We start from the raw sequence: 115,343 nt of genomic DNA, 5'->3' as shown, positions 1-115,343 counted from the left end.
GGAACCAGTTTCAATTTCTCGGATGGTCCAGCCCTCCACATTGCCATCCATGGCGGTGATCCAACGCGGACGATAGAGCGGATCAACTTGTGTTGCTCTTCCCTCGACCTTACGGAGAGCCGCTTCGCCGATGCCTCGCGCGTAAGCAATTTGTTCCTCGTCCGACATCCAGTCCACTAAGTTGGCTGCCAGCTCCGCAGGGTATTTGGCGATCAGTTCACGGCAAGATATCGGCATCTGCCAGTCATCGGGAACGCGAAGGAACCAGTAGAAATCGCGGGCGAGGGAGCCATCCAGCAGGTGACGGCTCAGGCTCGCTTCGATGAAAAATGCGTTGATCAGCAGAGGAGAAGCATGTCGCACCACGATTCGGAGGAGGAGCTTGGTCCACGGGTGTCCCGTTTCCAAGGTTCGCAGTTGTTCTAGAGCGGTAGCCGTGGTCACAGCCGTGTGGTCCCTGCTGGCTGCGTAAGCGTAGATTCCTAGCCAGTAGGTCGCCGCCCGAACGCAACTTTCGTCCGAAGCGTTTTTCTGTGCGGCTTCAAACTTACCCCACACCAAGCGCGCCAGTTCGGGGCAGGCTACCTTCTGCAGCATGTAAGGAACCGGCAGGATTTCCCAGGCATCGTAGCGAGGATCGGGCCTGGCTCGTAGTCCCAGCTCCAGCCATCGCATAATTGCCTTCGGACTTCCGCCGATGATGACGAGCTCAAGGATGCTTGTAAGGCAGTAGGACAGGTCTCGTCGGGATGTTTTTTCTTCGAGATACAACGCTGCATGGTCGGCCAGACGAAGCAGCCCCTTCTCCGAAAGAGGCACGATATGACTCCCGAAGACCGCTTCGTTAGGATTCTGAATCGAGAAGGCGTGCCGCCAATAGCCGACAGTCAGCCGTGCTAGGTCCTCTTTTGATCCGAAACGGGCGAGCCAAGGAATGAGTTCGGGCCATAGGTTGTGAAGATGATGCGCCTGTTGTGCACCCGCTGGCGCGGCTAAAAGAGCGCCATCGAGTATGTCCACCAATCGACGCACTTCCGAAGGATTGAGCGTGTGCTCCGGATAGGCGGCGAAGCGTCCCCAGTGGCAGATGCCTGGCCATTCCAAATCGCGATCCTCTTTACTGAGCCATAACTGCAAGCTTCGAAACTCGGAGGCCGGTGTCACTTCCGAGATGTTCCAATGAGGCTCCTCCCGTTTCTTGTGCAGAACGAGCGGGATTTCCGCCAAGGCCAGGCTTCTGCCGAGAACTCCCAACCCCTCTCGTAATGCAGTGTCGTCTGTTGTTTCCGCCATGCGCGTAAGCTCCGGAAGGACGGCCTCCGTATATCCCCATCTCATCAACAAGGCCACATTCTCGTATGGGCTTTTCAGCCGGGATTTGTAGGAACGACCGTTGGTTTCCTCCGTGACCGAGCAAAGCTCACAAGTGGCCATGCTGCTGGCCAAAGAGGCCAACATGGCGAGCTCGGGCCGCAGGGATAAAATCGAGATTGCCGTGAAGCTCAGTCGAAGCTGCTCATGGTGGTCCACTACGGGTAGACGCGCACGCTTTTGAGCCTCTTCAGGAGTATCCTCATCACGAATACGCGGAAAAACCAGATGCAGCCAGCGATGTATAAGCCCGGTCATTGCCACGTCACTCGCCCCGTGCTCCTTCCATCGGCGTGCAATCGGCAGAATCAGGTCTGTGTCTTGCGTGCCGGAAAGATAGCGGGAGAACATCCACTCGATCATGCCTCCGTAGGCCTCCAAATCGGTGTGCGCCCAGAACAGGAGGCGTTCCCGCGTGCGATCCGCGTTGTGCCCGCCGGTCCACAAGGCCAGCAAGGCCTGTCGCGGATTTCTCCAATTGGGCAAAGACTGCGGAGGCTTGAGAAGGGTAAGGAGAGTCGCGACGAAGACCGCCTCTGTTCGGAGATCGTCCTCCCGGTTGGGCTCAAGCTCCTTCACGAGAAGGTCCTGTAGCACACCAACGTCTTTGTGCGCGTTGACTTCCGCCACTTGCAGCAGGTGCAGGGCGAAGCCGAGCACCACATGGTCTCGGTTAACCCGGAGCGCAGGACCGTGCCTGCCAAGAATGATCCGCTGTTCCTCCAGATCCTCGCGTATCCGGTCATAGTCGTGGAAGCAGGTGCGAACTTTTTCGAGTGATAGCTCGAAGTGCCCTTGCGAGCCCGGAACGATTTGACGGGCTAAATGAGCTAGGGTGGCCTCCGCTGATTCCACTTGCGAGCGAGACGATCCGTAGATGCGCCGCGTTTGCCTGTCCTGTTGTTCAAGCTTGTCGATCAAGTCGGCGAAAAGGAGCAGCGGCTTGTCGAGTTGGCCCAAGTCTCGCAGTTTTTCCCGTAACCGAAGAGCAAGGCGGAAGAGTCGGGGAGTGGCGGCGATCACTCTGACGTTTTCCGGGATGTCCGCCAACGAAATCCCGGGCGCAAGGCGAGCAAGTGCTTCGGCGAACTCTTCGTCGTTGAAGCCGTGCAGTTCCACCTTGTGTGCCTGAGCCCAAGACCTCCCGTGGAATGCTTCGTAACGGTCCAACGGCCGTGTTGTGAAGAGTAGCCGTACATGATGGCGCAGCGTCTCTGCGTGTGACGAATACTCCCGGAGCAAACGTTGAGCGGCTTCCAGGCACCCGCTTTCGTTTACGCCGTCGAGAATTAGCAGCACCGGTTTCGACCAAACCCGAAGAATCTTGGCGGAATAAACAGGAATTCGGCGATCTCCGGGGCCTAGGAGCTTACGCACGCCGGCGAAAAGCAGCGCGTCCAAATCGGCGCAACCCGCCCAATCCAAGCTCTCGAGCCAAAGAACGGCGGTGCCTTTAACTTCCGAACTGAGCTTATCAGCGAGTCCGGCGGCCACCCAGGATTTCCCGCAACCCTCCTCCGCCTCAATATAGGCGTTTGGCTTGGCCGCTTTTTCCCACCAATCGAGCAATATCCCCGTGACCTCGCGGCGATCCACCGCGCTGTCCAGTTGAACGTAAACCCCTGCCTCAGCCCCGCTCGTTTGGTCGGGCCGGAAGCGGCGGCGGAGAAATTGTGCGGCCAAGTGTTGGAAATGATTCCAAGTTCGAAGGCTCGTCGTGAGAGCGTCCGCAACTTGTGCCGTGCGTCGACAAACGTCTGGAGCGGCTGCGCTGGCTTCGACCCAAGCAAGAAACTCAGACGTCTGTTGTGGGAAAAACGAGAAGATCGTGGACCAATGACTCACACAGAGCGCGCCGAGATCGCTGGCCTCTTCCCGTGCAAGCTCGATCACCACGATATCCACTCCTGCCACTTCTTCCAGCTTCGCCAAGGCATCACGCAACTGGGAGTGGGCGCGGGTAAGGACGATCACATAGACGTCCAGCCGAGAGGATGCGGCATCGCGGATTTTCCAAAAATCCGTGACCACTTCCTCGGGGGCCAAGGTGGTCGTATCTCGGTAGCGCTTTGTTTGAACCGCTATTGAGAAATCGGTGGCAGTGGCGTCGCCCAGCGGCTGGCGCCCGCTACTCGCAACGGCGAACTTCTTTTTTGTAACGGCTTCGAGCAAGACTGCGACCAAACCTTCGAATCCGGCAGGGCCAGACGGCTCAAGTGCCTGCAGCATATCTTGCAGTTTTGGCCAGCCCTTGAACGTGCGCGGCGGTTGTTTGCCCATTTAAATATCTTGGAAGGTGGTCTTCGCAGCGAACAATCCGAAATCAATCCTGAAGCAATCTGTCCTACCTGAGCGGGTTGTGCCGACGGCTGGGTGTTTGGCGATCGAGGGGCCGGCTTAACGATAGCCACGGGTAATCAAACAAGGGAGGGCTGAAAAACTCTTGGAATTTCCAGAATGAACACGCGGAAGGCCGACTTATAGCTAAAAATGCACTCGTTATCGGAACGCGTTTTAGAGCGGGGTGTTTTGTGGGTGATCCGTGTTCGGTATTTCGCTTTCCTCTCAACTGGTGCCCGAGGCGGGACTTGAACCCGCACGCCCTTCCGAACAGCGCATCTTAGCTTCTAGGTCGGCGAATTAACAACGAATGCCTATAGATTTTTCTTTTGTTTTGTCACAAAAAATTACTAGTTTTTGTGACATAGTAATGCGATCAACTACCTCCAGTGTTGATAATTTGATCCTGAAATCGGTGAAGGCTACGAAACATGCCTCCACCTTTTCAGCCAAGACGTTCACGCACCTTGGCAGTCCCGCAGCCGTCCGGAAGGCTCTGGAGAGACTGGTCAAGCGCGGCGAATTGCGCCGGGTTCGCCGGGGGTTCTACGATCGCCCTCGATCCCATCCCTTGCTCGGACAGACAGCCCCCGATCCGATGGATTTAGTGCGTCGCATCATGCAGGATAGCGGCGCCCAATGGCAGGTTTCCGGTGCCTATGCGGCTAACCAACTTCATCTGTCGGATCAGGTGCCTGCCAAAATTGTGATCCTGACCAATGGGATTTCTCGGAAAATCCAATTGGACAAACTGACCTTGGACTTTCGGCGTTCCGCTCCTCGCAACTTGCTTGGCGCAGGGAAACCGGCGGGCACCGTTATCCAAGCCATCCGTCACTTGCGCGCCTCCGGAATGACGCCAGCCCTAATAACTCAACTTCGCGCTCAACTCGATCCCACCACGAAATCAGATTTGGTTGTTCTCGCCCCTCAATTGCCGGCTTGGATGCAACCCTTGGTTCGGCAAATCACCGCTCCCGTCACCACATGAACTCGGTTCTTCGCCTGACGCCTCTGCAACGCGCCGAACTTTATCGCGCGGCCTCACAGAAACTCGGTTTCGGCGAGGTCATAGTCGAAAAAGATTTTTGGGTCTGCTGGATGCTGCACCAGCTTTTTACTCTGCCGGGCATTGGGGAGCACTTGATTTTCAAAGGAGGCACATCCCTGTCGAAAGTCTGGAAAGCCATCGCGCGATTCTCCGAAGACATTGACGTCTCCCTCAGCCGCGACTGGCTTGGCTTCACTGGCTCGCGCGATCCGGAGAATGCCATATCGGGCAAAAAACAGCGGGCCGGCATTGAAAACCTTGCCGCAGCGTGCGCGGAAAAAATCAATGCGGAGATACTGCCAGCCTTGCGGACGCGGGCGGCCGGAGTTTTGGGCCCAGACGGCTGGACCATCGCGATTGATGCCGACGATCCCCAAACCCTGCATTTCAAATATCCCAGCACGCTCGGAGAAGACAGCCCGCAGGCTTACGTTCGGCGCGAAGTGAAGATTGAATTTGGCGCGCGCTCGGACGCGTGGCCGGCGGAAGAAAAGACGATTCTCCCCTATGTGGCCGAAGTCTATCCCGATACTATCACCGATTCGGGGGTCGCCATAAAAGTGCTATCCATTGAGCGCACCTTCTGGGAAAAGGCGACCATCCTCCATGCGGAAGCACATCGCGAGGAATCAAAAGCGACGCCTACGCGGTTCTCCCGTCACTACGCCGATCTCGCGGCCTTGGCAGACCACGCCAACGCCGCTGACGCTCTCGGGCGCGACGATCTTCGTGCCCGCGTCGTCGAACACAAGCAGGTGTTCTTCGCTGCCGGCTGGGCGAAATACAGCACGGCAGTGCCAGGGACCTTCCGCTTGGTTCCGCCAGATTACCGGTTGGCGACTTTGCAGGACGACTATCGGGCGATGCAGGAAATGTTCTTCGGGCGTCCGCGTGCGTGGGCGGAAATCGTTGAGCGCCTGCGCACGCTGGAAGCCGCCATCAATCGTAGAGAGAGCAAATCCTGAGTTGCCGTGTCGGATATCTAATCTGCGGCAGCCATCGACACATGGACACGTCTTTTCGATGCCTTCGCCAAGGCGGCACAGCAAATCCTGCGGCGAGTTCTTTGGCCTAGATGTTGGCATTTTGTCCGCTCATTATGAGGCGGAAGTCGGACGAATTCAGGCTTTCGCCAAATTCAGACGGCTCATGCTGCTCGGGCATGCCGGCTGAATTTCACGATGCGGGGCTTGAAAGCGCTTCCGACAGCGGAGTTCTCGCGTTGAATCCGGACGGGCGAAGCTAGATTCAGTTCAAGACGGGCCGCGTCGTAGGCACGCAGGCGGTCCTTGTAGCGATGGAGCTTGGCAACGGTGAGGGACGTCTTGGGTAAAGCAGGAGCCGTTTGCTGCGGATTCTTCCGCAGCAAACGCACAAATTTCGCTGTATCCTGCTGCAACGGCATGGTCCAAGAGTGGATTTGCTCTTTGAGCAAGTCAAGACGACCAAGGCCGCATGGGAAGCGTTAGCCGCTCGCACGATGGGGATCTGCTAACTCTTAACGCTTTTCCCTTCCGTCATCCTCGTCATGCTCGCGTTTTAAGTATTTTAGCTTTCAGCGCATGACTCCAGAGGAACAAGCCCATAAGGAAGAACGCTTTTCGCCCAAGGCTTTCCTGCGGGCTCGGCGGCCCGAGCTGTTCTCCGATTCGGTAATCGAACAATCCAAGGGACTCGACCGTTCGATTCTCGAATATCATCTCGAAACACTCACCAATCGCAGTCAGGAAACGGACTTCGAGCACTTCGCCCGCAAACTGGCCGAGCGAGAAATTTGCCCCAATCTCATTCCCCACACAGGCCCCACCGGCGGCGGCGACAGCAAGGTGGACACCGAGACATTCCCGGTCGCGGACTCACTGGCCTTGGCTTGGTATCTCGGCACCGGTCGGGAAGCCGCGCAGGAGCGCTGGGCGTTCGCGTTTAGCGCCAAGGCCGACTGGCAGGCCAAGGTGAAGTCAGACATCAAGAAGATCGCGGAGACCAAACGCGGCTACCGGAAGGCGTATTTTCTTTCCAGCCGCTATATCCCGGACAAGCAACGTGCGCAGGTCGAAGACGACCTCCGCAAGAAGCACAAGCTCGATGTGCGCATTCTCGATCGGTCCTGGATTTTGGATCGGGTCTTTCAAGGCCGACACGAAAACCTCGCCATTGAGGAGCTGCGGCTCTCGCCTTCTCTGCGCACCAGCGTGCGGCAGGGTGCGCAGGATCTCGAAGCCGAACGGGAACTGACCGAAGTGGAAAATCGTCTGACCCAAGCCAGCCGGGAAGGGCATTTCGGGCACCAGTTTGTCACCGATTGCATCGAGGCGTGTAAACTGTCGCGCGGACTGGAGCGTCCGCGCACCGAAACCGATGGCCGGTTCGTCCGCGCGAGGGCTGCCGCGGAAAAGCAAGGCACCGAACATCAGCGTCTCCTTGTTGCTTATCAGGAGGCTTGGACGAGCTATTGGTGGCACGAGGACTACGCCGTATTCGACCGCTGCTATCTCGAAGTCGAACAATTCGCTATCGGCACCCAGAATCCCCACGATCTCGAATTGCTGCACAATCTATGGATCGTGGGTGAAGCTACCCGCCAGCGCGGCGATCTGGCGATCAGTCCGGAGGAAGCGAAACGACGCGAGGGCACGCTGACGCGGGAGCTTGATCGTCTGACTAAAGCGGAAGGCCGTCCGAGTGCCGTGTTGCAAGTCCGCACGCTGCGGCTGCAACAGGAATTGTATGTCCACATCCGCGACCAGCGCCCCGACAAGGCGAACGCGGCGCTGAAGAAACTGAAGGGAGCGGTTCGCTCCTGCGAAGGTCTCGTCGGCTTCCCGCTGGCTCCGTTGGTTGAGATTCTCACCGAAGCGGCCCAGCTCATTGGCGAGTTGCCCGCCTACGACGATGTTTTTGAAACCGTCGTTGAAGTCACGCGCAAGCGCGACGGTGACATTTCGGCGGCACAGTTGCTGATCCAGCGCGGCACCGCGCAGCTTGAGGGCGGCAAGTCCTACGATGCCATCCGCACCCTTGGTCGCGCGCTGCTCCAGCTTTTCAAGCACGAGAGCCGAGCCGACCTCGTGCATGCGCTCGGCCTCTGCGCCGCAGCCTACGAGGATGTCGGTCTCCTCTGGGCGGCCCGCGGGACGATGCTCAACGCGGCGTCGGTTGCGACCGGTGATTTCTGGGCCTACTCCGACGTGACATCGCTCCAAGCGGCCTGCTATTCGCGGCTCAAATGGATCGAGGCCCGGCTCGGGCGCGTGCCGCATTCGCTCGCTTGGCACGAGGTGGACGTCACTGCTCGCAATGTGCTGGCCCGGCGCGGCCACGATCCCCGGCGTGTGTGGCGGGGTGAGGTCCCCTACAACGCGCTCCTCGGCGGCGTGCTCCTCGGTGCCGATCTCGTCCAACTGCGTGAACTCGCCAAGATGCCGGAGACCTTCGAACGTCTCGGCATCGACGGCGGAGCCGCCGCGCTTTGCTATGCCCTCGGACACGAGGACGCCGTGCCGACGGGGTTGCGCGAAGGCAAGAGCGCCGAGCAATTGCGTGCGTTCTTCACACAGTGGCGCGACCAAGCTCGTGAGGCGGGCGCACGCGCGCGTCCGGAACTCTGCGCCGACGATCCGATCATTTTTAACTCCCGCATTCTCGGTTGCCGCGTCACCGTCGAAACGCGGAATCTCTCGCCTTGCACGGACGTGGCCGAAGCCCTGCTCGCCGCCTTGGAAAGCCTGCTTTCCACCGGCCAAGTGCGCTATCTCTTCGCGCAAGAGCCTGACCTTCACGTCACGGTCAAACTTGCCGACGGCACTCCATTCCCCTTCACCTTCGACAAGACAGACCGGAACGGGAAACCGCATGTGGAAATCACCTGCGCCAGCTTCAATCCGCATTCGCTGTCTGTCGCGGAGCAGAACCAGATCAAAGACCAGCTCTTGGCGATCCTCGTGTTCGTCCTGTCGCGGGTGTTCATTATGGATGATCCCAAACGGGCGGTCACCCGCCTGTTCCGCGACGAACGTGCCTTGGAGCGTTCGCTCAATTTTACAGGCGGCTTTGTGACCCTTGGTAATATCCTCGGCTATCAGCCGAAGCACACGCTGGCCGCGTGGATCGATCCTCAAGCAAAGGACCATCCGTTGCTGCGGCAAGAGGAGTGGGATGCCGCCGACCGGCGGAAGAAGCCGGAGCCGTCCGTAGAACCGAAGAAACCTACCTTTGGAGCCGGCGAAGTGCCGAAGGAATTTCGAGATGGTCAGATCAAGCAGTCCGAGATGGAGACAATTTCCCTAATTCGGCTGCCTTTGTGGGATCGAGCGAAGTGGCGAGGCGCCGGTTTTATGGTGGACCGACTTGGGCGGCAGCCGCCGCTCATGGCGTTGCTATTTGAGCACGGGGATGCGGGTGCGGAGATTTTCGACCAATGGCGGCAAGAGCTCGGGAAACGAGACGAGCAGGAACGGCTCCGGATCGTCATTGTCCGCGGAGTCAGCCGTAAGCGCCCCCACACCTATCGCGTGGTTGTCACTGCCAACATGAACGCGCTGGCCACGAGTGGAGCCAAGCAGTTCGGGATCATCTCACGGCAGTGCGAGATGGACCCGAGTTCAGACCAGAACCTGAATATGTTCATCGAGTCCTACCGCCGTGTGGGCGCGTATTTTCTCGGTCACGCTCAATTGCCGACGAGCGCCGAGTTCACGCCGCCGACCAGCGGGAGCCCTCTCCTCAAGCGCGAGTTCGTCGTCCGGCAAGCGTGGGAAATCGGCGAACACGACTTGGATAGTGTCGCCATTCGGCCGGACGACGATCCGTTCATTCCTCCCGGGAAGAACGATGCACCCGTGCTGGCCGTCCTGAAAGCGCATCGGGAAAAATTCCGGAGCAAACGATGATTGCTGGGATTCCTTAACGAGGGATGGTGCCCGGAGCGGGACTCGAACCCGCACTCCCTTACGGGAATTCAATTTTAAGTCGAAGGCGTCTACCGATTCCGCCATCCGGGCAAATGAAAGGTCAATTCGCTAACAAAGCATCGCGTGGTGGCGCGAGCCGGAATGTCCGCAATGTCCGTTTGATGTTTTGCCGACCAAAAAAGTGGGCAAAAAGTGGGCAAAAATCGCGTTTTTCAGATTTGAGACTGCTTGAATTGGATTTTTTAAAAAGCACGAAATTAATTTGTTAAGACAGCTTTTCTGCCCTGAGAAATGGAGGGGGTTGACAGATTTTAAGTCTCCAGTGTCTACCGTTCCACCACCCGGGCGCGGGTACGGAAATGCGGTTTTCTGAATTGGCGGGGGATCGCCGTCGTGGCGAGCCCGGTTTGTCGAAAATTGACGGGATTTGACGCCGGTTGGTCCGTCCGGCGGCATCAGGTCACACCGGCGCCGGTGCGGGAGGCCGGGCGCGGGCGAGGTCCGGCTGCGGATAATGCACGATATACTTCTCGTGAAAGTACGGGTCGCCCAGCGTCTCCTCCAGCGAGAGGACGCGGGCCGGGGCGAGGCCGAGGGCGGCTTCCTCGTCGGCGAGGCTGCCGCCTTTCCAGTAAAGGATGCCGTTGGCCGGTGTGTCGGGGCCGGTGTTGGCGGTCGGATCGCGGACGGGAACGGGCCGGACGAGTTTCCGGACGAGTTGCACAAAGCCGGGCAGCGAGGTCACGGCGCGGCCGGTGACGAAGTCGTATTGCCGGGCGAGCGTCTCCACGCGGACGTTCTTCACCTCGGCGTTGCGGAGCCCGAGTTTTTTTACGATGTCGGCGACGACGGTGATCTTTTTGCCGACCGAGTCGGCCAGCGTGAAGCGTGCCTGCGGGTAAAGCGCGGCGAGGACGAGGCCGGGAAAACCCCCGCCGGTGCCGACATCGATCAGCGTGGCGCCTTCCGCGAGCCGGAGAAACTTCACGGCGGCGAGGCAGGGCGCGTAGTGGTGCCACTCGAGGTGGTCGATGTCCTTGCGCGAGACGAGATTCACCCGGGTATTCCACTCGCGGTGCAGGGCGGCCATGCGCGCGAGCAAGTCCCAGCGGTCCGTGGGGATTTCGGGGAAAAGGGGTTTGAGGCGATCCATGAAAACGAAAGAACCGCAACCTTTGCGGGGCTGCGGTTCGTCAAAATCGGGAAGCGGTTATTTCTTCGCCTTGGCTTTTTTGGCGGTGGCGGCAGCCACTTTCTTGCGCTTCTGGTAAGCCTCGCGGCGCTTCTTCTTGATGACCTTGTTGTATTGTTTGCCCATGGGTTTGTGAAATTGAAGGGCCAAGCAGGACGGAGCGGCGAGGCCGAGTCAAGCACGGCGAACGGGGTGAACGGACGAAAGGAAGGGAAGGCCGGAGGGGGGGAGCAATTCAAGGTGGTGTCAGGGCCGGCGCGCCCGGTGGCACGGCCATCCTGGCCGTGGACGGCGCGCAGCGCCGCCGGTGTGCGGTGCGAAATACGGGCTGGAAGCCCGTGCCACGCAGGGGAACAACGTTCATGGGCTGGATGCCCATGCCTGGAGTTTGGCGCTGACTAGTTTTGCAGCAGGAAAGGCTTGATTAAATATCTAGTTATAATACTAGTTTCCTTTATGGGCTATCCAACCAAAGTTCAATGCATCCAGCGCAAGGAAACCGCGCAGTATTACATCAACTTCCCCGCCCCCATCGCGCAGGCGATGGACTTCGCCAAGGGCGAGACGGTCGAGTGGACGATCCACGACAAGGGCCACCTGATCGTTTCCCGGCGCGAGGTTCCGCCCGATCCGGTCCCGGTAAAAAAAAAGCGTCGTTGAGCGAAGCCTTCGATTCCCTGCTCGACGGGCTGGCCCCCGCCTTCGGCTCGCCCGGGGATTTTACCCGGGCGCGCACCCAGTGGCTGGCCGGTCTGCTTAATCTGGGTCGCCACACGGTGACCGGAGCCCTGAGCACGGCCGGGGCGCAACACCGGGACTGGTCGGCGCAGTATCGCCTGCTGCAACGCCTGCCGGTCGATCCGGTCTTCGCGCACGTGCAACACGAGGCGCTGGCGGCCACCGATGCCGCCCGGCCCTGGGTGGTCGCGCTGGATGACTCCATCACCCGCAAAACCGGCCGCTGCATCCCCGGCTGCGGCTGGCGCAAGGATCCGCTCGGCCCGCCGTTCAACCTCAACTTTGTCTGGGGCCAGCGTGTGCTGCAGTTCTGCGCGGCCCTCCCCGCCGCCGACGGTTCGGCCCGGCTGGTGCCGGTGGACTGGCAGGAGGCCCCGCTGCCCAAAAAACCTTCGCGCCACGCCGATACCCGAACGCAGAAGGCCTACGTCGAGGCCCGCAAACAGGCCAACATCAACGAAGTCGCCGCCGGGCGGATGGCGCACCTGCGCACCGCGACCGCGCGCCCTATCCACTGGGTAAGCGACGGACGCTTCACCAACCGCACGGTGTTGCGCCAGCTGCCGGAGAACACCGTCCTGATCGGCCGGGTGCGCAAAGACACCGTGCTCTACGCGCCCTGCCAGGCGCGGCCCGGCAAAAAGGGACGCCCCCGCAAGTATGGCGACACCCTGCCCACGCCGGAACAGTTGCGCACCGACCAGACCGTCGGGTGGAGCCGGGTGCCGGCCTTCGCGGCGGAAAAGCGCCACGATTTCAAGATCAAAACACTGGGGCCGGTGCTGGCCCGTATCACCGGAGTCGATACCTTGGTCCGGGTGATGGTGATCGCCCCCCTGGGCTACCGGTTGAAAAAAGCAGGCAAGCTGCTCTACCGCCAGCCAGCCTGCCTGATTTGCACCAACCCGGACGTGCCGCTCGAAGACATCCTGCAGGAATACCTCTGGCGCTGGGACATCGAGGTGAACTTCCGGGATGAAAAGTGTCTGCTGGGCGTAAGCGAGGCACAGGTCAGGGAGCCGGAGGCGGTGCGCCGCCAGCCTGCCTGCGCGGTGGCCGCGTATGCCCTTTTGCTGCTTGCCGCGCATCACACCTATGGCGCGGACAAACTGCCCCCGTCGGTGCCCTTGGCCAAATGGCGCCGCCGCGAGCCCCCGCGCCGCGCCACCACCGGCTTGCTCATCAACCAACTGCGCGTCGAACTCTGGGCCCGCCACCTCCGCCGCGAGAGTTTATCCCACTTCTGCTCCCGCTCCTCCTCGAACACCAAGTCGCATAAACCCTCCACCGACCTCGCCTCCGCCCTGTTCTACTCCCATAACTGACTCTCCGGTCCGCCAAACTCCAGTCATGGGCTGGATGCCCATGCCACTTTTCTCGGACAACGGCTTGCCTTGAGCGTTTCCGGGTGAAATTTCCCGGTATGTCCCGAACGGTCTCATTTGTCGGAGTCGGTCGCATGGGAGCCAACATGGCCCGCCGGCTCAAGGAGTGTGGTTACACGGTTGCTGCCGTGTATGATACGCATGCGCCGGTCGCCGCCGCGCTGGCGGAGGAAATCGGCGCCACGCACGCGCCATCGCTCGCGGCGGTGACGGCTTCGGCGGAGGTGATTTTTACCGTGGTGACCGACGACGCCGCGCAACTGGCCGTGTTTGCCGAAGAGGGCGACTCGCTGCTGGCCGATCCGGCTGCGGCGGCGGGGAAGGTGTTTGTCAACTGCGCCACGATCACGCCGGCCACGCACGTCGAGGTGGAGCGCCGCGCGCGGGCGGCCGGCGCGGTAACGCTGGAGGGCTGCATGGCGTCGTCGATCCCGCAGGCGCGCAACGGCACGCTTTACCTGATGTGCGCCGGCGACCGGGCGACCTTCGACCGTGTGGAGCCGATCCTGAAAAACCTCAGTTCGGCGCTCCGCTACATCGGCCGCACCGGTCAGGCCGCGCAGGTGAAGGCGCTGGTCAACATGGTCATGAACATCAACACCGCCGGCCTCGCCGAGGGTCTCGGCCTGGGCGCGGCGCTCGGACTCGATCTCGACATGCTGCGCGAAGTGTTTGCGCAGACGGGCGCGAATTCGCAGGTGCTGAAGACCGACGGCGAGGACATGCAGTTGCGCTCGCACGACTGCTTCTTCTCGGCGGCGCACGCGGCCAAGGATTCGGGCATCGCGCTGGCGCTCGGCCAGGAAGCGGGCCTGTTGCTGCCGCTGGCCGCAGCGACCAGATCGCAATACGACCGCATGGTCACGCTCGGCCTCGGCGACCTCGACAAGAGCGGCATCGCCGAACTGACGTTCAAGGGCCGGCAGGGCTGAGTCCGGCGTCAGGGCGAGCGGCGGAGCGAGCGGGCTGACTCCGGCTCAGAGGCGTGGAGCCGGAGGCCGTGGTGTCTTGCCGTTTCGGCTACGCTGCATGCCGGTTGTTGTCATGCCTGTTGGCGTGGCACTCTGCCGTTCGCGGAAGGGTCGCCAGAGGCACGGGAAAACCCCACGCAAGCGGGGTTCGGTCAAACGAAGGCCCCGGACGATTACCGGGGCCCGGCGGGATGGACTAGATGGAAGAAGGGAACAACTGGAGTTTTGCCGCGGCGGCCGCCTTGCGCTGGTTTTTGTCGAACGACGCGAAGTGGGTTGCGTTGCTGTTTCGGGCTAATGCGATGTGCATGGTGTCCAGTGTCCGTGTGCCCGTAAGCGGAGTGATTTTGCGGATGAGATCCCGGGTGTCTTGCAGCCATTCGTAAGCATGAAGGGGAGTGGAATGCAGAAGGCCTGTCCCGATGTCATTTTTGATCATTTTCATGATTTGCCTGACCTCCGCGGAATGGAGGATTCCCTTGTATTCGAGGCGGGAGAGCATGTTTTCAATTTCGACCACGCCAAAGGGAGTGAGCGGAAATTGCGGCGCGGTGTTCAGCCTTTCGAGGGCGGTGACAGCCGCGCCGTGATTAGCGTCCGAATGCAGATAGAGGGAGCCGATGAAAGAGGTATCCGCGTATAGTTTCATCCGATGAAATCACGGACATCGATGGCCGCCAGTTTGTCACCCAGGATGCGCCGGGACCGTGCAGTGAAGTCCGGCATTTGCCATTTTGGCGATTTGGGCGGCTTGGCGGAGAATGTGCCGATGACTTTGCCCCGGCGGGTCACCCTGACGGGACTGTTTCTGGCTGCTTTTTCGACAGCAGTGAAGTTGTGGCGAAGTTCTCTTACGGTCACGGTCGTCATGTTATACATTTTTGGTAACACATGGGGCCGAGTCAAGAGGAGGGTCAGGACATCAAAATTGAAGCCCCGACACCTCTTCCCTCCCGCGGGGGAGGGGCGCCGGAAAAGGTGCGGTCAGGCGCCGGATGAGCCGGTCTCCGCCCGCCTGGCGTCGGCATGCCGTCGCCGCCATGCCGCAGGTGTGACGCCGTGCTGCTCGCGGAAGCGCTTGATGAAATACTCGCTCAGGTTGAAGCCGCAGGCCGCCGCCACCTCCTTGACCGAGAGGCGGCTGGTGGCGAGCAGCCGCTCGGCCAGCCGGAACCGCTCCGCGCGCACAAACTCCACGAACCCGCAACGCGCATGGATACGAAACAGGCGCGTCAGGTGATCCTCGCTGATCCGGAAAACGCCCGCCACCTGCTCGCGGCTCAGGTCGCTTTGCAGGTGCTCGGCGACGTAGGCGCAGATTTCGTCAAACGCCCGTCGCCCCGGCGCGAGCGTTCCCGCGGCATTCGCTGCCGCCTCCAGATTCGCATCCAGCCGCAGCTCGCGCAGACACCACCCCAGCAAGGCGCGGGCCGAGGCCCTCGCCGTGACCGCGCCACACGACACGGCGCTTTTCTCCATCGCCGCATCCATCAGCGCCACCGCGTGCAGCAACTCCTGACTCGCGCCCGCATGCGTGTGATAGCGCAACGCCGTATGCGCCTCCGGCCTGGCGCCGCGCTCGCGCCGCTCCGGCTCGCCCTCCCGCCGGTGGTGATACCAGACATAGCGCGTCTCGTTTCTGGCAAAGATGACGGACAGCACCGTTCGCGCCGAATCATTGCGCACGAGGTTCCAGTCGTCCGGGCGTATCCAATAAAACTCACCGCTTCGCACGACCCGGTCCTGCCTCCGGTCCCTGACGTCACGAATCGCCCGGTACGTTCCTCCGAGGACAAAAATGAACCGGAAAGCGTCCACCAAAGCCAGGCTTGTTCCCCGTGGCCCCCCCTGTCCCTCTGCGATGGAGAGGCATTCCGGGTTGTTCTCATGCGCAAAAACCGCAGCGGGTCCGCTCCTCTCTTCCGCCAGCACCGCGTCCAGCAATGTCAAAAATGCCTCGCGAGGACTGCCTGTCCCGATGGCATGCTCCAAGGGGCGAATGCCGGAAACATCATTGAGGGAAGCAGATTGGGGCATGGGGAAAACGTAAGTCCTCGCGTTGCGGAAGGCAACCCGCCTTGTCGGGACTCGCGAAGGGATGTCGGAAATATCACGTTCTTGTCGGCAACGTCACGTCTTCGCGGATTGGCTGTGCAGGGCAGGCCTTTGAAAACTCTGTGCGTTGCCTATGAAAACTCACACCCGCCCGAAAACCCATGCGACGCGACGTATTTTCCGTGACGCCTTTCTCCCGATGATATTCTCCGGCCTGATGCTCGCCGTCGCACCGGCGACGCATGCCCAGGCGATTGTCCAGTGGGGACCGGACACAAACATTGTCACCGGCAACCCAAATGGTGTCGGTCTGGCAAACGGGGTGGTGATATTCAGCGATACCGTTGCCCGAAGCCCGGCCTCCGGCACAAACGGCTACAACGGCGGCACGTTCTACGGCGGTGCGGAAAGCACCTACACCGGCGATACCACCACTGACCCAGTTCGCGCCACCGGTCTTGGATGGTGGCGCATTCTCAACGGATCATCGGGAGCCAATGATGCCATTGATTTTGGCAGCTATACCCGTTCAGGCGACACTGTCACCGCCGCTTACATCTGGAAAAAGGAAGACTTTCTCAATGGCTTCAGCAGTTCCGCTTCGGTTTCACTCACCTCTGTCAGCGCCACGCTCTACAATACCAGCCCGGGTATCATCACCGGCACCGCCCGCTGGCTGGTGAATGTCAACGGCCAGTATTACGTGTCCGAAGGCTTCGGCCTCACCGGCGCCGCGACCACCTATAGTCTGAACGACCTGTCTTCCGTTTCATGGTATTCTTACGCTCCGGGGACTTCGCTCACCGCAATCGGCGCCCAATGGGTATCTCCCGATTTCAGCGATGTGAGTGCAGTCGGGCTCTGGATGCACCTGGAGAACACGCACGCCACGACGGCTTCAAGTGCCTTCGGCCGCATCGAGTCCTTTTCTGCCACAGCTACGGCGATTCCCGAGTCTTCCGCGTCTTCCATGGTTTTTGCCGGCCTGGCGCTCGTCGCCACGATCGCGGCTTGCCTGCGTCGTAACCGGACACGGGCGGCCAAATAAAACCATCGGCTGCATGCGCACAGCCGCTTGCCTTCTCCTTCCCGCATCTGCTCCATCCCGGCATTCCGTCATGCTCCCCCCGCCCCATGCCACCCGTATCACCATGCCTGTGCCTTCAGCCAGGCATGGTTTCACACTTATCGAATTGCTCACTGTCATTGCGATCATCGGGATCCTGGCCGCGATCATGATTCCGACAGTAAGCGCCGTGCGCCGCAGCGCCCGCAACGCCACCTGCATCAGCAATCTTCGTCAGGTGCATATCGCCATCATGGCGTATGCCCAGGATCGCCGGGATGTTTTCCCTGACGTAAACAACGTAAGCGTGAGTCCCACCCTTCAATGGTGGGGGGCGGTGCAGCCTTACATGGGCGCTCCCAATGCAACCGATATCAAGTTGGTCGCCAAGGTCCTGCAATGCCCCGAGGTGGTCTTGATCTCCCAGCAAAAAGCAGCCCCTGGCACGAACCATGGTCTCTATCCCAACTATGGCATGAGCACCAGCCTCGGACAGCTCGTAAGCTCATCGGGCACTGCCTCGGGGAAAAAAGTCAGGATCACGGATGTCCGGAATCCGTCACGCACCTTGCTGGCCGGTGACAATGGCGTGAACGACACGACGGGCGCGCGCCAGTCCAGCCTCTCCGTCACCACAGTGGTGATGCAGGGCGACAAGCACCGCCAGGGCTCCAACTTCGTGTGGGTGGACGGCCACGTCTCCACATGGAAAGATGTTACGCGTCTAGCCGAAGACCCTTACAAACCCGGTGGCCCGGAAGACGTCTGGAGCCCGTAAGATGGATGACCTTTGTCAGCTGATCCCCTCCTTCCCCCGGTTCCGAGATTCATGTTTTTCCCATCCAGAAAACTTTCGCAACGCCTCGTGAGATTCCCGGCGGCGTCTCTGGCCGCTCCTCTCTTCGTGCTGACATCCGTCTGTGCGGTTGATACCGCCAGCTTCGCTGGCAATCCCGTCGTTCCGGAGCCCGCTATCTACGAAATGCTTCCCGTCGCCAATCCGGAGGAGAACCGTGGCGATGCGTTTCCCCAATCCGTTTTTGTCGAAGGCGACCCGGCAGCACCGCCCGTCCTCCACATTGCCCTTTCGCCGGAGCCTCCGGAAAATCTGATGCTCATCGCAAGATGCTATGACTTTTGGAATCATGAAACAGGCTCCGTCGAGATTCGCCGCGCTCCCGGCAACGGGCGCTACAGCCTGCATCCGGGTGTCCGGTCCTCCGGCTGGTATCGTATCGAAGTAACTGCGACACTCGACACTATCCCCATTGCCCTCAAACGAAAGACCGGCGACTCCCGCTCGCTGGAAACCTACCGGTGGTTGCCGTTTGCCATCGTGCCACGTCCGCACGATGCAGCCACGATACCCGACAGCCCCTTCGGCATCGACACCGGCGTCAGTTCCGGGGCCGCATGGATGCCACCGCCTGCCTGGCAGGCCGAGATGGCCTGGCTGACCGGTTGCCGCTGGGTCCGCGACCGCATGGACTGGATGCGCAATAATCCTTCACGCGACACGTTCGACTGGACTCAACCGAAATCCGGAGCGGAGCTTCTGGCCCGGCACGGTCTGCGCGTCCTGCAAGTCATCCAGCGTCCCCTGCCTGCATGGATGCAGCCACCCGGCGGCTCCGGCAACAGCTTCCCTGCCGACCTGCGCAACGCCTATGCGTATGCCGCCAGCGCCGTCCGGAATCTTTCGCCCGAAGTGCAGGCATTCGAAATCTGGAACGAGCACGATATCGGCCACTACTCGGACGAGCCACCCGATTCCTATGCCGCCATGCTCAAGGCCATGGCTCTCGGCTTGCGCCACGCAGGAGTATCCATAAAACCACAACGCCAGCGGCAACAACTTCCGCTGGCGCTCCTCGGTCCGTTCGGGCGCAATCCCGAAGTTGGCGGCTACTCCCGCATTCTCGGAGCCAACAACATCGCGCCCTACCTCGATGCCTACAGCTTCCACACCTACCAGCCGGTCGGCGACGGCGGCTTCGACAGGATTCTCGAAACGCACATGAAAACCAGCCGCGACATGGGCTTCGGGTTGCCTTCGAACGATAAACGCACCCTCTGGCTCACCGAGACCGGCAAGCCCTACGGACGCAACCGCATTCCCGACCCGCGCACCGCAATGGAGGAGCAGCTGACATATCTCTTCGAGAGCCACATGGAGGCGTTTGAAAGAGGCGTAGGCCCTGTCTTCACCTTCTGGTTGACCCCTTACTACGGCTCCAGTCTCAGCAAGCCCAAGGACCGCATCCTGCTGCAATTTGGCATCATGGATTCCCACGGGGCGCCGTTGCCCGCCTATGCGGCACTCGCCCGCATGACTTACGAACTCGGCACAGCTCGCCTGCTGAACAAACAAACGATAAACGGAAACCGCATCTATCTTTTCAATACAGGAGAAGCCGACGGCAGCAATGTTGCCCTTGCGCTTCCACCCGCTCCTTCCGGAACCAAAAGCAGGCCCCCTTCCCGGATGCGCTTGCCCGGCCTGTCGGGAGACACCGTCGCGCTGGACGTAATGGGAAACCCGCTGTCCGTCTCGCATGATGCCGGCGGGCTGTTTCTGGAAACACAGGGCTTTCCCGTTTACATCAAAAATCCACCTGCAACCTGGCAGTCCGTCTCCACTCAAAAAGCAAAGGGAAGCGCCGCCTCATCCGCCAAAACCTCCGCCCGGAAAAGCGATCTGAATCTCGGTATTATCCTGCGTGTCGTGTATCCGCGCGGACACATCGACAAAGATCCCAAACGTGTTGAAACCAACTGGGACGGCCTCAACTCCAACTGGACTCCGCGCGGCTATCTCTACACCCCCGGCGAGACGATTCAGGCGACAGTCGAGATTTACAATTTCAACGAAAAAACCGCCTCAGGACACATCACGCCGGATCTGCCGGACGGCTTCACGGCCAGCCTGGAAACAACGTCGTTCACCGTGCCGTCGATGGGACGCATGACCGCCAAACTTTCCATCCAGACGCCCACGCATACTCCACCCGACCCGGCCTCCGCTTCCACAGAGAACGAACCGCTCTGGCTTTTCCGAGGACATTTCGACGGCAAAGACACCACGCCCGGCGCCTCGCGATGGAGGGTAAAACCCATCGCCACGACTGCCAATGTCAAACCACGCGCCTATGTCTTCGCTTTGGCCGACAAGCTTCAGCCCACGCGAACGCTCACCTACAAACGCACTCAAGAGGGGCGCGAACTCCGTCTCCATCTTTTCGAACCAACAAACCTCAACACCAATACCACCGCCTCTTCCACGCTACCCCGTCCGTGCCTCGTCGCATTCCACGGCGGCGGATGGACCGGCGGTTCGCCCCGCATGATGTATCCCTTCGCCGACGAGGCTGCCCGCCTCGGCATGGTGGGTATCAGTGTGGAATATCGCCTGGCTCGTCCGCTTCCGGATGCTGCCCCGACCGTTTTCGATTCGGTGGAAGATGCCCGTTCCGCCATTCGCTACATTCGTGCGCACGCTGGCGACTTGGGAATTGATCCGGCCCGGATCATTGCCTGCGGCGCATCCGCAGGCGGACATCTCGCCGCCGCCACTGCATTGTTTTCCGAAATCAATGACCCTGCCGACGATCTTTCGATTTCCACCACTCCCGCCGCCCTGATTTTGCTGTCGCCCGTCCTCGACACTTCCCCCGCCGGCTATGGAAACGCCAAAATTGGCCCACGATGGAGAGAGTTGTCTCCCGTCGAGCACGTCACCCGGAATCTGCCGCCAACCCTTGTTTTTCATGGCACCCGCGACACCACGGCGCCCTTCGCCGGAGCGGAGAAATTTCAGTCGGCCATGCTCCGTGCAGGAAACAACAGCAGACTGGTCGTCGCTGAAAATGCGATACACACCTACATGTTCAAGGATGCCGACCGTTATCACGAAACCTTGCGGCAGATGGAGTCGTTTCTCCGCGAATTCGGCTTTCTCTGAAAGCCCCTCTCCCGTTGCATCCGCCCTCTCATGTCATTTCACCCCATGTCGTAATCATCACTTCCTTGTCGGCAATGTCACATGATGAGGCGTTGGCGCGAGATGTCGCGGCGGGGATCATTATCTTCACTGGATGAATACCACCTTACAGGCATCCCCGCAACTCGGTCATGGCTCCTCCCCCTTGCGGGAACCACGCTCTGCCCGTTTTCCGCTCCCGACCGTGGACATCTCCGGTGACACCGCGCGCCAGGTCGTCATCGCCGCCGGGTCGGAAAATTCCTATCAGGGGCACCCGACCACGCTGCTCATGCCGGACGGAAAAACGATGTATTGTGTATGGACACATGGACACGGCGGGCCATGTGGTCTGCTCAAACGTAGCGACGATGGGGGGCTGACGTGGAGCGGGTTGCTCGACGTGCCGGAAAACTGGAGCGAGGTGCGCAACTGTCCGACGATTTTCCGGCTACCCGACCCGCGCGGGAAATACCGGCTCTTTGTTTATGCCGGGCAGGGCCCCGACGGCTGCATCCACGAGTCGCACTCCGAAAACAACGGGCGCACCTGGTCGCCGATGCGGTCGCTCGGCATCGCCGCCGTAATGCCGTTTTGTACCCTTGTTCCGGTGGATGGCGGGCGCACCTTGCTCGGCCTGACCAACATCCGCCGCGAAGGAGACGGGGGCGATGCGTGGAGCAATGTCGTGGCCCAGAGCATTTCCGGCGACGGGGGATTTTCGTGGACGCCGTGGCGCGTCATTGCCGACAACCCGGAGCTCAGGTTTTGCGAACCCTGGCTCGTGCCTTCACCGGATGGCAGGGAGCTGACGTGCCTGATGCGGGAGAACATGCATGGTATCTCGTGGCGGATGACGACGCGCGATGAAGGCATCTCGTGGACAAAACCCGAACCGTTGCCTGTCGGCCTTGCCGGAGACAGGCACGTGGCGCGTTATGCGGCGGACGGAAGGCTTGTCGTGGTATTTCGTGACCGCGCTCTCGCCAGCGGCACCACCACGCACTTTGTCGCTTGGGTGGGACGCTATGACGATCTGTCCGGTGGCGACGATGCCGGCGGCTACCGGATAAAACTGTTGCACAGTCATGCCGGTTACGACTGCGGGTATCCGGGGCTGGAACTGCTTCCCGACGGCACGTTTGTCGCCACCACCTACATCAAATATCGTCCCGGTCCGGAGCAGCACTCGGTCGTGAGCACACGTTTCACGCTGGCGGAGGCGGATCGCAAAGTGGCACGGGCATCCTGCCCGTGATTCCCCGAAGTGGCATGGGCTTCCAGCCCATGGACGACGCGTAGCGTCGCCTTCCGGAATCACGGGCTGGAAGCCCGTGCCACGTCCCCCGCATTCCATCATCGCACATCTTTCTCCCATGTCACACACCACACCTCCGCAACTCCGGCCCAACCGCCTACTCTCCAACGTCCGTGCCGGGCGCATCGAACATCTGTATGTACTCGGCAACCACGCCACGCCGCGTCACGTCGATTTCGTGGCCGGCTCGGGTCTGTTCGAAACCCTCTGGTTCGATCTCGAACATTTCGACCTCGGCACCGACCGGCTCGCCACGCTCACTCTCGTGGCCCGTGCGCATCCGGTGACCACACTCGCCCGTCTGCACGCTTCCGATTACCAGACCGTGCAACGTACGCTCGAAACGGGCGTCGGCGGTCTCATGTGCGCCATGGTCGATACGCCGGAGCAGGCCGCGCAGATCGTGCGCTGGGCGAAATTCAACAACCCGGCTCCGGCGCCCGGAGAGATCACCGGTCAACGCGGCTGGAATGGCGGCGGCATCGATGCGCGCTACGGCACCGTATCCGCCACCGACTACGCCGCTCACCAGAATCGCGAGACGGTGATCCTCTGCCAGATCGAGACCGAAGACGGCCTCGCCCGTGCCGGCGCCATTGCGGCGACGCCCGGCGTGGACGGCATCTTTTTTGGCCCCGGCGATTATGCCCACCGCATCGGTCGTCTCGGCCAGATCGGCCACCCGGACGTTTTTGCTGCGATGGAACGGATCGCCGCGGCCTGCCGCGCCGCCGGCAAATTCTGGGGAACGCTGGGCATCGGTCGGGAGAATTATCTCAAGGTAAAGGCGCTCGGCGCGCAGTTGGTTTGTCCCGGCGGGGATGTCCGCGTCATGAATCTCGGGATCAAGGAGCTGGCCCGGACGTTCGCGGAAGACTGAGAGCGTGCCATGGGCATCCTGCCCATGAAGTGGCACGGCCTTCCAGGCTGTGTCCCGCGAGCGGTTCAAACGCATGGGTCACTCGGGTGAGATCTCCCATCGGGCATCAGCCGTACCCGGCGGAACCTGGAAGGTCCGGGTGGCGCTGCCTTGCGGGGTTTTGACAACAACGGTGTAGTCTCCCTGAAAGACGCGGCCCTGCCACCGGCCGGCGGTGTCGGTGCGGACAGTCTCGCGGGTGCGCCAGGTTTCCTGCGTGACCTGGCGATAGACGCGGCCGTTGGGTTTTTCGGTCCAGTCCTTGCGGTAAAGCGCGGCAGGAGGGCTCCAGTGCGCGCCTTCCCAGAAACCCCAGAGCTGCACGCCCACGACGGACGGGTGGCTGAACATCACGGTCAGGAAATCGCGGGTGTAGTCGGCCTGCATGTCTTCGTCGTCCGTGGTGATGTCGAATTCGGTGATGCGCACGGGAAGGGCGAGCGTTTTGGCGTAGTGATCGAGCGTGGAGAGGAGAGCGGCGGGCGCGGCGGGGATGCCGCCAATGTGGGCTTGCTGGCCGAGACCGTCCACGGGGGCGCCGCGATCGAGCAGGAAGCGCGTGGTGTCGGTGAAGTGTTTCACATGGGTCGGGTCGGCGGTGATGTCGTGGTTGCCCCAGTCGTTGGTGACCAGCGGTGTGTCGGGCAACACGGCGCGGGCGGCGCGAAACCAGTCGGCCATGATGTCGCGGCCGAAGAGGTCCATCAGATCATGGTTGTTGAAGGGTTCGTTGAGCACGTCCCACTCGTCGATCAGGCCGCGGGTGGCGGTGGTGATGTCGGTAATGTGCGCGAGGACGGCGACAGGGATTTCCTTTTCACGCGGGGTGCCGCGGAGGTTGACGATGGCGGCGGGCAGGCGCTTCCAGCCGGGCCAGACGAGGACGTGGCCGCGAACGGAAAAACCGTCGGCCTTGAGCTGGCGGAGGCCGGCGAGGGTGCGTTCGCGGATGGCGGCGGGCGTCTCGCCGGGTTTGCCGCGCTCGCCGGCCCACCACGGCCATTTGAGGTCGTTTTCGAGGCTCACGCCGTTGAAGAGCTCGCGCAGGTGACGGCGCCAGATGTCGGCTCCCTCGCGTTCGCTGACGACGAGCGAGAGGGGGGCGGCGGTGCCGAATCCGAAAGCGGAGCGGGTTTGCCGGATTTCGACGACGGCACCGGGCACGGGGCGTCCGGCGGCATCGGTGACGGCGAGCGTGACGCCGGATTTGCGGAAGCGCTCGATACGGGCCAGCGCTTCCGCGCGCCAGGGAGCAGCCGGATCGCGGCCGGGATACGTGGGACGCGTGCCGGGGAGCGCGTCGAAAGCGACGCGGTTGCCGTAATGGAAGATCGCAAGATCGGCAATTTCGACAGCCTGTTTCTGGTATCCGAAGCCGAAGGACACTTCGGCGGCGCCGGCCGGGAAATCGCGGGGAAAACGGACGGGCAGATAATACGTGCGCCAGTCGCGGGTGAGCGAAAACTGGCCGGCGGCGGCGCGGGCCCAGGCGCCGCCGCGGTTTTGCACGACGACGCGCATCTGCGCCTCGCCGGTCTCGCGGCTGGTTTCGAGCGCGCGGGCGGAGAAAGTGACGAGCGCAATGTCGCCCTTGGTCACGGGGCGGCCGGTCGGGGCGCGCCACTGGATGGCCCAGGCGGGCGAGGCATCGCGCCGGGTGTCGATCCGCCAGGAGCCGCCGCCGTCGGGACCACCGCGCGGGTCGTGGCGGATCGTGAAAAGGTCGGGCGCACCGGTACCGGTAAAGGCGTCCTTGTACGGACCGGACACAAGCGGCGTGCCTCCGGGAGGGACGGGGACGGATTCGTGGACCTGGGCAGAGGCCCCGGCCGTGAAGGCGGTGATCAGGAGAAGGCCCGGAAGGACCGGGAAAAACGGGGAGGGGAAGAACATGCGGTCAGGGTGACCACGAATGATGCGGCACACCAGGCCGGAGAAGGTTTACTCGTTAAACAGATACGCGGGTTCTGTCCGGGACGGCCTCGGCCAGCCCTTCCGGTGTGAGCGTGGAGCCGTCGCGCCAGATGCCTTCGGTCAGCAAGGTGCGGGGCGAGTCGGGGATGCCGCGGCGGTTCTGGTTGATCTGCTCGACAAGCTGGTCGACGGCGGCAGCGCCGATCTGCTCGGGTTGCTGGTCGATGCCTGCGAATTCGCTGCGCTCGGGCGTCCAGTCGAGGTGGACACAGGCGATGTCTTCCGGCACGCGGTGGCCGGCGCGTCGCAACCAGGGGAGGACGTGAGTGTGGGTGGTGACGACCACTTCGGGCCGGGAGCGCGCGGCCCAGGCGACGACGGCGGTTTCGGTGAATTCGCCCGACATCATCGGGGGGAGCCGGCGCATGGCCCGGTGGTTGACCTGGAAGGTGAGGTAGCCGGCCTGCCAGGCGTGCTCGACCTTGGCGTCGCTGAGCGGCGGGATGACGAGGCCGATGCGGCGGAAGCCCCGGCGGTAGCAGACTTCGAGCGCCGTGGTGACCGAGTGGAACTGGTGATTGCTGACCCGGTTGCACGGCACCTCGGTAAACGTATGGCCGAGGGCGACGGTAGCGAAGCGCGACCAGTCGAGGCCGAGCGTGACACCGCCGCGGGCCGGCAGCGGGGCGAGGATGATGCCGGGAATGCCGCGCGATTCGAGGATCTGTGTGAGGCGCGCGCCGGAGCCACCGGCATCGCCCGTCCAGTGAATCTCGATGCCGTAGCCGAGTTCGGCGGCGCGTTCGCGTGCGCCGGCGTGCATGCGCGGGAAGGTGGGGTGGAAACGTTGCCAGCCGTCGCGGTCGGGAAACGCGGTGAGGAAGCAGAGGTTGAACTTGCGCCCGCCGCGCCGCTGGCTGCGGAGATTGACCATGAGGGCGCTGACCATCGGGTTGGGCGTGTAGCCGACCTGCGCCGCGACGGTGGCGACGCGCTCGCGCATTTTTTCGGAGATGCGACGGCTGCCGCGCATGGCGAGCGAGACCGTGACCTTGGAAACGTTGAGCCGGCGGGCGATGGTTTCGAGCGTCGGGGTGGAGGCGGTGCCCATGCCGCCGAGATTGTCTAACGGGTTAACCGATCTCAAGGGCGAATGCGGGGCCGGCCACCTGTATTCGTGCCGCTGGGCGACCGGCGCCGGCGTGGAGGGGATGTTCAATAAAAGATGCTGATGTGGCGGCGCAGGATGTCGCCCTTGCGGAAGTTGCCGACGTGACCGTCCACGAAGACGACGTTGAGGGTGCCGTTGTGGCGGTAACGGAGATAAGCTGAGGACTGGGGGTCGGAGTCGCCGGGGGTGGCGATGGGCGTATCGGCCGCGGCATCACTGCTCGTGGTCTGGTCCACTTCCGTGATACTGTAGAACGTGGAATTGGAGCCGCCGTCTTCCCGTTGCGTGCCGTCGGCCATGAGGATGACTTCGGTGGGCCGCGGGATGTTGCCGAGGCGAACGAGTCGTTTGACCGAAGTGTCGGTGATCGCGTTCTCATCGGGCATGACGCGCGGGTGGGCCGAATAGGTGATGCGCAGGGTCTGGTCGGCGGGGGGTTCGATGAGCCGGCTCGGGCAGACGGCGATGGCGCTTTTGGCTCCCTTCGAGTTGGCATCGGTGGTACCGGTTGCTCCGAGGTAGGGGCGAAGGTACTGGATCCAGACTTGCCCGCCGGTTTCTCCGCTCGGACCATTGGACGTGGCCTGTGCCGGCGGGTAGAAGCCGCGTTCGTTGGCGTACATCTGCACAGCGAGGCCGAGCTGGCGGAGATTGCTTTTGCAGACGGCGGATTTGGCGGATTCGCGGACGCGGCCGACGGTCGGAATGATGATCGCCGCGAGGATGCCGATGATGGCGATGACGGTCAGCAACTCGATCAGGGTGAAGCCGCGGACAGGACGGGAGGTGGAACAGCTCATGGGTCGTGGGGATTCGGGTGTGGACGTAACGTTGTCCTGTCCCGGTCACGATGCCAGTGAGTCGTTGTTTTACCCGTTAAGCATGAAGGTTGGTATAAGATCGTTTCGATCAGGCAGGCGTCGCTGCGGAGGGGCGTGCGGCCTTGGCGGCGAGTTCGCCTTCGCAGTGCGGGCTGCCGCGGGCGAGGTCGCGGCAGATTTGCGGGCGGCGTTCGTAGGCGGTGCAAAAATACTCCGTATGCGTGCGGCCGTCGGTATCGGTTACGAGGCGGGGAAGCAAAGCGATGCAATGACCGTCACGCATGCGCATCCAGGCGCGGTGGCCGATGAAGTGCGCGAGACGTTCGGCGTCGGCGCCGAGGCGGGTCCAGTCGTCACCGGTGACGCGCACGTAGGTATCGAGGCCGGAGAAGCAGCAGACTCCGCAGCGAAGGCAATCGGCCGGTGTGGATGGGATGTTCACGCGGTGTCTGCGGTCCGGAAGGAAGCCGGCAGACACGGGCAGGATCATGATGAAACCGGGAAGGGCGGGAAGCGGAAAAGAGCGACGATCAAAAGCGTCGGATCGGATGAGTTTTACACAAAGATCGCAAAGGTCGCGAAGATCCGGATGCCCGGCTGCGTAACATCAGATATTCATTTCATCCGGTGGATGGATGGTCAGTCCTTGGCGACCTTTGCGATCTTTGTGTAAAATTTATCCGGATACGCTTGCGTCTGCGAATTGCGGATGGGTTTCGATGCGGCGGGCGAAAGCGGGCTTTTCGGCGTCGGCGAGCTCGGGCGGGAATTGCGAGTGGCTGCGCCGCCACCGGGCGAGCCATTCGGGGCCGAGGAGGCGAGGCGAAAGCGGATGGGCGGCCGTTCCGTCGGTCGTGGTGAAGGCGATGGTGGTGTCGGCCTTCGGACCGGTGCCGGCGCCGGCGGCGACAAAAAAACCGGCAGTGAGCAGGGCAACGCGCACGGCGGTGGCGTTGGAGTAGGTGTAGAGCTCGGCCCCGGCAGGATTCGGGTTGGCGGTGCAGCGGGCGAAAACGCGTGCGAAGGCGGCGGCGGTCCAGAGCGGGGAATCGGTTTTGGCGGAAAACGGATCGTAAAAAATCACATCGGGCGGCGGCGCGGCGTCGAGGGTTTCGAGGAAATCGCCCCTTTGTAGTTCCCAGTGCAGGAGACCGGAGGCGTGCTCCCAGCGGCCGTATTCGAGGAGATGGTACGGAGCGGGATGGCGCAGGTGCGGGAAATGGCGACCGGCGTTTTTGAAAGCGAGCCGGAGCGGGTCGAGGTCGCGTTCGAAACTCACGAGGCGGAGCGGACGGGGGTCCTGGAGCTGTTCGAAACAGCGGATCGCGGCCATGGCGTTGTGCGCAGCGCCGAGGCCGACGTCCCAGATGACGAGAGGGGGCGGGAACCCGGCAGAACACGGGCTGGAAGCCCGTGCCACTTCATGGGCAGGATGCCCATGCCACATTATGGGCGGGATGCCCGCGCCACTTTCTTCCGGTTGATTGGGGGCGCCGAGTCGCGCGGCGAGGCAGGACTGGTCGATGTAGAGGCGCTGCGCCTCGTCGTCGGGGGCGGTGACGGAGTGCATGATCTCGCCGGAACTGGTTTGCCGGATGCTCGAAAATCCCTGCGGGCTGACCTGCACCTCGTAATCGCCGAGGCGGCGGTGACGGTGGCGGTTTTTGTGGCGTGGTTTCGCCGGCGCGTGGCCGGGATGATCCTCGTCGGTGCGCGTGAGGTCGATGCGCTTGCTTTCGTAATAGCCGGCAAACGTGCCGTCCAGGATACGGGTTCGCATCTCCGCCATGAGGCGGTGATAGAACGTCATGTTGTGCAGGCCGAGGAGGTGCCAGCCGAGGTGTTCGTCGGCCTTGACGAGGTGATGCAGGTAGGCGCGCGAGTAGCTGCGGCACGCGGCGCAATCGCAGGCGGCGTCGAGCGGTTCTTCGGAAAACTTGTAGACAGTGCGCCGGAGCTGGAGGCGGCCGTGCGAGGTGAAGGCGAGGCCGCGTCCGGCGACCTGCGAGGGGATGATGCAGTCGAACATGTCGACGCCGCGGTGGACGGCTTCGAGGATGTCGAGCGGCGTGCCGACGCCCATGAGGTAGCGGGGCAGGTTTTGCGGGAGGCAGGCGGTGACGAGGCCGGTGAATGCGTAGCGTTCGTCGTGCGTCTCGCCGACGGCGAGGCCGCCGATGGCGAGTCCGTCGAAGGGCAACTCGCGAAGGAAGGCGGCGCTCTGTTCGCGGAGGTCGCGGTGGCAGGCGCCCTGCACGATGCCGAAGAGGGCTTGCGGTGAATCGCCGCGCGCGGCGAGCGAGCGGACGGCCCAGCGGTGCGTGAGCTCCATGGCGGCCCTGGCCTGCGCGTGCGGCGCGGTGGAGGGGATGCACTGGTCGAGCACCATCATGATGTCGCTGCCGATGGTTTTCTGCATCCGGATGCTGGACTCGGGCGAGAGGAGGTGGAACGCGCCGTCCACGTAGCTCTGGAAGCGCGCGCCTTCCTCGTTCATGGCGCGCGAGTGCGGGAGCGAAAAGATCTGGAAACCGCCCGAGTCGGTGAGCACGGGGCGATCCCAGTTCATGAAGCGATGGATGCCGCCGAATTTTTCAAAAACCTCCGGTCCGGGGCGGAGAAGCAGGTGGTAGGTATTGGCGAGGAGGACGCTGGCGCCGGCGGTCTTGAGGGTTTCGACGGTCTGGGATTTGACGGTGGCCTGGGTGCCGACGGGCATGAAAACGGGAGTCTTTACCGGGCCGTGGAGCGTGTGAAACGCGGCCGCGCGCGCCTGCGAGCCGGGTGCGGTGTTTTCGAGAGTGAAGCGGAGGCGGGACATGTGGCGGACGGCGTCTGCGGTGGTGAAAGCTGTCTATCGGAAAGAAGTTTCGGCGCAGTGGCGAAACCGTTTTGCAGGAATGCGCACGAGAGGGCGCATCTCAAAAGTGGACATGCCTGACGCCGTGGCACAGGCTTCCAGCCCGTGGGCTTGCGTGACATGGCCATGCTGGCCATGTGTCCGGAATCATGGGCTGGAAGCCCATGCCACAGCGCAGGGGCAACGCTCACGGGCTGGAAGCCCGTGCCACTTCGGAGCCTGTCCGGTTTTTGGGATGCGCCTCGCAGGAGGGGGAGTGGTTTCAACGATGTGAAAGAGAGCCTGCTCGTCTTGTCCCGGATGTGATCGCAACGTTGCGCATCCCTTCTTTCGTTTCGCCCATGACTCCAAAAATCATACCTGTTCTTGCCGTAACCTTGGCCGCTGCCCTTGTCACGACCTTGCCGGCGGCCGACGATCCGGCATCCGCCGGCCGGTCTGCCTGGGTCTTCCCGGGGGCAGACGGCAAGCTGGTTTACCGGGCAGACGAACGCGGCAACACCCTTCCCGATTTTTCGCGGGCCGGTTATCACGGCGGCGGCGTGGCGTTGCCCGCGGTTCCTGTCGCGATCGCGCTCGATCCTTCACCGGCACAGGAGGCCGGCGCGGGGGTGACCGTCGCCGCAGACGACGGCGAACGCATCCAGCAAGCGCTCGATACGGTTGCCGGGATGACGGCCGATGCCGCAGGGCAGCGCGGCGCCGTGCTCCTGCGTCGGGGAACCTGGCGCGTGGCGGGGGATCTGCGGGTGCCGGACGGCGTCGTGCTGCGGGGCGAAGGTTCCGCGAAAGACGGCACGATGATCATCGCCACCGGCACGCAGAAACGGACGCTTATCCGGCTGGGCGAGGCCAAGCCTGCCACTGCCGCCATGGCGGAGGTCCCCGGCAGCCGCCGCCGGGTGGCGGAGGACTACGTGCCGGCGAGCAGCCGCACGCTCGCGCTCGAACGCGTGGATGACCTGAAGGCGGGCGACCGCGTGGTGGTTCTCCGGCCCGGCACGGCGGCATGGATCGCCTCCATCGGCATGGACCGGATCGTGGCCCGTTCGCCGGAATACAAGATGCGCCAATGGGAGCCGGCCGAGTACGATTTTCACATCGAGCGGTTCGTCACTGCCGTGGATGCCGAGGCGCGCCGCGTGACGCTGGATGCGCCGCTCATGATTGCGCTCGAAAAGGAGTTTGGCGGCGGCTGGCTTTACCGCGCCGAATCGCGCCGCGCCCGCGAGTGCGGCGTGGAATCGCTCTGCCTCGTGTCGGAGTACAAGGCCGGGCAGGAAACCTCCGACAGCGATCACGCCACGACCGCGATCAACACGGGCGCGGTGGAAAATGCTTGGGTGCGGGACGTGGCCGCCTGGCATTTCGACGGCGGCGTCAGCGTCGGAAGAAACTCCCTCTTTATCACTATCCGGGACAGCGCGCACCTCGACCCGGTCGGGCCGATTGTGGGCGGGTATCGTTACGGATTCCATCTCGGCGGGCAGTACACGCTGGTGGAAGGCTGCCGCACACGCGGAGACCGGCATTCGTTTGTCACCAGTTCGCGGGTGCGCGGGCCCAATGTGTTTCTCGGCGGTGTGGCGGAGCAGTCGCACGCCGATTCCGGCCCGCATCACCGTTTCGCCATCGGCACACTTTACGACAACATCCGCGAGTCCAACGCCATCAACGTGCAGGACCGCGGCGATTCCGGCACCGGCCACGGCTGGACGGGAGCGCAACAGGTTTTGTGGAACTGCACGGCGCCGAAACGTCTCGTGCTGCAACGGCCGCCGGGCGCCCAAAACTACGCCATCGGTTGTGTGGCACGGTTCGACAAGGGCCGGCTCCCGCGCGAGGAAGGTGTCATCGATTCGCCCGGCGTCCCCGTGCAGCCGGCCAGCCTCTACCGGGCGCAGCTTGCGGAGCGTCTCGTTTCGGGCGGCCCGGATAGATGACAAGATTGTAAGTATAAAATGAATACAAAAATCATTGGTCATTCCCGTTTCCCCACACGTGGCGGCGTTCGCCGCGCGTTTACCCTGATCGAGTTACTCACGGTCATTGCGATTATCGGTATTCTCGCCGCCATTATTATTCCGGTTACGATCCGTGCCCGGGATGCGGCGCGTAACGCAAAGTGCAAGGGCAACCTGCGCGCCTTCTGTCTGGCTACGAATCTCTACATGAACGAGACGGGTACCTTCCCGCCCAACCTAATCGATGACACGGGCTCATGGCATCAGAGGCTCAATCCGTATCTCACGGGCCGGCAGAGCACGGAGAAAGGCGAGGTCTATGCCTGCCCCTCCCAAGCCAACCGGGAGCTGACCAGCGATGGAAAATACCGGAAAGGATACATGATCAACCGGCTGTTGTGGGTGAACACCGCGACCAAATCGACCCCGATAGTGCGCGTGAGCGCCGTGCAGCGACTCTCGGAAGTCTTTTTGTTTGCCGATGGCACCCAGGGAGCGATTGCCGCCGATGGCAGTGGCGGCGAGATTCCCGGCAGCACCGCGCTGCCCAATTCGGTGAGCAACGATCCCGCCAGTGCCGACAACTTTGTCGAGGTGGGTCCGGACACGGACGGGGCGTCGATTACCTCATCCAACGCCAACATCCGTTACCGCCACGGAGGTGCCGCCAACCTCGGGTTCTGCGACGGCTCCGTCCGCTCTTTCAAAAAAGGAACCGTTCGCGAGCGCAACGTCGTGGCCACCCAGTATTGAACCCGCTGCTTCCGACAACCGCTGCCGTGCGCCCGCTGCTCGCCCTGTTGTGTCTGCTTTGCTTCCCGTATCCTCCGGTGCTGCACGCCTCTGATGCCGCCGCCCCGGCCCGCACGCCCTGGCAGATGGCGCTCGGGTTCGAATACAACGAAGCCGCCGAAAACTTCGACCGCCTGCAGGCCGTTTCTCCGGCGGATGCCCGCATCGCCATCGCCCGCGCCGCCACGCTTCTCGTCCGCCAGCCGCGCACCGCCGACAACATCCGGACGGCGCGTTCCCTGCTCGAAGCCGTGGCCATGCGCTCCGCCACGTTTGCCGGCGCTTCGGTTGACGAAACTGTTCTCGCCGCGTACCTCGCCGCGCGTATCGATCAGGATCACCTCGAACCGCCTCGCCTGGCAATGGCCCGCGCCGCCTATGAAACCATCCTGCGCGATCATCCCGGGCATCGGCTGGCCGGGCAAGCCGCCGTCCAGCTTTCGCTGCTCGATGCCTGGGGCGAGCCGCGGTTGTCTCCGGCTGGCGCCATCGCCCGCATAACCGCGAGGCTCCCCGGCGCAGCCCCGCACCCCGAGGCGGCCCGCGAATTGTACTTCATTCTGGCCCGCCTCGAGTGGGAAGGGTGTCGCAATGCTCACGCGGCCGTCGCCCATCTGCAGGCCGGACGCGCCATCGGTTACGAAAGCCCGTTTCGCAATGCCGAGGTGGATCTCATGATCGCCAATCTGGCTCGCGGCGTGAATGACAAGACCACCGCCATCGCCCACTACCGCGCCTTTCTCGAAGGCAAGCGCCGGGATATCCGGGCCAGCACCGTGCGGCGCTACCTGGCCGAACTGGAGCAGGAGGAGCATCTCCGCGAAGCAGTCGGAATCGTAATGCCATGACAATCGCATCCAGAATCAGGATACTTGTTCCTTTCCTCGTGCTTGCCGTCGCGGTCGGCGCGTCGTTCTGGCATGTGCTTTCTCGCACCCGCGCGCTCGCGTCCGACTCCGGCCGTGTCACAATCCGCATCGGTCACTGGCTGCTGCACGAAGGCATGCGTGAATCATTTGATGAAGCCGCACGCGCCTACGAGGCGCGCCGCCCCGACGTCAAGGTCGAGCAGATTGCCGTGCCTCTCCGGATCTGGCCCGCCTGGGTGCGAACCCAACTCATCGGAGGCACCGCTCCCGACGTTCTGGGGATGAACACCCTCAACGAGGAATTCATCAACCGCTATTTCCTCCCGCTGGTCGACGCCGTTGCCGAGCCCAACCTCTGGAATGCGGGCACTTCGCTGGAGGGCATCCCGTGGCGCGAGACGTTTATCGACGGCCTCGACAGCATGCTCGCGCTCGTGCCGACCACGGGGGAGGTGCAGTCGGTAATGCTCCAGCTCAATGCCGTGCGTCTCTTTTACAACAAACCGCTGATGCGGGCCGTGACCGGTTCCGACGCGCCGCCTGCCGACTATGCGGCCCTCCGCGCGCTCGGCCGGCAGGTGACCGACTACAACGCCGCCGCCGCCGGACGCCGGCTCATCCCCGTCGCCGCCTGCGGTCCGTATGCCGAGATTCTGTTCGGGCGCCTGTTGCCATCGCAGACACAGCAACTCGCCATCGCGCTCAGCCCGATGCAGACGCTCAACCTCACGGCGGCCGATCTGGCGCGCGCCTTTCGCGACGGGCGAATCGGCTATGGAGCCCCTGAAATACGATCCTCGCTGGCGCTGTTGCGCGACGTGAGCGCGCTCATGCAGCCGGGTTTTTACCAACTCAATCGCGACGACGCCCTGTTCACCTTTCTACAGGGCAACGCATTGATGATTTTTGCCGGTAGTTGGGACTATGCGGTGTTTGCCCGAAACGGGGAGTTCGAGGTCGGTATCTGTCCGATGCCTGTGCCTGCCGCAGGCGATCCCGACTATGGTCGTTTTGTGCTCGGTCTCCAGGCCGAGACGGGTAGCAGCCCGGAAGCGACGTTCGGGGTTGTGCGCAATTCGCCACATCCGGAGATCGCGATCGATTTCCTGCGCTTCCTGACCAGTCATCACATGGCTCGTATGTTCGCCGACAATACCTACCGCACGTCGGCGATCCTCGATGTGCCGCCGCCGGAGCATGCCGCCGGGCTCGCTGCGATTCTGGAGGGCGAGGTGGCGGGATTCCGGCCGGATATCCCGCCGTCCTTTGGCGGTGGTCGCGCCAGCCATGTGTTTCGCACTCATTTGCACCTGTTGCTCGGCGAGCGAGGAGATCTGGACGGGTTTGTGCGCAAACTCGATCGGGAGGTGCCGGCTGCGCTGCGATCCGACATGGAGCGCCATGCCAGCCGGACGCTGCGCGGTGTTCGCCAGCTCGACGCCCACCTCGGCCTGCTGTTCACGCAGTCCGGAGCCGCCACGCCGGATCCGGACTGGACGCGGGTGAGCGAACTCCGCCATGTGCGGCAGGTGGAATACCTGTTGAGCCAGGCCCGACCGGCTTCCGGCCCGGACAACGACACGCCTGCCGCACGCAGCCGGTAAACACCGAAAACGGCACGATGCGAGACACGGGCCGCCCGTCCGGCAAGCCCTTCGACAAGCTCAGGGTGGTGAGCCTGGTCGAACTCCTCAGGGTCCCGGGCCTGTCGAGGGAGAAACCCGTGCCACGCCGGAATCATGGGCAAGGATGCCCATGCCACTTCCGCGCCGGCCCTGACCTCACCTCCAGGTGCGTGCCGGGCCAAGGGGCCAGGGCCGGGGCGGAGTGGAGCCTTGCCAGGAGGCGGGCTCTGCCCAAGGGTGCAAGGCCATGCCGGACAAGCCCCTCCACCAGCCGCACGACAAGCTCTTCAAGACGAACTTTCGCGACCTGCCCACCGCGATTGCCTTTTTCCGAACCTGCCTGCCCCGCCGCACGCTTCGCCGACTCGACTTTTCCCGTGTGGCGCTCGTGCCCGGCTCGTATGTCAGCGCCCGGCTCCGGGCCTCGGAGTCCGACCTGCTCTTCCGCGTCGGACTGAAGGGCAGCCCTGACGAGGTTTTTGTCTATCTGCTCTTCGAGCACCAGTACGAGGAGGAATACTGGCTTGCCCTGCGCATCCTCCGCTACCTCCTCGACATCTGGGACACCTTTCGCAAGGACCATCCCGGCGTCAGGCTCCTGCCTCCCGTCATTCCCCTGGTGCTCGCGCACAACCGGACGGCCTGGAGCCTTCCCGTCCGGTTCGACGCCGACCAGTTCGCGATCCCCGGGGAGGCCAGGGCTGACCTGCTGCCCTACCTGCCGGCGTTCCGCTTCGAGCTGGTGCAACTGTCCGGCATTCCCTTCGACAAGATCACGGGCACGCCGCTGGGGGTGATGACGCTGCGTGTGTTCAAGGCCCAGCGCCTGGGCGGGGACTATCCCGCCAGCAAGTGGGTCTGGGACGAACCTCTGCTTGCCCGCCTGGGGACGATGGCTCTCGAACAGCTTGTCGCCTACATCGCCGCCCGTCCCGAGTTTGACATCGTGGACATCGAAGCCAAAGTGGCCGGATTCGAATCCGAAACCGTCAGGAAGACCGTCATGACCATCGCTGAACGCTACATCGAAAAAGGCCGGCTGGAGGGCATTGAAAAAGGGGAACTCATCGGGCGCATCCACACGTTGCAGGAGTTGCTGGGCAAGGCCATGACTCCCCGGGAAAACCTGCTCCACAAGTCTCCCGCCGCCCTGAAAGCCCTCCTGCAAAAGCTTCGCGCCGAGCACCGCGCGCGCTGAGCAGCCGCGCACCGCGCGGCACCGGAGCAAGCGTCATTTTTTGGCCCCCCTGCCTGCTCTACTGCTTTGCGGGCCAACCGGGTAATAGAAATAGTATTTCCCGTCGTGACCGATCACACCCGACGACCAGCGCATGCGGCTCCGCTCCGGGCATCACCGGATTGGCAAACTCCCCCGCGCGGCACACGTCCGCGACAGACGCGAGCCATGCAAGACCGGGGAGCTATCCCTTGGGCATTGTCATATGATTCCGTGTCGTTACCGACTCCGGGGAAGCAGGCGGACTGCATCCACGACGACATGGCCGTCGGCCTCCTTGTTGCTGATGACCACGCTCAGCGTCTCACCCTTGTCCAAGGTCACCTCGGTCACGGAAATCCACAGGTTTCTTCCGGAAGGCTTTTTCTTTTGGTTGATCCGAAACTCGTTGTCGCCTACCTGGACGAGGGTTCGGGAGGAACGGTTGGAATTGGCCGAGCTTGCCACTTGCACCGGCCAGACCGCCTTCTCCGGCGCCCGAAAAACAAATTTCGCGGAAGCCGCGCCGTCCCTGGCTCCGCCGTCATGAATGGCACATACGGAAACAATAGGCCTGGATGCGGTGGTCGCTCCCACCCTCCCTGCCTGGTCCTTGCGGGTCGATGCCCGGCAGCAGGCCGCTCTTGGGGTTTCCCTTCTCCCGCCAGGGATCGATGCCATCCGCCAGTTGGTGGGAGCGCGCCCGCTTCGTTAGCACGCCATTGAGGGTTTCGCCATGCACATCGCGGCCCTCGCGCCCGACGGTGAAGGCGACGCCCGCTCCCGCCATCAGGTCTCCTTCGTAAGTGGCATCCATGAACATGCGTCCGCGAAATTCTTTGCCCGATTCCATGACGATGGCCGTGATGCGTTTGCTTTCCCTGACAACGCCCTTGCCTGCCTGTCCGGGCACGGCGAGGAGAAGCCCGTCTCCGCGATCCGCCGCCGTGCCCTCGCCTTCACGATCGAGCCGTTCGCCGTAAACGACGGGGATCTGGGGTTCTCCTTTATCCAGCGCTCGTAGATCGACAGGGCGACTCCGGGCTCAAATGTCCACTGTGTGTCCTCGCTGGCGGATGTCCTGCGGTGGCCGGTGCCAATCTCCCCGGACGGTTTTGTTTGCCACTTCCACGCGGCGTCGTCCTGGTAGTGCTTTTTAACCTCCTGGTAAAATTCGCGGGCAATGCCGCCGATGACGTGTTTGTTGCCGATGTCCGTCTGGCCGAGTCCGCCTGTAGTCATTCCTTCGATACGACTTGAAGGCTCGATGATGATGGCCGAGCCGCCCATGCGGCGGACTTGCATTGCGGCGACGACTCCGGCGGAGCTGCCTCCGTAGATGATCAGGTCATAATCCTCGGCGCCGACTGCGGTCCGGGCGCAAATACACGACAAAAGCAGGGCTTTCTTCTATTGAGACAGAAACGAAATCATAGGGAACAGAGGGAGTGGTGGATGCGATGCGGGTGGGAGCCGGGGACTGGATGATGCGGGTCAGGCGAGGGACCGTTTGCGATAGCACGCAAGCTTGGCAATGAGGAGGCCGAACGTTCCGAGAAGCAGTGCGACCGTTGCGGGTTCCGGGACAGGAGCGAGCACTTCGCCCAGTGTTGTGGCCACAATCAGATCATCGAGAGTGAATTGCCCTATGTCGGTGATTGAATTGGCTACGCCACCGATCGTAGTAGTGTTTCGCATACGCAGGACAATTCCGGTGATACTGTTGGCGGAGGTGCCCGTCCCGCTGCTCAACGCCGTCGCGTATGAGTCCGTTTCTCCCGGATTGATCCAGATGTACCAGGTGCCGTCGTTGCCCGCCGAGCGGTCCATCGCGACGACGATGCGATAGTCCGTATCGAGACTCAGATTACCGCCGACCAGTGAGCTTTCGGTTACGTTGCCGTCTGTCGCTGAAAAGCCGAGCCTGACGGTGTTGTCTTCCGTGCCCGGAGCGATGCCGAGGCGGGCTCGGTTGGTGACGCCGGAGGTGCTGATGAAGGAAAAAAAGGTCGAGCTCAGGTTCGTCAAAGCCTCGTAAGTCGTCCCCGGCGCTTGCGAGACGTTGAGGGTAAAGCCTGCATAGACGATGGCCGGGCCGGAACTGCTTCCTTCGGCAAACAGTTCGCGCCCGATGGTAGCGTTGGTCGCGGTGGAGGTCGTCCAGTCCCACGAGACCTTGCCGTCGTTCACTGCAATATGATTCCTATTGGTTATCGTACCGCTGGGCACGGATGAAGTTTGCTGCCAGCCGTTTTGCCCGTTGAGGGCGGCGTTGCTGTAAGTGTCGAAGTTTTCCTGGTAGATGACGGTGGCGAAGGCCGTGGAGGAGAGAAAAAGCGCGGCAGCGATGGCTGAGGCGCAGTGGGGAAGGGTGTATTCGGGTTTCATACCCGGCGAGCCTCGGAGACTCGCGCGCCGGTGGCAAAGGCGGCAAGCTTCACATCGTTGAAATCGCCGGAACGGCACCCGGCTGTCCGGAGCGGGCGGGACGGATACCTCGCAGGGTTTTCAGCGTCTTGCCTTCGTTCCAGATACCGGGCGTGGAGAGAAAACAGGGGACGGCCGGGACGCCGGTCTCGTTGTGCTGAATAAGGGAGATGACGTGACGAGCGGCGCGTTCGCCGATCAGTTCCCGGTCCTCGCACAGGCCGGTGAGGCGTTCGTTGCGCCGCCCGAGCACCACGCTGACAAGGGAAACATCGTGGGGAATGCGAAGGCCTGCCGCCTCCAGGCGGGCCAGCGTCGGGGGGCCAAACTGGCCGACTACGGCCTGCGGGCGCACGCGGTCGAGCCAAGCGAGAAAATTGCGCGTGTCGGTGGAACCGGTTTCGAGAGGCGCGATGTCCGCATCCAGCCCAAGCGCATGAACATGGGCCCAGTAGGCTCCGGACCAGCGATGCTGCAGCCGGGTATCGGCCGCTTCTCCGGCAACCAGCGCCACACGGGTGTGACCGGCGGCGGCGCAGCGCAGCATGGCTTCGCGCATGCACCAGAAGTGGTCGCAGCTCAGGTTGTCGAGCCGCGGGTTGTTCAGCCCGATGGAAACACTGGCGGCGGAAAAGTGCTCCCAGTCCAGCTCCACGTCCGTGCCTGTTCCGGGGCCGGTCCCCACGACGATCCCCTGGATGCCGCGGGTTCGCAGCACCTGGGTCAATCGTCGGGCGTCCATATGGGGAGCGCGTGCCCAGAAAGGCTCCACCTTGTAGCTGAAGCGGGCAGCTTCGCGGGCGCAACCGGTGAAAAAATCGAGCGAGACATTGGAGCGCCAGCCGTCCCGCGTATTGTCGAGCGTGAGGAAGGCGATCACCGGGCTGGCCGACGGTGTGCGCCGCCAGCGGCGCGACTCCATGAGGGCGGCGACGAGCGGGTTTTTGCGGTAACCGAGGCGGGCGGCGGCTTCCTGCACGCGGGCGCGGGTGGCGGCGGCCACCACAGGTTTGTTGGCGAGGGCAAGCGAGACGGTGGACGTGCTCAGCCCGAGTTGAGCGGCGATGACCTTCATCGAGACGGCAGGTGCCGGTTCCGTCGCGTCACGAGCCGCAAGGGAGGAAGCGGGCGGAGAGATCCCGGCGTGTCCGGGTGCGGGTTTCGGATGACGGCCGGATCGGGAAGGGGAGCGACGGGTGGATGGCATGGGAATGCGCTTCTCGCCGACGGGATAAACCGGAATCCCTGTACTGGCAACGGCGGAAAAATTCCGGGAAGGATTTCGGGTGTAACCGGAAGTGATGGAAGCCGGAGAAGTGGCACGGGCATCCCTGCCCGTGGACGGCGCGAAGCGCCGCCTTCCCTGCCCCCCCGGCGCCGGAACACGGGCTGGAAGCCCGTGCCACTTTTTCTGCCAATCGGGCTGGAAGCCCGTGCCACCACCTCTTCCGCCTACACCCGTTCGGGACTGCGTTTTCAACGGAGGCATTGCACTCCATTGCCTGACTCCCAAACGTTGACCGGATGCGCCCGTCGCCATCGCCTGTCGCCTCCGTGCCTCCCGCCGCCGCCCGTCCCGTGCGGGAAGGCGTGATGCTGCTCACCCTGGCTGCGGTGCAGTTCACGCACATCATGGATTTCATGATCATGATGCCGCTCGGGTCGCACCTGATGCGCATCTTCGAGATCAACCCCGGCCAGTTCAGCCGGCTGGTCGCGGCCTACGGCATGTCGGCGGCGGTGACAGGTTTCGTGGCCGGCATTTTTCTGGACTATATCCCGCGACGGCGGGCGCTGCTGTTTCTTTATGCGGGGTTTGTCGTCTCCACGCTCGGCTGCGCGCTGGCGCCGACGCATCACTGGCTGCTGGTGGCGCGCATCGTGGCGGGCGCCTTCGGTGGCGTGGCCGGATCGGTGGTCACGGCCATGGTGGGCGACGTGATCCCGGTCGAGCGGCGCGGGCGCGGCATGGCGGTGGTGGGGGCGGCGTTTCCGCTGGCGTCGATTCTCGGTTTGCCGGCCGGCCTGATGCTCGTGTCGGCGTTTGGCTGGCATGCGGTGTTTGTCCTGCTCGCGGCGCTCAGCTCCTGCGTGTGGGTGCTCGCCTGGCGCGCGCTGCCGCAGGTGCCCGTGCAGGTCGCCACGCAGCATCCGCTCCGCCAGATGCGCGAGATGCTCACGCATCGCGTCCACCTGCGCGGATTTGTGCTCACCGCCGTGCTCATCTGGGGCGGCGCGTCGGTGGCGCCGTTCATGGCGCCGTCGATGGTGGCCAATGTCGGGTTTTCCGAAAAACAGCTTTCGTGGATCTACCTGTTCGGCGGTGCGGCGACCTTCCTGACGACCTACTGTTTTGGCTGGTTGTCCGACCGTTTCGACAAGGTGCTCGTGCTCGCCTGCGTATCCGTTTTTACCATCAGCACCATCCTCTACATCACCCGCATGGGGCCTACGCCGGTGCCGCTGGCGCTGATCGTCACGACGCTGTTTTTCGTCACCATGTCGGGTCGGTTCGCGCCCTCCATGACGATGGTCGCCAACGCCGTGGAGTCGCGTTACCGGGGCGGTTTCATGAGCGTCAACAGCGCCATCCAGCAGGCTTCCGGCGCCATGGCCAACATCGTGGCGGGCTGGTTCATGACGAAAGAAGCGGCGACCGGCCGCCTTCTCGGCTACGACCGCGTGGGGCTGATGGCGACGGCCGCTTTTGTGCTCACCGTGGCGGCTGCCGCCTGGCTGCGCGCCGCCGCGCCCTGGGCCGCGCGCAATCCGCGTATCGGGAAAAAACGGACGCTGGCGGCGTCCGGTCCCGTGCCGCCTCCCTCCTGTCCCGAAGCCTGACCCTTCAGGGAACGCCTGAAAATTAACCACAGAGACACAAAGACACAGAGAAAACCGGAAGAGGAGATTTTGGGTATATTTTGTATCTATCAATTTATACCAGCGTCCCGAATGTTTTTGATTTTACACCAAGGCCGCAAAGGACGCGAAGAAGTTAACTGACAATACTTTGAGATATTTGCAGCCTTGGTGTAAAAATCCGAAGGCTTTGGTATTAAAAACGAGTTATCTTGTTTTTTCTGTTCCGTGAAACTTTGTGTCTTTGTGCCTCTGTGGTGAAAATCTGTTTTTTTCAGGAGTCCCCTTCATGAAGCGCCGCCTCGACCAGCTCCTCGCCAGCCTCGGCTACTGCTCGCGCCGCGAAGCGCGGGAGTTTTTGCGCGCCCATGCCGTGACGGCCGGTGGCGGCCCGCCGTTGCGTGATGCAGCCCTGAAGCTCGATCCCGGCGCCGCCGATGTACGCGTGGACGGCGAGCCGCTCGATCATCCCGACGGCCTGCTGATCCTGCTGAACAAGCCGACCGGTCTGGTGTGCTCGCACGACGAGCGCGAAGGGCCGCGCGTGTACGACCTGCTCCCGCCGCGCTGGCGCGCCCGCAACCCGCAGGTGACGAGCATCGGCCGCCTCGACAAGGAGACAAGCGGCCTGCTCCTGCTCACCGACCGCACGGAACTCGTTCACCGTTATACCTCGCCGAGGCACAAGGTCGAAAAGGTCTATCGCGCCACGCTCGACCGCTCCATCGCCGGCATCGCGGAAAAACTCGCCGCCACGTTTGCCTCCGGCACGCTGCAACTCGACGGAGAGAAGACACCGTGCGCGGCGGCGAAGTTTTGTTTGATCGACGACCGCACCGCCACGCTGACGCTGACCGAAGGCAAGTACCACCAGGTGCGCCGCATGTTCGCCGCGGCCGCCGGGGCGACGGTCGTGGCGCTGCATCGCGAACGTTTCGGCGCGCTCACTCCCGGCGACCTCGCGCCCGGCGAATACCGGCTGATCGGGGAGAACGAAATCGGCGGCGAGTGATTTCGGGGCGGAGCGATGGCGCCCTCCGTGTTTCCCGGCCAGTTCTGCTTTGGCAGGTTACACGGAAGCCAGGGGATGAAGGGGAAGAAAGGTGTGATCCGGAATTTTGAACAGAAGCGTGGGAACGAAGGCCCGCTGGCAGACAGAAGGTGATTGGGCGAAAGAAACGTTCTTTGTTCCAAAAGGAACGTGTTCCGGATGCGGGACGGGTTACGGGTGCTGGAGCGCCTTCGTTCCCTTCTTGCCTTCTGCTCAATAAAAATTATGTAAAAACCGGAGGCGGCCAAGGCAGAACCGGGTGTGGTGAATTCCCCGGAGGCGGCCGGAATCAATCCTTCGCGAACGTGGCCAGGCAGGTGTCCCAGAAACGCTGGAGCGCGCGGGTCGGGCTGCTTTGCCGATGGCGGACCAGCGCGATGGTGCGGAAGGCGCCGCCCTTGGCCAGGGAGCGCAGTTTCACTTGGCGCCGGCCCATGTAGGGGCGGGCCATCGCCGGGATGAAGGAAATGCCGAGACCCGCCTCGACCATGGCCAGCAGCGTGTCGATCTGCGAACTGTAAAAAAACACCTCGGGCTGCCATCCAGCCTGCGAACACAGGGAAAGGCTCTGGCCGCGCAGGCAGTGGGCTTCCTGCATGAGGACGAGCGGCTCGCCCGCGAGCCGTTGCAGGTTGACCCGCGGCTTGCCGCCGAGGGCATGGTTTTTGGGCAGGGCGACGAGAATCTCGTCGCGCATCAGCTCGGCCGCGACCCACTCGTCGCCGGGCAGCGGAAGGCTGAGGAGCGACAGGTCCACCGTGCCCTTGCGCATCGCCTGCATGAGGTTGTCGGTGGTGTCTTCCGTGATGCGAAACGTGATCTGCGGAAAACGGCTCAGGGAATCCTTCAGCATCCGTGGCGTCAGGTAGGGGGCCACGGTGGGAATCATGCCCAGGTGAAGACTCCCCTTCAGCTCTCCGCGAAAGGCGGCGGCCTCCTCCTGCGCCGCCCGCACCTCGGCGAGGATGGCGAGAGCCCGCTCGTAGAACGTCTTCCCGAAGGAGGTGAGGATCACACCGTCGCGCCGGCGCTGCAGCAACGGCTCGCCGAGCATCTCCTCCAGCTTGCGCACCTGCTGGCTCAGGGTCGGCTGGGTGACGTGGCAACGCTCCGCCGCCCGTGTGAAACCGGAAGTCCGCACGACCTCGACAAAGTAACGGAGCTGGTGGATCTCCATAGTTTTTATCTATGGCGCATATGGAAAATAAGTATTTCACAGGGGCCAGACTTTTCGGCATCCTGTCTGGAGCACGGGCATCCCGACCACGACAAGAGATGCGCGCGCGCAAGGGCGGCTTTCCCGACACGAAGGCCGTCTGCTGACACATCTCCACGACAAACGACCAAAAGACATGAGCAATCCCTCCATCCTGACGACCACCGCGGGCAATCCCGTGGCTGACAACCAGAACTCCCTCAGCGCCGGGCCGCGCGGCCCCCTCCTCCTGCAGGATTACCAGTTGCTTGAAAAGCTGGCCCACCAGAACCGCGAACGCGTGCCCGAGCGCACCGTCCACGCCAAGGGCTCCGGCGCCTTCGGCACCTTCACCGTCACGCACGACATCACGCGCTACACGAAGGCCAGCGTGTTTTCCGCGGTCGGCAAGAAAACCGACGTGCTGCTGCGTTTCTCGACCGTCGCCGGCGAGCGTGGCGCGGCCGATGCCGAGCGCGACGTGCGCGGCTTCGCCCTGAAATTCTACACCGACGAGGGCAACTGGGATCTCGTCGGCAACAACACCCCCGTCTTCTTCGTGCGCGACCCGCTGAAGTTTCCCGATTTCATCCATACCCAGAAACGCCACCCGCGCACCAACCTGCGCAGCGCCACCGCCATGTGGGATTTCTGGTCGCTCTCCCCGGAAAGCCTGCACCAGGTGACGATCCTGATGTCCGACCGCGGCCTGCCCGCCGGCTACCGTCACGTCAACGGCTTCGGTTCCCATACCTACAGCCTGTTCAACGCCGGGAACGAGCGCTTCTGGGTGAAATTCCACTTCAAGACCGCCCAGGGCATCAGGAACCTCACCAATCGCGAAGCCGAGGCCCTTGTCGGCAAGGATCGCGAAAGCGCGCAGCGCGACCTCTACGAGGCAATCGAGCGTGGCGATTTCCCGAAATGGAACGTCAAAATCCAGGTCATGCCCGAACACGAGGCGGAGACCTATCACATCAACCCGTTTGACCTGACCAAGGTGTGGCCGCATGCCGACTACCCGCTGATCGACGTCGGCGTGCTGGAGCTCAACCGCAATCCGGAGAACTACTTCGCCGAGATCGAGCAGGCCGCCTTCGCGCCGAAGAACATCGTCCCCGGCATCGGTTTCTCGCCCGACAAGATGTTGCAGGCCCGCATCTTCTCCTATGCCGACGCCCACCGCTACCGCATCGGCACCTGGTATGAGAAGCTCCCGGTCAACGCGCCCAAATCCCCGGTCAACACCTATCATCTCGACGGGGCCATGCATTTCACCGCGCCCGAAAGCAGCGATGCCTGGTACGAGCCCAACAGCTTCAACGGCCCCGTGCAGTCGCCCGCCCACGCGGAGCCGCCGCTGCGCATCTCCGGCGACGCCGACCGCTACGACCACCGCATCGGCAACGACGACTACACGCAGCCCGGCAACCTGTTCCGCCTCATGTCGGACGACCAGAAGCGCCAGCTCTTCGAGAACATCGCCGAGGCCATGGCCGGCGTGCCCGATTTTATCGTCGAGCGTCAGCTGGGTCACTTCACGAAAGCCGATCCGGCCTATGGCGAAGGCGTCCGGCAGGCGATCGCCCGGCTCGCCGCGGCGGCCTCCTCCTGAGGACGGCGCAGGGGAGAACCCGCGATGGCAACGCATCCGTCACCGGCCGCCTCGCCGTGCACCGTCACCGAGGCGGAGGAAAAACGCTACGCCGAGCTGCAACTCATGGCGCTCGATTTCGCGCGCCACGGGGAGACGGAAACCCTGCACTCCATGCTGCGCGCCGGTCTGGCCGCCAACCTGGAGGACCACCGGGGCAACACCCTGCTGATGCTCGCCGCCTACAACGGCCACGCGGACACCGTCCGCATGCTGCTGGCCTGCGGCGCGGACGTGGACCGGCGCAATGGCCGGGGGCAGACGCCGCTCGGCGGCGCCGCCTTCAAGGGCGACGTGGAGATGCTGGGAATCCTGTTCGATGCCGGTGCGGACGTGAATGCGGACAACGGCGGCGGCATGACGCCGCTCATGTTTGCCGGGATGTTTGGCCGGTGGCCCGCCGCCGCCTTTTTGAAAAAACGCGGGGCCGCCCGCGGCAGGCGCACCCTGCGCTCCACGGCGATGCACGCCCTTGCCCTCGTCTGGCGGACGTGGCGGCGCCTGCGGACCTTGCCGGGATCGACATTCGGAGGCGACCCCGCCGCCGGGCCTGCCGCGCGGCGGGTGATCTGATACGCGAATCCGGCGTCACCGCGCCGCCCGCCATGCCGACGGCGCCGCGCTCCTGTGCGCGCGGAACCACTGGCTGAAATGGGATTCGTAACGAAAACCGAGATCGATGCCGATTTCCTTCACGCTCATCTGCGTGTGCCCGAGCAACCGCTCCGCGGCCTCCAGCCGTCGGCGCTCCAGGTAACGGCGGGGGGTCGTGCCCGTTGACCGGACGAAAAGCGCATTGAGCTGCGAGCGTCCCAGTCCGGTGCGCCGGACCAGTTCGCACTCGGAAAATTTCTGGCCGAGCGGCCAGCGGTCCAGCTCGGCCAGGGCCTGCAGGATCCGGTCGTCCGTCAGGCCCAGACGCTGCGGGAAATTGGCGAAGACGGCCTGGGCGGCCAGCCAGGCCTCCAGCCACGCCGGCAGCAGCTTCTGCACGCGCAGGTAGAGCGGCAGCGAACAGAATTCGGCGGGCAGGAACGCGTGGGCTTTCGGAAAATGCCGGCGCACCAGCCGCACCATCGGCAGGGCGGCGCGTTCGAGCTGCGGGTGTTCGTCCGCGTCGAAGACGACGGTGCGCGGCTGCGCGATCACCGGTTCGCCGCCCGGCCAGGTGAAGTTGAAATGGAGGGAAAGCAGCTCCGCATCCTTGCTGAAAGCCTGGTGTCGCGTCGGGGTGGATACAAAGGCCCACTGGCCGGCGCGGGCCGTCAGCGATTTGCCCGCCGTGGTCAGCGTCACCCGTCCGCGCCGGATCAGCCAGCACGACATGTCGTTGCTCGAATACGTTCCCGCGGCCGATGCCGGCCACACCGGCCCCTCGTAGGCCCAGATCAGCGCATGCCGGATATGTGCCCAGTCCCCGAAACGCAGCGGACGTTCAAGTGGTGCGGAGGTGCTCATGATGCGAAGACGGTAACGGATCGTCGGCTGTTTTTATAACAAAAAATGAAAATCGTGAAAGCCCGGGGCATTGCCTGTCCACCGTTGTCTCCATGTCATCGGACCGGACTGGAATCCCGATGAAAACCGAACTTGCACAAAGGGCGCAAAGAACGCGAAGAAACGGGAGTGAAGCAACTTCGCGCTCTTTGCGTCCTTTGTGTAAACCGGAATTCCGGGGACTCCCGAGTGAACCGCCTGCCTTTTTCCTGTCATGAACGAATCCAACCGCATCACCCGCAATGTACTTCCCGCCGTCGATGTTCTTGTCGTCGGTGCCGGCCCTGCCGGCATCGTCGCCGCCACGCAGGCCGCGCGTGCCGGAGCGCGGACGTTGCTGGTCGAGAAGAGCGGCATCACCGGAGGTACCACCACGCTTGGCGGGGTCAATTTTCCCGGTCTCTTCCATGCCTGGGGCCGGCAAATCATTGCCGGGATCGGCTGGGAACTCGTCACGGCCGCCGTCCGCGAGGCGGGCGATGCGTTGCCGGATTTTTCCGCGTGGCGCGGCAGGCGTCACTGGCAGCAGCAGGTTCTCGTCAACATCCCCGTCTATGCCGCGCTTGCCGACCGGATGCTGCTGGATGCGGGCGTGCAGATTCTCCTGCACACGATGCCGGCGGAGGCGGTTTTCGAAACCGGAGCGGCGGTTTTTCCTGCCGAACCGCCGCCGGACGCGCGACAGCGCGCCCGTAACCGGACTGGTGGAACGGTCAGTCTTTCCGGCGGCGGATTGGCAGAAAAAACCGCCGCTCCGGCTCGCTGGCGGGTTACGCTCTGCGGCAAGGAAGGTCTGCGACAGGTCGAGGCGCGGGTGGTGGTCGATTGCACGGGAGACGCCAACGTTGTCGCGCTCGCCGGCCTGCCGGTGGTGCGTCCGGAGCAACGCCAGCCGGGCACCCTCGTCATGCGCGCCGGCGGCTACGACCTCGCGCAGATCGAACGCGACAACCCGGCCGCGCTCGACGCGATGGAGCAGGCATTTCTGGCCGCAGTGGAGCGCGGCGAAATGAAGCGCTCCGATTTCCAGGCCGCGCACCATCCGGTGCGTTCGTTCCTGCACGGGCGCGGCGGCAACTCGATGCACGTGCCCGGCGTGGACGGTTCCACCAGCGAGGGACGCACCGCAGCCGAGCTTCAGGCGCGCGCCGCCATGCTGAGGATCGTGCGCTTTTTCCGCTCGCAACCGCCGGGCGCGGGCACGGACGGCTTCCGCATCGAGTGGTGCGCCAGCGAATGCGGTATCCGGGAAAGCGTGACAATCGAGGGTGAAACGCGCATCACGCACGACGATTACGTGACCGGCCATGTGTGGCCGGATTCGGTCTGTTACAGTTTTTATCCGATCGACCTGCATGTTGTCGGCGGCGGGGGCATCGACACGCGCTATCTGACCGAGGGTGTTTTCCCGACGATCCCGCTCGGCGCGCTGCTGCCGAAGGCGGGCCGCCGGATCATCGTCGCCGGCCGGTGCGCCTGCGGGGATCGCGAAGCCAATTCCGCCTTTCGGGTGCAGGCCTCGGCGATGGCGATGGGACAGGCCGCCGGAGCCGCCGCCGCGCTCGCCGCCGCGCGGGATGCCGACATGCGCGAGGTGCCGGTCGCCGAAATCCATGCGCTGCTGCGCCGGCACGGAGCCATTGTTCCGGAGTAAGCCGGAGCGGCGGGATTCCCGCTCCGTTCTCGGTCAAACCGTTCGAGAACCGCAGTGACGTCACTTCGTGGCGCGTGAGTGGCTGGCTTCCCACGGAGCTTATCGTCCGGGAAAGCACGGGCCCGGCCTCCGTGAATGAAAGATAACGCGGGGCAGACGCGGCGGGGAGGGGAGGGCGTTACAGGCGGACGGCGGTTGCCGCCTGACCGTTTTCCCGAAGAGGACTCCTGAAAATTCTTTTTTACCGCGAAGAACGCGAAGGGTTCCAAGTAGTCAATATTCAGATACAAATCCCCGGCCGATTTACATTCAATCAATCAGAAAAAACTCAATGGTTTTGTTTTTTCTGATCTTCGCATCCTTCGCGTCCTTCGCGGTTAATTTTAAAAACCTCCCCGAAGATCAATGATCGTAAAGCGATTGATCGACGGGGATATTTTCGCCGAGTTGCCACACCCGGACGGCGGTCCACGGTTCGTCCGGCGCCGACCAGAAATCATCCGAAGCGGGCAAACCGAGCGGGAGGAAAGCCGTCGAGCAAAGGTAGAGGCTGCCCGTGCTGATGTAGGTTTCGCCCAGCGCTGGCTGATGACCGGCAAGACCGATGCGCAGCCAGCCGGCATCATCGAAGGTGTTGGAAGCCTCCAGCGTGCGACGGATAACCGCCGTGAGCGCACAGCGAACCTGAGCTGGCGGAAGACCGGGCGGGAGGGTTTTTTGCAACGCCATCTGGGCCAGATGCTGGAACGCACCGCAACGATAGGCCAGCGAGCGCCCGATGACCGGGAAACTTCCGTCCGCCGCGATCAGCCGTTCCTGCACCTTGGCGTAACGCGCGGCCCGGACGCGCAGGGTGGCGAGCAAGGTTTTCCATGCTTCGGGAGTGGGCCGGCTGCCGCCGATGTTTTTACCATAAGCGCAAACCGTTTCGACGACATCGAGCAGCATGGGCTGGATGACGTAGCTGTTGTAAAAATCCCAATGAAACGCCGGCCCGTCACCATAAGCACCATCGCCTTTGTACCACTGCTCGTGTTGACGAACGGCGTAGTCGATCCGCAGGAAATCCGCCTCGCCCGTAAAACGCAGCAGGCAGGCCTCGATCATGGCGGAAAACAGCAGCCAATTGTTGAAGCCGGGGGTAATGACGCGAGTGGCGCGCAATGCGGCGACCAGGCGCTCGCGCGTGACGGTATCGAGCCCATGCCAGAGCGTCTGCGGGGCGCGCAGCAAGCCATGAGCCAGGAAGGCGGCATCCACGAGGGGTTGTCCGCCTTCGGTAAAATTGAGCCGGTCGGGTGAAGCCGGATCGACGCTGCGAGCCAGGGCGGCACGGGCAAGCTGGCGAAGCCGTGCCTGCGCCGCAACCTCATCATCGGTCGTGCCGGAGATATTCGCCCATTCGAGTTCGAGCCACGGCGCGAGGCCGGCGAGCGTGCGGCCGATGGCTTCGAGATGGGAAACGGTTTGCCGCGGAGTCGGGAGACCCGGGCGGGATTCGACCGGCATCGTCGCCCGGAGCCGGTCGCTGGCGAGAGCTTCGAGCGGCGGCGTGGCAATGCGGACGAGAAGATCAATCCAGCAGGCGCGAGTGGGGGCAGGCGTCGAGGCATTCCCCTGGCATGATAACGAAGAGGGAGCAGCGATCATGGATATTTAGCGACGAATACGGATCAAACCGCTGTCGGGGGCAACTCTGGAGTGGCGCGGGCGTCCCGCCCGCTGACGGCGAAGCCGCCGGATCGACGTGGCACGGGCTTCCAGCCCGTGGACGGCGCTCTGCGCCGCCCGCCTCCTCGTGCTCTGCGCCGGATGGATTATCCCTCTCCTGTCGGGAAGTGGAGGCGACCACCTGCCTGTACCTGAATGCAGCGGCAGGGTTGCCGCTGCTCATGCAGAGGGACAATCATTCGGGGCGAGTCCTCTTCCACGCTTCGAAGATCAGGCGGGCGTAGCCTTCGTGTCCCTTGTCGTTGGGATGCCATTTGACACCGGGAGAGGTCCCCCAGCCGCGGTTGGCAGGGTCGCGGGCGAGGTCGTTGACGGGAACAAAAGGGATGCCGTGTTGCTGGCAAACGTCGCGCATCACACGGTCCACGGTCGCGGGCCAGCCGGTGTAACGCCAGCCGCCGGGAGCGTCGGGGAGGGGTTCCTGTTTGCCGAGGCTCCATGTGCCGGTGGCGATGACGAGGGGACGGTGCGGTGCCTGGCGATCGAAGGCGGTGACAAGGTTTTCGTAGTTGGTCTTTAGTGATTCGATGCCGTCGACCTCCCTCTCGTGTTCGCCGAGTTGCACAACGACGAGGTGAGGGTTGAGCGGGAGAACGGTATCGATGGAGGCGAGGCGCTGGCTGGCCTTGCCGGAGCCGCCGGCAGTATGGAAGTGGAGTTCGACGCGGCGCTCGGGAAGCGCGTCCTGTACGAGGCGGGCAAGGCGGTGGGCGTAGTCGTTTTCCTCCGCGCTGACAGCCATGCCGCCGACGTGGTCCCAGCCGAGCTTCTGGCGGGTGTGCTCGCTGGTCCCGTGTCGGGTAATGCTGTCACCGATACAAAGGATGCGGTAGGCGGCGGTGTCGTCCGGATCTGCGGGACGGGAAACGGGGGCGGGGGGGTCGAGTTGGGTCTTGAAGTCCTCGCGGTCGGTATCGGCGGGCGTGGGTGGGGTGGTGGCGGCAAGGAGGGCGGTCTGGCAGGTGATGATGGCAAGCGCGAGGCTGCGGAGAGGGCGGAAGGGCGATACGTTCATGGGACGCGTCTTTCGAGGATGATGCCGGTGGCGGAGTGCGCGGGAAAGGTGTGGCGGAGCCGGTCGGGCGCGGCGAGGGGGATGGCGGCGTTCTGGCGGGTCCATCCGGCGGTGGCTTCACCGCGGTTGACGGCGGCGGGAGAGGTGCCGTTGAGTTCGGTGCAGGTGGCGGTGGCGGCGGCGAAGTTTTGCCAGGTGAGGGTGGCGGGGAGGTCACGGTCGAGGGTGAGGTTGAAGACGGTGAGATGGATTTTTGAGTTGTCGGCGGAGCGCGTCACGTAGGCGGTGAGCGCGGGCCGGGCGGGGATGGTGGCGGCGCGCCAGGGCTCGGCTTTCAGATTCCGGATTTCGAGTGTGCCGTGGAGAGGGGTGGTGGTGCCTTCAACGCGGGCGAGAATGACGATGGCGGTGGTGTCGGGGAGGGGCTGGTAGGTGCCGCCAAAGGAGGTCCATTCGTGGGCGGTCTGGAGGCCGCCCATGGCGATGCCGGAGCCGCTGGCTCTCCAGCCACGGGAGTCCATGATGCCGAGCCCGAGATTGGGCGACGTGGTCGTGGTGGCGTCGGGTTGCCAGCGGGCCTCGAAGCTGACTTTGTAGAGGAGGCCGGGAGACGGGGGGCGGAGGTCGTCGGGGAGGCCGGCGAGATGGCGAATGAGGAGGTTGGGATAGGTGCCGCCGGTGAGGCCGTCGTAGCGGAGGGTCCATTGGCCGCCGGCGGTATCGGGGGAACGGGAAATGCGAGTGTTGGCCGGGGACTGGCGGAGGGGGCGGGCGGCGTCGAGGAGGTTGATGTCGGAGATTTTGTGCTCGGGCCGGGGGGCGTCGCCGAGCGCGGGTTTCATGGTGGTGATGCCGGAGAAGTCGAGGCGGGGGGAGTCGGTGCGGACGGGGAGAAGGGTATGGCCGCGGTTTTGTGCCCAGAGCTGGAATACATAGTGGGCAGGCCGATACAAAGGGGTGTCAAGTTTGGCCCGGCTTTTCCAGGGGTGGCCGGCATAGGTGTGGACGGTTTCGAAGGAGCCGTTGAGCCAGCTCCAGTAGATGGCGGATTCGACGGGGGAATCGGGTGCGAGGAGGCGGCCGAGGTAGTCGCCGGTGCCGAGTGCGGCGGCGAGCGTGAAGCGATAGGGACGCTGGAGGTTGGGAGTCTGTTGGGTGGGACCGAGGTTATATTCGGTGATGGCGAGGGGGAGAGGACGACCGAGTTGGGCGGCGATTTCCTGATGGATGCGGGAGAGGTCGAGTTGGGTGGCGTAGCCGGCGGCCATCATGGCTTCGAGGAGGAGGTTTTCCTTGGGGCCGGTCATGTCGCCGCCGCCGTATTTGACCGGGTAGGTGTGGATGATGGCGAAGTCGATGTCAGTGGTGACGGTGGAGAGGACGCCGCGGTTCCAGCGGTCGTCGTCCTTGCGTTCGAGGGGGATGCCGCAACGGATGCGCGGGTCCACGGCTTTCATGGCGGCGGCGACTTGGGAGGCGTAGCGGCCGACTTCGGGCGGGGGGCGAACCTGGGTCTTGCCGATCTTGCGCCAGTCAACCCAGGACTCGTTGCCGATCTCGAAAGTGAGGACGTTGTAAGGCTCGGGGTGTCCGTCGGCGGCTCGGCGCATGGCCCAGGGGTGGGCGGGCGTGGCGGGGGCATTGAGGTATTCGACGAGGTCGGCGGCGTCCTGCGGGGTGCCAATGTATTCGCTGACGACAATGATGGGCTCGGCCTCGACGGCGCGGGCGACTTGCATGAATTCGTTGAGGCCGAATTTGCGGTCGCCACGCTGCTCGACGGGGCCGATGGTTTTTTTCCAGTCGTGATTATGGATGCCGAGGCCATCGGGATAGCGGAGGGCGCCGGGCCGGTAGGATTTGAGGATGGCGAGGGCGTCGGGATACGGGGAGCGAGTATCCGGGTTCCAGATACCGTCGCCTTCGGCGATGGCGGCGATGTCGGGATGGGGAATCGAAAAGATGCCGTAGTTGTCCGCCCCCTTGATGAAGTGGCCGAAGATGTTCGGGTTCACGGGCGTGCCGGTCGCGGCGGCGTCGAAGTGGATGCTGACGGGTGTTGGGTCAGGCGTGGCGGCGGCTTGGGCGGGAAGATATGCAGAGGCAGCAATGACCAGCGCCGCGAGATGGGGGCGAACAAGTTGCATGAGTCGCGTATATGGGGATGGAGATGGGAATGGGTCAGCGTCGGGTAGCGATGCGTTTGCGCCAGATGATCGCGCCGGCAAGAAACACGCTTCCCAACAGGAGGCTCACAGTGGCGGGTTCGGGGATAGGAGGGACGTTGGTGGTGATGGCGAAATTGTCAGCCCAGATGTAGTCGCCGTCAAAATAGAAGCCCGCTTGGCCGGAAATCGTCTGGCTGGCGCTGGTAATTGTCTGGGAAACATAGGTGTCCCCGGTGGTGCTGTTGGTGATCGTGAAGGTGTATTGTCCGGCGGTGTCGGTGGAGTTAAGGGTAAGGGCTCGCCAGGTTTTTGCCTGAGTTGCTCCTGCAGCAATGGTGCCTGAGCTCACGGTGGAACTCGTTCCATCGATACGCTCGATGAATTGCCAAGCGGTAGAGGTAGTGGCTCCTGCGAAGTTGAAACGAATCAGTGAATAATTGTTGGAGTCGACGTAATTGAACAGGATCCCGCCGTAGCGGCCGTTGGACTGCGAGTTGAAATCCGCACGGATGGTAAATGAATCTAAAAGCGGTACAGAATTGTAGAGTGCGAAGTGGGCCCCCGTGTTTTGAGTTTTAGCAACATTGGAGTTCAGGAAAATGCTGCCGGTGATGTCCCAGTCGGAGCCGAGGCCACCGCCAGGGCTGGGCGTATTGTCACGGTTGAAATTATCCGTGAAGGTCTTCGGCACAGTTTCGCCCTGAACGAGGGCAGGGACGGCTGACAGCAAGGCGGCCAGAATGCTGGCAACGTATTGTTTTCTCATAATATTTGACGGTTGATTGTTCGGGCTAAGACGAGAGGAAGAGGCGGAGGTACGGATGGAATGACAGTGTTGTTTCCATCACGGATGGATGTTTTGAGGCGGTTTATCTGTTTGGATACCACATGTCTTCATTGGCCGCGGCCACGGCCTCGGCACGTGAAACAAGGCGGACGTTGGCGGCCCAGAAGGCGACGAGAGCCTTGCCGTTTTGACGATAGGCAGGTTCGAAACTCTGGCGTATCTCGGTGCCGTTGTAGAGGTCCTTGTCGTTGACGCGGACGAGGGTGAAGAGGGAGTCCATGAAGGCGATGCTCCGTGTGGGGTTGGGGATGTCGCTCTCCCGGTAGCCGATGGCAAGCTGCTCTTCCGTGAGGCCGGTCCGGTTGTATCCGAAATCCGGGCGGTCCCTGCCCTCGACGTCGACGGTGCTGCGATAGACGGCGATCGCTTTGTTTGCATCGGCGTTGGCCCCGTTGAAACCCAGGAGTCTGTAGTAGTCGGCGTTTTGGTACCACCAGTATCCGCCTTGCAGTTTGGGCGCGACGTAACGGCCTTTGTGTTCGGAGGCGTGGAGGATGTTGGCGAGCTGGAGTTGGCGGATGTTGCTGCTCGCTTTGCTGAGCCGGGCCGCTTCGCGGACTTTGCCAACCGTAGGGATGATGATCGCCGCAAGGATGCCGATGATGGCGATGACGGTGAGGAGTTCGATCAGCGTGAAGGCACGGCAGTGGCTGAACGAGGGGCCGGTGGAGTTTGTGTGTTTCATGGGGAAAGGCAGGGCAGGGGCTGTGTGGTTACGCTCTGGCCGCTAACTGCTGTCGCGTTGCGTGAGCATGCCGCGCAGGAGGTGTTCGACGGGGCCGGCGGATCGGGGCAACTGGCCGGCGAGGGCGTCGTGCAGGACGCGGTAACCGGTGGCGCCGATTTCTTCATAGGGGATGCGATAACTGGTCAGGGGGACGGAGGAGCGGGCGGCGAGTTCGGAGTCGTCCATGCCGGTGACCCGAAGGTCATGAGGGATGCGCAGGCCGGTGCGGCGCGCGACTTCGATTACGGCCACGGCAAGAAAATCGGTGCTGCACACAACGGCGTCGATACCATCGGGCGCGCCGGCGGAAGCGGCTTGCAGGTAGGTGGCGGCCATGGCCTCGGGTTCTTCCATCGGGTTGGTCAGGTCCACATTCATCGACGAGTCGAGGCACACCCACTCGGGAGCGGGCGTGATGCCGGCCTCCTCGACAGCCTTGCGGTAACCGAGATAGCGTTCACGCATGGAGGCGCTGCGGGAGCGGGCGGAGAGATAACCGATGCGGCGCGCGCCGCGTTCGACGAGATGGCGCGTGGGGGTGTAGCCGGCGTGAAACCCGTCGAGCGTGACGACGGGGCAATCGAGCCCGAGCGGGTTGGGCGAGGTAAGGACGATCGGGTAGCGGGCGGAGGTGGTGGCCTTGACGAAGGCGGCCTGCGCCTCGGCGGAAAAAAGGTTGGGCCACACGAGTGCGCCGCGCACGGCGAACTCGTCGAGGCGGGTCATGAACTCGGCTTCCTTGTGGAAATCGAGACTCGTGCTTAGCAGCATGACGCGTTGGCCGCCATCATGGGCGGCGTCCTGAAAACCGCGGGCCTCGCGCCAGATGCCTTCATGACGTTCGGCCGGGTAGATGAAGGCGACGGAGCCAAGATCGGTCAGCGGTGGGGAAGCCTGATCATTGGCGGTAGCGGCACTGGAGGCGAACGTGGTTTTGCTGGAAATGACCCGGGTGCCGGCGCGGCGGCGGCGTTCGACGAGGCCCTCGTGCGCGAGAAGCCCCACGGCCTTGCTGATCGTGCTGATGCTGCAATCGAAGCGGGCGGCGAGTTCGGTTTCGGTCGGGAGCGTGTCGCCTTCCGCCCACTCGCCAGTCGCAATCTGCCCGCGCAAGGCGGCGTGGACGGCGCTGACTTTTCTGGAGCTCAATCGCGGGGCGGAGATGGCAGGCATGCCGCTAGCATTGGAAAAGAACAGTTGTTGTAAAGTAAAAACTGCGTTTTTAAATAAAAACTGTTTTATTTTATAATATATTGATAATAAGTTAAATTTGAAAACGAGATCAGGGGTTTACGCCGGATAAAGGGATTACCGGGTTGTGAAATCGAGTGTTATCCGGCTTGTGGCGCCGAGGAACTCGATAACGCCGCTGCCCCAGGCGGAATGCATGAAAGGGGAATCATGGGTGGCGTAGTCCAGGTCGGCGGGAGATCCGTCGAGCCGGCGCGCCCCTCGTGTATCCAGAAAAAGGATTCCGGCCTGCGAGGAGTGGTATTTCAGGGTCATGGCTTCGCGGTCAAATGTGATCGGGGAGGCGAGGAGCGTCTGGCGGAAAGCGGCGAAATGGGTGTGGGTTTCAGTGTCACCGACTTCGCAAACGATGCCGTGGCGGAGGCCGTCGCTGACGACTTCGCGGCCTGCCCACTCGCCCGCAGTTGTCCAGCGGCGGGCGGAGGAAAACCAGAGGCCGGCAAACGAATCCCCGGCGCGAACAAAAATCCAGCCGCTCGCGGGATCGTCGACGACTTCGTCGAAAGCGGCTTGCGGCAGGCAGGCGTGGATGAAGTGGAGCGGTTGCGCGGGGTCGATATCGTAGAGGGCGACGAGCGCCTGCCGGTTCTGGAAAAAATGGCCGCAACCGCAAAGGCGGTCGCCGGTCCAGTAGTTGTGCGTGCCGTCGGTGCCGGGGTGATGGGTGAAGAGGCGGGCATCGGTGCGGTTCGTAGCGGTGAAAGTGAGGTCCCAGTTGTGTTGTTGATGATACGCATAACCTGCGGCGTAACGTTGGTCGGCCGGGATGGGGAGTTCGTAGTGATTGTGGCAGGCACATGCGGCCGCCGCCGGATAGGCGTCCTGATATTGCACGCAGCCGAGAACGTAGCGCGGGGTGCACCAGCTGTATTTGCGGATGCTGCCGGGGAGAGGGGAAACGGGGAGCGTGTCGGCGAGGTTGTGCAGGTGTTTGCGTTCGCGGTTTTCGTAAGGGGTGGTCCGCGGGTGCGCGAGGTCGAGGACGAAGGGGGAGGGACGCCAGCCGCTGGCCGGCGTGATCAGGAGAAGATCGTGGAGGGAGAGGCGGACGGGCGGTGGGTCGTATCCAAAATAAAGATACTGTAGGATGCGGACGGGTTCGTTGGCGTGGTCGAGCGCGTGGTCGGCGTAGATGCGTCCGTGGGCTCCGCAATACATGCCGTCGAGAGAGTTCACGGCCATGCCGGCGAGGAGGACATCGAGCATCATGCCGGTGATGCGGCGGAGGGAGGCATCGCGGGTGTGATCGTGCAGGCAGAGCAGGATTTCCCAGACGGCGTCGAGGTAACAAACCGAGTCGAATTCGCCCCAGCCGAAGCGGGCGCGCTGGCGGATGAATCCGGAGAGCCAGGCGGCGTCTTCGGTGGCGAGTTGCGCGCCGGTTTTTGCATAGGCGGAGAACATCGCGTCCGGCCAGGCCTGGGCCATCAGGTGACGGCTGGCATGAAACATGAGGACATGGTTTTCCGACTGGTAGAGGCTGGCGAAATCGTGCGTGAGAAAAAACTGCCGGATGGCGTCACGGGTGGAGGATTCGAGCGGGGATGGCGTGCCCGTGTCGGAGGAAAGGAGATACCAGGCTTGACAGAGTTTGAGCGCGGCGAAGTCGGCTTCGCCTCGCGGGTCCTTGCCTTGCGGATGCGGGAGATCGAACCAGGCGGCGGTGCGGCGGAGGGCGACGTTTGCGGCAGCGTGGTTGCGATGGTTGATCAGGTCGACGACGGCGTTGGCGCCGAAGAGAGTGGCCTCCAGCTTGCGGATGTTGGCGGGGGGCACGTCGTTGATACGAGTGTCGGCATCGGCGGCGGCCTGGGCGGCAGCGAGTGCGCGAAGCCGGGCCTGACGGGCGGCAAAATCATCGGGAGGAGACGCGGAGGGCGAAACCGGGGGCAGCGACATGAGGCAGAGATGAAATCAGGCAGAATCAGCGGGCAACATTGTTTCGGCCAAACCCTTTCCGGAAGACTTTCGGGTGGTCGGTGGGCAGACTGGCAGCAGCGGGCGGATGATGTCCGGAAGAAGCGGCGGGAAGGTCGTAGTGGCCGACGTCCCGACCGGGGGAGGCGGAATCGGGAGTGCATCGTTACTCCCGCGCCCCCTGACGTAACGGGTGAGGCGGTGATGCGACACAAAAGCCGGTCCAGTGAACACGCAGGCATTTCAGCAGGCGGGGAATCCCGGGCGGAGCAGCGGGTGAAGATGGGCCTCGGATTTCCTGAACAGGATTTCATGGCTCGCCGGAGAGAGGGTTTGCGGCGCCGAGTCCGAGAAGGCGGAATTCGTGACCTCCGCTTTCGGAATGATGGTCGGGCAGAATCTTGAGTTTTATGCGATGCGGACCGGGGGAGAGGTCACGGGCGATGGTTACGGTGTCGCGGTAGCCGCCCCACGTCTGTTCATACCAGGTTTCGCGTGTCACGGGCGGGAGACTGTCCACCTGCACGGAGGCACGGCCAAAGCCGCCATTTTTGTGATAATCCATCAGGAAAACCGCGATACCCGTGATCTCGAATTCGATGGTGTCGCCGGGATGCCGGCCGATCCACGCTTTTGTTTCCGTGTCGAAAACCCATCCGTTGTTGGAAACAGGATACAGTTCGGAACTCTCGTGAAGCGTCACATCCTGGAAAAGATTGCTGTGGAGCGGAGCCGGGAGGAGAGAGGGCGGGGTGAAAGCAGGCGAGGCGGGGATCTGGACGCGCTCGAAATGTTCGATGAGCCGCCGGGCGATGAGCGCGTGGCCGGCGTCGTTGGGGTGGACGTAGTCCGCAGCATAGTCGTTCCAGGTGAGCCGTCCTGCGGTGATTTCCGGCCAGACGGCGTCGCGAATGCTGATCATGGGGACCTGGTAATGGCGACCGGTCTCGATCTGCGTCTGCTGCGCATTGGCGCCGTCGTTGCGGAGAAAAAACACGAGGACGACAGCAGGCGGTTGCGGACGATGGGCGAGAAGCTGGCGAATGACGCCTTCGTAACTCTCGGCGCGTCCGGCGGGGTCGTTCAGGTCGTTGACCGCGAAGTCAACGATGACCAGATCGGGATTTTTGGAAAGAACGTCGCGCTGGAGGCGAAGTGCGCCGTAGTTGGAACCGGTGGCGCCAATGCCGGCGTTGACGAGCTTCAACGGAGAATCGGGGAAGGCGGTGAGCCACCAGCCGGCGAGGCGCGTGACGTAGCGGTTTTCCGGCTGGGTGGCGCGGGCGCCTGCGGTGATGGAGCCGCCGATGGCCGCGAGGGTGATCGGCTCGCCCCGGCGGGCGCGGGCGAAGACTTCGCGCAGGCGAGTGTCGTCACCGGGAGAGACGAGGGCGCGGGCGGCAGCTGTGTTTGATAGTATCATGGAAATGAGGCGGTGACGGGGCGCAACAGGCCGTAAGCCGAAGGGTCTTTTTCGGAGACAATGCCAGAGCCCCATTCGAGGGTGGCGTTTCGTCCGGAGCCGTCGTTGTTATTGATGGCAAGAGAGAGGCGCAGCGGTTTTTCCGTGTTGTTGGCCAGAGGATACAGTTCCGGCCATTCGACGCGCAGGCGGTAACGGGTCGTGGATGCGTTGCGTTCGATGCGAACGGCGGCATGGCGAACCTCGTTCCCGGCGGGCGTCCAGCGGGCGGGAATGTCTCCCCGTGGATCAGCCGCCAGAATTTTGTGGAGGAGAGGGCCGTCAGGGGTGAGGGCGGCGATCAGTTCGGTGTTGCCGCCACTGATGCCGATGCCTTCGCAATCAATTGCGATTTGCAGGCTGTCGCCGTTCCACCATGCACTGGTTTCCTGCTGCGAGTGGACGGTGTCATTTACTTCCACTACGATGTCGAGTCCGGCATCGCTGGCTCCGACGGCGGCACGGGCGGAGAATCCGGCGTCAAGGTTGCCTTGTCGCGGCGCCTTGCCTTTCCAGTGGGTATTGATCCATGCGCTGGAGGGTATCTGCAAAGGTGCATCAATGTCCTTGAACAGAGGAGCCGTCTGGTAAGTAGCTTCGACGGCGGCGTGGCCGGCGCGGGCAGCTACTTGCCTGGAAACAACCTTGTCGGTAATGGGAAGACGGGAGATGGCGGCGGTGTCGGGGGTGGTAAGGTAATAGAAGCGGCCGGGCGGGAGCACGGAACCGGTGTCGGGGACGAGGGAGACAGCGCGACCTTCCCAGTCAAGAAGGGTAGAGGCGGGAGTAGCGACGGTGCTCAGGCTGGAAGCCGGCAGCGGGCCGGTTTCGCTCCAGACGAGGGCGAGGGGGCCGCGCGCGGTGTCGAGGAGGAGTGCGAGGGAATCAGTGGATACGGAAAATTCGCGGACAACGGTGGCCTGACGTCCGGTGATCCGGAGGAAGTTGGAAAGAACGACAGCGGCGTGGCGCGGTTCGGGTTGCGGACGTTTGCGAAAGAGACCGGAGCTGTGGGTGAACCATTTGTTTTCGCGGGCGAAGCCCAAGGCTTCCTTTTCCGTGAGGTTGGACATCTCGAAAAGCAGGGTGCGGCGGATACCGATCCTGAGTTGCCGGGCGAGGTCGCGGAGCAGGCGGAAGGAGAGGGCGTCTTCGGCAAGGATGGGGGTGGACTGCATGTTGCCCTGAAGGATGGCGTGCCACTCGGAGACGACGGCGGGTTTGGCGGGAACGTCGTGGATCGTGTCGATACGGCGGAATTCGTGAGAGCCACGGTCGGGGAAACTGCCGTGCTGGGAGAGCACGTCGTAGAAACGGGATGCGCCGAGCTGCTGGATGCGATTGTAGAACGCATAATAGGCGGAGCGGCTGCCGAGTCCGCCGATCCAGACTTCGGAGTCGGGCTGGAGTCGTTTGATGGTCGTGTAGCCGGCCTCCATGAGGCGGACGAAGTTTTCCGGGGTGTCGGACCAGAAGACGCTGCCGCCGGGGATAGCGGGTTCGTTCCAGAGTTCCCACAGGCGGATGCGGTCTCCGTAGCGGCGGACGGTGGCCTCGACGAAACGGGCGTAGTCCTGGATGTCGGCGGGGGCGTAGGCGGTGCCTTCGACAACGCAGATGTTGACGTTTTTCTTGTCGGGATGCGGTGAGGCCCAGAGAGGGGTGTAACAGAATTGCCCGGCGATGGTCATACCGGCGCGGGTGAGAGCGTCGATGTGCGGGTCGAGGAGTTCCCAGCGGTATTGGCCTTTGGCGGGTTCGATGGCGGTGTTGAGGTTGGAGAAGTTGGCCCCCCAGGGAATGGGGTGGATGTTGGCGAGGTCGAGGCCGACGAGCCGGGCAAGGGGGATGTTTTCCTGGTTGAGCGTGTAGGTGAAGCCGAACTGTCCCTTGGACTGGCGTCCGGGAACGTCAAGCGGGTCAGGCGGCAGGATGGCGAAGGACTGACGTGCGCGCTGAATGGAGAGAACCGTGCCGGTTGCGGGGGCTTTCAGGTCGAAGGAGCGGACAAGGGGACGCTCCTTTCCGGACTGATCGATGGCGCGGAACTCGGCTTCGTAGAAGCCGGGGCGGTCCGGCCGCCAAGTCCAGCCGTGGCGTTCGATTTCGGCACGCGGAGAGATGAACTCCGCGACCACCTCGCCTTCCACGGTGGTCAGCACGGTCTTGACAGACACGATGGCGGCGGGCAACGCCTTGCCGCTGAGCCTGAAGGCGGCGACCTCCCCCGGTTCCCACCAGGCGGGGATGGCGAGCGGAACCAGCCAGGAGCTTTCCAGTGCGGAGGTTTCCGCTCCGGCGGATGCGCCGGTGGACACGGAAAATGCGGTGACGAAGGCGTGGCCGGGAGTCTGTCCCAAGCCGGAGAAGCCGGCGAAGCGAGGCTCGACGGTTACGCCGCGTCCGGCAAGGGGAACAGAGCCCGAGACAGGCGATCCGCCGGCCCACAGGCTGACGGTGTCTCCCGCGCGGTCGTATTCGATTTTTAACTTCATCGGGCGGTTCGGGGAAAATTCGGGAAGGGAGCCGCGTTTGAGGACAACCATGTGCTGCGATTGCCAGTCCGCAGGCTCGTCATTGGCGGCGAGGGTGTAACGGCCCTCGGGGGTGAGGATGACATACACGCCCTTGCCCCACGGGGGAGTGCCAAGCCGGGGGTTGCCTATGCCGAGGGCGAGCCATCCTTTGGCGCCGGGTGTAACCTGTAATTCGGCCTCGGCGGTGACGACGGCCGGATCACCGGGGATGGGGAGCCGGCCGGCGAAAGGGCGGGTGTCCTGAACCTGGATTCCGGGGGCCTGGGTGGTGGAGGCAAAAACGAGGTTGGGAGTTGCCTGCCAGGTTGCCGTGCCTGCGGGCGTGCCGCGGAGTTGGGCGCCGGGCCGGCCTTTTTCGAGGCCGGTTGCAGTCGCTGGCGGAGCGAAGGCCAACGTAGCGACGAGGCACAACGATGCACAAAAGCGGAGGACAGGGGATGTGGACCAAGGCATAAATTCGAGGACGGAAAACGACAAAAGCACGAAGGCATGGCATCTGAGCCGCGCCGCGGCTCGGGAAACAGAAAAAATGCAGGCACCTTTCTCCTGCCGCGCATCGTGCTCGCGAGAGGAGAGAATGGCAACGCTTGTGAGAGAAGGGGGGGAGCGGGGGAAATGTATCAGCGGGCGTTCCGACGGAGACGACGACTCACGACCGTGGAGATCAGCGCGGCTCCGGCGACGAGCAGCGCGATGAAGCCCGGCTCGGGAATCGCGGAGGTCACGATCAGGCTGACCTGCCCGGCGGTGGCGAAATTCAGCTCATAATCGAACCCTGCCGGAGTGACGCCGAGCGCGAGGCCGTTGTTGACAAAGGCTCCGCCGGCGTAGCTGAAGAGGGTGTAGGTGCCCGCCCCGAAGCCTTCCAGTGCAGTGATGTTGAGTGTGCCTCCGAGAGTGAAGTCCCCCGTCACGGAAACGGAATCGCTGGTGGCGCCGAGGTCAAAATGGAGGGTGGCGGTGTTGGCGAGGGCAAGGCCGGCGCCAGCGGTGAATGTGCCGGCCAGACTGGCCCCGGAGTCATCATCGATGTTGCCGGCGGAGAAGGTCGCGCCGTCGAGCACTGTGATGGCGCGGTTGACGGTGCCGGAGCCACCGAGGGTGGCGCCGCTGGAGACGGTCACGGTGTCGCCGCCGGAGGCGAGGACGCCGTTGATGAGGAGGGTGCCCTCGCTGACGGTAGTCGTGCCGGAGTAGGTGTTGTTGGAGCCATTGAGGGCGACGATGCCGAGGCCGGTCTTGGTGAGATGATCGGTGTGGCTGTCGGCGCTGACGCCGGCGGCGCGCTGGATGTTGCCGGTGAAGTGGACGCGTCCGCCGGCAGTTGCGGTGAGGGTGAGGGCCTCGGCTTTCTGGTCGTTGTTCGCGCTGAAGCTGTTCACGAGGATGTTTCCGCTGAAGGTGGAAACGTGCGCGGTGGAGCCGCCGATGATATTGGGGCCGGTGCGTTCGCCGGCGCTGACGCTGACGAGACGGATATTGTTGGCGATGGTGCGGGCGCCATCGGTGAGGACGGCGGCCGTGCCCTCCAGATAGGCGGCGGTCGCGTTGTTGAGGCCGAGGCGGACTTCGCCGGTGCCGAAGGCGGAATCGTGGGCAGCGAGTGCGGTGCCGCGCCAGATGTTGGACGTGGTGGTGTAGGAATTGGACGCGCGCAGTTCGACCACGCCCGTGGTGGACGAGTTGAAGTTGAGGGCGGAGACGCCGCTGATGCTGTTTTCGATGACGAGGCGGCTGGTGTTGGAAAAGGAGCGGAGGGCGAGACTCTTGCCGTTGCCGTTGATCGCTCCACTCAGGGTTAGCTTGCCTCCGATGGCGTAGAACTGGGCGTTGCCGGTGAGCAGGATGTCGTTGGCGACGGCCTGGGCGCCGGCGCCGGTGTTGGTGATTCCTTGGTTGTTGCCGCTGACGCTGCCGGTGCCCGCGCCGTAGACGGAGAGGGTACCGGCACCGGAGAGGGTGAAGGAGGTGGCGGTGTTGAAGCTGAGATCTTTGACCGTGAAGGCGCTGTTGAGCACCGGCGCAGTGTTGGTGGCGCCGGTGAAGACGATGAGAGTGTCGTCGGCGCTGACGGGCGCGCCATCGGGATTCCAGTTTTCGGGGGTGAGGAAATTCGTGTCACCGCCACCGTCCCACGTGTAGGTGGCAGCGGCGAGGAAGGCGGGTGTGCTGAAGAGCAGCGAGGCGGCGATGATGAAACGGAGGTTGAATATGTGTCGAGCGGGTGTCATGAGAGATAGGATACTTGAATTGGTGATTGTCAGTGGTTGTCGAACAGGCAGAGAGGATCGCCTTCGGCGTGGTCGCGGAGATCCTTGATGAGATCGACTTGGCGAACGTGGCCGTCGTAGAAGCCGGCGTTGGCGGTCTTGCCGCTGCTGTGGCGCGGCCAGACGGACCAGTCGGTCGGTGAAAAACTCCCTCCCCAGGGAAACTTGGCGTAGCCCAGATTGGATTTTTTGTTGGTATCAACCGCCCATGCGGAGGGATTGGTGCTTGATGCGCCCGACGCCGCACAGCCGATGTCCACAATCATGATCATGCGGGTTGGCTGCTTGATGGCTTCCAGGGTCCTGGAGGGAGAGCGATTGTCTCCGTATTGGTGAAGTCTGTCCGGAGAAGACGCGTACTGGGTGCCTGAATTTAATCCGTAGGAGGAAGGCACATTTCCGGTTACATCCATGCTGGTGTCGGCGGCGTCGGCGTTGGTCGGGTCGGAAGGGCAGGTGAAAACGCCCCGGGCCTTTTTCGTGGTGCCGACGTAGGGGGCGATGTAGGCGCGCCAGGTGCGGTTGGCGTCGTCGGTGTTGCGCATGGGAATCAATCGTCCCCGGTTTTCATTGGCGTAGAGCAGGCAGGCTTGGGCGATCTGACGGACATTGGAGGCACAGTGCGCGGTCTTGGCGGTTTCACGTACGCGGCCAACGGTGGGGATGATAATCGCGGCGAGGATGCCGATGATGGCGATCACGGTGAGCAGTTCGATCAGCGTGAAGGCACGCCGGAGGCGGGGGGAGATCGGGCACGGTGTATTCATGGGGAAAACGGACGGGGGCGGTGGTGGATGGAGACGGTGTTTCTACGCGGTGCCGCCGGGAACGGGTTCACCGCGGAGGATGGTTTCGAGCGGGCCGTCGTAGCGACCGGCGATTTGCTCGTTGAGCACGCGGAAAGCGGTGGCGCCCATATGGGAGAAGGGCATGCGGTAGGTGGTCAGCGGCAGGTCGAGACGGGGGAGATTGCGGAAGCCGCCAATGCCGGTGACTTTGAGGTCACCGCTGGCCGTGGAGACGCGCAAGCCGCGCTCGGTGGCGGCAGTGATGCAGCCATGGGCGAGAAAATCCTCGGCGCACACGATGGCTTCCAGTCCCCCGGGGTGACGGGTCCACATGCGGTCAAAAAAATCGCGGGCGATCTGCGTGGGCTCTTCGAGCGGATTGTCGAAGCGTGGCTGCATCCTGGATTCAAGATGCGCGAGGGAGTCGTCAAACACGCCGGCTTCGGACATGGCTTGCCGGTAGCCGAGATAGCGGTCGCGGGTGGAGGGTACCCAGGCGTAATTGCTCAAATAACCGATGCGGCGCAGGCCCTGGTCGAGGAGGCGGCGGGTCATCGTATAGGCGGCGTGTTGTCCGTCGGAGACGACACCGGGGCGGTTCACGCCGGGCAGGTTCACGCCGACCATCACGACAGGGTAGGGGCAGGCGAGGATCATCTGCATGTAGTACACCTGATCCTGCGGGCTGCGTATCACCGGGTAAATGACAGCGCCGCGCACGTTGAACTCGCCGAGGCGCCCGACGATCTCGGCCTCCTTGCGGAAATTCATGCCGGTGGTCAGCATCATCACGCGCTGGCGGGCCTCGTTGGCGGCGGACTGGAAACCCTGCACGATCATCGCGATGCCCTCGTGCTCCACGCTCGGGTAGATGCAGGCGCAGGCGTCGAGGTCGAGCGCGTGCGCGCCGCCGTTGCGGCTGTGTGCGCCGGTTTGCGGGCGTTGCACGACGCGGGTGCCGGCGCGGGTACGGCGCTCGACGAGCTTTTCGTGCGAAAGCCGCGCGATGGCACGGCTCACGGTGCCACGGCTGCAGGAAAATTCTTCGGCGAGTTCCGCCTCGGTCGGAATTTGCTCACCGATCTTCCATACGCCTTCGGCGATGCGGCGCTCCAGTTCCGTGAACACGAAATCGGCCTTTTTCTGGGATTCTGTTAACATGGGGAACATGGGAGCAGGTGTGGGCGAATCGAACGAGACAGATGTTTTGACCAATAATTGATCAAAATCAAGAAGTTTTTCGCGCGAAGTGTTTATTTCATAACTTATTTATTTATAATATATTAAAATTAACATCGATCGTAATTGAGTTTATTTTGATCATTTTTTAATCAAAATTAACGTCGCTCTCGCCGGCTCCCTTGCCTCGCCCAGGTTTGAACCGGGGAGGGCAAAAAAATTTCAAACCTCGCTCGATTTCCTCTGCAAAACCTTGATTCTTGCCGTCATTCGTCAGTCACCGGCCATATCCGGGCCTGTTTCCCGTTCAGCACCTCCGCCTCCGCAACCAGCCACCCTCAAACCACACCGTCATGTTCCGCGCCATCAAACGCTTCTTCATCTGGCTCGGCCTCGCTGCCGAAAAAGCCACCGAAACCGACGCCATCAACCAGGCTGTCGTCGAACGCGGCATACGCGATGCCAAGGCCAAGGCCGACAAGGCCCACTACGCCAACGGCCAGCTCGCCGGCCAGATCGCCCTCCTCAAGGACCAGATCAAGCGGCAGGAGCGTCAGCGCGACGAAACCCAAAACCTCCTCCAGGCCGCCGCCGCCGCCAACGACGAGGCCAACGGCACCCACTACGCCGAGGAACTCGCCACCATCGAGCAGGATCTCGCCGACAACCAGGCCCAGCTCAAGAGCCTCGAGGAACTCTACCAGCAAAACACGCAGATCATCGCCAACAGCCTGCGCGAGATCCAGAAATTCCAGCGCGAGTTCGAGGCCGTGAAGGCGCGTGTCGCCGTCGGTCGTTCCCTGGAAAATCTCGCCGGCCTCATGAAGGGCTCCATCGGCGAACTCCAGGGCATGATGGGCGACGAGATGGGCCGCTCCATGCAACAGCTTCGCCAGGCCGCCGCCGGCGGCGAAGGCCAGATGCGCGCCACGCTCGACCTCGCCCGCGAAATGGGCTCCTCCCTCCAGCGCCAGCAGGAAGCCAAGCGCGCTCGCGGCGCTCTCCTGTTCAAGGAATACCAGAAAAAGATGGGCATGGTGCAGCCCCAGGCCGCCCCGCAACCCGATCCGTCTGCGCCCGCCCGCCAGAAAATCTCCGGGTCCTGACCACCCGGGTTCCCGTTTCCCGATCCTCAAACCTGTCGGAACAGGAAACTTCCAGAACCATTCTCTTTTACCGCGAAGGATGCGAAGGACGCGAAGCGGTCAGGAGTCGGATACAAATTCTCAATCAATTTACCTTCAATCCATCAGAAAAATAAAATGAATCTGTTTTTTCCGCTCTTCGCATCCTTCGCGTCCTTCGCGGTTAATTTTTAGAACCTCCCAACAGAAGGAAACGAAGAGAACGAAGGTATTTCAGTTTCGGATCTTCTTCGTTCTCCCTGTTTCCTTCTGTTCAAAGCCAAACCCTGAAAAAATCTTCCCATGACAGCTCGCGGTAAATTCGTCCTCACCCTCCTCATTCTCGGCCTCGCCGGATTCGGCGCGTACAAATGGTGGGACAAGCTCAAACCTGCCTCCGCTCCCTCGTCGGCCGCCGCGCCTGCGTCCGCCGCCGCCACCACCGCCGCCGGAGAAACGCACACCGCGATCGACGCCGCCGAGTTTGTCGCGCCGCTCTTTGCCTGTCCCAATCTGCCGCCCGCCGCCGCCTACGTTCCCAAGGACAACACCATCGATCTCGAACTCAGCGAATACGCGGGCTATGCCGGCATCATCGTCGCCAACGGCGGCCTCGAACCCTCCGAAAACTCCTTCTTCTACAAAAAGCACGGTTTCAAGGTGCGCATCACGCTCAGCGAAGAGGAAAGCTGGCCGGCCCTGAACACCGGCCGTATCGCCGCCTCCGCGACCACGGTGGATGTCCTCACCGCCTATTGCCGCAACTTCGCCGTCACCGCCCCCGTGCAGATCGGTTTCTCGCGCGGCGCCGACGGCATTGTCGTGCGCAAGGAAATACGCCGCATCAACGACCTCAAGGGCCGCGTCGTGGTCGCCTCCCAGTTCACCGAGGCCGACTTTTTCCTGCGTTACCTCACCCAGGAGGCCGGCCTCGAGGTCCATCTCCTCGCGACCCCGCAGGAGCGCCCCGATCCCGACAAGGTCAACCTCCTCTTCGCCGCGGACGCCTTCGCCGCCGCCGACCTCTTTCTCCAGGACCTGAAAGCCGGCGGCAACCTTCTCGCCGGCTGTGTCACCTGGGCGCCGAAAACCACCGAGACCGTCGAGGCCAGCAACGGCGCCGCCACGCTTCTCACCACCAACAGGAATCTGCTGATCATCGCCGACATCCTGATCGTCAACAAAGCCTTCGCCCAGGCCAACCCGAAGATCGTCGCCGGCCTCGTCGAGGGCACCCTCGAAGGCAACCGCCTCGTCCGCGACCAGTCCTCCGCGCAACTCGACACCATTGCCCGCGCCTTCAAGTGGACTCGCGACCAGGCGCGCGAGGAACTCGCCAAGGTCCACCTCTCCAACCTCCCCGAAAACCTCGCTTTCTACTCCGGCGCCATCGATTCCGCCGGCAGCTTCAGCGGCATCTTCACCTCCGCCCTCCTGGCCTACGGTTCGCTCATCGACCAGCCCACCGATGCCGAGCGTTACATGGATGCCAGCCACCTCGAGGCGCTCCAGGCCGCCGGGGCCTTCGCCGGCCAGCAGGTCGCCATCGCTCCCATCCGCAGCTCCGCCACCGGCGCGCTCGAAGGCGATCCGCTTCTCACCAAGGACATCCGCTTCCTCTTCGAACCCAACTCCGCCGTCCTCCAGCTCTCGAACCGGGAAAACCTGCAAAACCTCGACGCGATCAAGCGCCTCCTCCAGGTCAGCCCCGGCTCCACCATCCTCCTCCGCGGCCATGTCGACAACGCCCTCGTCGACACCTTCCGCAAGCAGGGGGGCGACGCCTTCGTCCGCCAGATGGCGCTCAAGGCCATGGAGCTCTCCAAAAACCGCTCCAACGAAATCCGCCGCGTGCTTATCGAACGGCTCGAAGTGACGCCTGCCCGTCTCGAAACCATCGGCCGCGGCTGGGAGGAACCCGCCGGCTCCGACCCCGAGCTCAACCGCCGCGTCGAAGTCCAGTGGTTTACCGTCGAATAAACCGGCGCGTCTCTCCCGCCCCTGCGCGCCTCACCCGCCACTCATCCTTTACGCATCCGCCTTCATTCCTTGAACGACGATCCGCAGCAGCAGCAACCGGCCAGTTACCGGCGCGTTTTTATGAAAAGCGCCGCGCACGCCTGGCTTGCTGTTCTCACGCTCGGCATCGGGTTTGCCAGCGCCGAGCCTCTCGGCCTGCTCATCGGCGGCGTCCTCTACGCGCTCGGTCACCTGTATCTGCCCGACACCGCGTGGTTTCGCCGCCGCGTTGACGCCCGCCGGCAGGCGGCCGACCAGGCCGCCGCGCAAGCCCGCGCCGCCGCCTTCGAGCAACAACGCGCGCAGATCGTGGCGGCGCTCTCGCCCGACCGCCGCCAGCGTCTCGACACCCTCGTCGCCGTCTGCAACGACATCTCCGCCGCCAGCTCCGAGGCCGCCGCCGGCGAGCTCGCCCTCTCGCTCGACACCCGCCTGCGCAAGCTCGACGAACTCCTCTGGACGTACCTCCGTCTCCTGACCATCGGCCAGTCGCTCGAAGTTTACCTCGAAACCGAACGCCGCGAACAACTCCCCGGAATCGCCGAAGCCGCCGAAGCCGAAGTGACCGCTCTCGAAGCCGAGATCGCCGCCGCCTCGCAGGACGGCACCGCCACGCCCGCGCTCGACACCCGCAGGAAACTCCTTTCCTCGCGCCGCGAACGCCTGCAAGCCCTCCGGCAGCGCCTCACCCGCGTCGCCCAGGCGCGCGCCAACCTCGAACTCGCCCGCTCCGAACAGGAACGCCTCGTCGAGCAGGCCAAGCTCATCCGCGCCGATGCCATCGCCAACAAGAACGCCGACGCCCTCGGCGCCCGCATCGACCTCAGCATCGAACACCTGGCCGAGACCAACCGCTGGCTCACCGAGATGTCCGATTTCAAGGACCTCACCACCCAGCTCCCGTCGCTTCCGGCTGGCGCGCTGCTCACGCCCTCCGTGCAGGCCACGCCGCCGCCCCTGCCAACCCGCCGTCAAAGGAAATCCACGACACATTGACATGCAGCCTGTCGCCGTCGTTCCTGTTTTCACAGGGGAGCACTTCACGTGCGCCCGTAAACGGCTTCATCCTGCCAACGGGCGCACGTGAAGTGCGCCCCTGCACCCGGCAGCCTGTGCTGATCCGCTCTTTACCACTCCTGCCCGCCGTCCCCGCCGCCATGTCCGACACCTCCACCATCACGACCTCTCCCCGCGCCCCGCTGCCAGCCTGGGCCGCCGAGCTTGCGCGCCTCTGGAACAGCGGCGCGCACAGCCTCTTCCTGCTTCACGGCAACATCCACGATCTCTTCCCCGTCGCGTTCGGCCCGGCCCCCGCCTACGCCCCGCTCGGCGGCTACCTCGCGCAGCGCCTCTTCCCCGCCCGCGGCCAGTTGCTCCACTACGATCTTGCCGCCGGCCTCACCTTCGCCACCGCCGCCATGCAGACGAGGTTCTTCGAGTGGCTGCAACTCTACGACGAAGTCGAGCACACCGGCCACCACCGCGCCGGCCCGCCTCGCGACCTCGTGAAACTGCTCCCCATCCTCCGCCGTTTTTTCCTCCGCATGGCTGAGGAAACCGGACCGGAGCGCGGCGTCACCCTCGTCATCCATTTCGCCGAAAAACTCGTCCCCGCTTCCGCCGACACCCACACCACGCTCGACGAACGCATCGCGCTCGTCACCCTCCTGAACTGGGCTGCGTCGCCCGAATTTCATCGCGGCGATATCGGCATCATGCTCGTCACGGAGACGCTTTCCGAGCTCCACGACGACTTCCTGCAAAACCCTCACGTCGCCCGCGTCCGCATCGATCTGCCTTCGCTGGAAGAGCGCGCCGCGTTCCTTTCCTCCGGCTGGCTCGACGCCCTCGCGCCTTCCGCGAGCCTTGCCGCCCACAGCGATCTTTCCATCGACGACCTCGCCCGCCGCACCTCCGGCCTCCCGCTGCTCCGCATCGAGCAGCTCCTCGCCACCGCCCTGCGTAACGACGAACGCATTACGGCTTCCCGGATCAGCAACGGGAAGCGTCGTCTCATCGAGGAGTACTGCGGCGATCTCGTCCGTTTCAAGGACCCGCGCCCCGGCCGTTCGCTCGATGACGTCGCCACGCACACCGCCGCCAAGGTCCGCCTTCGCGAGCTCGCCTGGCTCATCCGCGAAGGCAAACACCACGTCCTCGAACGTGGCGTGCTCGTTCCCGGCCGCGTCGGCGTCGGCAAGTCCTTCCTCATCGACTGCTTCGCCAGCGAATGTGGCCTGCCCGTTCTCGAGCTCGGCCAGTTCCGTTCCAAGTGGGTGGGTGAGACCGAGCGCCAGCAGGCCCGCATCCTTCTCACCATCCGCGCGCTCGGCCCGGTCATCGTCGTCGTGGACGAAGCCGACGCCGTCTTCGGCAACCGCAGCGCCGATGGCGACAGCGGCGTCTCCAGCCGCGTCTTTGCCGCCTTTGCCGCGCACCTCGGCGACTCGTCGCTGCGCGGGCGAGAACTGTGGATCGCCATGACCTCGCGCCCCGACCTCATGGCCATCGACCTCAAACGCCAGGGCCGTTTCGGTCTCTGTGTGCCGCTCTTTCCCGCGCAAATGCCGGACGAAGTGGTCGAGCTCTTCACCGTCATCGCGCACAGCCGCAAGCTCGCGCTCGCTTCCGGTCTCCTCGACTACATTCGCGAACACCTCGGCGGCCGTCCGCTGACGGGCAGCGACGTCGAGGCCATCCTCGTGCGCGCCCACGAGCGTGCCGTCCTTGCCGGCCGCGACGACGCTCCCGAGCTCGACGACCTCAAAACGGCCGTGGACGATTTCATCGACCCGCTCGATGAAAACCTGCTCGCGCTCCAGGAACTCGCCGCCGTCCTCGCCTGTTCCGACCGCCGTTTCCTCCCCGCCCGTTACCAGTCCGCCGACCGTGCCGCGCTCCGCACCGCGTACGAAGCCGCCACCCGCGCCCTGCGCGGGTGACTTCATCCCTTCCGCTCCCGGCGAAAGGCCGACGGCGTTTGCCCCAGCTTCGTCCGGAACAGCACGCTGAGGCGATGCTGGCTGCCGAGGCCGGACTGCGCGGCGACGGCGGAGAGTTTTTGATCGGTCGTCGCCAGCAGCTCCCGCGCGCGCGCCAGCTTTACCCGGTGAATCTCCTCCAGCATCGAGCGGCCGAGCGCCTTCCGGAAACGCGCCTGCAAGCCCGAGCGCGACACGCCGGCCGCACGGACCAGCTCCGCCACCCGCAGCCGCCCCCCGCTTTCGCGGATCAGGCGCACCGCTTTCGACACCGCCGGATCATCCACAAAAAGCACATCCGTCGAACGCCGCGCCGCCACCTCGCTCACCGGGAGGCGCACCACTTCGCCATGCCCGCGCTCGCCACGCGTCATCAGCCTGTCCAGCAAGCGTGCCGCCTCGTATCCGATCGCCCGTGACGGCAACCGCACGCTCGACAGAGGCACGCTTTCGAAATCCACCCAGAAGTCGTCGTCGCCGGCGCCGAGCACCGCCACATCCTCCGGCACGCGCCAGCCGAGTTCGCGGGCGGCGCGGATCAGTTGCAGCGCCAGCGTGTCGAGCACCGCGAACAGCCCGAGCGGACGGCGATGTTGCAGCGTCGCCAGCCAGCGTTTCATGGCGGCGAAAACGGTTGCGGGCGTGCGACGCCCGAAGGGGATGCCGCCGCCCACCGCAGGACTGTTATCGCCCAACGCGCGGCGAAACCCCTGCAGCCTCTCTTCCGAATAGGCGGCGCCGGGCTGTCCCCAAAAACCGAATGCCTGGCAACCGCACGCACGCAAATGCTCCGCCGCCAGATGTCCGGCCGCCACATCGTCCTGCGTTACCAGCGGCAGGACGGGGGAGATCATGCCGTTGGAGAGGTTCACGACCGGAACACCTGCTTCCAGAAAACGGGCTTCCTCGTCCCGCGTGTTGATCGCGGCGACGATCCCGTCGATCCGGTCGCGGCGGACGAGTGCGGCGGGATTGTCGGTCCGCTCGTGCGCCAGCCAGCGATCGGCAAATTCGAGGCGGCCCGTGTCGAAACCGTAGTGACGCGCCCCGAGCAGGGTGTTGCGAAAATACTCCAGCCCCTCTCCGACAACGAGCTGCACCCGGAACGGCGCGTCGGGATTTTTCCGCTTTTTCATTGGCGAAAATGACAAAAGAAATGTCGTTTTCGGCAACGCTTTATTCGCGCCAGACGACCGCTTTTCCCGCTCTTTTCACTACCGTCCGTTATCCGTTTCGCCTTCACATTCTCACCTCCCGTCTCCCGCATTTCACATGACCACGCTCGATCTTGCTTCCTCCGCCGGTCTCGCCGGCTGGCGCTTTCGCGACACTTCAAAAAAAACATGGCTGCCTGCCCAGGTGCCGGGCTGTGTCCATACGGACCTGATCCGGGAGGAAAAGATACCCGATCCCTTTTACGGCACCCACGAGCTCGACTTGCAGTGGATCGAGGAGCGCGACTGGGAGTACACGGCGACTTTCAACGTTCCGGCTTCGCTCTTCGATGACGAGCAGATCGATCTCGTTGCCGACGGGCTCGACACGGTGGCGACGGTTTTCCTCAACGGCAAAAAAATCGCCGCCACGGAAAACATGTTCACGGGCTACCGCTGGCCGGTGAAGAAGCTGCTCCGCCGCGGTCGCAACGAACTCCGCATCCATTTCCGCAGCGCGATGGACTACATCCGCTCCGTCCGTCCCGAACACACGCCGCGCGAGTGCAACGACCCTGTCGGAGGCTGCACGCGGGTCCGCAAGATGCAGTGCAACTTCGGATGGGACTGGGGACCGCGCCTCGTTACCGCCGGCGTGTGGCGCGACATCCGGCTCGAGGGCTGGGGCGCCAACCGCCTCGTCCATGCGCACATCGCCCAGACTCATGCCCCGGATGGTTCCGTAACACTCACGGTCACGCCGGAACTGGCGATGGATGCGCCGGTGTCGGTGGAAGTGCGGGTGACGCTCGACGGCAAGGACGTGGCGCGGGCTTTTTCTGCCAAACGCCCGCTTCCGTGGCACGGGCTTCCAGCCCGTGAAGTCCCGGAGGCGAGGCGCGTTGCGCCTCGTCGCAGCGGCAGGAATGCCGCCGCTCCCACGGCCGGCGGGACGCCCGCGCCACTCACAGAACCGATCACCCTGTCCATTCCCGATCCGCAACTCTGGTGGCCGGCAGGGCAGGGGAAGCAGCCGCTCTACGATGTCGAAATCATCGCCTCATCCGGTGACGAAAAACTGAATACAATCCGGAAACGCATCGGCCTGCGCACCCTCGTGCTCGACCGGCATCCCGACGAGTGGGGAGAGTCGTTCCGGTTCGTCGTCAACGGACGTCCCGTTTTCATCAAGGGCGCCAACTGGATTCCCGCTCACGCCTTTGTCGCCGGCCTCACCCGCGCCGACTACGCCCGCGATCTCCGGGCGGCCGCGCTCGCCAACATGAACTGCGTGCGCCTCTGGGGGGGAGGCATTTACGAAAGCGAGCATTTTTATGACCTGTGCGACGAACTCGGTCTGCTCGTCTGGCACGATTTCATGTTTGGCTGCACACTCTATCCCTACGATGACGCATTTGTCGAAAGCGTGCGTGTCGAGGCCGTTTATAACGTCCGTCGCGTCCACCATCGCGCGTCGCTGGCACTCTGGTGCGGCAACAACGAACTCGTGCAGATCAACAAACCCCGCATCCTCGACACGCCGGAGCACAAGGCCGGTTACGAACGTATCTTTCACGACCTGCTTCCCGCCGTCATCGCGGAGCATGACGGGACTACGCCTTACTGGCCGAGCTCCGAATGGAGCGGCGACTGGGAAACCGGTCACGAGGTTTTCGAGAAACGCGGCGACAAGCATTTCTGGGACGTGTGGCATGCCCGCAAGCCGGTCAAGGATTACGAGAAATACGCATTCCGGTTTGTATCCGAATTCGGGATGCAGAGTTATTCCTCGCCGGAAACCAACGCCACCTTCTGTCCGGCCGACGACGACAACGTCTTCGGCCCGACGATGGAGAACCATCAGAAGAACCGCGCCGGCAACCAGATCATCCTCGATTATGTTTCGCGCCGTTACCGGCTGCCGAAATCGCAGGACGACCTCATCTGGCTCTCGCAGCTCAACCAGGCCTACTGCATGCAGGTGGGCATCGAGCATTACCGCCGCCTCGCGCCGCGCTGCATGGGCACGATCTACTGGCAACTCAACGACTGCTGGCCGGTGGCGTCGTGGAGCTCGATCGAGTTCACCGGGCGCTGGAAAGCGCTGCATTACGCCGCCCGCCGTTTTAATGCGCCGGCGCTCGTCACGGCGCACGTTCCGGGTGACGAGACACCGGTCATCGGCAACTACCGCCGCACCACGGTGCGCGAGGTTCATCTCCATACGGTTTACGACGCGCCGGTTCCGGCCAGGGGCGTGTTGCGCTGGGATCTTTTCCGCATCGATGCCAGGGCGGGTGGAACAAAAAAAGTGAAGTCACTGCTTTCCGGGAAAAAATCGGTGACGTTGCGCTATGGCGAAAGCGTGAATCAGAAAACACTGGACCTCGGCGCAGCGATGGAGCGCTACGGACGCGACAACATCTATCTGCGCATCGCTCTGGATGTCGGAGGCCGCACGGTGAGCGAGGACACGGTATTTCTGGCGCCGCCGCGTTTCCTGCCGTTGCCGCGGGCGAAGACACGCGTGCGGGTGCGTCAGCTCGGACCGAAGGAGTTCGCCGTGGCATTCACCTCGCCGGTTTTCCAGCACCGGTTTGCGTTCGGGTTGCCGGGTCTCGCACACATGGCGGACGATAACTGGTTCGAGCTTTATCCAGGTGAGCCAAAGGAAGTGATCGTCACCTTGGCGCGCCCGGCGACAAAGGCGACCGTCGAGAAAAAACTACGGTATCGTTCGCTGGCAGATACGTACGCATGAGCCGGGAGCGGCGGCATTCCTGCCGCTGCTTCAGCCGGAGGGAATTTCGCACAACGAATGGCTTTCCTCGCAGGTCCGGTCACGATCCCGTGTGCAGGCTCCGGGGGGGGAGATTTCAGATCCCGGATTTCGGATTTTTACACAAAGGTTCTGTATTGGCTGCGCCATGACCGAAGAATCCAAACCGTAACCGCGAATGAACGCGAACAGACGCGAATGAAGGCAGAAATAGCGGAGCCATTGGTTTTATTCGCGTTCATTTGCGTCCATTCGCGGTTGGCTTGTCTGCCTTGAGTTGGAGCGGGGGGGGACGATTGCCTGCGAACTTACGTTTGCAGCTACGAAACATCGGGGACGCGGGCTGGCCCTCTGCGCCCACTCCCAATCTCTGTGGTGCAAATTTTCACACCACAGAGATTGGGAGTGGGCGCAGAGAGAAAGACAGAGAGAGAGCGTAGCTGCGAACTTACGTTCGCAGCTACGGGCGGACTACAGGCGGGCTGACTGGCTCTCTCTCTAAACAGATACATGCGCCTCGTTGCAGCGGCAGGAATGCCGCCGCTCCTTGTGCATTACACCTGCTCCAGCAGCTTGTAGAGGCGGGCGATCATTTTTGTCGGGTCCTCGAAGAGGCCGGCGGCGATGAGCGAGTTGTCGAGAATCTGCTCGGCGATCAGCTTCGCCTTTTCGGGCGACGCCGAACGCGCGGCGGCGAGGTGCCGGATCACGGCGTGGCGCGGGTTGATCTCGAGGTTGACCTTGAGCGGCGCGTCGGCGGCATCCTTGTTCATGGCCTTCATCATGCGGCGCATGTGCGGGGTCATGAACTTGTCGGCGTTGGTCGCCAGCGCAGGCGACTCGACGAGGCGGTCGCTGGACTTCACGGTCTCGACGCGCTCGCCGAGGGTTTCCTTGAGCCACTTCGCGAGGTCTTCGATCTCGTCCTTCGTGAGCGCGCCTTCGGCCTCGGGCGGCGTGGGGGCGTCGGGGAGTTTGACGTCGGCGTGGTCGGCGGAGATCAGTTTCTTGCCGTCGAATTCGCGGACGTTGTTCATGACGTATTCGTCCACCGGCTCGTAGCAGAAGAGGACCTCGATGCCGCGCGACTTGAAGCCTTCGAGGTAGGGCCCGTTTTCGAGCGCCTCGCGGTTGGCGCCGATCAGGTAATAGATCTCCTTCTGCGCGTTGTCGCCGGTGCCGGTGATGCGCGAAACGTAGTCGGCGAGCGAGGTGGCCTTGCCCTTTTCGGTGAGCGAGGACTCGAAGCGGAGCAGTTTTACGAGGGCGTCCTTGTTGGCGTAATCCGTGGCGGCGCCTTCTTTCAGGAAGATGGCGAACTCGTTGTAGAACTCGTTGTACGCATCGGGGCGGGCGGTGGCTTCCTCTTCGAGGAACTTGAGGAAACGTTTGGTGATGACGGTGCCGAGTTTCTGGAGGAGGGCCTTGTCCTGCATCGTCTCGCGCGAGATGTTGAGCGGCAGGTCCTCGCTGTCCACGACGCCCTTGAGGAAGCGGAGCCATTCGGGGAGGAGGTCTTTCGGGCGGGCGTCGATGAGGACTTTCCGGCAATAGAGCGCAACGGCGGGTTCGAGGCGCGACATGCCGAATTTTTCGGTGTTTTCCTTCGGCACGAAGAGCAGCGAGTTGATCTGGAGTGGGGCGTCGGCGCTGAAATGGAGGCGCAGGCGCGGCTCGTCCCAGGCGTGCGCCTGGAACTTGTAGAACTCGGTGTACTCCTCGTCCTTGATTTCGTTTTTCGAGCGCAACCAGAGCGCCTGGATGGTGTTGATGCGTTTGCCGTTGAGGTTGATCGGGAACGAGACGAAGGCGCTGTAGCGTTCGAGGATGCTCTTCACCCGCGACTCTTCGGCGAATTCGCCGCAGTCGTCCTTGAGCTCGATCACGATTTTGGTGCCGCGCGTGAGGTCGGGCGCTTCCTCGATCGAGTAGCTGCCGGCGCCATCGCTCGACCAGACGTGACCGGGCTCGGCCGTGCGCCAGGAGCGGGAGTAGACTTTCACCGACTGGCCGGCCATGAACGCGGCGTAGAAACCGACGCCGAACTGGCCGATGAGGTTGGCGTTTTTCTGGCCATTCTCGCCGAGGGCCTTGAGGAAGGCCTTGGAGCCGGAGTGGGCGATGGTGCCGAGGTTTTTCACCAGTTCCTCGCGGGTCATGCCGAGGCCGGTGTCCTGGATCGTGAGGGTCTTGGGCGTGGCCTTGTCGTCGGTGGTGAGGTTGATCTCGAGGTCGCGGCCGGCGTCCTGGATGTCTTTTTCGGTGAGCTGGAGGTGGCGGAGTTTCTCCAGCGCGTCGGAGGCGTTGGAAACAAGCTCACGGACGAAGATTTCCTTCTCCGTATAGAGCGAGTGGATAACGATATCGAGCAGTTGCTTGATTTCGGCCTGGAACTCGAAGGATTGCGGAGCAGTGGTGTTGGACATGGTCGTGTGGAAGAAAAACGAAAAAGAACCCATGCCCTAAAAAGGTCCGGAGGCGAATGTCCAGTTTTTGGATCGGAGAAAAGCGAGGGGAGGGGGGGGATTTCAGATCCCGGATTGCGGATTTTTACACAAAGGCCGCAAGGGACGCAAAGGTCGGAAAAAGACCAAAGTGGGCAACGGTCTGGTTTTCAGAGATTTCGCGTTCTTCGCGATCCTTGTGTAAAATCAGGAACATCGGGAGGGGAGGGAGGGATGCACGGTGTCACTCCGTCGCCGCCGCTTCCAGCTCTTCCCAACGCGCAAACACTGTCGCCAGCTCCTCCTCGATCACCGCCATCCGCGCGCGCACCTCGCCGGCCGCGCCGGGCTCGCGCTGGTAGAACGCCGGATCGGCCAGTCTCGCAGTCAGCTCCGCCTGTTCGGTCTCCAGCTTCTCGATACGCGCCGGGAGGGCGGCGAGCTCGTTGCGTTCCCGGTTCGTGAGCTTGCGCGGACGCGCCGCTCCCGGCGGCGGAGTTCCTGCCGTCGCGGGACCTGCCCCGCTGCCTGAGGCCGGGGATTTCTGATCCGGGGTCCCCGCCCCGGCGGGTTTCCGCGCCAGCTCGGCCTGCCAGTCGGTGTAGCCGCCGACGTATTCCGCGACGCGGCCCTCGCCCTCGAACACGTACACGCTCGTCACCACCTCATCCAGAAATGCGCGGTCATGGCTTACCACGATCAGCGTGCCCGCAAATTCGACGAGCAGGTTTTCCAGCAACTCCAGCGTTTCGGCATCGAGGTCGTTGGTCGGTTCGTCGAGCACGAGGACGTTGGCCGGCCGGGTGAAAAGGCGCGCGAGGAGGAGCCGGTTGCGTTCGCCGCCGGAAAGCACGCGGGCGGGAGTGCGCGCGCGGTCGGGCTCGAAGAGAAAATCCTGGAGGTAGCTGATGACGTGCTTCGTCTTCCCCGCGACGGTCACGGTCGTGTTGCCGTCGGCCACGTTGTCGGCGACGGATTTTGCGTCGTCGATTTGCGCACGGAGCTGGTCGAGATAGACGACCTCGAGCTGCGTGCCGTGCTTGAGCGTGCCCCCGGTCGGCTGGAGCTGCCCGAGGAGCAGTTTGATAAACGTGGTCTTGCCCGCGCCGTTGGGGCCGATGAGGCCGATCTTGTCGCCGCGCATGATGGTGGCGGTGAAGTCGCGCAGGAGCGGCGGCGGCGGCTCCGCCGCCGGGTTCAGGGTTTGGAGTCTGGAGTTCAGGGTTGGGGAACCGGCTACGGGCGTCTCTTCCAACTCTGAACCGGAAACCCTGAACTCCGAACTCCCCGCCGCAGGCGGCGGCGGGGGCCAGGCAAACGACAGGTTTTCGGCGTCGATGACCTTGACGCCGGATTCGCTCGCCGTGGTCACGCGGAGGGTGGCGGTGCCGGTGCGGGCGCGGCGGTTGCGTCGTTCGGCGCGGAGGGCGGCGAGTTGTTCGAGGCGGGCCACGGCCTTGGTGCGGCGCGCGCTCGGCTGGCGGCGCGACCATTCTTCCTCCTGCGCCAGTTTTTTGTCGGTGGCGGCCTGCTGGCGTTCTTCGGCTTCGAGCCGTTCCTGGCGACGGACGAGAAAGGTGTCGTACGGGCAGGCCCAGTTGGTGAGCACGCCGCGGTCGAGCTCGACGATGCGGCCGGCGAGCTTGCGGAGGAAGGCGCGGTCGTGGGTGACGAAAAACAGACCGATTTTCTCGGTCTGCAAAAATTCTTCCAGCCAGAGGATGCTGGCGAGGTCGAGATGGTTGGTCGGTTCGTCGAGCAGGAGCAGGTCGGGCGCGCTGGCGAGCGCGCGGGCGAGGAGCACGCGACGCTTGAGTCCGCCGGAGAGCCGGGCGACTTCGGCGGCGGGCGGGAGCTGCATCCGGTCGAGGAGTTGTTCGAGGCGGATTTCCTGCTCCCAGTCCTCCTCGTGCGCGGAGGCGGGACGGAGCCCGGCGGCAACAAAATCGTGGACGGAGCCGGGCAGCCCGACCTCGGCGGGAATTTCCTGGGTGAGCCGGGCGAAGTGCGCGCCGGGCTGGCGGAAGATTTCGCCGGTGTCGGGTTTCATGTCGCCCGCGATGAGCTTCATGAGCGTGGACTTGCCCGCGCCGTTGCGCCCGACGAGGCACACGCGTTCACCCGGATCGACCTGGAAGTTGATGTGGTCGAGAACCGGCGGACCGCCGAAGGCATGGGAAACGTCGAGCAAGGTGAGCAGCGCCATTGGTAGAAGCTGCCAGAAATGACGGACGAAGGAGAGGGCACGCAAGCCTGCCGTCAAGGCGGGCACCCGAAGGTTAGCCCGCTTCGCGCCCCGCGTGAAGGCCGGGTCAGTCCAGGCCGAAGACCCGGCGGCCGAGCGTCCACATGAGGAGCGGGAGGAGGAGGGCGAAGAGCAGGTTGACCCAGATGCCGGCCCGCAACATGCGCGGCAACGAGACGAGGCCGGAGCTGTAGGCGATGGCGTTGGGCGGAGTGCCGACGGGGAGCGCGAAGTCAGCGCTGGCGGCGAGGGTCACGGGTACGCAGAGCAGCAGCGCAGGCTGGTTGATACCGATGGCGAGCGCGCCGATGACCGGAAGGAACGCGGTGGCCGTGGCGGTGTTGCTGGTGAACGCCGTGGCAAAGATCATCACGAGGGTGACGAGAAACACGACGGCGAGCGGAGGCCAGTCGGACATGCTGCCGAGCGCCGTGGCGAGCGCCTGGACCAGCCCGGTCTTTTCCATCGCCGCGGCCAGGCTCAGGCCGCCGCCGAAAAGGATGAGCACATCCCACGGCATTTTCTTGAGACACGTCCAGTCGAGGACGAAGGCGTCTTTTTTCCGGTTGGCGGGGATGAAAAAGAGGAGCAGCGCCGCGCCCATGGCGATGACTTCGTCGGTGATGAGCGCGCCCAGGGGCCACTCCGCGCCGGCGGTTTTCGGAGCGTCGGCCTTCCAGACTTCGCGGGAGACCCACAGGCTGATGGCCAGCAGGAAGGCGCCGGTGACGGCCCACTCGGGCCAGCTCATGCGGCCGAGCCCGGCGCGTTCGCTGGCGAGTTTCTCCTTCACGCCGGCGATCTCGTCATTGGCCACGCGGAAGGTCACCCGCGTGAGGATGAGGTACACCAGCGGCAGCGAGATGAGAACCACGGGTATGCCCAGCATCATCCACTGGCCGAAACTGATTTCGATGCCGTGGACCTTTTCCATGTACGCTTTGAGAATGACGTTGGGCGGAGTGCTGGTGACCGTGCCCATGCCGCCGATGTTGGAGCCGTAGGCGATGGCGAGGACGAGGGCCGCGCCCATCTCGCGGGCGACCGCCTGGCTGCCGGGCATGGCCTTCAGCAGGGAGTGGACGCTCACGCCGATCGGCAGCAGCATCATGGCGGTGGCGGAATTGCTCGCCCACAGGCTGATGAAGGCGGCGGCGCAGAGGAAACCGAGCACGAGCGAACGCGGGCGGGTGCCGATGGCGCCGATGATGGTGAAGGCGATGCGCCGGTGGAGGTTCCAGCGCTCCATGGCGAGGGCGAGCATGAAGCCGCCCATGAACAGATAGATGACCGGGTCCGCGTACGGGGCGGCGGCCTGGCGAACGGGGGAGATGCCGAGCAGCGGGAGGAGCACCAGAGGCAGGAGGGAGGTCGCGGGAATGGGGATCGCCTCGGTCACCCACAGGACCGCCATCATCACCGCGAGCAGGGCGACCCGCGTGCCGCCCTGGCTGAGACCGGGCAGGGCCGGCGAAAACCACATGGCCAGCAGGAGCAGGGCCGCGATGGAGAGGCCGATGCGCAGGCGCCAGCCGTGCCCCGGTTCGTCGATCGGGTTGCCTTTCTTGTCGTGCAGGGGATGGGTAAGAGGATAGTTTTTTTCCACGGAACAGGGCTTGCTCATCCCGAAAAAATTGCCGGACGTCGACAATTTTCCCTTATGAGATGTATTAGAAAATACATTGATGCGCTGCTGGCACCGCGCCGCCCGGAACCGGAGCCGCGAAATGCAGAGGTTTGTGGTTTCTTTCGCCGGAAGCGTGATGCGGATAACATGCCGGTGAGAAATTTCCCACCGTGAGGGTGTGGGACCCGGTGCAGGCCAGCCGTCGCTGACCGCGCGGTCCGGTGACGGGCGCCCCGCTGCGAAGGCGCGGTGGTGAAGGAACCGGCACGCGTCATGGTTTTTCACAACGGCGTCGTGATTCACAACAACGTGCAACTGCCGGGTGTGACCGAAGCGCAGACGGACACCAACATGCAGCTTCCCGGGCATCTGCGGCTGCAAGACCACAAGGATGTCGTCTGGTACCGCAACATCCGGGCGGTGCACCTGCCGAAGGAAGGCCACGACACCTGCAAACCCGCGATGCGAGGCTGAGCGTGGCAAGGTCCGTGCCGACATTGCCCGTTATCCGGGAATCGGCAGGGACCGCGCGTATCAGGGCAGGATCAATTCCGACCTGCCTTGGGGAGAGGTCAGCTCGATCTTCACGGGCCGTTTCGTGAGCGCGTAGTCCGGCCAGGCGATCTCCGCCGTGCCGACCCCGTGACGCGGGCGGGAAAGTATGAGACCTTGCGCGTCTGTCACCGTGACTGTCCAGGGGAGACCGTCGCCCTGCACGCGCACCGCGTGCGGTGTGCCGTCGATGCCGAGCAGCGTTGCCCGGCTCTCCTGCGGGAAGAGCGAGACCGCGAACGTCTCGAAGGTGCCGAGTTCCAGCTCGAACGAAGCGGTTTCACCCGACGGATCGGAGTTCAGCGCGAGTTCCTTCGCGGTTTTTCCCTCCAGGCGAAAGGCGCGCATGGGCACGCCTGCGGGCATGGGCACCGCAAACGTGAAACGTTCCGGCTTGCCGTGGTTGGTGCCGGCGACGAACACCGCGCGCCCGTCGTCGCCGGTGCGCAGCACGGCGTCGATTTCGGTATTGGCGGGCGAGACCCGGAGACGGGAAACGATTCCCTCTTCCGCCAGTAGATCGAACCAGAAGTCGCGCAGGTCGCCGGCCGCAGACTCCTCGCGAAACATCGCGCCAGGCGACCAGGGAACGACCACAACGCGGCCTTTGCCGAGCGGACGTTTCATCAACGCGATGTTCTTCATGTTGACGGTGCGCAAGGCCGTCCACGCCTTGCCTTGCGGCTTCACGTCCAGGAGCTCGGGCGCGGTGCGTTTGAAAACACCGTTCTGCACGAACCACTCGCCGGTGCGGAAGACATTCGCGGAGAGGGAGTCGGCCGTGATGCTGGCCTTGGGCAGGCGGGCGTCGCCGGTTTCGTATTCGAAATACTGCGACAGGACGGATGATTTTTTCCCGTAGCGGTCGTACTCGCCGGTGCGTCCGGCGATGACGAGAGCACCGCCTTTTTCCCTGACCCACGACCGGAGGTTTGCCCAGACCGTGGGTCCGACATGATTCACGTCGGCGAGAACGACGACCTTGATCCAGTCCGGAACGGGCTGGTCGGCGAACTCCTCGGTGAGGATGTGCGGCACCAGGTGCCGGCTGGTAAATGCTCCGTAGAAGGCGTGCCAGTTCCGCAAGAGCGTCCAGTCGCGGGCCGTGTTTTGCACGAGGTCGGAATGCGGATAGATGACGGCGACGGGAGAGCGTTCGGTGCGAAGATGGAGAAGCGAGGGCGCGGTCTGCGCGGCGAGCGCATACATGCGGGCGACGGCGTCGAATTTTTCACCCGGTTTCCAGTCCGGATCGAGGAGCCCGAAATAGTAAGGACCTTCCGTGTAGGGCTGCCATTTGAAAAAGGCGACACCGGTCAGGCCGTGGGCATAAAGGCTGTAGAGCTCGGCGGCGGCCTCGGCGGGCGGCCCCCCGAGCTTGTTCGTCTCCAGCACCCAGGGCGTCGAATGGAGTTGCGAAGCGAGGTCGGCGAAGTAAGCGCCAAAGCGCCAGGTGGGATTGTAGGAATCGTAGGTGAAGATCCTGCTGCCCTGCTGAGAGAGCACGAACCAGTTGCAGCGGAAAGTGATTCCGGGGTCGTGGTGCGGGTGAATGAGCTTGTCGCCAGAAAGCAGGGCACCGGCCTGGTCGTATTCGTGTTTGGCGTGCGCGAGCCAGTCACGCATGGAAAGGTCCTTGAACCTGAGCCAGTGCCACCAGGCGGCGCGAAGCCAGTCCGGCTGCGCGGTCGTGGAGGTTTCCTTCGCCTGCTCCTGCTGATCCCGGTCCATCATCAGATGAGTGTTGAAGGAACCGCCCACCCCGCCGGGAGGCTCGGGCATCGGAACGGCCTCGAAGGACGCGAGGCCGGCGTCGGCGTCGGCTTCGGCTCCCCAGTCGGCGCGGAGGGCGTCGATGGTTTTGTAGGTTTTTTCCAGATACGAAGTCCATCCGGCGCGGGCGGCGGGACTGTAGTCGATGAGGACCATGTCGGCGACTTCGTTGATCGTGAGCGAGGTGCTGTTGAACGGATGCAGGAGCTGGGCGCGTCCGGGGCCGTGGATGTAGTCGGTCATGCCGCGGATGGAGTCCGCGTTGTTGAAGCTGACGTTGTAGAACTGGCGTCCGCCGGAGGTGCCGTCCGATTTCGTCGGGGCCCACGAGGGATCGGCCTTCGGCTGGATGCCGCAATTGACGCCTTCGTAGCCGAGGGCGGCAAGCGAGTCCGCGCCCTCGGCATTGCGGTAGTGGGCCTGGATGGTGTTGATGCCGGCTGCGGGCATCTGAAAAAGTTCGCGGTGGTTCGGAAGCGCGGCGAAGAGGTCGGTGCCGCGCATGAGGAAGTCGGTATGATCGAGCGGCGTGCGGAGGGTGAGCGTGCGGACAACAGGCGGAGCGCCGGTGACGGCTGGCACGCGTACCTCGTAGGTGCCGGGCGGGAGCGTTTCGGGAGCGATGCGGGCGGTGCCGTCTTCCGTCAGCGGCAAGCGGAGAAGGACCGGCAAACCGGTATCGGGTGCGGTCGCTCGGACGACTTTGGTCTTTTCGCCGTCGGAGCCCGCCACGACGATCACGGTCGCGGATGTCGTGGATGCAAGCCGGGCGGTGGCGTCGGTGACATAGGCCTGTTCGGTGGCGCTGAGCTTGCGGCGCTGCGCAATGAGCAGGGTCTCGCGGAGCAGCACGTGCTCCGGTGGCAACCGGCGGATTTCCAGGGGCGCGGAGATGCCGTCACCGGAAGAACCATTCTGGAGCACAATCGGCTCGCCCGTGTACCAGGTCCAGCGGCCCGCCTGCGAGGAAAATGCGCTGCCCGGCGATCGGGCGATGCTTGGGTTGGAGGCGACAACCAGTCCGATGAAAATGGTTGCGAGGTGAAACAGGCTTCTGGTCATTTTTTGGATAAATACGGTCCCCGGGGAGTGGAGAGAAATCAGTCCAGCGTCAGTTCGAGGTAGAAGATGCGAATGCTTGTGGTCTCGTCATTCCACGCGCGGGCATCGCTGCCGAGTTTATCGAGAACGAGAACTGAAATCCGGTTGGAACCCTCCCCAAGGTAACACCGGCGGCGGGTTCAACCCTTCAGGACAAGGGCGTCATCTCATCTATTGGCCAGTGAACGTCCACATGTTGTAGGGAGTGGAGGTTTCGGCGGGATCGAGGTTTTTCACATGTCCATCGACAAACAGATAATTGAAACGCCCCTTGTGCGTCTGTTCCCCCATGCCATCACCCCCTTTTTGAGTGGACGCGCCGCCGATGTCCCAGCAGGCGTAAGAACCACAATAGTTGTTACTTTGGCTGCGATCAGTGACAAGAATCGTGCGTGACAGGCTTGTGAATTCGGAGAGCCGATAGCCGTATTGTTTATCCCGATCTGAGGGGGTGGCCCCTCGTGAAAAGGAGTAGGAACGGCGCACCCAGGTGGCGGAATAACGTGCATGTTTGGTGTCGCTCGGACAAAAAAGCATGTCCTTGCCACGGCGGTTGCCGCTGACGTCGTTGGGAGCGGAACTGCCAAAGCTGTGTTGAAGATAGGGGCTGATGGCTTCGTCCCACATGAGTTCGACACCTGATGCCCGCCAGCAACCGTTGGGCAGGTAATCCTTGTTAGCGGCGGCATGGCCGAGGAAGGCCACGCCGATTTGCCGGAGGTTGCTTATGCATTGTACTGCGCGGGCTTTCGCGCGCACGGCTCCGACCACGGGGATCATTATGCCCGCCAAGATGCCAATGATGGCGATGACGGTAAGGAGCTCTATCAGGGTAAAAGCCCGCGAAGGCAGGCTATATGGATGAAGGTTGGGTTGTGTTTTCATGGCGGGGAGAGAGCAGGGCGGCATCGAGGATGATTCATGGTTTCAGCGTGATTTCCACGTAGAAGGTGCGGACGGGGCCGTCGTTCATCCATTTGGCGGAGGGGCTGTCCTTCGAGTCGCGAATGGGGACGACAAGGGTGGTTGAGTTGGCGGCGTCTTCGGCGACGAGCGGTGTGGCGGTGCCGGCGGCATCGACGCGGCGGACGCTGAGAATGCGGCCGGGCGAAAGAACCGGAAGCGTCACGGTGATCGTCGGATTGCCGTGATCGAGGTGAATCGTGCCGAGGTCGCCGTTCCAGTCGGTGAAGATTTTTGCCGTGTTGTTTTGCGCGAGATGAAGGGCGAGGACGATCTTCCTGCCGTCATCCGCCGTGAATGCTTCCAGCGAGCTTTTGCGTTCGTCGATCTCGGCATGGAGGACCGGAGAGGTTTCAACCGGATCGGTGTAGCGGCCGAACTGGCCGGGCGAGAGGAGCGCAACCAGCGTTTTCAGGCTGAGGCCGTGGGCGTGGAGTTTGTCACCGAGCATGAGGCTGTGCTTGTATCCGTAGGCCTTGGGATCGTCGGGCGACTGGGCGGCGAACCAGAAAAGCTTGTACTTGTCGGGTTCGGCGGCGGGGTCCCAGCCCTTGCGAAGCGCCCAGTCGAGGTAGCGGGGATATTCGTTGGCGAGGACGGTGGGGTCGGTGGTAAAACCGATTTCAGTTTGCCAGATGGAGGGTGAGCCGTGATCACGTTTTTCGGCGGCACGATGGATGTATTCGAAGCTGGATACGGGGAAGTAGTGGAGGTCGTGAACGTCGATGCTTTCCCAGGCGTTGTTGCGGTCGAGGAGTGCGACGTATTCCTGGACGGAGCCGCAGCAGGGCCAGCCTCCGTAAACGACCTTGCTGCCGAGTTCGCGGATGATCTTCGCGGCGGGGAGATGGACGCGCTGCATGTAAACGTCGAGATCGTCGCCCTGGCGCCAGAAACCGCTTTCGGCGTGGGCTTCGTTCCAGACCTGGAAGTAGCGAAGGTTGTAGGGGGGCGCGGAGAGGAAGGTCACGACGCGGCGGACGTAAGCCTCCCACGCGGGAACGTGTGCGGCGCCGAGTTGGGAGAGGGCGTGGTTTTTGACTGTTTTGCTCCCGGCCCCGGTCTGCTCCCAGGCGCCAGTGGCGGCATTTCGGATAAAAGTGGTTTCGATCATCGCTCCCGGGAAGGGGGCGGAAGGATCGGGTTTGATTTCCACGCGGCGCCCGTCGGCGAAGTGCAGGGTGCGGGGTTCGGAGTCCACCGCCCAGCGCGCGGAGTAGTCGAGGATGGGCAGGAACTGCACGCCTTGGGCGCGGAGTTGCAGGATTTTCTGTCCCCACTTTTCGAGTTCGGCCTGATTCCACTGGCCGGGTTTGGGTTCGAGTTTGTCCCAGTAAACGTCGTCGCGTTCCCAGCCGACGAATTCATTGAGGGCGGAGATTTTCCCGAAACCCTGGCAGACGCCGCTGAAATTACGGATGGCGGAGGGGGGCGGCGGGGCTTCCGCCGCTTGGGCAGAAAACCCGGAAGCCTGAAGACAGAGCGCGGAAAGGACCGTGAGGGTTTTGCGGGTCATCTGGAGAGTGTGAGTTCGACGTAAATCGTCTGGACGGTGGCGTTGGTGAACAAGGTGGCGGTAGGAGATTCCGGCGCGTCGGCGGTCGGGATGCGGAAGGCGTTCGTGCCGGCGGGGCTTTCGACGGGAGTGGCATGGCCGGCCATGTCGATGCGGCGGACGCTCGCAATGCGGGAAGACGGGAGTTGCGGCAGCGAAAGCGTGATGGCTTCGGGGAGTTTCCGGCCTTTTTCGCGGTTCAGGTGGAGGACGGCCAGGATGCGATCGGACGTGGCGGACGAGGGCGTGGTCGTTGCGGCGGGGTTCGCAGGCGGCTTGAGGAGGAAAATTTCAACGCCGTCTTTTTTTTGAGCGATGCCGTTGCGGGTGAGGGCGGGCGTGGTGGTGACGGGGTCGGTGTAGAGTACGAGCGGGGAGTCGCCGAAAAGTTGCGCGAGAGTGCGCATGGCCTGGCCGTGGGCGGAGAGGTTCTGGCCATGCAGGAGCGCGCGTCCGTAGCCGTAGGACGCGGGGGCGTCGGGCGTCCAGGCGGGAAACCAGAAAAGTTTGTAGTCGTCGCGATTGGCGGCGGCCCAGCCCTGGCGGAGTGACCAGGCGATGAAGCGGGGCCACATGTCGGGAATCGTGGCGGTGTTTCTGACGAAGCCGATTTCGGTCTGCCAGAGCGGCACGGAACCGAGGCCGCGTTCCCGGGCGGCGGCCTGGATTTTTTCGAAGGCGGAAATCGGGAGGTAGTGGATGTCGTGGACGTCGATGGTCTTCCAGGCGTCGTGGCGGTCGAGCATGTCGATGTATTCCTGGATGGGGCCGCAGTCGGGCCAGCCGCCGTAAGCGACCTTTGCATCGGGACCGCCGGATTCGCGGATGATGCGTGCGGCGGGGAGATGGATGCGCGTCATGTAATCGTCCATACTGGCGTGCTGCCAGAAACTGCTGCGAGGATGCGCCTCGTTCCAGATCTGGAAGTAGCGCACATTGTAGGGTGGCGCGGAGAGGTAGGTGACTACCCGGCGCACGTAGTTTTCCCAGGCGGGCACGTGGTCGGGCGCGATGGCCCACTGCATGCGCGGTTTGGTGACGGCGGCGCTTTCCCGAACCCAGGAGCCGTTGTGGGCTTTCTTGTAGGTGAGGACAACGAGGCGGCCGTCGTCCTTGCGTTCGAGAACGGTGCGGGTGGTGTCGGTTTCGAAGGTGGTGCGCGGGGTGGTGTCCACGGCCCAGCGGGCGGTGTAGCAGAGGATGGGAAGGAACTCGACGCCGTGCTCGCGCAGGGCGAGGACGCGCTGTCCCCATTTTTCCAGGACGTCGTCGTGCCAGTCGCCGGGGGCGGGTTCGAGATTGTCCCACAGGACGTCGGCACGGTCCCAGCCGATCATGCCGGGCGGGACGATGGCGGCGTTGTTCGCTCCCAACTGGCAAACGCCGGTGAAGTCGGCGAAGGTCGGCGGCTGCGGCGCAGCCGCCGACGCAATTAAGAATTGAGAATTAAAAATTAAGAATGGCAGGAGCAGGTGGCGCATGACGGGGGAGAACTTCTTAATTTTTAATTCTTAATTTCAGTGCGGAGCGCTGACAGCAGCGCTGATGGTGACGTCGAGCTTATGGCCGGAGGTGTAGCGGGGCGGCGTGCCGGTGTCGTTCTGGATAAAGTAGATGAGATTGCCGGCCTTGACCGGGACGGTGAGGTCGATCGCGATCTGTTTGCCGGTTTCCTCAAAAACCGGCTTGAGCGCGGCGCGCTCGCTGGCGGGCAGGAGTTCGTCGCCGGCGATATAGATGCGCAGGTTTTTGGTATCCTGCCCGGAAGTGGCGGCGCCGGTGATTTTCACCTGGCCGGAGGCCGCAAGGGCGGCAGGCACCTGGTAGATCCAGGCAATATCGGCGCGGTCGGTACGCACGGTTCCGTCGGCCATGACGATCCAGCAGATTTCCCGTTTTTTCGAATCGACCGTCCAGTTGGGCTGTTTGAGTCGGGTGTCCGGGTAGGCCTGCGTGAAGAGGCGGAGGTTTTGTTTGGGATCGGAAAAGGAGCGGGCGTTGAACCAGCCCCAGGCCCAGCGCCCGGGGACGATTTCGTTGGCGTCCTTGTCGAAGTCGCGGATGTTGTTGGCGGCGGAGGAAGCGGCCGCAGCGGCAGGGTCGGCCGGCGTATCTGCGGCGGCACGACAGAGAAATGCCGGGCCGAGCAACAGGAGTGCGGCGACGGCGGAGATCGGGAGGAAGGAGCGGGAGCGACGGGTTTTCATGATTGGAAGAATTTCGCCTTTCGCCGACCAGGGCGAGTGCCGCACGGGTCGGTGAAGGCAAATGCAGGGGATGCAAAACGGGGGGAAGAACGGCGAGGCCGGTCCGGTCGAATAACCCGGACGGCACCGTGGACGCGCTCAGGTGCGACGACGGCGAACGCAGATCACGCCGGCCAGCGCAAGTCCGCCGATGATCGCGGCGTACGTGGAGGACTCGGGGATGACGGTGCCGATGCCGGTGACGGTAAACTGGAGGATATTGCCACTGTACCCGAAAGTGCCCGCCCAGCCGGCGTCGATGCTGGCCTGCGTGAGACCGAAGGTCGAAAGGACGATGCCGGGTTCGTTGGCGAAGGTGATCAGGTCGTAGGTGCCGAGTTCGGCGAGACCGTTGTCGTTGGTGAAGTCGAAGAGGATGCTGCCGTCGCCGCCAGCGGCGGAGCCTTTGCCGAAATTGGTACCGTTGCCGGTGAGAACGATTTTGTCGTTGGTGCCGAGTTCGGCCAGGCGAACCTGAATCGTGGCGTTTTTGGTGAAAACAAGACCCGCGCTGGTAACAAGGGCACCGGCGGTGCTGTTGCCATTGATGGTGAGCGTGCCAATTTCATCGACACCGCCCGGAGCGAGGATGCCGCCGTCGGCAATGGTGACGTTGCGTGTCGCGCCGCCGCCGATGCCGATGAGACCCTTGCCGCCGAGGGTTGCGCCGCTGGCAACGCTTACGCCGTTGAGCGTGTTGCGGGCGGAGGTGGTTCCGTTGAAGTAGAGTTTGCCGGATTCGACGAGGGTGGTGCCGGCGTGGGATACGTCGCCTGAGAGGACAAGAGTGCCCGTGCCGGCTTTGATCAGATTCAGGTTCCACGTGCCGGTTGTCGCGCTGCCGATACGGCCCGCGTAGGTGGTGTCGGTGTTTTGTTCGATGCGCAGGGTTTGCACAGAGTCGCCGCGGGAACGAATCAGTGAATTGCTGTCGGCACCGGATAGTTCCCCGATGGTGAATGAAGCACTTCCGCTGGAGGCTCCAAAGAGGACATAACCCAGATCAACATTCAACCTGGTGCTCGACCCGACCGCGGAGGCCGAGTCCACGTAAACGTAGTTGCTGTTCGATGCGCTGCCTGAAACCGAGATCGTTCCGTTCCACGCACTCGAAGACTGGAGGAATGTGCGCAACTGTATAGCGGTCGCCTGCAGCGTGAGATTTCCGGAACCTGCTCCGGTGATATAAAAATCCACCGCATTGGCGGCCTGTTTGAGCGTGAGTCCATTCTGGATCGTGAGGTTTCCGACATAAACCTTGTCACTGGCTGCGGAGCCGATGGTGAGCGTCGGGTTTGCCGAGGTGAAGACGGCATCGTTGTTGTCGATCCAGCCGAGGCTGCCTGCGCCACTCTCGGCGGTGTCCGACCAGCCTGCTGTGCCGGTCCCGGCCATCCATGTGCCGTCGCCGCCATTCCAGTAAAGCGTGTCCGCAACAAGCGCGGGGCCGAAGCCGAAACCGGCGGCGGCAAGACCGGCGGCGAAGCGGCAAAGGCGGCCCGCACGGCCGAGACGATGACAGGTGTTTTGCAAGGGTTTGTTCATGGGGAATCTTTCGATGGAGGTTTGAGTGATGCGGTGATACCCAATCAAAGTGAATGATTACGTCAACCATTTTGATCCAAGAAATCTACCTGAATAAAATCCGGAAATTATCGTATGCAGGAAAAGCAAGCCCTGTTTCTACATAAGATATTTTTTATAAATATCTTTTAAAAGACAAGCCGTTATTCACAATAACGGCAAAATTATCGCTCATTGCGCAAAATAGTGGTTGAATGATTCAACCATTGATGCATTTTCCCTCTAAATCCATCCGATCTGCCGCCTCATGAACCCGAAACTGATCAACCGCAAAGCTCCTTACGAACAGGTCAAGGAAGCCGTTTACGAAAAATACATTGCCTCGGGCGCCGAGCCCGGGGCGCGGTTGCCGTCCGACCGGGCGCTGGCGGCGGAGTTTGGCGTCAACGTCGCCACGGTGGCCAAGGGACTGACGGCGCTGTCGCTCGAGGGCATCGTCAGCCGGCGCGTAGGCGCGGGGACCTTTATCCAGGACGTGAAGCCGAAACACGCGCAGACGGTCGGCGTTTACCTCGGAGCCCCTGTCACCAGCTACGCCCAGCCCGAAATGGCGCTTTATGCGCGGCTCGACCAGCTCCTGCAACAGACGCTGCACGGGCGCGGCGACGAGTTCATGCACTACTCCGACTCGCGCATCCGCGAATTCTGGAGCGTCCCTCACCCCGCCCTGCGCGACGACGCCGAAGAGGGCAAGCTTTCCGACCTGATCGTGATCCGCGCCAATCCCTCCAACTACGCCTGGCTTGAAAAACTCCCTGTCCACATCATCGGCTACGGCGTCAACTACGGCGGCAGCATGGTCGATCTCGACCTCGCCGCCTTCTCCCGCCAGAGCGTCGAACACCTCGTCAAGACCGGCTGCAAAAAAATCGGCCTCATCACCAAGCTCCCTCCGAAAACCTCCGACCGCTCGCCCGTGCGCGTGTCGTTGCACGAGTCGTTTCACCAGACGATCCGCGCCGCCGGCCTCTCTGTAAGTACGGAGTGGATACAGACCGACGATTTCGACAACACGATTTCCGACGCCGAGCCGATGGATTCCGAGCTGTTTGGCTACACCGCTTTCCAGTCGATCTGGAACTCCGCCGAGCGCCCCGAGGGCATCGTGGTCCACTTCGACATCGTGGGCCTCGGCGTCATCCGCGCGGCGCGCGATCTCAAGGTCGATCTCAACCGCGACGTGAAGGTCGTCTTTTCCGCCAACCTCGGCAGCGCCTGGTCGCTCCTCGATAACCACACGCGCATGGCCTTCCCGGTCAAGGACATCGTCAATACCCTCATCGCGCAAATCGGCTCGAAGGAACCCGGCACCGCCCTGGTCAAGCCCGTGCTGGTCTTGCCGCCGCAATAAGGCTCACCGGCCCGATTGGCAGAAAGTGGCACGGGCATCCCTGCCCGTGTTCCGGCGCCGGGGGGCGGGGGGCGGGGGGCGGCGCTTCGCGCCGTCCACGGGCAGGGATGCCCGTGCCACTTTCTCCGGCATGCTCCCCATTTTTTCATTTTCGGTCTATCGCAGGAAACCTTCCGGCTTTCGCCGCCGTCCCAGCCTGACTGCGCGCGTCAGCGCCGTTTGCGAACGAAAAAAGCCTCCTCCTGGCGTCATCGGTTGTTGCGGCCTCGCCCGCCAGCACAACGATTTTTCCTCCTTAACCGTCCCGCCACACTCAAGCATCCGCTCGCTCCCATGGCTTTCAAACCCGGTCGCATCATCACTTCCCTCGTCGTTCTCGGCGCCGTCGCCGGCGGCGGCTGGTATTATTACCAGAGCCGCCAGCCCGAACCCGTCGCCTTCAACACCGCGCCTCTCACGCGCGGCGACCTTATCCAGAGCGTCACCGCCACCGGCACCCTCGAACCCGTCGAGAAGATCGAAGTCAGCTCCCAGATCTCCGCGATCATCACGGAGGTGCTCGTGGACTACAACTCCAGCGTGAAAAAAGGCGATGTCCTCGCTCGCCTCGACCCCGCCACCTACGAATCGCGCCTCAACCAGGCCAAGGCCCAGTTCGCCAACACCCTCGCCAACTACAACCTCGTCAAGCTCAACGCCGACCGCATCGCCTCCCTCCGCGAACGTAATCTCGTTTCCCAGCAGGAGCTCGACCAGGCCCAGGCCCAGCTCGAGCAGGCCGAGGCGCAGAAACAGATCCAGAACGCCTCCGTAGAAAACGCCAAGGTAGACCTCGCGCGTTGCGTCATCGACGCCCCCATTGACGGCGTCGTCCTCGACCGCCAGGCCACCGTGGGCAAGACCGTCGCCGCCAGCCTCAACGCTCCGACCCTCTTCATCCTCGTCACCGACCTGCGCAAGCTCCAGATCAACGCCGCCATCGCCGAAGCCGATATCGGCAGCGTCCGCGAGGGCCAGCCCGTCCATTTCACCGTCGATGCCTTCCCCAACCGCCGCTTCGACGGCACGGTTGCCCAGATCCGCAACTCCCCCATCACCTCTTCCAACGTCGTCACCTACGCCACCATCATCGACGTCCGCAACGACGACCGCACGCTCAAACCCGGCATGACGGCCAACGTCTCCGTCATCGTCAACCAGCGCCGCGACGCCCTCCTCGTCAGCAACGCCGCCCTCCGCGCCCGCATCCCCGAGGACCTCATCCTTCCGTCCTTCGATGAATCCGGCGAGCCCTCCGCCGGGACCTCCAGTCCCACCGACCAGTTCACTGCGCTCCTCAAGGAGGTCGGACACACGTCCGGCGAGCGCCCCAGCCGAGAGACCATGGCCAAGGTCCGCGCCCTCGCTGTCCAGCGCGGCATCGTCCTCCCCGGCCGCCGCAGCCGCGGTTCCGCCAACTCCCAGGAAACCACCGTCCGTACCCTCTATACTCCCGCCGGCACGCCCGAGGCGCCTCTCGCGCGTCCTGTCACCGTCAAGCTCGGTGTCACCGACGGCATCAACACCGAAGTCCTCGACGGGCTCACCGAGACCGACGCCATCATCACCGGCCTCCAGACCCTTGCCACCACCGCCGCCGGCCCGGCTTCCGCCGGAACCGGCAACCCGTTCGCCCCGCAACAACGGCGGCGCTTCTGAAATGCATCCCGTCGTCAAACTTCACGACATCCGCAAGACCTACAGCAACGGCGAGACCGAGGTTCACGCGGTGCGCGGCATCACGCTCACCATCGAACCCGGCGAGTTCGTCGCCATCATGGGCGCTTCCGGTTCCGGCAAGTCCACGCTCATGAACACGCTCGGCTGCCTCGACCGCCCCACCAGCGGCACCTATCACCTCGATGGCATCGACGTCTCCGGTCTCGATCGCGCCGAGCGCGCCGACATGCGCAACCAGAAGCTCGGCTTCGTCTTCCAGGGTTTTAATCTTCTCTCCCGCACCACCGCCCTCGAGAACGTCGAGCTTCCCATGCTCTATGCCCCCCGTCGCGTGTCTGCCGCCGAGATGCGCCGGCGCGCCCTTCACGCGCTCGACATCGTCGGCCTCTCCGCCCGCGCCGACCACGTCCCGAGCCAGCTTTCCGGCGGACAGCAACAGCGCGTCGCCATCGCCCGCGCCCTCGTCAACGAGCCCCGCGTCCTCCTCGCCGACGAGCCGACCGGCAATCTCGACAGCAAGACCTCCGTCGAGGTCATGGGGGTGTTCCAGCGCCTCAACGAGGAAGGCATCACCATCGTCATGGTCACGCACGAGCTCGACATCGCCAGCTACTGCAAGCGCAACCTCATCGTCCGTGACGGCCTCGTCGTCCGCGACGATCGTGTCCAGAACCGCCTCAACGCCGCGCAGGAAATGCAAAAACTCGTGGCCGCCGAGGCATCGGCCTCGTTGCACGAGGCGGATGCCCATCAATAACTAAAAATTAAGGGGGGGAACTAAAAATTGAACAGAAGTCAAGAAGGTCACGAAGGCACTCTCGTTCCCGCAATCTCCTCCCGTATTCGACATCTTTTTTCAAAAAGAAGAAACCGTCACATCCACCCAACCCCCGTCCAGCCTCCTCCGGGCCTTCGTTCCCTTCTTAACTTCTGTTCAAAAAAACAATTTTTAGATTCCCTCCTTAATCCCTGATTCCCCCCCATGCGTCTCATCGCCACTACGGTCATCGCCCTCCGCGCCCTGCGCCGCAACAAGCTCCGCAGCTTCCTCACCGCGCTCGGCATCATCATCGGTGTGGCTGCCGTCATCGCCATGGTCAGCATCGGCAACGGCGCCAAGGCGCTCGTCGAGGCCCAGGTGGCCAGTCTCGGCCGCAACGTCATCACCGTTTTCCCCGGCAGCACCACCAGCGCCGGCGTCCGCACCGGCTGGGGCAACGCCAGCACCCTCACCCCCGCCGATGCCGACGCCATCCTCCGCGAAGTCCAGGGCGTTGTTTCCATCAGCCCCGAAATCCGCATCCGCCAGCAAGTCCTCGCCAACGGCCTCAACTGGAATACCCAGGTGCAAGGCGAGTCCCCCGATTTTCTCAGCGTGCGCGCCTGGAACCTCGCCCAGGGCGCCATGTTCACCGAGTCCGATGTCTCCAGCGCGGGCAAGGTCTGCGTCATCGGCGCCACCGTCGCCGAAAAACTCTTTCCCGACACGGACCCCGTCGGCGCCACCCTGCGTGTCCGCGACGTGCCCATGCGCATCCTCGGCGTGCTGGAGCAGAAGGGGTTCAACATGAACAACCAGGACCAGGACGACGTGGTCATCATTCCCTACACCACCTGCATGCGCCGCATCGCGCGCCGGGATTTTCTCAGCCTCATTCTCGTCGAAGCCGTCAGTCCCGAAGCCATGGCTGCCATTCAGGACGACATCACCGCGCTCCTCACGCAACGGCGCGGCGGACGCGAACCCGATTTCACCGTGCGCAACCAGCTCGAGGTGGCCGAACGCGCCACCGAGACCACCACGGTCATGACCCAGCTCCTCGGCGCCATCGCCGGCATTTCGCTCATGGTCGGGGGCATCGGCATCATGAACATCATGCTGGTGAGCGTCACCGAACGCACCCGCGAGATCGGCATTCGCCTCGCCATCGGTGCGCACGACCAGGACATCCGCCTGCAATTCCTCATCGAGGCGATGATCCTCAGTTTGCTCGGAGGCATCCTCGGCGTCGCTCTCGGCATCGGCGCCTCCCAGATCATTTCGCAAACCAAGGGCTGGCCCGTGCTCGTCTCCAGCGATTCCGTCCTTGTGGCTGTTATCTTTTCTGCGGCGGTCGGCGTGATTTTCGGTTTTTATCCCGCGCACAAGGCGGCCCAGCTTGATCCGATCGAGGCCTTGCGTTACGAGTAGTGCCGCATGTGCAATCCGGAGACCAGAGGCCAGAAATCAGAGGACAGAAGACAGACGGCAGACTTCGGTTGCCGTAGTCGCCGGTTTTCTGTCCTCCGGTCTCTGACTTCTGGTCTCTGGCCTCCGGGCTCTGTCCTCTGTCTTCTGTTCAGCCTTGCGCTTTTCACCGCCCCGCTTCCGGCCGCCGACGCCCTTTCCGCCGCCCGCACCCTTCTCGACACCGAACGCCTTCCCGAAGCCCGCGAACCGCTCGAGACCTTCCTCGCGGCCGAGCCCCAAAACGCCGAGGCCCGCCTCCTGCTCGGCCGCGTCTACATCGGGCTCGGCCGTCTCGCCGACGCCGTCGCCACCCTCGAACCCGCCCTCCGCGCCACGCCCGACACCGCCCCTCTCGCTCCCCGTCTTCTCGCCGAATACGGCCGTGCCTGCCTGCTCCATGCCAGCGAACTCGGTTTCAGCTTCCGTGCCCCCTCGCTGGCCCGGCGCGGACGGGATGCGCTCGAAAAAGCCTCCGCCCTGGCGCCCGACAATATCGCGTACCACGAAGGCCTCGTGGAGTTTTACCGGCACGCCCCCGGCATCGCCGGAGGCAGCCGGAGCAAGGCCATGGCCCACGCGCAAGCCATCACCCGGCTCGATGCCGTGCGCGGATCGCTGCACGAAGCCGCGCTTTCCGCCGACGAAAAACGGTTCACGGAGGCGCTCGCCCTCTGCGATCGCGCCCTCGCCGCGGAACCCGACAACTATTTCGCGCTCTACACGCTCGGCCGCATCGCCGCCGACAGCGGACAGCGCACCGACGAAGGCCAGCGCGCGCTTCTCCGTTGCCTGACGATGACACCCACGCCGACGGAACCCACGCGCGCCAGCGTCTATTTCCGCCTCGGCCTGCTGGCGGAAAAACAGAACCAGCGTTCACAAGCCTTCGACTACCTCAAGGAGTCCCTTCGTCTCGATCCGCACTGGGGCCCCGCGCAGGAAGCCCTCAAACGCGTGCAATCCTGAGCACCCCGAACATCTGGCATCCAATATCCAACATTATACCAACTCCTCAAGACCTTCTGATTTTACACAAAGGTCGCAAAGATCACAAAGAATTGTCTGTTAAAGCCTTCGCGTCCTTCGCGATCTTTGTGTAAAATCCGGAATGCCCGGGGAACCGGTATCGGAAGGCAGAAACGGTAAAACGCACCGATCGCGTACCTTGGATGTTCGATGTTGGATGTTCAGCGCCCTGGTCCTTCATTTTCGATTCATGACTTCCGCAACCATCACCAAAGGCGCACCTCCCCGCCAGCTTCGCTGCCGCGACCTCGTGATCCCGCTCGATGGCGTTCCGCGGATCATGGGCATCCTCAACATCACGTCCGACTCCTTTTCCGACGGCGGCCGCTACCTCGATCCCGCCGCCGCTCTCGCCCACGCCCGCCGCCTCATCGCCGAGGGCGCCGACATCCTCGACATCGGCGCGCAATCCACCCGCCCCGGCTACACCGAAATCAGCGACGAGGAAGAAATCGCCCGCGTCGTGCCGCTCATCCGCACGCTCGTCGCCGATCCCGCCACCGCCACGACACCCCTCTCGATCGACACCTACAAACCGGCCGTCGCCCGCGCCGCCCTCGAAGCCGGCGCGCATCTCCTCAACGACATTCACGGCCTGCAAGGCGCTCCCGAACTCGCCGCGCTCGCCGCCGCGCACGGCGCCGCTGTCGTCGCGATGCACAACGACCCCGCGCTCGCCACGCTCCCGCCCGACGCCGACCCGCTGCCGCCCGTCCTCGCCTGGTTCGAAACCACGCTGGCCATCGCCGCCCGCGCCGGCCTCCCGCGCGAACAGGTCGTCCTCGATCCCGGTATCGGCTTTGGCAAGACACAGGCGCAGAACCTCGCGCTCATCGCCCGCGCCGGCGAACTCCGGACCCGTTTTCCCCAAAACCCCGTGCTGATGGCGGCCTCGCGCAAATCCGTCATCGACCACGTCCTCCATCTCCCGCCCGGCGAACGTCTCGAAGGCACGCTGGCGATCACGACGCTCGCCGCCTGGCAGCGGATCGACATCGTGCGTGTCCACGACGTTACCGCCAACCTCCGCGCCGCCCGCATGGCCGCCGCGCTGCGCGCCGCTTCAATGACGAACTGAAGTTACACGGGCCGACGTGGCACGGGCATCCCTGCCCGTGGACGGCGCTCCGCGCCGCAAACGTCCTCCTCCCCCCCGGCAATCATGGGCACGGATGCCCATGCCACACCAAACCCACGGGCAGGAAGCCCGTGCCACGCCGCCCTCCGCGTGCCATCCGTGACGAATGACGAATTTCCCGATCCCTCCGGCAGCCGGAGTCCGTCCATTCGTCATTCGTAATTCCCCTCTTCACCTCGTCAGAGCACGCCGGCGGGCAGCGTTACGGATCCGTTGATGACCGGAAACTCCCCGGCGCCCTCGACGGCCACCCGCGTCACGCCCTCCGGCATCTGCAAGGTCAGAGGCACCTGCCGGGCCAGCCACCGGTCGAGCCGCGGCCAGCTCAGGGTCACCCGCACCTTGCCGTTGCGCACGTCCGGCTGCTCCTCGCGGACGTTTTCACGCAGCCAGCGCCAGAGAAACAACTGGCCCTGGGTGGCGTACCACACACCCGCCTTGCGCCCGTAGCGCGCGAGCAGGGCGTCGAATCTTTCCCAGTCCGTCGCGGTGGCGATTTCGTAGGAATGACCCCAGAAATAAAACACGCCGCCCGGTTGCGACGCGGCCCGTTCCCATGCCTTCGCCAGTTGCTCCGGCGAAGCGAGAAAATGCGCATCGGTGACGAGCGCGAGCGGCTCCGCATAGCCCGTGATGCTTTCGCCGCCATTGCGCGTGGTGCGCCCGGAAAGATAACCGGCTGCGCGCACACCCCGCAGCACGTAGTCGCCGTGCGCGTCATCGGCGCGGACGTAATTGTACGGATACGCGAACGAGATCACCGGATGCCCCAGCGCCGCCTCCAGCCGCAGACGCATCTGCAAACACTCCGCCGCCCACTGCCCCGGCGCGATCATCCAGCCATGCGGGTGGTTGACCGTATGCGAACCGATTTCCATGCCGCGCCGTTCCAGTTCCGCGATAAAATCCGCGCGCTCCGCCTGGTTTTGCATCAGGAAAAAAGTCCCGTGAAAACCGTACTTCTCGAGCAGCTCCGCGCAGCGCAGGTCATTGGCGGCGCCGTCATCCCAACTGGTGACGGCCGCCATCCGCATGCCTGCCGGCAACAGCGGCAGGGACACCCGTTGTGCGTTTCCGGATACACCGGGGGAAAACGAAAGCACGATCCGCGCGCGCCGGTCCGCGCTCGCCACCGGCAGCGGCGCCGTTTTCCGGTCCAGCGGGAGGCGCGGCCGGTAAGCCGGAACGGATTGCAGCACCGCGCCCGTCACTCCGGCCACCTGCTCCCAGGCCAGCGAGACCGGCGCTTCGTCCAGAAAGACATTCACCAGGCCCGATACCGGCGCCACGATGCGTTCGCCGCCTGCTCCCGTGGCGGTCATCGTGCCGGTGCGCTGCGCGGCGGCCTCGCGGAAGCGCGGGCGGATTTGCCAGTTGCCCCGCGGCAGCCCGGGCGAGAGCGCCATCACCGCTGCGCCCCCGGCGCCGGGCGTCGCCGTCGCCTCCACGAGAACGCCGAGCAGGCCCGGAGCGGCGGCATCCGCCGCGGCCGGCGGCACCGGACCGTCGACGGGCGTAAACGTCACGCCGGCGATCGCGCGGATCGCTTCGGGCATCCGGCGCTGCGGACGGATTTCCAGCGAGGCGAGCGGACCGGCGCACCAGATCCGCAACCGGAACCGGTCCAGATTCCACGGATTGTCCGCATCGGTGAGATCGTAGACCGGAGCCAGGGGAGTGCCGAAAAAGAATTTCATCCGCGGGGAGTCTTTCGGACGCCTGGCAAACTCGACCGACATCTCCCACCAGCCCGGCGCGAGCGGTTCGGGTAATCGCCACCGGTAGCCGCCGGACGGGGAGCTCCGGGCCGGCAGGCTGACGCCTGCGCGACCGTCGCTTGCGGTGACGATTTCGCCGCCGTCCGCCTTGTCCGGCGCGAGGGTGACGACCGGCCGCGAACCGGCCGCGGGCAGCGGCAGCGATGAGGCCACCAGAACCGCAAGGGAGAACAGGAAGCCGTGACAACAGAGGCGCGGGAGGAGGGGGTTTGTCATGATGAAGAGGAGGCCGAAGAAAGCGCGAATTTTCGGGAATTGCACGAATCTTCCTCGCCTGTAGCTGGCGAACGTCGTCCGTATCGGAGCGGCGGCATTCCTGCCGCTGCGACGAGGCGCAACGGCGCCTCGCCCTTTGCCCGGTGTGCGCCGCGGATTTTCCAAACCGGGCGACGCTTCGCGTCGTCTGCAGCGGCAGGAATGCCGCCGCTCCCCCCCTGCGAACTCACGTTCGCAGCTACGGCCGCGGGGTCGCTTGACGGGTGCTCCTTACTTGCCGCGCTTTTTCTTTTCCAGCGTCACCTCGCCGGCGCGGAAGCGGGCGGTGCCGCCGTCGGCGAGCGTCAGCAGCAGGCAGCCTTCTTCGTCCACGCCGGCGGCGGTGCCGGCGATGCGCTGCTTGCCTTGCAGGACGGCCACATGCTGGCCGCGGAGGAGGTCGTGCTCCTGCCAGAGCGACTGGAAGGCAGGCTTGTACCGGCCCGAGATGAAAAGATCCCAGGCGTGCAGGACCCGCTCGACGAGCGCGGCGGCGAAGCGGTTGACCTCCACGGGATGGCCGGTTTGCTCGGAGAGCGCGACGGCGCGGTCGGCCAGCTCCGCCGGCCAGCCTCCGGCGGGCGGGCGCAGGTTGAGGCCGAGTCCGAGCACGAGGTCGCGGATCTGGTCCGCATCCATGCGCGCCTCGGTGAGGATGCCGCCGGCCTTGCGTCCGTCGAAAAGGATGTCGTTGGGCCATTTGATACCCGGAGCGGCCGCGGGCGAAGTGCGGGAGGCGCGGCAGAAGTGCGCGATGAATTCGCAGATGCTCACTCCCATCCAGAGCGTGAACGACTGCATCCGCGCCGGGTCCACCTGCGGGCGAAAGGCGAAGCTGCAATAGAGGTTGCCCGAGGTCTCGCTGTGCCATACGCGACCGAAACGGCCGCGGCCTTTGGTCTGGCGGTGGGCCATGACGACAAACGGAGCGGGCTCGCCCGCGGAAAGGCGGCGGGCGGCTTCGTCGTTGGTGCTGTCGACCTCGTCGAGCAGGTGGATGGCGCAGGCGGTTGCTGCGCCGTTGGCGGTCTTGCCGGTGTGGCGGCAGGCTTCGAGCAACGCGAGGTTGAGCCCGGCAGGGCGTCCGGTGATCCGGTAGCCTTTGGAGTGAAGGCTTTCGAAGATGAAACCCTGCTCGCGCAGTTTTTCCATGTGCTGCCAGACGGCGACGCGGCTCATGCCGAGTTCGCGCGCGAGGTGAGCGCCGGAAACGACGCCCGGCTCCGCCTCGAGCAACGCGGAGAGAATGACGAGTTCGGGACGGCGGATGGCGGCGGGTTTCATGATTTCCAGTCGAGCCCGATGTCCATCCAGGTGCTCTGGTGAACGAGCGCGCCAGTGGAGATGAAGGTGAGGCCGAGCCCGGCGTAGCGGGGCAGGGTTCGCAGGGTGATGCCTCCGCTGGCCTCGGTGAAGGCGCGGCGGCCGATGAGGGCGACGGCGCGGCGGATTTGCGCGGGCGGGAAATTGTCGAGCAGGATGACGTCGGCGCCGGCGGCGAGCACGGGCGGGATCTGGTCAAGGCGGTCCACCTCGACTTCGACGGGAAGTTCGGGGGCGCGTTTTTTGGCGCGGGCGACGGCGGCGGCGAGATCGTCGCCGGAGCCGAGGAGCGCCAGGTGGTTGTCCTTCAGCATCACGCGGTCGAAGAGGCCGAGGCGGTGATTCCAGCCGCCACCGCAGGCGACGGCGTATTTTTCGAGCATGCGGTAGCCGGGCGTGGTCTTGCGTGTATCGAGAAGCCGGGTACGCGCCTGGCGGCCGAGCGCATCGACATGGCGGCGGGTCTGCGTGGCGATGCCGGAGAGGCGTTGCAGGAAATTGAGGATGACACGCTCGGCGGCGAGGAGCACGCGCGGGTCGCCTTCGAGCGTGGCGAGGACGCCGTGTTTTTTCACCGCCTTGCCATCGCTCACGCGGAGACGGGCGGTGGCGCGCGTCCGGCGGCCGTCGCCGTGGTAAGCCGCGAGAATGAGCGGGAGGAGGGGCAGCCCGCAGGTCACGAGATCCTGGCGGGCGACGAGATCGGCGCGGCCGGTGCGCGGGGCGGCGGCGAGGCTGGCGGTGGACTGGTCGCCGATGCGGCCGCGGGGCGGGAGGGCGGCGAGGCCGAGGCCGGCGAGATCTTCATCGCGGGCGATGGCGACGAGGCGACGAAGGAAGGCAGGATCGAGCTCTTCCCAGGAAAGGCGTCGGACAAGTGAGCGGGCGGTGGCGGCTGCGGCGGCGGACATGACGGCAGCAGCGTGGAGGCGAGAGGGGCGGGGCGGGAAGCGGAAAGTGGAGGAGACTTTATGCCGCTTTTCCCGACCGGGACTGCCATCGGCTGCCCGGACGGGCGAAATCTGTCTACGATCGGGCCGGACGGATCGGCAGGGACTGGCCGGGCGCGCCGGCGGTCAGAGCCGTCCCCACCACTTGCGGGCCAGCGAATAGCCGACCAGGGCGTAGCGGAGATAGCGGGGGAGGAAGGGTTGGGCGAAACGCAGGACGTCCAGGGCGCGGAACACCGGGTTGCCGGTATCGGTGCGCTGGCGGGCCAGCCGCCATTCGAGCCGATCCATTTCGCAGGCCAGCTCGAGCAGCCGGCGGCGTTCGTCGCGGCTGAAGCTGTCGCTGGCAGGACGATAGCGGGAGGAGGAGCCGTTCATGGCGAATCGTTCCAGCAGGCGTAGTCCGCCTTGAGTTGTTTGATGAAGCCGGCAAACGGGCGCCAGCGCTGGAGCCGCCGCCAGGCGAGGCCGAGGACGAGCAAGGCAAGCCCTGCCTCCAGAACAAAAAACAGGGCCAGCCAGGCGACCCGCGCCGGCAAATCCCAGACGAGGGCGACGAGCACGAAGTTGAACATCAGGCCGGCCACGCAGGCGACGCCGAGGCCGAGGCCGGCCTGCAACGCGATGAGGCACGATTCCGCCCGGGCCTCTTCGGCGTCGAGCGCCGCCAGCTCGACCCGGTGGCCGAGAGCGTGGGCGACGAGACTGCTGCCGGTCCGCGCACGGAAGCGCGAGGACGGCGGCGAAACCGGAGGTCCGGAGTCGGATTCCTGCGGGGAGCCGGAGCGGCGTGAGGGCGTATCCATGGTGTCAGTATCTGGCCGGGAGGGAGCGGAGAGAGAGCCGCCCGCCGGTCCGGCCGTGAGCCGGCTCCGGAGGGCGGACGGGAAAAGGCTGCCGGCGCTTACCGGCGGCCGTTGCAGCCGCGGGCGAGGAGCAGGCCGGCGGCCACGCCGACAAGGGCGGCGGCGGCGGCGATGTAGTACGGGTGCGTGTGCGCGTATTCGTCGGCGCGTTCGGCCTGTTCGCGCACGCGCCCCTTCCACTCCTCGATTTTGGGTTTCGCGTTTTCGAGGGCGGAGCGGAGGCGTTCGCGGAGTTGGGCGATCTTGCTGTCGGCCTGGTCGCCGGCGGAGCCCAGCGCAGACTCGGCTTCGGCGAGCAGGGAGCGCAGCTCCTCGATGGCGGTGCTGGCGGAATCGGGGGCGGATTTGGATGATTTTGGCATGATAGTGCGATGTTGAGGGTTGGCAGTGCGGAGTGAAACAGTTTGTGTCTGACCAGTGAATACAAAAACGGCCGGCGAACATCCGGCGACGGGTGTTCGCAGGGAGAAAAGGTCAGCCGCGGCGGCGGGGGATGAGACCGAAGCCGCCGACGAGGGCGGCGACGACGCCGAGGCTGATCAGCCAGATCGCCTTGTTGGAGGGGGCGCCCTGGACGGCTTCCGAGATGCCGGAAGAGACGGATTGCGAGGCATTGTAGCCGAGAACGAGGAGGACAATGCCGACGACGAGAAATGCGATGGAGAGAGCTTTGTTCATGAGACGACCGGAGGGGGTTGATGTTGGCGGGACGCAGGGTTGAAAAGGCACTCGCCCGAAAAGGGAGGTGAATGCAGCCGGATGGCCGGCGGCGCGGTTCGGACCGCGTTTTGCTAACGGGCAAACCCTGCCTGCGAAAAACAAGGCAGGAAGGCCGGAACGGGCTTCGATTCACCTCGGGAGAGGCCTGGCAGTATATCTGGAACTGCCTTTAACAGAGCCCAATTCGTGTCTGGATGCAAATCCTGCGTGACATTTTGGCGTCGCCGGGGCGGGAGAGATACCGGCGCCCTTTCAATCCCTTGGACCTGGTACCCCGAAGCGTGCTTCGGCTTGTCGGAGCGGCGGCGAGGACGCCGCCGGGCGAGCGCCGTGAGGCTGCACGGGACGGGGCGTAGCAAATTGCCGGCGGCAGTTGCATTGAGGCGCGACATGTGTATCATAGTGAGAACTACCACGATACCGATACAGGACTCCCTTGAGGGAGTTTGGCACGATTTATGTTTCAGTTCCGGTGCGGCCCTCGTCTGGCCGCCAACCGTGAAGCATAAAATAACCACACACATCCAGCCACACCAGGAAAGGAGGTTGTCATGACTGCTGATCTCATTGCCTGCATTCGCACGTCACCTTACGAGCGGCTCAGCCGCATCAACGAACTCGCCACGGCTCTCTGGAAGGAGGCCGGCAGCCCGCCGGGCCGCCGCGCCGAATTTGCCGCCGAGGCAGAGCGACGCCTGATCCCTGCGCCGGAGGAGAACAGCCGGGAGGAAGAGGACAAGGCAAAGTAGGGGACGACACCCTTTGCCGTCTCCGCGAGCGGGCGGCGGACGCCTGCGGCCTGTTTTTCCCGCCTACACAAACGCGCCCTGCTCGCGAAGCGTCCGGCGCAGCCCGGCCGGGTCGAGCGCGCGGGTGCTGGCGAGATCTTCCCGGACGCAGAGCGCCGCCGCCGTGCCCGCGCCCTGGCCGATGGCCACGACTTGCGGCGTGATGCGGATGGCCGCGTGCGCCTCGTGCGTGCTGTCGATGCAGCGCGAGGCGACCAGGAGGTTGTCCACGCCCTGCGCCCGGATGCTGCGGTAGGGGATTTCGTACCACCTGCCGGCTGGCGGGTGGATGCGCTCGGTGCCTTCGCCGGAGGGGTTGTGGATGTCGATAAACCAGTTGCCGCGCGCGATGCAGTCGTCGAATTCCGGGACCTTGATGACGTCGTCGGCGGTGATCGTGTAGTCGCATTTGATCCGGCGCGATTCGCGCACGCCGATGTGCGGCGCCATGCCGGAGAGGTACGCGTTTTCATAGCCGGGGACGTGTTTGCGGAGGAACGCCACCACCTCGGCCACCTGGCGGCGGCCTTCGAGCATGGCTTCGGTGACGTCGAGGAGTTTTGTCGGGTCGCGGTTGATGATGCGGGTGACGTTGAAGCTCCACTGGCCGGGGCGCGGCATGTTGAAGGGGAGCACATCCTCGCGCGGCACGGTGATCTCGCCGCGCGCCTTGGCGGCGCGCCAGGCGCGGGCGAAGGAGGGATCTTCTTTCTTGTACGCGCTTGCACGGGCATCGTCGGCGCCATCCATCGTGAAGATCATCGTCATCGGCTGGCAGCCGTGATCGCTGTCGCGGCCTTGCGAGGAGGGGACGCCGGCGAGCACGCTGACATCGCCGTCGCCGGTGGCGTCGATCACGAACCGGCCGGCGAGCGCGTGGCGGCCTTCCTTCGACTCGATGGCGACGCCGCGCACGCGATTGCCTTCGCGAAACACGCCGGTGACCTGGGCGAAGAAATACGGGCGGACGCCGGCTTCGACGACGAGGCGGTCGAGGATGATCTTGGCGGTCTCGATGTCGTAGGTGGCGCCGGATCCGTATTCGTCTTTCGATGACAACCAGGCGGCCTCGGTGCGGAGGCGGTCGGAAATCTCGGCGAAGAGCCCGCGCACGTACGGGAAAGGCATGATCGCGCCGAGGTGACCGCTGGTCCAGGTGCCGCCGAAGGTGCCGAAACGCTCCACGAGGATGACGCGGGCGCCGTTGCGGGCCGCGGCGACGGCGGCGGCCACGCCGCCGGGGCCGGCTCCGAGGACGAGGACATCGGCCTCGTCGAGGACGGGCAATTCGCGGGCAGGTTCGGTGAAGGGGGCGGATGCGGCGGTGGTTTTCATGGTGACAAGGATGAGTGCGGGCGTGGAGGCGGACGGAAAAGAGTGGTCCGCCCATCCTGCCGGAAAACGGAGGCGCCGGGCAGGAAACAGTGTTGCAGAAGTTTTATAAAAAGTTGCAAAAATCACCGGTACGATGAAAGCCCCCGCGCTTGTCCAGGCTCCGGATCGTGTTTTCGGCCGCGCGCTCGCCGCGGGCGCGGGGGAGCGTCCGTTCCGGGAATGGCAGGCGTTGTTGCCGACGCTGATCTGGGCCTATGCGGGGCGGGTGGATGCGCAGGTGCGGCATTCCCTGGAGATGCGCACGCAGCGCATGACGGCCTGGCTGATCACGCGGGGGCAGGTGAGGCTCGTTTCCGACGACACGGCGCTGGTCGTGCGGCGGGGCGCGTGGGTGTTTTTTTGCGGGCGGTTCCAGAAACACGATTTCAGCCCGGCGGCGGAGCTGGTGTCGGTCAGTTTGCGCGTGCCGGCGGACGGAGAGGCGGTGTGGCGTCATGCGCCGTTTGTCGTGAAGGCGGCGCGGCATCCCGAACTGGAGCGGGCGGCGCGGGCGTTGATCGGCCTTGTGGAAGCCCATGCGCCGACGGCGATGGCCGGGCTGGCCCATCGCACCATGCCGCCTGCGGAGGCGGCGCGGATCGGGGCGCGGGCGCTGGAGTGGGCGGCGGTGTGCATGGAGGTGCGGCGGGCGGCGGGCATGAGCCCGGAAGAGGAGAGGGCGGGGGGGAGGCGGCGGGGACATCCGAAAGTGGCGCGGGCGCTGGAGCGGCTGACGGAGGCGCCGCTGCACGAAAGGTATCCGGAAGCACGGCTGGCAAAGGAAGTCGGGCTGAGCCCCGGGCATCTCGAACAGCTTTTCGTGCGCGAACTCGGCACGACGCCGCGGAGGCTGCGGGAGCACTACCGGCGCCGCGAGGCCAGGTACCGCGTGGGGCATAGCGACGTGAGCCTGAAGCAGGTCGCCTGGGAGCTGGGATTCGGGAGCGCCTCGCATTTTTCCAACTGGTTCCGGCGCGTCTTCGGCCAGTCGCCGCGAGCATGGCGGCGGGAACGCGGGGGGCAACCGGAAGGATAACAGGCGGATCGGGTGGGCCAGAACGGAAGAATGGCCACAAAAAACACAAAATTCCTTTCCGCCCGGCGAGAGTCTTCCGTGCGCTTATAAGCGCGATGGAGAGTTCCATGCGCGGCGTGTTTTTTCGTGTTTTTTGTGGCCATTCTTTCCCCGGTCTTTTCGCAAGGAAAGTGGTTTGCCAAAAGCCGGGCTGGAACCCGGCGCTTCGGGCGGCCAGGGTGGGCGGCTGTACCGCATGTCCCGCACTTCCGATCACAACCCTGCCACCCATGCCGCCGGCCTCGGCGAGGAAACGTGCACCGTGCCGGAAACGGTGCGCCGCGAACGGGCGGACAAGTTTCTCGCGGCGGCGTTTCCCGAACACAGCCGCGTGGCGTGGCAGCGGGCGTTCGATGCCGGCCTGGTGCGCCGCGTCGCGGGCAGCGGCGGCGCCAGGGTGTTGGACAAAAAGGACGAGGTGCGCGCCGGGGATGTGCTGGCTTTTTCGCATCCGGAAACCCGTCCGTCGGAATTGCGTCCGGCGGACATCCCGCTCGATATCCTGTACGAGGACGAGCACCTCCTCGCGGTGAACAAGCCCTCCGGCATGGTCGTGCATCCGGGGTCGGGCACGGGCGAGGACACGCTGGTGCATGCGTTGCTCGGGCACTGTGCGCGCCAGGCGACCGAGGGCGGTGGCGGCGGACTGAGCGGAGTGGGGGGCGTGGAGCGGCCGGGGATCGTGCACCGGCTCGACCGGGAAACGACCGGGGTGATTGTGGTGGCGAAGACCGATGCGGCCCATCGCGGGCTGGCGGAGCAGTTCGCCGGCCGGCACCTGCACAAGGAATATCTCGCGCTCGTTTCCGGGGTGCCGCGACTGGCGAGCGGCACGGTGGACCGGGCGATCGCGCGCCATCCGGTGCATCGCCACCGGATGACGACCGGCGAGGGCGGGCGCCCGTCGCGCACGGACTGGAAAGTGGAGGAGGCGTTTCCGCCGTTGGCGGCGCTGGTGCGGTGTCATATCCACACGGGGCGCACGCACCAGATCCGTGTGCACATGAAATCGCTCGGGCATGTGCTGCTCGGCGATCCGACCTACGGCTGGAAACCCGATCCGGGGCTGGAGGCGGTGGCGGGCGCGGCGCATCCGCAGCGCGTGATGCTGCACGCGGAGCACATCCGTTTCCGGCACCCGGTGACGGGAGCGGAGCTGTTGCTGCGCGCGCCGCTGCCGGAGGATTTTTGTGCGCTGCTGGCGGCGCTGCGAGGAGCCTGAGCGGGCAGGCCAGGCTCCCCCGGTGCCACCGGTCACTTCCAGTCGTACTTCACCCGGTAGGTGACGATCTTTTCCTCGTCGGGCTGGACGGTCACGCGGAACTCGATGTTGCGGGCGTCCTTTTTGTCGAACTCGTCGCTCTTCGCGATGATCTGCCAGTTGACTCCGCGGTAGAGGGTTTCGGTGATGCGCACCTCGACAGGCTCTTTCTTGCGGTTGCGGATTTTGATCTCGAAGGCCTCTTCGGCCGAATCCTGCCGGCTGGAGAGGGTGAAGTCGGTCTGCTTGCGCTCGCCGACGATGTCGAAGGCGTCGCCGGTGTAGATTTTCACCGTCTCGCCGCTGGCGGTGTGGTCGAGGGTGTTCTCGCCGGTGAACTCGATGCGGCCATCGGCATCATCCTGGCGGTAGAAGCGCACGCGTCCCTTGGGGAAGGGCAGGCCGAGGTTGTTTTCCTTCGTGTTCTTGAACTCGCGGTAAACGTTGACCTTTTTGTTGGATTGCGGGCCGTAGTTGGCGGGGCTGGCGCCGCTGTTGACGAGGCCGATGCCGGCGGTGCCGTTGTAGACGTAGAACGCGGGCGCGACGACGCCGGTGGCGCGGAAGAGTTCGACCTGCTTGGTCTCCTGGTTGCGGAGCGTGACGGGGCGGGCGAGCGAGTAGAGGTGGAACTCGTCGAAGGATTTTTCGGTGACCTGCGGAGCGGCGGCCATCGCCATGTCCATGACCGCGCCTTTGAACATCCGGGTGTCGGCGCGTTCGGGCTGGATCTTGTTGACGTCGCCGGCGAGGAGCTTGACGGCGGTGTCGGTGAAGGTTTTGCCGGAGTTGTTGTTGATCGTCACCCAGGCGACGATGTCGAGCGTGTCGCCTTTTTCGGGGGCGATGAGGTTGTAGGAGGCCTGCCAGGAGAAGCCGCCGGTGACGTAGCCGAGTTCGGCGTCGACCCGGGCGGCGTCGGGCGAGTCGATTTTCCAGCCGAGCGTGGGGCGCAGGAGGGCGTCGTCGGCGAGAGTCGGGAAGACGGGCTCGCCGGGGAGGGAGAAGCGGAGCTTGCCGTCGGTCTCGATGATGGGGCTTTCCTGCCGACCCCCGCCGCCGGGCGTGTAGCCGCTGCGGATGACCTTGCCGCGCACGGTGTATTCCTTGGCGTTCTGGTCGCGGACGATGAAATCGAGCTCCTTGCCTTCGAAGAACGAAAGCATGAGCCCGGTCGAGGCGGTTTCGGCGCGGTAGCTCTGTTCGAGAACGCTGAAGGGAACCTTGCCGGCGGAGTCGCGCAGGACGACGGAATCGGGTTCGAGCAGAAGCGTGGCGTCGGGGAAGGAGACGTCGGTGATGCCTTTTTTCAGGTCGAGCGGAAGGGTCTCGCGGACCACGGCGAAGCCCTGGTTGTAAACGGTGAGGGCCGTGCCGGCGGCGTGCGCGCCCGGAGCGGCGGCGAGGAGCGAGAGCGCGGCGGCGGCCGTGGCGACCGCAGAAAGGTGACGGGAACGGAATCGGGTTTGTCGTGTGACGGGTTTCATGCCGCCCAATGTGACACAGGTGCGGCGTCGCCGACAGGGGAAAAGTGTCAGGGAAATGTCAGGTGCGCGGCGGACTCGCGGCGGGCGCGCGTGAAGCGCGCCCCTGCGATTGTTCTTCCTGCCGGATTTGCTCGCGGAGGGCGCGCCAGCGGGCGAGGCGGTCGGCGACCTTCGCCTCCAGGCCGACGGGCTTGGGCGTGTAGATCGTCAGAGGCTGGTCCAGGTAAAGCTGGCCGGTGATGTTTTCCGGCCAGTCGTGCGCGTAACGGTAGTCCTTCCCGTGACCCATGCGCTTGCTGGCCTGGCCGCCCTTGTCGCGCAGGTGGACGGGGACGGGTTGCACGGCGCCGGACTTGACCGCGGCGTGCGCGGCGCCGATGGCGAGCGTCACCGAGTTGCTTTTCGGAGCGCAGGCGATGTAGACGGTGGCGTGGGCGAGCGCGTATTCGCACTCGGGCAGGCCGACAAAATCGCAGGCCTGGTGCGCGGCCACGGCGAGCGGGAGGGCGAGCGCGTCGGCCAGGCCCACGTCCTCGCTGGCGAGGATGACGAGGCGGCGGGCGATGAAGCGCGGGTCCTCGCCGCCCTCGATCATCTTGGCGAGCCAGTACATGGCGGCGTCGGGATCGCTGCCGCGGCAGCTCTTGATGAAGGCGGAGATGGTGTCGTAGTGCTCGTCCTCGTCGGCATCGTAGCGGATGCGGCGTTCGCGGGCGAAGACCTCGAGCTCCTTTTCCGTGATCGGGCTGGCTTCGGGGAGCGAGAGGGCGATGACCTCGAGGGCGTTGAGCGCGCGGCGGAGGTCGCCGTCGCAGAGCGTGGCGAGATCGGCGAGGACCTTGGCGTCGGCGGTGTGGCAGCGGTTGCCGAGGCCGCGTTCCGTGTCGGCCAGGGCACGGGCGAGGACGGAGGCGACGGCGGCGGCGGGGAGCGGTTCGAGCCGGAAGAGGTGGCTGCGCGAGAGGAGCGGCGGGTTGACGTAAAAACCGGGGTTGTGCGTGGTGGCGCCGATGAGGCGCACGTAGCCTTCCTCGACGTCGGGGAGCAGGAGGTCCTGTTGCGACTTGTTGAAGCGGTGGAGCTCGTCGATGAAGAGGAGCGTGGGCGACTCGGGCGTGCGGCGGGCGAGGGCGAGGATCTCGCGCAGTTCGGCGACGTTGGACATGACGGCGTTGATGCGCACGAAGCGGCTGCCGGTCTGTTGCGCGATGGCCTCGGCGAAACTCGTCTTGCCGCAGCCGGGGGGTCCGTAGAAGAGGAGGCTGCCGAAACGGTTGCTGGCGATGAGGCGGGCGAGGAGGCCGTCGGGCGCGGTGAGGTGTTCCTGGCCGACGATTTCGGCGAGTGAACGCGGGCGCATGCGGGCGGCGAGCGGCTGTGCGGCAGAAGGAGCGGTCGGCGGCAGGGAAGCGCGGACGGAGCCGCCGCGTCGCGAGGAGGGCGCGGAAGCCGGCTCGGGGGAGCCGAAGAGATCGGTTTGCTCGGGTGGCATGGGAGAGGAAACAAGCGTGGAAGGATCGCGCAGTATGTCGAGACAGGGCGGGCAGGCATTTTTCATGGGCATCCTGTCTGTTTTCGGGATGGCAAGGGAGCCCGGGGCGCGGCATGAGATGCAGGCATGTCGTCGGGTCGCAGTCTGGGACATCGTGCGCCGCTGCTCTGGATTCTCCTGCCGTGGATGGCGGGGCTGGTGGTGGCGTACGCATGGCGCGGGCCGTTGCCGGCCGGCTGGCTGCTGGGCGCGGCGGTGGTCGCCGTGGCCTTGGCGGCGGTGGCGACGGCGTGCCGATGGAGCCGTGGATGGTGGATGGCCGGCCTGCTCGCCGGCGTGGCGCTGGCGGGGGCGGCGCGTTACGAGTGGGAGCGGCACCGGCTGGCGGACTGGGACACGCTGGGCCTCCCGGCGCGCGAGGCGCGGCTGGTGGTCGAGATGGTGCGGGTGTTTCCGCCGTCGCCGGAGCAGGACTGGATCAGCGGCATCGGACGCGTGGAGGAAGCGGAGACGGAGACGCTGCGCGACGTGGCCGGGCAGCGCGTTTATTTCTCGGCCAACCGGAAACCGGGTGACCCCGTGCCGGTGCGCGGCGAGCGGCTGCGCATGCGCGGTGTGCTGACGCCGCTGCCGAAACATCCGGCGGTGCGGGCGGCGGCGAACGCGACGGCGGAGGAGGCGGCGAAGGTGAATCCGTTTGACGGATACCTGGCCGACAGCGGGGTGAATTTCCGGTTCACCCGCGGGCGGATTGTCGGGCAGGCGGCCGCGGCCGGCTGGTACGCGCAAAGGCTGGAGCAGGCGCGGCTGTTGTTTTCGGACATTCTCGGGCGGGGTCTGGAGAGGCGTCCGGAGATCGCGGCGCTGCTGCGGGCGATGGTGCTGGGGCAAAAACACGAACTGGCGACGGACCGGAAGGAGCTCTATTTGCAGAGCGGCACGATGCACCTGTTTGCGATCAGCGGACTGCATGTCGGCGTGATCGCGCTGGCGGTCGATTGCGTGCTCGGGCTGCTGGCGGGCGTGCTGCGGTTGCCGGCATGGGCGCGGATGGTCGCGGGCACGGGGTTGTTGTGGCTTTACGTGCAGATCACGGGCGCGTCGCCGTCGGCGGTGCGGGCGTTCGTGATGGTGACGTTTTTGCTGGCGGCGTGGCGGCTGCGGCTGCCGGGCGGATCGGTGGCGGCGCTGACGGCGTCGGCCGTACTGGTGTTGCTGATACAGCCGCTGCAACTGTTCACGGCGAGCTTCCAGTTGTCGTACGGGATCGTGGCGGCGTTGCTGTGGCTGAGCGTGCCGTTGCAGGAGGCGGCGGCGCGGCGCTGGCGGCTGTTCGCGTGGCTGCCGCGGGATGCGTGGACGCGCTGGCACCGGGCGGCGGACGGGGCGTGGCGGTTTGTGCTCGGGCTGGGGTGCATGGGGCTGGCGGCGACGCTGGTGAGCATGGTGGCGGGGGTGATGTTTTTCGGGCTGTTCACGCCGTTGTCGTTTCTGGCGAACCTCGTGCTGGTGCCGCTGGCGGGCCTGGTGTTGAGCGCGGGGTTCGTGTCGCTGGTCTGCGGGATGGCGGGGCTGGGCGTGGTCGCGGCGTTTTTCAACCGGGCGGC

At 64.0% G+C, this 115,343-nt stretch carries 90 protein-coding genes and 1 tRNA gene (2 of these 91 only partly in view); 38 read left to right on the top strand and 53 right to left on the bottom strand.

What is annotated here, in order from left to right:
* On the bottom strand, nt 1-3,651 hold the 5' portion of the coding sequence (locus OPIT5_06065; protein ID AHF94123.1) for a hypothetical protein. Its footprint begins 1,083 nt before the window's first position; only the first 3,651 of its 4,734 coding nucleotides appear in the window; its start codon is at nt 3,649-3,651; its stop codon lies off the left edge, out of view.
* Between the two features lie 430 nt (nt 3,652-4,081).
* On the opposite strand from OPIT5_06065, the gene OPIT5_06060 reads away from it, so the two are divergent.
* Nucleotides 4,082-4,702 (top strand): hypothetical protein, encoded by a 621-nt coding sequence (locus tag OPIT5_06060; GenBank protein AHF89860.1) that lies wholly within the window; start codon nt 4,082-4,084, stop codon nt 4,700-4,702.
* A complete protein-coding gene (locus OPIT5_06055; GenBank protein AHF89859.1) occupies nt 4,699-5,727 on the top strand; it encodes a hypothetical protein in 1,029 nt (342 codons plus the stop codon). The genes OPIT5_06060 and OPIT5_06055 overlap by 4 nt, the downstream gene beginning before the upstream one ends.
* A gap of 106 nt (nt 5,728-5,833) precedes the next feature.
* On the opposite strand, the gene OPIT5_06050 is transcribed toward OPIT5_06055, so the two are convergent.
* Entirely contained in the window at nt 5,834-5,926 is a 93-nt protein-coding gene (locus OPIT5_06050; protein ID AHF94122.1) for a hypothetical protein, read from the bottom strand.
* A gap of 398 nt (nt 5,927-6,324) precedes the next feature.
* On the opposite strand from OPIT5_06050, the gene OPIT5_06045 reads away from it, so the two are divergent.
* Nucleotides 6,325-9,651: a hypothetical protein gene (locus OPIT5_06045; protein ID AHF94121.1), complete on the top strand. Its 3,327-nt coding sequence runs from the start codon at nt 6,325-6,327 to the stop codon at nt 9,649-9,651.
* A 24-nt stretch (nt 9,652-9,675) separates the two neighbouring features.
* Here the strand turns inward: OPIT5_06045 and OPIT5_06040 are convergent.
* The 3 genes from OPIT5_06040 to OPIT5_06030 form a co-directional block, all read right to left on the bottom strand.
* Nucleotides 9,676-9,762: transfer RNA gene (locus OPIT5_06040), tRNA-Leu, on the bottom strand.
* Nucleotides 9,763-10,132: 370 nt separating this feature from the next.
* Nucleotides 10,133-10,825: a 16S rRNA methyltransferase gene (locus OPIT5_06035; GenBank protein AHF89858.1), complete on the bottom strand. Its 693-nt coding sequence runs from the start codon at nt 10,823-10,825 to the stop codon at nt 10,133-10,135.
* Nucleotides 10,826-10,882: 57 nt separating this feature from the next.
* A complete protein-coding gene (locus tag OPIT5_06030) occupies nt 10,883-10,990 on the bottom strand; it encodes a hypothetical protein (protein AHF89857.1) in 108 nt (35 codons plus the stop codon).
* 330 nt (nt 10,991-11,320) lie between these two features.
* Here OPIT5_06030 and OPIT5_06025 point away from each other — a divergent pair, with 330 nt between their 5' ends.
* From OPIT5_06025 to OPIT5_06015, 3 genes are all read left to right on the top strand, one after another.
* Entirely contained in the window at nt 11,321-11,524 is a 204-nt protein-coding gene (locus tag OPIT5_06025; protein ID AHF89856.1) for a hypothetical protein, read from the top strand.
* Nucleotides 11,521-12,927 (top strand): hypothetical protein, encoded by a 1,407-nt coding sequence (locus OPIT5_06020; protein AHF89855.1) that lies wholly within the window; start codon nt 11,521-11,523, stop codon nt 12,925-12,927. The genes OPIT5_06025 and OPIT5_06020 overlap by 4 nt, the downstream gene beginning before the upstream one ends.
* 98 nt (nt 12,928-13,025) lie before the next feature.
* The gene (locus tag OPIT5_06015; GenBank protein AHF89854.1) at nt 13,026-13,919 is read left to right on the top strand and encodes a 2-hydroxy-3-oxopropionate reductase; all 894 of its coding nucleotides are present in this window, start codon (nt 13,026-13,028) and stop codon (nt 13,917-13,919) included.
* Between the two features lie 235 nt (nt 13,920-14,154).
* Here the strand turns inward: OPIT5_06015 and OPIT5_06010 are convergent, their stop codons facing one another.
* From OPIT5_06010 to OPIT5_06000, 3 genes are all read right to left on the bottom strand, one after another.
* Nucleotides 14,155-14,607, bottom strand: a complete 453-nt coding sequence (locus OPIT5_06010) for a DNA-binding protein (GenBank protein AHF89853.1) — start codon at nt 14,605-14,607, stop codon at nt 14,155-14,157.
* Nucleotides 14,604-14,837, bottom strand: a complete 234-nt coding sequence (locus OPIT5_06005; protein ID AHF89852.1) for a hypothetical protein — start codon at nt 14,835-14,837, stop codon at nt 14,604-14,606. The genes OPIT5_06010 and OPIT5_06005 overlap by 4 nt, the downstream gene beginning before the upstream one ends.
* Before the next feature lie 105 nt (nt 14,838-14,942).
* Nucleotides 14,943-15,995 carry an AraC family transcriptional regulator gene (locus OPIT5_06000; GenBank protein ID AHF89851.1) on the bottom strand — a complete coding sequence of 351 codons (1,053 nt, stop codon included), beginning with the start codon at nt 15,993-15,995 and terminating at the stop codon, nt 14,943-14,945.
* A 217-nt stretch (nt 15,996-16,212) separates the two neighbouring features.
* Between OPIT5_06000 and OPIT5_05995 the strand changes: the two genes are divergently transcribed.
* The 5 genes from OPIT5_05995 (at nt 16,213) to OPIT5_05975 (ending at nt 23,256) form a co-directional block, all read left to right on the top strand.
* Nucleotides 16,213-17,061: a hypothetical protein gene (locus OPIT5_05995; GenBank protein AHF94120.1), complete on the top strand. Its 849-nt coding sequence runs from the start codon at nt 16,213-16,215 to the stop codon at nt 17,059-17,061.
* A 70-nt stretch (nt 17,062-17,131) separates the two neighbouring features.
* On the top strand, nt 17,132-17,857 hold the full coding sequence (locus tag OPIT5_05990; GenBank protein ID AHF89850.1) for an N-terminal cleavage protein: 726 nt from the start codon (nt 17,132-17,134) through the stop codon (nt 17,855-17,857).
* A 51-nt stretch (nt 17,858-17,908) separates the two neighbouring features.
* Nucleotides 17,909-21,040, top strand: a complete 3,132-nt coding sequence (locus OPIT5_05985; GenBank protein AHF89849.1) for a lipase — start codon at nt 17,909-17,911, stop codon at nt 21,038-21,040.
* Nucleotides 21,041-21,173: 133 nt separating this feature from the next.
* Nucleotides 21,174-22,316: a hypothetical protein gene (locus tag OPIT5_05980; GenBank protein ID AHF89848.1), complete on the top strand. Its 1,143-nt coding sequence runs from the start codon at nt 21,174-21,176 to the stop codon at nt 22,314-22,316.
* A gap of 118 nt (nt 22,317-22,434) precedes the next feature.
* A complete protein-coding gene (locus OPIT5_05975) occupies nt 22,435-23,256 on the top strand; it encodes an aldolase (GenBank protein AHF89847.1) in 822 nt (273 codons plus the stop codon).
* A gap of 78 nt (nt 23,257-23,334) precedes the next feature.
* Here the strand turns inward: OPIT5_05975 and OPIT5_05970 are convergent, their stop codons facing one another.
* The 5 genes from OPIT5_05970 to OPIT5_05950 all read right to left on the bottom strand — a co-directional run bounded on the left by OPIT5_05970 (nt 23,335) and on the right by OPIT5_05950 (nt 30,022).
* A complete protein-coding gene (locus tag OPIT5_05970) occupies nt 23,335-25,188 on the bottom strand; it encodes a glycoside hydrolase family 10 (protein ID AHF89846.1) in 1,854 nt (617 codons plus the stop codon).
* A 55-nt stretch (nt 25,189-25,243) separates the two neighbouring features.
* Nucleotides 25,244-26,320 carry a LacI family transcriptional regulator gene (locus tag OPIT5_05965; protein ID AHF89845.1) on the bottom strand — a complete coding sequence of 359 codons (1,077 nt, stop codon included), beginning with the start codon at nt 26,318-26,320 and terminating at the stop codon, nt 25,244-25,246.
* A gap of 104 nt (nt 26,321-26,424) precedes the next feature.
* Nucleotides 26,425-27,180: an N-terminal cleavage protein gene (locus OPIT5_05960; protein AHF89844.1), complete on the bottom strand. Its 756-nt coding sequence runs from the start codon at nt 27,178-27,180 to the stop codon at nt 26,425-26,427.
* Between the two features lie 109 nt (nt 27,181-27,289).
* Entirely contained in the window at nt 27,290-27,691 is a 402-nt protein-coding gene (locus tag OPIT5_05955; protein ID AHF89843.1) for a hypothetical protein, read from the bottom strand.
* A 186-nt stretch (nt 27,692-27,877) separates the two neighbouring features.
* Nucleotides 27,878-30,022, bottom strand: a complete 2,145-nt coding sequence (locus OPIT5_05950; GenBank protein AHF89842.1) for a queuine tRNA-ribosyltransferase — start codon at nt 30,020-30,022, stop codon at nt 27,878-27,880.
* Between the two features lie 380 nt (nt 30,023-30,402).
* On the opposite strand from OPIT5_05950, the gene OPIT5_05945 reads away from it, so the two are divergent.
* The 5 genes from OPIT5_05945 (at nt 30,403) to OPIT5_05925 (ending at nt 36,509) form a co-directional block, all read left to right on the top strand.
* Nucleotides 30,403-32,004, top strand: a complete 1,602-nt coding sequence (locus OPIT5_05945) for a hypothetical protein (GenBank protein AHF89841.1) — start codon at nt 30,403-30,405, stop codon at nt 32,002-32,004.
* Nucleotides 32,005-32,022: 18 nt separating this feature from the next.
* A complete protein-coding gene (locus OPIT5_05940) occupies nt 32,023-32,778 on the top strand; it encodes an N-terminal cleavage protein (protein AHF89840.1) in 756 nt (251 codons plus the stop codon).
* 26 nt (nt 32,779-32,804) lie between these two features.
* A complete protein-coding gene (locus tag OPIT5_05935) occupies nt 32,805-33,665 on the top strand; it encodes a hypothetical protein (protein AHF89839.1) in 861 nt (286 codons plus the stop codon).
* Entirely contained in the window at nt 33,662-35,290 is a 1,629-nt protein-coding gene (locus OPIT5_05930) for a sugar ABC transporter substrate-binding protein (GenBank protein AHF89838.1), read from the top strand. The genes OPIT5_05935 and OPIT5_05930 overlap by 4 nt, the downstream gene beginning before the upstream one ends.
* Nucleotides 35,291-35,558: 268 nt before the next feature.
* Nucleotides 35,559-36,509, top strand: a complete 951-nt coding sequence (locus OPIT5_05925) for a transposase (protein AHF89837.1) — start codon at nt 35,559-35,561, stop codon at nt 36,507-36,509.
* A gap of 258 nt (nt 36,510-36,767) precedes the next feature.
* Here OPIT5_05925 and OPIT5_05920 read toward each other — a convergent pair whose 3' ends face one another.
* From OPIT5_05920 to OPIT5_05900, 5 genes are all read right to left on the bottom strand, one after another.
* On the bottom strand, nt 36,768-36,995 hold the full coding sequence (locus OPIT5_05920) for a hypothetical protein (protein AHF94119.1): 228 nt from the start codon (nt 36,993-36,995) through the stop codon (nt 36,768-36,770).
* A gap of 76 nt (nt 36,996-37,071) precedes the next feature.
* Nucleotides 37,072-37,344, bottom strand: a complete 273-nt coding sequence (locus tag OPIT5_05915; protein ID AHF94118.1) for a hypothetical protein — start codon at nt 37,342-37,344, stop codon at nt 37,072-37,074.
* Complete coding sequence (locus tag OPIT5_05910) at nt 37,317-37,922, bottom strand: hypothetical protein (protein ID AHF94117.1); 606 nt, start codon at nt 37,920-37,922, stop codon at nt 37,317-37,319. Before OPIT5_05910 ends, OPIT5_05915 begins: the two co-directional genes overlap by 28 nt.
* A 99-nt stretch (nt 37,923-38,021) precedes the next feature.
* Nucleotides 38,022-38,915, bottom strand: coding sequence for a hypothetical protein (locus OPIT5_05905; protein ID AHF89836.1), 894 nt, complete (start codon nt 38,913-38,915; stop codon nt 38,022-38,024).
* A 49-nt stretch (nt 38,916-38,964) separates the two neighbouring features.
* Entirely contained in the window at nt 38,965-40,029 is a 1,065-nt protein-coding gene (locus tag OPIT5_05900) for a LacI family transcriptional regulator (protein AHF89835.1), read from the bottom strand.
* Between the two features lie 449 nt (nt 40,030-40,478).
* Here OPIT5_05900 and OPIT5_05895 point away from each other — a divergent pair, with 449 nt between their 5' ends.
* The 3 genes from OPIT5_05895 to OPIT5_05885 all read left to right on the top strand — a co-directional run bounded on the left by OPIT5_05895 (nt 40,479) and on the right by OPIT5_05885 (nt 42,978).
* Complete coding sequence (locus OPIT5_05895; GenBank protein AHF89834.1) at nt 40,479-41,795, top strand: sugar permease; 1,317 nt, start codon at nt 40,479-40,481, stop codon at nt 41,793-41,795.
* 307 nt (nt 41,796-42,102) lie between these two features.
* Nucleotides 42,103-42,825, top strand: coding sequence for a ribosomal small subunit pseudouridine synthase A (locus OPIT5_05890; GenBank protein ID AHF89833.1), 723 nt, complete (start codon nt 42,103-42,105; stop codon nt 42,823-42,825).
* A 15-nt stretch (nt 42,826-42,840) separates the two neighbouring features.
* Nucleotides 42,841-42,978: a hypothetical protein gene (locus OPIT5_05885; GenBank protein AHF94116.1), complete on the top strand. Its 138-nt coding sequence runs from the start codon at nt 42,841-42,843 to the stop codon at nt 42,976-42,978.
* A gap of 175 nt (nt 42,979-43,153) precedes the next feature.
* Here OPIT5_05885 and OPIT5_05880 read toward each other — a convergent pair whose 3' ends face one another.
* On the bottom strand, nt 43,154-44,041 hold the full coding sequence (locus OPIT5_05880) for a LysR family transcriptional regulator (protein ID AHF89832.1): 888 nt from the start codon (nt 44,039-44,041) through the stop codon (nt 43,154-43,156).
* A gap of 175 nt (nt 44,042-44,216) precedes the next feature.
* Here OPIT5_05880 and OPIT5_05875 point away from each other — a divergent pair, with 175 nt between their 5' ends.
* Complete coding sequence (locus OPIT5_05875; GenBank protein ID AHF89831.1) at nt 44,217-45,674, top strand: catalase; 1,458 nt, start codon at nt 44,217-44,219, stop codon at nt 45,672-45,674.
* 24 nt (nt 45,675-45,698) lie between these two features.
* Nucleotides 45,699-46,286 (top strand): ankyrin, encoded by a 588-nt coding sequence (locus tag OPIT5_05870; GenBank protein AHF89830.1) that lies wholly within the window; start codon nt 45,699-45,701, stop codon nt 46,284-46,286.
* Between the two features lie 15 nt (nt 46,287-46,301).
* Here the strand turns inward: OPIT5_05870 and OPIT5_05865 are convergent, their stop codons facing one another.
* Nucleotides 46,302-47,171: an AraC family transcriptional regulator gene (locus tag OPIT5_05865; GenBank protein AHF89829.1), complete on the bottom strand. Its 870-nt coding sequence runs from the start codon at nt 47,169-47,171 to the stop codon at nt 46,302-46,304.
* A gap of 253 nt (nt 47,172-47,424) precedes the next feature.
* On the opposite strand from OPIT5_05865, the gene OPIT5_05860 reads away from it, so the two are divergent.
* Nucleotides 47,425-48,864, top strand: coding sequence for a membrane protein (locus OPIT5_05860; GenBank protein AHF89828.1), 1,440 nt, complete (start codon nt 47,425-47,427; stop codon nt 48,862-48,864).
* A 402-nt stretch (nt 48,865-49,266) separates the two neighbouring features.
* Here OPIT5_05860 and OPIT5_05855 read toward each other — a convergent pair whose 3' ends face one another.
* The 12 genes from OPIT5_05855 to OPIT5_05800 all read right to left on the bottom strand — a co-directional run bounded on the left by OPIT5_05855 (nt 49,267) and on the right by OPIT5_05800 (nt 66,747).
* Nucleotides 49,267-50,514, bottom strand: a complete 1,248-nt coding sequence (locus OPIT5_05855) for a hypothetical protein (protein ID AHF89827.1) — start codon at nt 50,512-50,514, stop codon at nt 49,267-49,269.
* Between the two features lie 256 nt (nt 50,515-50,770).
* Nucleotides 50,771-51,610, bottom strand: a complete 840-nt coding sequence (locus OPIT5_05850; protein AHF89826.1) for a hypothetical protein — start codon at nt 51,608-51,610, stop codon at nt 50,771-50,773.
* Nucleotides 51,607-53,757: an alpha-L-arabinofuranosidase gene (locus OPIT5_05845; protein AHF89825.1), complete on the bottom strand. Its 2,151-nt coding sequence runs from the start codon at nt 53,755-53,757 to the stop codon at nt 51,607-51,609. The genes OPIT5_05850 and OPIT5_05845 overlap by 4 nt, the downstream gene beginning before the upstream one ends.
* 34 nt (nt 53,758-53,791) lie before the next feature.
* Nucleotides 53,792-54,544 carry a hypothetical protein gene (locus OPIT5_05840; GenBank protein AHF94115.1) on the bottom strand — a complete coding sequence of 251 codons (753 nt, stop codon included), beginning with the start codon at nt 54,542-54,544 and terminating at the stop codon, nt 53,792-53,794.
* A 103-nt stretch (nt 54,545-54,647) separates the two neighbouring features.
* Nucleotides 54,648-55,310, bottom strand: a complete 663-nt coding sequence (locus OPIT5_05835; GenBank protein AHF89824.1) for an N-terminal cleavage protein — start codon at nt 55,308-55,310, stop codon at nt 54,648-54,650.
* A 42-nt stretch (nt 55,311-55,352) separates the two neighbouring features.
* Nucleotides 55,353-56,525: a GntR family transcriptional regulator gene (locus OPIT5_05830; protein AHF89823.1), complete on the bottom strand. Its 1,173-nt coding sequence runs from the start codon at nt 56,523-56,525 to the stop codon at nt 55,353-55,355.
* 135 nt (nt 56,526-56,660) lie between these two features.
* On the bottom strand, nt 56,661-58,502 hold the full coding sequence (locus tag OPIT5_05825; protein ID AHF94114.1) for a hypothetical protein: 1,842 nt from the start codon (nt 58,500-58,502) through the stop codon (nt 56,661-56,663).
* A gap of 328 nt (nt 58,503-58,830) precedes the next feature.
* Nucleotides 58,831-59,943, bottom strand: a complete 1,113-nt coding sequence (locus OPIT5_05820) for a hypothetical protein (GenBank protein AHF89822.1) — start codon at nt 59,941-59,943, stop codon at nt 58,831-58,833.
* Nucleotides 59,940-62,912, bottom strand: a complete 2,973-nt coding sequence (locus OPIT5_05815) for a hypothetical protein (GenBank protein AHF94113.1) — start codon at nt 62,910-62,912, stop codon at nt 59,940-59,942. The genes OPIT5_05820 and OPIT5_05815 overlap by 4 nt, the downstream gene beginning before the upstream one ends.
* Nucleotides 62,913-63,139: 227 nt before the next feature.
* On the bottom strand, nt 63,140-64,750 hold the full coding sequence (locus tag OPIT5_05810; protein AHF94112.1) for a hypothetical protein: 1,611 nt from the start codon (nt 64,748-64,750) through the stop codon (nt 63,140-63,142).
* A 29-nt stretch (nt 64,751-64,779) separates the two neighbouring features.
* Nucleotides 64,780-65,556, bottom strand: coding sequence for an N-terminal cleavage protein (locus tag OPIT5_05805; GenBank protein ID AHF89821.1), 777 nt, complete (start codon nt 65,554-65,556; stop codon nt 64,780-64,782).
* Nucleotides 65,557-65,598: 42 nt separating this feature from the next.
* A complete protein-coding gene (locus OPIT5_05800; protein AHF89820.1) occupies nt 65,599-66,747 on the bottom strand; it encodes a transcriptional regulator in 1,149 nt (382 codons plus the stop codon).
* Nucleotides 66,748-67,016: 269 nt separating this feature from the next.
* Here OPIT5_05800 and OPIT5_05795 point away from each other — a divergent pair, with 269 nt between their 5' ends.
* The 4 genes from OPIT5_05795 to OPIT5_05780 all read left to right on the top strand — a co-directional run bounded on the left by OPIT5_05795 (nt 67,017) and on the right by OPIT5_05780 (nt 72,841).
* A complete protein-coding gene (locus OPIT5_05795) occupies nt 67,017-67,862 on the top strand; it encodes a hypothetical protein (protein AHF94111.1) in 846 nt (281 codons plus the stop codon).
* A gap of 321 nt (nt 67,863-68,183) precedes the next feature.
* Nucleotides 68,184-69,860 (top strand): hypothetical protein, encoded by a 1,677-nt coding sequence (locus tag OPIT5_05790; protein AHF94110.1) that lies wholly within the window; start codon nt 68,184-68,186, stop codon nt 69,858-69,860.
* A gap of 69 nt (nt 69,861-69,929) precedes the next feature.
* A complete protein-coding gene (locus tag OPIT5_05785; GenBank protein AHF94109.1) occupies nt 69,930-70,895 on the top strand; it encodes a hypothetical protein in 966 nt (321 codons plus the stop codon).
* A 161-nt stretch (nt 70,896-71,056) separates the two neighbouring features.
* Nucleotides 71,057-72,841: a hypothetical protein gene (locus OPIT5_05780; protein AHF94108.1), complete on the top strand. Its 1,785-nt coding sequence runs from the start codon at nt 71,057-71,059 to the stop codon at nt 72,839-72,841.
* 2 nt (nt 72,842-72,843) lie between these two features.
* On the opposite strand, the gene OPIT5_05775 is transcribed toward OPIT5_05780, so the two are convergent.
* Nucleotides 72,844-74,052: an AraC family transcriptional regulator gene (locus tag OPIT5_05775; GenBank protein ID AHF89819.1), complete on the bottom strand. Its 1,209-nt coding sequence runs from the start codon at nt 74,050-74,052 to the stop codon at nt 72,844-72,846.
* 100 nt (nt 74,053-74,152) lie between these two features.
* Here OPIT5_05775 and OPIT5_05770 point away from each other — a divergent pair, with 100 nt between their 5' ends.
* Complete coding sequence (locus OPIT5_05770) at nt 74,153-76,795, top strand: glycoside hydrolase (protein AHF89818.1); 2,643 nt, start codon at nt 74,153-74,155, stop codon at nt 76,793-76,795.
* A 572-nt stretch (nt 76,796-77,367) separates the two neighbouring features.
* On the opposite strand, the gene OPIT5_05765 is transcribed toward OPIT5_05770, so the two are convergent.
* The 4 genes from OPIT5_05765 to OPIT5_05750 all read right to left on the bottom strand — a co-directional run bounded on the left by OPIT5_05765 (nt 77,368) and on the right by OPIT5_05750 (nt 83,126).
* Nucleotides 77,368-79,239, bottom strand: a complete 1,872-nt coding sequence (locus OPIT5_05765; protein AHF89817.1) for a molecular chaperone Hsp90 — start codon at nt 79,237-79,239, stop codon at nt 77,368-77,370.
* Between the two features lie 124 nt (nt 79,240-79,363).
* Nucleotides 79,364-79,474: a hypothetical protein gene (locus OPIT5_05760; protein AHF89816.1), complete on the bottom strand. Its 111-nt coding sequence runs from the start codon at nt 79,472-79,474 to the stop codon at nt 79,364-79,366.
* Nucleotides 79,475-79,501: 27 nt separating this feature from the next.
* Nucleotides 79,502-81,463, bottom strand: coding sequence for a heme ABC transporter ATPase (locus tag OPIT5_05755; protein AHF89815.1), 1,962 nt, complete (start codon nt 81,461-81,463; stop codon nt 79,502-79,504).
* Nucleotides 81,464-81,569: 106 nt separating this feature from the next.
* Entirely contained in the window at nt 81,570-83,126 is a 1,557-nt protein-coding gene (locus OPIT5_05750; GenBank protein AHF89814.1) for an anion transporter, read from the bottom strand.
* Nucleotides 83,127-83,402: 276 nt separating this feature from the next.
* On the opposite strand from OPIT5_05750, the gene OPIT5_05745 reads away from it, so the two are divergent.
* A complete protein-coding gene (locus OPIT5_05745) occupies nt 83,403-83,603 on the top strand; it encodes a hypothetical protein (GenBank protein ID AHF94107.1) in 201 nt (66 codons plus the stop codon).
* A 60-nt stretch (nt 83,604-83,663) separates the two neighbouring features.
* Here OPIT5_05745 and OPIT5_05740 read toward each other — a convergent pair whose 3' ends face one another.
* From OPIT5_05740 to OPIT5_05715, 6 genes are all read right to left on the bottom strand, one after another.
* Nucleotides 83,664-86,516: a hypothetical protein gene (locus OPIT5_05740; protein AHF89813.1), complete on the bottom strand. Its 2,853-nt coding sequence runs from the start codon at nt 86,514-86,516 to the stop codon at nt 83,664-83,666.
* A gap of 210 nt (nt 86,517-86,726) precedes the next feature.
* Nucleotides 86,727-87,440, bottom strand: a complete 714-nt coding sequence (locus OPIT5_05735; protein ID AHF89812.1) for an N-terminal cleavage protein — start codon at nt 87,438-87,440, stop codon at nt 86,727-86,729.
* A 34-nt stretch (nt 87,441-87,474) separates the two neighbouring features.
* A complete protein-coding gene (locus tag OPIT5_05730; protein ID AHF89811.1) occupies nt 87,475-89,034 on the bottom strand; it encodes a hypothetical protein in 1,560 nt (519 codons plus the stop codon).
* Nucleotides 89,031-90,554 carry a hypothetical protein gene (locus OPIT5_05725; protein ID AHF89810.1) on the bottom strand — a complete coding sequence of 508 codons (1,524 nt, stop codon included), beginning with the start codon at nt 90,552-90,554 and terminating at the stop codon, nt 89,031-89,033. Before OPIT5_05725 ends, OPIT5_05730 begins: the two co-directional genes overlap by 4 nt.
* A 36-nt stretch (nt 90,555-90,590) precedes the next feature.
* Nucleotides 90,591-91,280, bottom strand: a complete 690-nt coding sequence (locus tag OPIT5_05720) for a hypothetical protein (GenBank protein AHF89809.1) — start codon at nt 91,278-91,280, stop codon at nt 90,591-90,593.
* Between the two features lie 138 nt (nt 91,281-91,418).
* A complete protein-coding gene (locus OPIT5_05715; protein AHF89808.1) occupies nt 91,419-92,864 on the bottom strand; it encodes an autotransporter in 1,446 nt (481 codons plus the stop codon).
* 286 nt (nt 92,865-93,150) lie between these two features.
* Here OPIT5_05715 and OPIT5_05710 point away from each other — a divergent pair, with 286 nt between their 5' ends.
* From OPIT5_05710 to OPIT5_05685, 6 genes are all read left to right on the top strand, one after another.
* Entirely contained in the window at nt 93,151-94,254 is a 1,104-nt protein-coding gene (locus OPIT5_05710; protein AHF89807.1) for a GntR family transcriptional regulator, read from the top strand.
* A gap of 333 nt (nt 94,255-94,587) precedes the next feature.
* Nucleotides 94,588-95,952, top strand: coding sequence for an RND transporter (locus tag OPIT5_05705; protein ID AHF89806.1), 1,365 nt, complete (start codon nt 94,588-94,590; stop codon nt 95,950-95,952).
* Between the two features lies 1 nt (nt 95,953).
* Nucleotides 95,954-96,730, top strand: coding sequence for a macrolide ABC transporter ATP-binding protein (locus OPIT5_05700; GenBank protein AHF89805.1), 777 nt, complete (start codon nt 95,954-95,956; stop codon nt 96,728-96,730).
* 225 nt (nt 96,731-96,955) lie between these two features.
* Entirely contained in the window at nt 96,956-98,164 is a 1,209-nt protein-coding gene (locus OPIT5_05695) for a multidrug ABC transporter substrate-binding protein (GenBank protein ID AHF89804.1), read from the top strand.
* Nucleotides 98,165-98,170: 6 nt separating this feature from the next.
* Nucleotides 98,171-99,169: a hypothetical protein gene (locus OPIT5_05690; GenBank protein ID AHF89803.1), complete on the top strand. Its 999-nt coding sequence runs from the start codon at nt 98,171-98,173 to the stop codon at nt 99,167-99,169.
* Nucleotides 99,170-99,506: 337 nt separating this feature from the next.
* Complete coding sequence (locus OPIT5_05685) at nt 99,507-100,307, top strand: dihydropteroate synthase (protein ID AHF89802.1); 801 nt, start codon at nt 99,507-99,509, stop codon at nt 100,305-100,307.
* 239 nt (nt 100,308-100,546) lie between these two features.
* Here OPIT5_05685 and OPIT5_05680 read toward each other — a convergent pair whose 3' ends face one another.
* From OPIT5_05680 to OPIT5_05650, 7 genes are all read right to left on the bottom strand, one after another.
* Complete coding sequence (locus tag OPIT5_05680; protein ID AHF89801.1) at nt 100,547-102,361, bottom strand: polysaccharide deacetylase; 1,815 nt, start codon at nt 102,359-102,361, stop codon at nt 100,547-100,549.
* A 270-nt stretch (nt 102,362-102,631) separates the two neighbouring features.
* On the bottom strand, nt 102,632-103,684 hold the full coding sequence (locus OPIT5_05675; protein AHF89800.1) for a biotin-(acetyl-CoA carboxylase) ligase: 1,053 nt from the start codon (nt 103,682-103,684) through the stop codon (nt 102,632-102,634).
* A complete protein-coding gene (locus OPIT5_05670) occupies nt 103,681-104,634 on the bottom strand; it encodes a nicotinate-nucleotide pyrophosphorylase (protein ID AHF89799.1) in 954 nt (317 codons plus the stop codon). The genes OPIT5_05675 and OPIT5_05670 overlap by 4 nt, the downstream gene beginning before the upstream one ends.
* A 165-nt stretch (nt 104,635-104,799) precedes the next feature.
* Nucleotides 104,800-105,051 (bottom strand): hypothetical protein, encoded by a 252-nt coding sequence (locus OPIT5_05665; protein AHF89798.1) that lies wholly within the window; start codon nt 105,049-105,051, stop codon nt 104,800-104,802.
* Nucleotides 105,048-105,479 carry a hypothetical protein gene (locus tag OPIT5_05660; GenBank protein AHF89797.1) on the bottom strand — a complete coding sequence of 144 codons (432 nt, stop codon included), beginning with the start codon at nt 105,477-105,479 and terminating at the stop codon, nt 105,048-105,050. Before OPIT5_05660 ends, OPIT5_05665 begins: the two co-directional genes overlap by 4 nt.
* A gap of 98 nt (nt 105,480-105,577) precedes the next feature.
* The gene (locus OPIT5_05655; protein AHF89796.1) at nt 105,578-105,901 is read right to left on the bottom strand and encodes a hypothetical protein; all 324 of its coding nucleotides are present in this window, start codon (nt 105,899-105,901) and stop codon (nt 105,578-105,580) included.
* Nucleotides 105,902-106,013: 112 nt separating this feature from the next.
* On the bottom strand, nt 106,014-106,217 hold the full coding sequence (locus OPIT5_05650) for a membrane protein (GenBank protein AHF89795.1): 204 nt from the start codon (nt 106,215-106,217) through the stop codon (nt 106,014-106,016).
* A gap of 593 nt (nt 106,218-106,810) precedes the next feature.
* Here OPIT5_05650 and OPIT5_05645 point away from each other — a divergent pair.
* Nucleotides 106,811-107,008: a hypothetical protein gene (locus OPIT5_05645; protein ID AHF89794.1), complete on the top strand. Its 198-nt coding sequence runs from the start codon at nt 106,811-106,813 to the stop codon at nt 107,006-107,008.
* 63 nt (nt 107,009-107,071) lie between these two features.
* Here OPIT5_05645 and OPIT5_05640 read toward each other — a convergent pair whose 3' ends face one another.
* Complete coding sequence (locus OPIT5_05640) at nt 107,072-108,382, bottom strand: FAD-dependent pyridine nucleotide-disulfide oxidoreductase (protein AHF89793.1); 1,311 nt, start codon at nt 108,380-108,382, stop codon at nt 107,072-107,074.
* Between the two features lie 133 nt (nt 108,383-108,515).
* On the opposite strand from OPIT5_05640, the gene OPIT5_05635 reads away from it, so the two are divergent.
* Together OPIT5_05635 and OPIT5_05630 are read left to right on the top strand one after the other, a co-directional pair.
* Nucleotides 108,516-109,457: an AraC family transcriptional regulator gene (locus OPIT5_05635; GenBank protein AHF89792.1), complete on the top strand. Its 942-nt coding sequence runs from the start codon at nt 108,516-108,518 to the stop codon at nt 109,455-109,457.
* 436 nt (nt 109,458-109,893) lie between these two features.
* Nucleotides 109,894-110,718 carry a ribosomal large subunit pseudouridine synthase D gene (locus tag OPIT5_05630; GenBank protein ID AHF89791.1) on the top strand — a complete coding sequence of 275 codons (825 nt, stop codon included), beginning with the start codon at nt 109,894-109,896 and terminating at the stop codon, nt 110,716-110,718.
* 32 nt (nt 110,719-110,750) lie between these two features.
* Here OPIT5_05630 and OPIT5_05625 read toward each other — a convergent pair whose 3' ends face one another.
* The gene (locus tag OPIT5_05625; protein ID AHF89790.1) at nt 110,751-112,244 is read right to left on the bottom strand and encodes a hypothetical protein; all 1,494 of its coding nucleotides are present in this window, start codon (nt 112,242-112,244) and stop codon (nt 110,751-110,753) included.
* Between the two features lie 58 nt (nt 112,245-112,302).
* Nucleotides 112,303-113,802, bottom strand: a complete 1,500-nt coding sequence (locus OPIT5_05620) for an ATPase (GenBank protein ID AHF89789.1) — start codon at nt 113,800-113,802, stop codon at nt 112,303-112,305.
* A gap of 120 nt (nt 113,803-113,922) precedes the next feature.
* Here OPIT5_05620 and OPIT5_05615 point away from each other — a divergent pair, with 120 nt between their 5' ends.
* Nucleotides 113,923-115,343: the 5' portion of a competence protein ComEC gene (locus OPIT5_05615; GenBank protein ID AHF89788.1), read on the top strand. 247 nt of this gene lie beyond the right edge of the window; only the first 1,421 of its 1,668 coding nucleotides appear in the window; it begins with the start codon at nt 113,923-113,925; its stop codon lies beyond the right edge, outside the window.

It is taken from the genome of Opitutaceae bacterium TAV5, assembly GCA_000242935.3.
GTDB lineage: Bacteria > Verrucomicrobiota > Verrucomicrobiia > Opitutales > Opitutaceae > Geminisphaera.
The sequence above is the reverse complement of the archived record's forward strand: the minus strand, read 5'-3'. Positions and strand labels throughout refer to the sequence as shown.

Coding starts and splice junctions, on each gene's coding strand:
- OPIT5_05745 (AHF94107.1), top strand. CDS start 83,403: ATGGTTTTTCACAACGGCGTCGTGATTCACAACAACGTGCAACTGCCG.
- OPIT5_05705 (AHF89806.1), top strand. CDS start 94,588: ATGGCTTTCAAACCCGGTCGCATCATCACTTCCCTCGTCGTTCTCGGC.
- OPIT5_05950 (AHF89842.1), bottom strand. CDS start 30,022: ATGTCCCGCCTCCGCTTCACTCTCGAAAACACCGCACCCGGCTCGCAG.
- OPIT5_05940 (AHF89840.1), top strand. CDS start 32,023: ATGAATACAAAAATCATTGGTCATTCCCGTTTCCCCACACGTGGCGGC.
- OPIT5_05635 (AHF89792.1), top strand. CDS start 108,516: ATGAAAGCCCCCGCGCTTGTCCAGGCTCCGGATCGTGTTTTCGGCCGC.
- OPIT5_05975 (AHF89847.1), top strand. CDS start 22,435: ATGTCACACACCACACCTCCGCAACTCCGGCCCAACCGCCTACTCTCC.
- OPIT5_05985 (AHF89849.1), top strand. CDS start 17,909: ATGTTTTTCCCATCCAGAAAACTTTCGCAACGCCTCGTGAGATTCCCG.
- OPIT5_05875 (AHF89831.1), top strand. CDS start 44,217: ATGAGCAATCCCTCCATCCTGACGACCACCGCGGGCAATCCCGTGGCT.
- OPIT5_05800 (AHF89820.1), bottom strand. CDS start 66,747: ATGTTCCCCATGTTAACAGAATCCCAGAAAAAGGCCGATTTCGTGTTC.
- OPIT5_05900 (AHF89835.1), bottom strand. CDS start 40,029: ATGAAGGTCATCGCCGCTCAACTCGGGCTGAGCACGTCCACCGTCTCG.
- OPIT5_05640 (AHF89793.1), bottom strand. CDS start 108,382: ATGAAAACCACCGCCGCATCCGCCCCCTTCACCGAACCTGCCCGCGAA.
- OPIT5_06045 (AHF94121.1), top strand. CDS start 6,325: ATGACTCCAGAGGAACAAGCCCATAAGGAAGAACGCTTTTCGCCCAAG.
- OPIT5_05720 (AHF89809.1), bottom strand. CDS start 91,280: ATGAAAACCCGTCGCTCCCGCTCCTTCCTCCCGATCTCCGCCGTCGCC.
- OPIT5_05905 (AHF89836.1), bottom strand. CDS start 38,915: ATGAAACCCGAATACACCCTTCCCCACTGCGCCTCAGCCATCGCTGCC.
- OPIT5_06015 (AHF89854.1), top strand. CDS start 13,026: ATGTCCCGAACGGTCTCATTTGTCGGAGTCGGTCGCATGGGAGCCAAC.
- OPIT5_06050 (AHF94122.1), bottom strand. CDS start 5,926: ATGCCCGAGCAGCATGAGCCGTCTGAATTTGGCGAAAGCCTGAATTCG.
- OPIT5_06010 (AHF89853.1), bottom strand. CDS start 14,607: ATGAAACTATACGCGGATACCTCTTTCATCGGCTCCCTCTATCTGCAT.
- OPIT5_05670 (AHF89799.1), bottom strand. CDS start 104,634: ATGTCCGCCGCCGCAGCCGCCACCGCCCGCTCACTTGTCCGACGCCTT.
- OPIT5_06055 (AHF89859.1), top strand. CDS start 4,699: ATGAACTCGGTTCTTCGCCTGACGCCTCTGCAACGCGCCGAACTTTAT.
- OPIT5_05695 (AHF89804.1), top strand. CDS start 96,956: ATGCGTCTCATCGCCACTACGGTCATCGCCCTCCGCGCCCTGCGCCGC.
- OPIT5_05780 (AHF94108.1), top strand. CDS start 71,057: ATGTCCGACACCTCCACCATCACGACCTCTCCCCGCGCCCCGCTGCCA.
- OPIT5_05945 (AHF89841.1), top strand. CDS start 30,403: ATGACTCCAAAAATCATACCTGTTCTTGCCGTAACCTTGGCCGCTGCC.
- OPIT5_06025 (AHF89856.1), top strand. CDS start 11,321: ATGGGCTATCCAACCAAAGTTCAATGCATCCAGCGCAAGGAAACCGCG.
- OPIT5_05880 (AHF89832.1), bottom strand. CDS start 44,041: ATGGAGATCCACCAGCTCCGTTACTTTGTCGAGGTCGTGCGGACTTCC.
- OPIT5_05700 (AHF89805.1), top strand. CDS start 95,954: ATGCATCCCGTCGTCAAACTTCACGACATCCGCAAGACCTACAGCAAC.
- OPIT5_05805 (AHF89821.1), bottom strand. CDS start 65,556: ATGAATACACCGTGCCCGATCTCCCCCCGCCTCCGGCGTGCCTTCACG.
- OPIT5_05755 (AHF89815.1), bottom strand. CDS start 81,463: ATGGCGCTGCTCACCTTGCTCGACGTTTCCCATGCCTTCGGCGGTCCG.
- OPIT5_06035 (AHF89858.1), bottom strand. CDS start 10,825: ATGGATCGCCTCAAACCCCTTTTCCCCGAAATCCCCACGGACCGCTGG.
- OPIT5_05650 (AHF89795.1), bottom strand. CDS start 106,217: ATGAACAAAGCTCTCTCCATCGCATTTCTCGTCGTCGGCATTGTCCTC.
- OPIT5_05765 (AHF89817.1), bottom strand. CDS start 79,239: ATGTCCAACACCACTGCTCCGCAATCCTTCGAGTTCCAGGCCGAAATC.
- OPIT5_05790 (AHF94110.1), top strand. CDS start 68,184: ATGACAGCTCGCGGTAAATTCGTCCTCACCCTCCTCATTCTCGGCCTC.
- OPIT5_05870 (AHF89830.1), top strand. CDS start 45,699: ATGGCAACGCATCCGTCACCGGCCGCCTCGCCGTGCACCGTCACCGAG.
- OPIT5_05955 (AHF89843.1), bottom strand. CDS start 27,691: ATGATCCTGCCCGTGTCTGCCGGCTTCCTTCCGGACCGCAGACACCGC.
- OPIT5_05850 (AHF89826.1), bottom strand. CDS start 51,610: ATGAACGTATCGCCCTTCCGCCCTCTCCGCAGCCTCGCGCTTGCCATC.
- OPIT5_05840 (AHF94115.1), bottom strand. CDS start 54,544: ATGAGAAAACAATACGTTGCCAGCATTCTGGCCGCCTTGCTGTCAGCC.
- OPIT5_05645 (AHF89794.1), top strand. CDS start 106,811: ATGACTGCTGATCTCATTGCCTGCATTCGCACGTCACCTTACGAGCGG.
- OPIT5_05725 (AHF89810.1), bottom strand. CDS start 90,554: ATGCGCCACCTGCTCCTGCCATTCTTAATTTTTAATTCTCAATTCTTA.
- OPIT5_05730 (AHF89811.1), bottom strand. CDS start 89,034: ATGACCCGCAAAACCCTCACGGTCCTTTCCGCGCTCTGTCTTCAGGCT.
- OPIT5_05830 (AHF89823.1), bottom strand. CDS start 56,525: ATGCCTGCCATCTCCGCCCCGCGATTGAGCTCCAGAAAAGTCAGCGCC.
- OPIT5_05980 (AHF89848.1), top strand. CDS start 21,174: ATGAATACCACCTTACAGGCATCCCCGCAACTCGGTCATGGCTCCTCC.
- OPIT5_05620 (AHF89789.1), bottom strand. CDS start 113,802: ATGAAAAATGCCTGCCCGCCCTGTCTCGACATACTGCGCGATCCTTCC.
- OPIT5_05860 (AHF89828.1), top strand. CDS start 47,425: ATGAACGAATCCAACCGCATCACCCGCAATGTACTTCCCGCCGTCGAT.
- OPIT5_05655 (AHF89796.1), bottom strand. CDS start 105,901: ATGCCAAAATCATCCAAATCCGCCCCCGATTCCGCCAGCACCGCCATC.
- OPIT5_05915 (AHF94118.1), bottom strand. CDS start 37,344: ATGGATGCCACTTACGAAGGAGACCTGATGGCGGGAGCGGGCGTCGCC.
- OPIT5_05835 (AHF89824.1), bottom strand. CDS start 55,310: ATGAAACACACAAACTCCACCGGCCCCTCGTTCAGCCACTGCCGTGCC.
- OPIT5_05970 (AHF89846.1), bottom strand. CDS start 25,188: ATGTTCTTCCCCTCCCCGTTTTTCCCGGTCCTTCCGGGCCTTCTCCTG.
- OPIT5_06030 (AHF89857.1), bottom strand. CDS start 10,990: ATGGGCAAACAATACAACAAGGTCATCAAGAAGAAGCGCCGCGAGGCT.
- OPIT5_05990 (AHF89850.1), top strand. CDS start 17,132: ATGCTCCCCCCGCCCCATGCCACCCGTATCACCATGCCTGTGCCTTCA.
- OPIT5_05810 (AHF94112.1), bottom strand. CDS start 64,750: ATGACACCCGCTCGACACATATTCAACCTCCGTTTCATCATCGCCGCC.
- OPIT5_05750 (AHF89814.1), bottom strand. CDS start 83,126: ATGAGCAAGCCCTGTTCCGTGGAAAAAAACTATCCTCTTACCCATCCC.
- OPIT5_06060 (AHF89860.1), top strand. CDS start 4,082: ATGCGATCAACTACCTCCAGTGTTGATAATTTGATCCTGAAATCGGTG.
- OPIT5_05690 (AHF89803.1), top strand. CDS start 98,171: ATGTGCAATCCGGAGACCAGAGGCCAGAAATCAGAGGACAGAAGACAG.
- OPIT5_05715 (AHF89808.1), bottom strand. CDS start 92,864: ATGAACAAACCCTTGCAAAACACCTGTCATCGTCTCGGCCGTGCGGGC.
- OPIT5_06000 (AHF89851.1), bottom strand. CDS start 15,995: ATGCCCCAATCTGCTTCCCTCAATGATGTTTCCGGCATTCGCCCCTTG.
- OPIT5_05665 (AHF89798.1), bottom strand. CDS start 105,051: ATGAACGGCTCCTCCTCCCGCTATCGTCCTGCCAGCGACAGCTTCAGC.
- OPIT5_05890 (AHF89833.1), top strand. CDS start 42,103: ATGAAGCGCCGCCTCGACCAGCTCCTCGCCAGCCTCGGCTACTGCTCG.
- OPIT5_05995 (AHF94120.1), top strand. CDS start 16,213: ATGATATTCTCCGGCCTGATGCTCGCCGTCGCACCGGCGACGCATGCC.
- OPIT5_05865 (AHF89829.1), bottom strand. CDS start 47,171: ATGAGCACCTCCGCACCACTTGAACGTCCGCTGCGTTTCGGGGACTGG.
- OPIT5_05930 (AHF89838.1), top strand. CDS start 33,662: ATGACAATCGCATCCAGAATCAGGATACTTGTTCCTTTCCTCGTGCTT.
- OPIT5_06005 (AHF89852.1), bottom strand. CDS start 14,837: ATGTATAACATGACGACCGTGACCGTAAGAGAACTTCGCCACAACTTC.
- OPIT5_05925 (AHF89837.1), top strand. CDS start 35,559: ATGCCGGACAAGCCCCTCCACCAGCCGCACGACAAGCTCTTCAAGACG.
- OPIT5_05760 (AHF89816.1), bottom strand. CDS start 79,474: ATGTTCCTGATTTTACACAAGGATCGCGAAGAACGCGAAATCTCTGAA.
- OPIT5_05885 (AHF94116.1), top strand. CDS start 42,841: ATGGCGCCCTCCGTGTTTCCCGGCCAGTTCTGCTTTGGCAGGTTACAC.
- OPIT5_05710 (AHF89807.1), top strand. CDS start 93,151: ATGAACCCGAAACTGATCAACCGCAAAGCTCCTTACGAACAGGTCAAG.
- OPIT5_05770 (AHF89818.1), top strand. CDS start 74,153: ATGACCACGCTCGATCTTGCTTCCTCCGCCGGTCTCGCCGGCTGGCGC.
- OPIT5_05680 (AHF89801.1), bottom strand. CDS start 102,361: ATGACAAACCCCCTCCTCCCGCGCCTCTGTTGTCACGGCTTCCTGTTC.
- OPIT5_05625 (AHF89790.1), bottom strand. CDS start 112,244: ATGAAACCCGTCACACGACAAACCCGATTCCGTTCCCGTCACCTTTCT.
- OPIT5_05675 (AHF89800.1), bottom strand. CDS start 103,684: ATGAAACCCGCCGCCATCCGCCGTCCCGAACTCGTCATTCTCTCCGCG.
- OPIT5_05735 (AHF89812.1), bottom strand. CDS start 87,440: ATGAAAACACAACCCAACCTTCATCCATATAGCCTGCCTTCGCGGGCT.
- OPIT5_05965 (AHF89845.1), bottom strand. CDS start 26,320: ATGGGCACCGCCTCCACCCCGACGCTCGAAACCATCGCCCGCCGGCTC.
- OPIT5_05660 (AHF89797.1), bottom strand. CDS start 105,479: ATGGATACGCCCTCACGCCGCTCCGGCTCCCCGCAGGAATCCGACTCC.
- OPIT5_05820 (AHF89822.1), bottom strand. CDS start 59,943: ATGATACTATCAAACACAGCTGCCGCCCGCGCCCTCGTCTCTCCCGGT.
- OPIT5_05960 (AHF89844.1), bottom strand. CDS start 27,180: ATGAGCTGTTCCACCTCCCGTCCTGTCCGCGGCTTCACCCTGATCGAG.
- OPIT5_05825 (AHF94114.1), bottom strand. CDS start 58,502: ATGTCGCTGCCCCCGGTTTCGCCCTCCGCGTCTCCTCCCGATGATTTT.
- OPIT5_05845 (AHF89825.1), bottom strand. CDS start 53,757: ATGCAACTTGTTCGCCCCCATCTCGCGGCGCTGGTCATTGCTGCCTCT.
- OPIT5_05895 (AHF89834.1), top strand. CDS start 40,479: ATGCGCCCGTCGCCATCGCCTGTCGCCTCCGTGCCTCCCGCCGCCGCC.
- OPIT5_05855 (AHF89827.1), bottom strand. CDS start 50,514: ATGATCGCTGCTCCCTCTTCGTTATCATGCCAGGGGAATGCCTCGACG.
- OPIT5_05740 (AHF89813.1), bottom strand. CDS start 86,516: ATGACCAGAAGCCTGTTTCACCTCGCAACCATTTTCATCGGACTGGTT.